The organism is Bradyrhizobium sp. 1 (assembly GCF_023073315.1).
GTDB lineage: Bacteria > Pseudomonadota > Alphaproteobacteria > Rhizobiales > Xanthobacteraceae > Bradyrhizobium.
Window position 1 is genome coordinate 760,000 of record NZ_JADPJH010000033.1, and the last position, 112,314, is coordinate 872,313.

Annotated in this window: 112 protein-coding genes, 2 tRNA genes, 2 pseudogenes and 2 riboswitches; of the genes and pseudogenes, 58 read left to right on the top strand and 58 right to left on the bottom strand. The window is 63.9% G+C overall.

Translation table 11 applies throughout. From position 1 onward, the window contains the following. On the bottom strand, positions 1-1,446 hold a 1,446-nt coding region (locus tag IVB29_RS28640), incomplete at its 3' end, for an ABC transporter substrate-binding protein (RefSeq protein WP_247506735.1). A 268-nt stretch (positions 1,447-1,714) separates the two neighbouring features. Between IVB29_RS28640 and IVB29_RS28645 the strand changes: the two genes are divergently transcribed. The 9 genes from IVB29_RS28645 (at position 1,715) to IVB29_RS28685 (ending at position 13,592) form a co-directional block, all read left to right on the top strand. Next, positions 1,715-2,845, top strand: coding sequence for a M20/M25/M40 family metallo-hydrolase (locus IVB29_RS28645; protein WP_247506736.1), 1,131 nt, complete (start codon positions 1,715-1,717; stop codon positions 2,843-2,845). A 95-nt stretch (positions 2,846-2,940) separates the two neighbouring features. Then, a riboswitch (glycine riboswitch) is annotated at positions 2,941-3,044 on the top strand. Positions 3,045-3,047: 3 nt separating this feature from the next. Next, a riboswitch (glycine riboswitch) is annotated at positions 3,048-3,161 on the top strand. Between the two features lie 66 nt (positions 3,162-3,227). Beyond that, entirely contained in the window at positions 3,228-4,529 is a 1,302-nt protein-coding gene (locus IVB29_RS28650; protein WP_247506737.1) for a D-amino acid dehydrogenase, read from the top strand. Positions 4,530-4,710: 181 nt separating this feature from the next. Then, positions 4,711-5,652 (top strand): ABC transporter permease, encoded by a 942-nt coding sequence (locus tag IVB29_RS28655; protein WP_247506738.1) that lies wholly within the window; start codon positions 4,711-4,713, stop codon positions 5,650-5,652. 17 nt (positions 5,653-5,669) lie between these two features. Continuing rightward, complete coding sequence (locus IVB29_RS28660) at positions 5,670-6,557, top strand: ABC transporter permease (protein WP_247506739.1); 888 nt, start codon at positions 5,670-5,672, stop codon at positions 6,555-6,557. After that, the gene (locus IVB29_RS28665) at positions 6,557-8,206 is read left to right on the top strand and encodes an ABC transporter ATP-binding protein (protein WP_247506740.1); all 1,650 of its coding nucleotides are present in this window, start codon (positions 6,557-6,559) and stop codon (positions 8,204-8,206) included. Before IVB29_RS28660 ends, IVB29_RS28665 begins: the two co-directional genes overlap by 1 nt. 210 nt (positions 8,207-8,416) lie before the next feature. Further along, entirely contained in the window at positions 8,417-9,922 is a 1,506-nt protein-coding gene (locus IVB29_RS28670; protein WP_247506741.1) for a M81 family metallopeptidase, read from the top strand. A gap of 14 nt (positions 9,923-9,936) precedes the next feature. Continuing rightward, a complete protein-coding gene (locus IVB29_RS28675) occupies positions 9,937-11,100 on the top strand; it encodes a M20 aminoacylase family protein (protein ID WP_247506742.1) in 1,164 nt (387 codons plus the stop codon). 2 nt (positions 11,101-11,102) lie between these two features. Then, the gene (locus IVB29_RS28680; RefSeq protein WP_247506743.1) at positions 11,103-12,524 is read left to right on the top strand and encodes an amidase; all 1,422 of its coding nucleotides are present in this window, start codon (positions 11,103-11,105) and stop codon (positions 12,522-12,524) included. 177 nt (positions 12,525-12,701) lie between these two features. Further along, positions 12,702-13,592, top strand: a complete 891-nt coding sequence (locus tag IVB29_RS28685; RefSeq protein WP_247506744.1) for a crotonase/enoyl-CoA hydratase family protein — start codon at positions 12,702-12,704, stop codon at positions 13,590-13,592. Positions 13,593-13,696: 104 nt separating this feature from the next. On the opposite strand, the gene IVB29_RS28690 is transcribed toward IVB29_RS28685, so the two are convergent. The 3 genes from IVB29_RS28690 to IVB29_RS28700 all read right to left on the bottom strand — a co-directional run bounded on the left by IVB29_RS28690 (position 13,697) and on the right by IVB29_RS28700 (position 16,120). Then, on the bottom strand, positions 13,697-14,674 hold the full coding sequence (locus IVB29_RS28690; protein WP_247506745.1) for an NADPH:quinone oxidoreductase family protein: 978 nt from the start codon (positions 14,672-14,674) through the stop codon (positions 13,697-13,699). Continuing rightward, positions 14,674-15,282 carry a 2-hydroxychromene-2-carboxylate isomerase gene (locus IVB29_RS28695; protein ID WP_247506746.1) on the bottom strand — a complete coding sequence of 203 codons (609 nt, stop codon included), beginning with the start codon at positions 15,280-15,282 and terminating at the stop codon, positions 14,674-14,676. Before IVB29_RS28695 ends, IVB29_RS28690 begins: the two co-directional genes overlap by 1 nt. 136 nt (positions 15,283-15,418) lie before the next feature. Continuing rightward, a complete protein-coding gene (locus IVB29_RS28700) occupies positions 15,419-16,120 on the bottom strand; it encodes a glutathione binding-like protein (protein WP_247506747.1) in 702 nt (233 codons plus the stop codon). Positions 16,121-16,241: 121 nt separating this feature from the next. Here IVB29_RS28700 and IVB29_RS28705 point away from each other — a divergent pair, with 121 nt between their 5' ends. Next, positions 16,242-17,264 carry a methionine synthase gene (locus IVB29_RS28705; protein ID WP_247506748.1) on the top strand — a complete coding sequence of 341 codons (1,023 nt, stop codon included), beginning with the start codon at positions 16,242-16,244 and terminating at the stop codon, positions 17,262-17,264. Continuing rightward, entirely contained in the window at positions 17,264-17,497 is a 234-nt protein-coding gene (locus IVB29_RS28710; RefSeq protein WP_247506749.1) for a hypothetical protein, read from the top strand. The genes IVB29_RS28705 and IVB29_RS28710 overlap by 1 nt, the downstream gene beginning before the upstream one ends. On the opposite strand, the gene IVB29_RS28715 is transcribed toward IVB29_RS28710, so the two are convergent. The 3 genes from IVB29_RS28715 to IVB29_RS28725 all read right to left on the bottom strand — a co-directional run bounded on the left by IVB29_RS28715 (position 17,494) and on the right by IVB29_RS28725 (position 19,585). Then, complete coding sequence (locus IVB29_RS28715) at positions 17,494-18,111, bottom strand: hypothetical protein (protein ID WP_247506750.1); 618 nt, start codon at positions 18,109-18,111, stop codon at positions 17,494-17,496. The two genes, IVB29_RS28710 and IVB29_RS28715, sit on opposite strands and share 4 nt — an antisense overlap. 181 nt (positions 18,112-18,292) lie before the next feature. Beyond that, positions 18,293-18,820 carry a xanthine phosphoribosyltransferase gene (gene gpt, locus IVB29_RS28720; RefSeq protein ID WP_211385144.1) on the bottom strand — a complete coding sequence of 176 codons (528 nt, stop codon included), beginning with the start codon at positions 18,818-18,820 and terminating at the stop codon, positions 18,293-18,295. A gap of 27 nt (positions 18,821-18,847) precedes the next feature. Then, positions 18,848-19,585, bottom strand: a complete 738-nt coding sequence (locus IVB29_RS28725) for a molybdopterin-binding protein (RefSeq protein ID WP_247506751.1) — start codon at positions 19,583-19,585, stop codon at positions 18,848-18,850. Positions 19,586-19,862: 277 nt separating this feature from the next. Here IVB29_RS28725 and IVB29_RS28730 point away from each other — a divergent pair, with 277 nt between their 5' ends. From IVB29_RS28730 to IVB29_RS28760, 7 genes are all read left to right on the top strand, one after another. Further along, a complete protein-coding gene (locus tag IVB29_RS28730) occupies positions 19,863-21,281 on the top strand; it encodes a circularly permuted type 2 ATP-grasp protein (RefSeq protein WP_247506752.1) in 1,419 nt (472 codons plus the stop codon). A 4-nt stretch (positions 21,282-21,285) separates the two neighbouring features. Further along, complete coding sequence (locus tag IVB29_RS28735) at positions 21,286-22,230, top strand: alpha-E domain-containing protein (RefSeq protein WP_247506753.1); 945 nt, start codon at positions 21,286-21,288, stop codon at positions 22,228-22,230. 60 nt (positions 22,231-22,290) lie between these two features. Then, entirely contained in the window at positions 22,291-23,139 is an 849-nt protein-coding gene (locus IVB29_RS28740) for a transglutaminase family protein (protein WP_247506754.1), read from the top strand. Positions 23,140-23,299: 160 nt separating this feature from the next. Continuing rightward, positions 23,300-24,439, top strand: coding sequence for an acyl-CoA dehydrogenase family protein (locus tag IVB29_RS28745; protein ID WP_247506755.1), 1,140 nt, complete (start codon positions 23,300-23,302; stop codon positions 24,437-24,439). A gap of 53 nt (positions 24,440-24,492) precedes the next feature. Further along, positions 24,493-24,900 (top strand): carboxymuconolactone decarboxylase family protein, encoded by a 408-nt coding sequence (locus tag IVB29_RS28750; RefSeq protein WP_247506756.1) that lies wholly within the window; start codon positions 24,493-24,495, stop codon positions 24,898-24,900. 114 nt (positions 24,901-25,014) lie between these two features. Further along, a complete protein-coding gene (locus IVB29_RS28755) occupies positions 25,015-25,773 on the top strand; it encodes a proteasome-type protease (protein WP_247506757.1) in 759 nt (252 codons plus the stop codon). Positions 25,774-25,821: 48 nt separating this feature from the next. After that, the gene (locus IVB29_RS28760) at positions 25,822-26,580 is read left to right on the top strand and encodes an SDR family oxidoreductase (RefSeq protein ID WP_247506758.1); all 759 of its coding nucleotides are present in this window, start codon (positions 25,822-25,824) and stop codon (positions 26,578-26,580) included. Between the two features lie 154 nt (positions 26,581-26,734). Here the strand turns inward: IVB29_RS28760 and IVB29_RS28765 are convergent, their stop codons facing one another. Then, a complete protein-coding gene (locus tag IVB29_RS28765) occupies positions 26,735-27,973 on the bottom strand; it encodes an MFS transporter (protein ID WP_247506759.1) in 1,239 nt (412 codons plus the stop codon). Positions 27,974-28,128: 155 nt separating this feature from the next. On the opposite strand from IVB29_RS28765, the gene IVB29_RS28770 reads away from it, so the two are divergent. Then, positions 28,129-29,379 carry a nucleoside transporter C-terminal domain-containing protein gene (locus IVB29_RS28770; protein ID WP_247506760.1) on the top strand — a complete coding sequence of 417 codons (1,251 nt, stop codon included), beginning with the start codon at positions 28,129-28,131 and terminating at the stop codon, positions 29,377-29,379. Positions 29,380-29,444: 65 nt separating this feature from the next. On the opposite strand, the gene IVB29_RS28775 is transcribed toward IVB29_RS28770, so the two are convergent. Both IVB29_RS28775 and IVB29_RS28780 read right to left on the bottom strand, forming a co-directional pair. Continuing rightward, entirely contained in the window at positions 29,445-30,515 is a 1,071-nt protein-coding gene (locus IVB29_RS28775; protein WP_247506761.1) for a GntG family PLP-dependent aldolase, read from the bottom strand. A gap of 27 nt (positions 30,516-30,542) precedes the next feature. After that, complete coding sequence (locus tag IVB29_RS28780) at positions 30,543-31,463, bottom strand: amino acid ABC transporter substrate-binding protein (protein WP_247506762.1); 921 nt, start codon at positions 31,461-31,463, stop codon at positions 30,543-30,545. Positions 31,464-31,617: 154 nt separating this feature from the next. Here IVB29_RS28780 and IVB29_RS28785 point away from each other — a divergent pair, with 154 nt between their 5' ends. Continuing rightward, a complete protein-coding gene (locus IVB29_RS28785; protein WP_247506763.1) occupies positions 31,618-32,538 on the top strand; it encodes a LysR substrate-binding domain-containing protein in 921 nt (306 codons plus the stop codon). A 107-nt stretch (positions 32,539-32,645) separates the two neighbouring features. Here IVB29_RS28785 and IVB29_RS28790 read toward each other — a convergent pair whose 3' ends face one another. The 3 genes and pseudogenes from IVB29_RS28790 to IVB29_RS28800 all read right to left on the bottom strand — a co-directional run bounded on the left by IVB29_RS28790 (position 32,646) and on the right by IVB29_RS28800 (position 35,060). After that, complete coding sequence (locus tag IVB29_RS28790; protein ID WP_247506764.1) at positions 32,646-33,950, bottom strand: rhomboid family intramembrane serine protease; 1,305 nt, start codon at positions 33,948-33,950, stop codon at positions 32,646-32,648. Positions 33,951-34,078: 128 nt separating this feature from the next. Next, a pseudogene (locus IVB29_RS28795) lies at positions 34,079-34,606 on the bottom strand (cupin domain-containing protein). Between the two features lie 166 nt (positions 34,607-34,772). Then, complete coding sequence (locus tag IVB29_RS28800; RefSeq protein WP_247506765.1) at positions 34,773-35,060, bottom strand: usg protein; 288 nt, start codon at positions 35,058-35,060, stop codon at positions 34,773-34,775. A gap of 379 nt (positions 35,061-35,439) precedes the next feature. Between IVB29_RS28800 and IVB29_RS28805 the strand changes: the two genes are divergently transcribed. Continuing rightward, complete coding sequence (locus IVB29_RS28805; protein ID WP_015685161.1) at positions 35,440-35,754, top strand: co-chaperone GroES; 315 nt, start codon at positions 35,440-35,442, stop codon at positions 35,752-35,754. A 45-nt stretch (positions 35,755-35,799) separates the two neighbouring features. After that, entirely contained in the window at positions 35,800-37,440 is a 1,641-nt protein-coding gene (gene groL, locus IVB29_RS28810; RefSeq protein ID WP_247506766.1) for a chaperonin GroEL, read from the top strand. Between the two features lie 121 nt (positions 37,441-37,561). Here groL and lepB read toward each other — a convergent pair whose 3' ends face one another. From lepB to IVB29_RS28835, 5 genes and pseudogenes are all read right to left on the bottom strand, one after another. Beyond that, positions 37,562-38,308: a signal peptidase I gene (lepB, locus tag IVB29_RS28815; RefSeq protein WP_247506767.1), complete on the bottom strand. Its 747-nt coding sequence runs from the start codon at positions 38,306-38,308 to the stop codon at positions 37,562-37,564. 163 nt (positions 38,309-38,471) lie between these two features. Continuing rightward, positions 38,472-39,622, bottom strand: a pseudogene (locus tag IVB29_RS28820) (slipin family protein). 335 nt (positions 39,623-39,957) lie between these two features. Beyond that, positions 39,958-40,023, bottom strand: a tRNA-Asn gene (locus IVB29_RS28825). A gap of 4 nt (positions 40,024-40,027) precedes the next feature. Further along, positions 40,028-40,097, bottom strand: a tRNA-Phe gene (locus IVB29_RS28830). A 192-nt stretch (positions 40,098-40,289) separates the two neighbouring features. Beyond that, the gene (locus IVB29_RS28835) at positions 40,290-41,123 is read right to left on the bottom strand and encodes a LysR family transcriptional regulator (protein WP_247506768.1); all 834 of its coding nucleotides are present in this window, start codon (positions 41,121-41,123) and stop codon (positions 40,290-40,292) included. Between the two features lie 128 nt (positions 41,124-41,251). Here IVB29_RS28835 and IVB29_RS28840 point away from each other — a divergent pair, with 128 nt between their 5' ends. The 4 genes from IVB29_RS28840 (at position 41,252) to IVB29_RS28855 (ending at position 44,866) form a co-directional block, all read left to right on the top strand. Next, complete coding sequence (locus IVB29_RS28840) at positions 41,252-41,845, top strand: cysteine hydrolase family protein (protein WP_247506769.1); 594 nt, start codon at positions 41,252-41,254, stop codon at positions 41,843-41,845. Between the two features lie 12 nt (positions 41,846-41,857). Then, entirely contained in the window at positions 41,858-42,496 is a 639-nt protein-coding gene (locus IVB29_RS28845; protein ID WP_247506770.1) for a glutathione binding-like protein, read from the top strand. Positions 42,497-42,605: 109 nt separating this feature from the next. Next, the gene (locus IVB29_RS28850) at positions 42,606-43,970 is read left to right on the top strand and encodes a caspase family protein (RefSeq protein WP_247506771.1); all 1,365 of its coding nucleotides are present in this window, start codon (positions 42,606-42,608) and stop codon (positions 43,968-43,970) included. Between the two features lie 71 nt (positions 43,971-44,041). Continuing rightward, entirely contained in the window at positions 44,042-44,866 is an 825-nt protein-coding gene (locus tag IVB29_RS28855; protein ID WP_247506772.1) for an SDR family NAD(P)-dependent oxidoreductase, read from the top strand. Between the two features lie 60 nt (positions 44,867-44,926). Here the strand turns inward: IVB29_RS28855 and IVB29_RS28860 are convergent, their stop codons facing one another. Further along, positions 44,927-45,997: a tlde1 domain-containing protein gene (locus tag IVB29_RS28860; protein WP_247506773.1), complete on the bottom strand. Its 1,071-nt coding sequence runs from the start codon at positions 45,995-45,997 to the stop codon at positions 44,927-44,929. Between the two features lie 629 nt (positions 45,998-46,626). Here IVB29_RS28860 and IVB29_RS28865 point away from each other — a divergent pair. Next, positions 46,627-47,151, top strand: a complete 525-nt coding sequence (locus tag IVB29_RS28865) for a FecR domain-containing protein (RefSeq protein WP_247506774.1) — start codon at positions 46,627-46,629, stop codon at positions 47,149-47,151. Positions 47,152-47,229: 78 nt separating this feature from the next. Then, the gene (locus tag IVB29_RS28870) at positions 47,230-49,116 is read left to right on the top strand and encodes an adenylate/guanylate cyclase domain-containing protein (protein WP_247506775.1); all 1,887 of its coding nucleotides are present in this window, start codon (positions 47,230-47,232) and stop codon (positions 49,114-49,116) included. A 2-nt stretch (positions 49,117-49,118) separates the two neighbouring features. Here the strand turns inward: IVB29_RS28870 and IVB29_RS28875 are convergent, their stop codons facing one another. Continuing rightward, complete coding sequence (locus IVB29_RS28875; RefSeq protein ID WP_247506776.1) at positions 49,119-50,444, bottom strand: glycosyltransferase; 1,326 nt, start codon at positions 50,442-50,444, stop codon at positions 49,119-49,121. 373 nt (positions 50,445-50,817) lie between these two features. Here IVB29_RS28875 and IVB29_RS28880 point away from each other — a divergent pair, with 373 nt between their 5' ends. From IVB29_RS28880 to IVB29_RS28900, 5 genes are all read left to right on the top strand, one after another. Continuing rightward, positions 50,818-51,555: a class I SAM-dependent methyltransferase gene (locus IVB29_RS28880; protein WP_247506777.1), complete on the top strand. Its 738-nt coding sequence runs from the start codon at positions 50,818-50,820 to the stop codon at positions 51,553-51,555. Then, complete coding sequence (locus tag IVB29_RS28885) at positions 51,552-52,394, top strand: NAD(P)-dependent oxidoreductase (RefSeq protein WP_247506778.1); 843 nt, start codon at positions 51,552-51,554, stop codon at positions 52,392-52,394. Before IVB29_RS28880 ends, IVB29_RS28885 begins: the two co-directional genes overlap by 4 nt. After that, positions 52,391-53,368, top strand: coding sequence for an ATP-grasp domain-containing protein (locus tag IVB29_RS28890; RefSeq protein WP_247506779.1), 978 nt, complete (start codon positions 52,391-52,393; stop codon positions 53,366-53,368). Before IVB29_RS28885 ends, IVB29_RS28890 begins: the two co-directional genes overlap by 4 nt. After that, a complete protein-coding gene (locus IVB29_RS28895) occupies positions 53,346-54,026 on the top strand; it encodes a metallophosphoesterase family protein (RefSeq protein WP_247506780.1) in 681 nt (226 codons plus the stop codon). The genes IVB29_RS28890 and IVB29_RS28895 overlap by 23 nt, the downstream gene beginning before the upstream one ends. A gap of 194 nt (positions 54,027-54,220) precedes the next feature. After that, complete coding sequence (locus tag IVB29_RS28900) at positions 54,221-54,901, top strand: TylF/MycF family methyltransferase (RefSeq protein ID WP_247506781.1); 681 nt, start codon at positions 54,221-54,223, stop codon at positions 54,899-54,901. 110 nt (positions 54,902-55,011) lie between these two features. Here IVB29_RS28900 and IVB29_RS28905 read toward each other — a convergent pair whose 3' ends face one another. Both IVB29_RS28905 and IVB29_RS28910 read right to left on the bottom strand, forming a co-directional pair. Further along, positions 55,012-55,725 (bottom strand): WbqC family protein, encoded by a 714-nt coding sequence (locus tag IVB29_RS28905; RefSeq protein ID WP_247506782.1) that lies wholly within the window; start codon positions 55,723-55,725, stop codon positions 55,012-55,014. Between the two features lie 181 nt (positions 55,726-55,906). Then, positions 55,907-56,653 (bottom strand): glycosyltransferase family 25 protein, encoded by a 747-nt coding sequence (locus tag IVB29_RS28910; RefSeq protein ID WP_247506783.1) that lies wholly within the window; start codon positions 56,651-56,653, stop codon positions 55,907-55,909. A gap of 180 nt (positions 56,654-56,833) precedes the next feature. Between IVB29_RS28910 and IVB29_RS28915 the strand changes: the two genes are divergently transcribed. Beyond that, complete coding sequence (locus IVB29_RS28915) at positions 56,834-58,006, top strand: DegT/DnrJ/EryC1/StrS family aminotransferase (protein WP_247506784.1); 1,173 nt, start codon at positions 56,834-56,836, stop codon at positions 58,004-58,006. Positions 58,007-58,057: 51 nt separating this feature from the next. Continuing rightward, complete coding sequence (locus IVB29_RS28920; protein ID WP_247506785.1) at positions 58,058-59,086, top strand: SDR family oxidoreductase; 1,029 nt, start codon at positions 58,058-58,060, stop codon at positions 59,084-59,086. Between the two features lie 4 nt (positions 59,087-59,090). Here the strand turns inward: IVB29_RS28920 and IVB29_RS28925 are convergent, their stop codons facing one another. The 4 genes from IVB29_RS28925 to IVB29_RS28940 form a co-directional block, all read right to left on the bottom strand. Continuing rightward, positions 59,091-60,596: a glycosyltransferase family 39 protein gene (locus tag IVB29_RS28925; RefSeq protein WP_247506786.1), complete on the bottom strand. Its 1,506-nt coding sequence runs from the start codon at positions 60,594-60,596 to the stop codon at positions 59,091-59,093. Positions 60,597-60,602: 6 nt separating this feature from the next. After that, positions 60,603-61,748 (bottom strand): glycosyltransferase family 2 protein, encoded by a 1,146-nt coding sequence (locus tag IVB29_RS28930; protein ID WP_247506787.1) that lies wholly within the window; start codon positions 61,746-61,748, stop codon positions 60,603-60,605. 264 nt (positions 61,749-62,012) lie between these two features. Then, positions 62,013-62,213, bottom strand: a complete 201-nt coding sequence (locus IVB29_RS28935) for a hypothetical protein (RefSeq protein ID WP_247506788.1) — start codon at positions 62,211-62,213, stop codon at positions 62,013-62,015. 89 nt (positions 62,214-62,302) lie between these two features. Beyond that, the gene (locus IVB29_RS28940) at positions 62,303-62,698 is read right to left on the bottom strand and encodes a hypothetical protein (RefSeq protein ID WP_247506789.1); all 396 of its coding nucleotides are present in this window, start codon (positions 62,696-62,698) and stop codon (positions 62,303-62,305) included. A gap of 101 nt (positions 62,699-62,799) precedes the next feature. Between IVB29_RS28940 and IVB29_RS28945 the strand changes: the two genes are divergently transcribed. Both IVB29_RS28945 and IVB29_RS28950 read left to right on the top strand, forming a co-directional pair. Beyond that, positions 62,800-63,636: a DUF72 domain-containing protein gene (locus tag IVB29_RS28945; RefSeq protein ID WP_247506790.1), complete on the top strand. Its 837-nt coding sequence runs from the start codon at positions 62,800-62,802 to the stop codon at positions 63,634-63,636. 9 nt (positions 63,637-63,645) lie between these two features. Next, positions 63,646-64,107: a DUF488 domain-containing protein gene (locus tag IVB29_RS28950; protein ID WP_247506791.1), complete on the top strand. Its 462-nt coding sequence runs from the start codon at positions 63,646-63,648 to the stop codon at positions 64,105-64,107. Here the strand turns inward: IVB29_RS28950 and IVB29_RS28955 are convergent. From IVB29_RS28955 to IVB29_RS29000, 9 genes are all read right to left on the bottom strand, one after another. Beyond that, positions 64,104-65,018: a PhzF family phenazine biosynthesis protein gene (locus IVB29_RS28955; protein ID WP_247506792.1), complete on the bottom strand. Its 915-nt coding sequence runs from the start codon at positions 65,016-65,018 to the stop codon at positions 64,104-64,106. The two genes, IVB29_RS28950 and IVB29_RS28955, sit on opposite strands and share 4 nt — an antisense overlap. A 124-nt stretch (positions 65,019-65,142) precedes the next feature. Beyond that, positions 65,143-66,036: an amidohydrolase family protein gene (locus IVB29_RS28960; protein ID WP_247506793.1), complete on the bottom strand. Its 894-nt coding sequence runs from the start codon at positions 66,034-66,036 to the stop codon at positions 65,143-65,145. A gap of 22 nt (positions 66,037-66,058) precedes the next feature. After that, positions 66,059-67,300 carry an MFS transporter gene (locus tag IVB29_RS28965; protein ID WP_247506794.1) on the bottom strand — a complete coding sequence of 414 codons (1,242 nt, stop codon included), beginning with the start codon at positions 67,298-67,300 and terminating at the stop codon, positions 66,059-66,061. Between the two features lie 51 nt (positions 67,301-67,351). Further along, positions 67,352-68,083 (bottom strand): GntR family transcriptional regulator, encoded by a 732-nt coding sequence (locus tag IVB29_RS28970; protein ID WP_247506795.1) that lies wholly within the window; start codon positions 68,081-68,083, stop codon positions 67,352-67,354. A 426-nt stretch (positions 68,084-68,509) separates the two neighbouring features. Then, a complete protein-coding gene (locus tag IVB29_RS28980; RefSeq protein ID WP_247506797.1) occupies positions 68,510-69,817 on the bottom strand; it encodes an adenylate/guanylate cyclase domain-containing protein in 1,308 nt (435 codons plus the stop codon). 30 nt (positions 69,818-69,847) lie between these two features. Beyond that, the gene (locus IVB29_RS28985) at positions 69,848-71,008 is read right to left on the bottom strand and encodes an ABC transporter permease (protein WP_247506798.1); all 1,161 of its coding nucleotides are present in this window, start codon (positions 71,006-71,008) and stop codon (positions 69,848-69,850) included. Then, complete coding sequence (locus IVB29_RS28990) at positions 71,005-71,943, bottom strand: ABC transporter ATP-binding protein (RefSeq protein WP_247506799.1); 939 nt, start codon at positions 71,941-71,943, stop codon at positions 71,005-71,007. Before IVB29_RS28990 ends, IVB29_RS28985 begins: the two co-directional genes overlap by 4 nt. Beyond that, positions 71,940-72,728 carry an efflux RND transporter periplasmic adaptor subunit gene (locus IVB29_RS28995; RefSeq protein ID WP_247506800.1) on the bottom strand — a complete coding sequence of 263 codons (789 nt, stop codon included), beginning with the start codon at positions 72,726-72,728 and terminating at the stop codon, positions 71,940-71,942. The genes IVB29_RS28990 and IVB29_RS28995 overlap by 4 nt, the downstream gene beginning before the upstream one ends. After that, the gene (locus IVB29_RS29000; protein ID WP_247506801.1) at positions 72,725-73,420 is read right to left on the bottom strand and encodes a TetR/AcrR family transcriptional regulator; all 696 of its coding nucleotides are present in this window, start codon (positions 73,418-73,420) and stop codon (positions 72,725-72,727) included. Before IVB29_RS29000 ends, IVB29_RS28995 begins: the two co-directional genes overlap by 4 nt. A gap of 99 nt (positions 73,421-73,519) precedes the next feature. Between IVB29_RS29000 and IVB29_RS29005 the strand changes: the two genes are divergently transcribed. From IVB29_RS29005 to IVB29_RS29015, 3 genes are read left to right on the top strand one after another with little or no spacing between them, the layout of a single operon-like run. Beyond that, positions 73,520-73,855 (top strand): metalloregulator ArsR/SmtB family transcription factor, encoded by a 336-nt coding sequence (locus IVB29_RS29005; protein ID WP_247506802.1) that lies wholly within the window; start codon positions 73,520-73,522, stop codon positions 73,853-73,855. Continuing rightward, positions 73,852-74,313 carry an SRPBCC domain-containing protein gene (locus IVB29_RS29010; protein ID WP_247506803.1) on the top strand — a complete coding sequence of 154 codons (462 nt, stop codon included), beginning with the start codon at positions 73,852-73,854 and terminating at the stop codon, positions 74,311-74,313. Before IVB29_RS29005 ends, IVB29_RS29010 begins: the two co-directional genes overlap by 4 nt. A gap of 12 nt (positions 74,314-74,325) precedes the next feature. After that, positions 74,326-74,739 (top strand): GFA family protein, encoded by a 414-nt coding sequence (locus IVB29_RS29015; RefSeq protein ID WP_247506804.1) that lies wholly within the window; start codon positions 74,326-74,328, stop codon positions 74,737-74,739. Between the two features lie 4 nt (positions 74,740-74,743). On the opposite strand, the gene adhP is transcribed toward IVB29_RS29015, so the two are convergent. The 11 genes from adhP to IVB29_RS29070 form a co-directional block, all read right to left on the bottom strand. After that, positions 74,744-75,769 carry an alcohol dehydrogenase AdhP gene (adhP, locus tag IVB29_RS29020; RefSeq protein ID WP_247506805.1) on the bottom strand — a complete coding sequence of 342 codons (1,026 nt, stop codon included), beginning with the start codon at positions 75,767-75,769 and terminating at the stop codon, positions 74,744-74,746. 143 nt (positions 75,770-75,912) lie between these two features. Further along, the gene (locus IVB29_RS29025; protein WP_247506806.1) at positions 75,913-76,323 is read right to left on the bottom strand and encodes a DUF2000 family protein; all 411 of its coding nucleotides are present in this window, start codon (positions 76,321-76,323) and stop codon (positions 75,913-75,915) included. Positions 76,324-76,401: 78 nt separating this feature from the next. Continuing rightward, a complete protein-coding gene (locus IVB29_RS29030) occupies positions 76,402-76,791 on the bottom strand; it encodes a DUF4189 domain-containing protein (protein WP_247506807.1) in 390 nt (129 codons plus the stop codon). Between the two features lie 190 nt (positions 76,792-76,981). Further along, entirely contained in the window at positions 76,982-78,586 is a 1,605-nt protein-coding gene (locus IVB29_RS29035; protein ID WP_247506808.1) for a molybdopterin-binding/glycosyltransferase family 2 protein, read from the bottom strand. Then, complete coding sequence (locus IVB29_RS29040; protein WP_247506809.1) at positions 78,583-79,284, bottom strand: XdhC family protein; 702 nt, start codon at positions 79,282-79,284, stop codon at positions 78,583-78,585. Before IVB29_RS29040 ends, IVB29_RS29035 begins: the two co-directional genes overlap by 4 nt. A gap of 2 nt (positions 79,285-79,286) precedes the next feature. Next, entirely contained in the window at positions 79,287-79,610 is a 324-nt protein-coding gene (locus IVB29_RS29045) for an XdhC family protein (RefSeq protein WP_007602422.1), read from the bottom strand. An 11-nt stretch (positions 79,611-79,621) separates the two neighbouring features. Further along, complete coding sequence (locus IVB29_RS29050; protein ID WP_247506810.1) at positions 79,622-80,824, bottom strand: VWA domain-containing protein; 1,203 nt, start codon at positions 80,822-80,824, stop codon at positions 79,622-79,624. A 58-nt stretch (positions 80,825-80,882) separates the two neighbouring features. Beyond that, complete coding sequence (locus IVB29_RS29055; RefSeq protein ID WP_247506811.1) at positions 80,883-81,803, bottom strand: MoxR family ATPase; 921 nt, start codon at positions 81,801-81,803, stop codon at positions 80,883-80,885. Between the two features lie 61 nt (positions 81,804-81,864). Further along, positions 81,865-82,671, bottom strand: coding sequence for a xanthine dehydrogenase family protein subunit M (locus IVB29_RS29060; protein ID WP_247506812.1), 807 nt, complete (start codon positions 82,669-82,671; stop codon positions 81,865-81,867). A gap of 33 nt (positions 82,672-82,704) precedes the next feature. Next, the gene (locus IVB29_RS29065; protein WP_129268508.1) at positions 82,705-83,190 is read right to left on the bottom strand and encodes a (2Fe-2S)-binding protein; all 486 of its coding nucleotides are present in this window, start codon (positions 83,188-83,190) and stop codon (positions 82,705-82,707) included. 137 nt (positions 83,191-83,327) lie between these two features. Then, positions 83,328-83,774 (bottom strand): carbon monoxide dehydrogenase subunit G, encoded by a 447-nt coding sequence (locus tag IVB29_RS29070; RefSeq protein WP_247506813.1) that lies wholly within the window; start codon positions 83,772-83,774, stop codon positions 83,328-83,330. 172 nt (positions 83,775-83,946) lie between these two features. On the opposite strand from IVB29_RS29070, the gene IVB29_RS29075 reads away from it, so the two are divergent. From IVB29_RS29075 to IVB29_RS29085, 3 genes are all read left to right on the top strand, one after another. Further along, positions 83,947-85,302 carry a 3-carboxy-cis,cis-muconate cycloisomerase gene (locus IVB29_RS29075; protein ID WP_247506814.1) on the top strand — a complete coding sequence of 452 codons (1,356 nt, stop codon included), beginning with the start codon at positions 83,947-83,949 and terminating at the stop codon, positions 85,300-85,302. A gap of 19 nt (positions 85,303-85,321) precedes the next feature. Then, positions 85,322-86,104 (top strand): 3-oxoadipate enol-lactonase, encoded by a 783-nt coding sequence (gene pcaD / locus IVB29_RS29080; RefSeq protein ID WP_247506815.1) that lies wholly within the window; start codon positions 85,322-85,324, stop codon positions 86,102-86,104. 104 nt (positions 86,105-86,208) lie between these two features. Beyond that, positions 86,209-86,601, top strand: coding sequence for a carboxymuconolactone decarboxylase family protein (locus tag IVB29_RS29085; protein ID WP_247506816.1), 393 nt, complete (start codon positions 86,209-86,211; stop codon positions 86,599-86,601). Here the strand turns inward: IVB29_RS29085 and IVB29_RS29090 are convergent. Both IVB29_RS29090 and IVB29_RS29095 read right to left on the bottom strand, forming a co-directional pair. After that, on the bottom strand, positions 86,563-87,087 hold the full coding sequence (locus IVB29_RS29090) for a hypothetical protein (RefSeq protein WP_247506817.1): 525 nt from the start codon (positions 87,085-87,087) through the stop codon (positions 86,563-86,565). The two genes, IVB29_RS29085 and IVB29_RS29090, sit on opposite strands and share 39 nt — an antisense overlap. A 200-nt stretch (positions 87,088-87,287) precedes the next feature. Then, positions 87,288-87,458: a hypothetical protein gene (locus IVB29_RS29095; RefSeq protein WP_247506818.1), complete on the bottom strand. Its 171-nt coding sequence runs from the start codon at positions 87,456-87,458 to the stop codon at positions 87,288-87,290. Positions 87,459-87,749: 291 nt separating this feature from the next. Here IVB29_RS29095 and IVB29_RS29100 point away from each other — a divergent pair, with 291 nt between their 5' ends. The 5 genes from IVB29_RS29100 (at position 87,750) to IVB29_RS29120 (ending at position 92,832) form a co-directional block, all read left to right on the top strand. Continuing rightward, positions 87,750-88,667, top strand: a complete 918-nt coding sequence (locus IVB29_RS29100) for a branched-chain amino acid ABC transporter permease LivH (protein WP_247506819.1) — start codon at positions 87,750-87,752, stop codon at positions 88,665-88,667. An 11-nt stretch (positions 88,668-88,678) separates the two neighbouring features. After that, positions 88,679-89,998, top strand: a complete 1,320-nt coding sequence (livM, locus tag IVB29_RS29105; protein WP_247506820.1) for a high-affinity branched-chain amino acid ABC transporter permease LivM — start codon at positions 88,679-88,681, stop codon at positions 89,996-89,998. Next, positions 89,995-90,825, top strand: a complete 831-nt coding sequence (locus IVB29_RS29110) for an ATP-binding cassette domain-containing protein (RefSeq protein WP_247506821.1) — start codon at positions 89,995-89,997, stop codon at positions 90,823-90,825. The genes livM and IVB29_RS29110 overlap by 4 nt, the downstream gene beginning before the upstream one ends. Further along, entirely contained in the window at positions 90,822-91,562 is a 741-nt protein-coding gene (locus IVB29_RS29115) for an ABC transporter ATP-binding protein (RefSeq protein ID WP_247506822.1), read from the top strand. The genes IVB29_RS29110 and IVB29_RS29115 overlap by 4 nt, the downstream gene beginning before the upstream one ends. Before the next feature lie 151 nt (positions 91,563-91,713). After that, positions 91,714-92,832, top strand: coding sequence for a branched-chain amino acid ABC transporter substrate-binding protein (locus IVB29_RS29120; RefSeq protein WP_247506823.1), 1,119 nt, complete (start codon positions 91,714-91,716; stop codon positions 92,830-92,832). 99 nt (positions 92,833-92,931) lie between these two features. On the opposite strand, the gene IVB29_RS29125 is transcribed toward IVB29_RS29120, so the two are convergent. Then, positions 92,932-93,318, bottom strand: a complete 387-nt coding sequence (locus tag IVB29_RS29125) for a response regulator (protein WP_247506824.1) — start codon at positions 93,316-93,318, stop codon at positions 92,932-92,934. A gap of 266 nt (positions 93,319-93,584) precedes the next feature. Between IVB29_RS29125 and IVB29_RS29130 the strand changes: the two genes are divergently transcribed. From IVB29_RS29130 to IVB29_RS29140, 3 genes are read left to right on the top strand one after another with little or no spacing between them, the layout of a single operon-like run. Continuing rightward, positions 93,585-96,365 carry a PAS domain S-box protein gene (locus tag IVB29_RS29130; protein ID WP_247506825.1) on the top strand — a complete coding sequence of 927 codons (2,781 nt, stop codon included), beginning with the start codon at positions 93,585-93,587 and terminating at the stop codon, positions 96,363-96,365. Positions 96,366-96,419: 54 nt separating this feature from the next. Then, positions 96,420-97,415, top strand: coding sequence for a P1 family peptidase (locus tag IVB29_RS29135; protein WP_247506826.1), 996 nt, complete (start codon positions 96,420-96,422; stop codon positions 97,413-97,415). Positions 97,416-97,464: 49 nt separating this feature from the next. Beyond that, positions 97,465-97,728, top strand: a complete 264-nt coding sequence (locus IVB29_RS29140; RefSeq protein ID WP_247506827.1) for a KTSC domain-containing protein — start codon at positions 97,465-97,467, stop codon at positions 97,726-97,728. Here IVB29_RS29140 and IVB29_RS29145 read toward each other — a convergent pair. Beyond that, complete coding sequence (locus IVB29_RS29145; protein WP_247506828.1) at positions 97,690-98,514, bottom strand: EF-hand domain-containing protein; 825 nt, start codon at positions 98,512-98,514, stop codon at positions 97,690-97,692. The genes IVB29_RS29140 and IVB29_RS29145 overlap by 39 nt on opposite strands. A gap of 252 nt (positions 98,515-98,766) precedes the next feature. Between IVB29_RS29145 and rpe the strand changes: the two genes are divergently transcribed. Continuing rightward, positions 98,767-99,468, top strand: coding sequence for a ribulose-phosphate 3-epimerase (gene rpe, locus IVB29_RS29150; RefSeq protein WP_247506829.1), 702 nt, complete (start codon positions 98,767-98,769; stop codon positions 99,466-99,468). A gap of 41 nt (positions 99,469-99,509) precedes the next feature. On the opposite strand, the gene IVB29_RS29155 is transcribed toward rpe, so the two are convergent. Next, positions 99,510-100,616, bottom strand: coding sequence for a hypothetical protein (locus IVB29_RS29155; protein ID WP_247506830.1), 1,107 nt, complete (start codon positions 100,614-100,616; stop codon positions 99,510-99,512). A gap of 235 nt (positions 100,617-100,851) precedes the next feature. Between IVB29_RS29155 and IVB29_RS38445 the strand changes: the two genes are divergently transcribed. Next, on the top strand, positions 100,852-100,986 hold the full coding sequence (locus IVB29_RS38445; RefSeq protein ID WP_256466915.1) for a hypothetical protein: 135 nt from the start codon (positions 100,852-100,854) through the stop codon (positions 100,984-100,986). Positions 100,987-101,194: 208 nt separating this feature from the next. Then, positions 101,195-101,386 carry a hypothetical protein gene (locus IVB29_RS29160; RefSeq protein ID WP_092028230.1) on the top strand — a complete coding sequence of 64 codons (192 nt, stop codon included), beginning with the start codon at positions 101,195-101,197 and terminating at the stop codon, positions 101,384-101,386. 107 nt (positions 101,387-101,493) lie between these two features. Here IVB29_RS29160 and IVB29_RS29165 read toward each other — a convergent pair whose 3' ends face one another. The 5 genes from IVB29_RS29165 to IVB29_RS29185 form a co-directional block, all read right to left on the bottom strand. Then, on the bottom strand, positions 101,494-102,927 hold the full coding sequence (locus IVB29_RS29165; RefSeq protein WP_247506831.1) for a bifunctional serine/threonine-protein kinase/universal stress protein: 1,434 nt from the start codon (positions 102,925-102,927) through the stop codon (positions 101,494-101,496). A 5-nt stretch (positions 102,928-102,932) separates the two neighbouring features. Beyond that, positions 102,933-103,673 (bottom strand): metallophosphoesterase family protein, encoded by a 741-nt coding sequence (locus IVB29_RS29170; protein ID WP_247506832.1) that lies wholly within the window; start codon positions 103,671-103,673, stop codon positions 102,933-102,935. 117 nt (positions 103,674-103,790) lie between these two features. Continuing rightward, positions 103,791-104,399: a hypothetical protein gene (locus tag IVB29_RS29175; RefSeq protein WP_247506833.1), complete on the bottom strand. Its 609-nt coding sequence runs from the start codon at positions 104,397-104,399 to the stop codon at positions 103,791-103,793. Then, positions 104,392-105,078, bottom strand: a complete 687-nt coding sequence (locus tag IVB29_RS29180; protein WP_247506834.1) for a hypothetical protein — start codon at positions 105,076-105,078, stop codon at positions 104,392-104,394. Before IVB29_RS29180 ends, IVB29_RS29175 begins: the two co-directional genes overlap by 8 nt. Then, complete coding sequence (locus IVB29_RS29185; RefSeq protein ID WP_247506835.1) at positions 105,075-105,845, bottom strand: MotA/TolQ/ExbB proton channel family protein; 771 nt, start codon at positions 105,843-105,845, stop codon at positions 105,075-105,077. The genes IVB29_RS29180 and IVB29_RS29185 overlap by 4 nt, the downstream gene beginning before the upstream one ends. Before the next feature lie 199 nt (positions 105,846-106,044). Between IVB29_RS29185 and IVB29_RS29190 the strand changes: the two genes are divergently transcribed. The 3 genes from IVB29_RS29190 to IVB29_RS29200 all read left to right on the top strand — a co-directional run bounded on the left by IVB29_RS29190 (position 106,045) and on the right by IVB29_RS29200 (position 108,477). Next, on the top strand, positions 106,045-107,415 hold the full coding sequence (locus IVB29_RS29190; RefSeq protein ID WP_247506836.1) for a histidine kinase: 1,371 nt from the start codon (positions 106,045-106,047) through the stop codon (positions 107,413-107,415). Between the two features lie 7 nt (positions 107,416-107,422). Continuing rightward, positions 107,423-108,073: a response regulator transcription factor gene (locus IVB29_RS29195; RefSeq protein ID WP_247506837.1), complete on the top strand. Its 651-nt coding sequence runs from the start codon at positions 107,423-107,425 to the stop codon at positions 108,071-108,073. A 107-nt stretch (positions 108,074-108,180) separates the two neighbouring features. Continuing rightward, the gene (locus tag IVB29_RS29200; RefSeq protein ID WP_247506838.1) at positions 108,181-108,477 is read left to right on the top strand and encodes a hypothetical protein; all 297 of its coding nucleotides are present in this window, start codon (positions 108,181-108,183) and stop codon (positions 108,475-108,477) included. 34 nt (positions 108,478-108,511) lie between these two features. Here the strand turns inward: IVB29_RS29200 and IVB29_RS29205 are convergent, their stop codons facing one another. Then, positions 108,512-109,099, bottom strand: coding sequence for a TetR family transcriptional regulator (locus tag IVB29_RS29205; RefSeq protein WP_247506839.1), 588 nt, complete (start codon positions 109,097-109,099; stop codon positions 108,512-108,514). A gap of 549 nt (positions 109,100-109,648) precedes the next feature. On the opposite strand from IVB29_RS29205, the gene IVB29_RS29210 reads away from it, so the two are divergent. Beyond that, positions 109,649-110,818: a M20 aminoacylase family protein gene (locus tag IVB29_RS29210; protein WP_247506840.1), complete on the top strand. Its 1,170-nt coding sequence runs from the start codon at positions 109,649-109,651 to the stop codon at positions 110,816-110,818. 132 nt (positions 110,819-110,950) lie between these two features. Here IVB29_RS29210 and IVB29_RS29215 read toward each other — a convergent pair whose 3' ends face one another. After that, positions 110,951-112,276, bottom strand: a complete 1,326-nt coding sequence (locus IVB29_RS29215; RefSeq protein ID WP_247506841.1) for a hypothetical protein — start codon at positions 112,274-112,276, stop codon at positions 110,951-110,953. Between the last annotated feature and the right edge of the window lie 38 nt (positions 112,277-112,314).

Genomic DNA, 112,314 nt, shown 5'->3' on the forward strand with positions numbered 1-112,314 from the left:
ATCGTCGAGCGAGGCAGCACGGACGAAGTCGTCCTTGAGCTTCTCGATCTTGGCGTTTTCCGCCCAGCCGAACCAGCCCTTCTTGCCCTGGCCGCCGATCGAGAGATTCGAGATCGGGTTGGACACGTCGGCGCTGACCCAATTGGTGAAGAACATGTTCCAGCCGCCCTCCTTCGGGGGCTTCTGGCTGGCTCTGCGGCTCACCACCGTCTGCCAGTCGGTCGCCTGTGCGTCGACCTTGAAGCCGGCTTCGCGGAGCAGCTGCACCGCAACGGTCGGCTGCGCCTTCAGCGTGACGACGTCGCCGGGCACCATGACCACGACGGGCGTGCCGTCATAGCCGGACTCGGCGAGCGCCTTCTTGGCTTCCGCCATGCCGTTGCCCTTCACCAGCGTTTCCGAGCCGACGTCGGTCGCAAACGGCGTGTCGCAGATGAAGAAGGCACCGCAGATCTTGTAGTATTTGGGATTGCCGACGAGCGCGTCGAGCACGTCCTTCTGGTTCATCGCCAGAAGTGCTGCACGGCGGACCTTCGGATTGTCGAAGGGCGGATAGAGGAAGTTCATGCGGCCGAGGGTCTGGTAGCCGAACTTGTTCAGCGTATCGACCTTGAGGTCGGCATTGCCTTCAAGCACGGGCAGCATGTCCCACGGCGGCACTTCCATGAAGTCGATGTCGCCCGATTGCAGCGCGTTCACCGCGGTCTGCGCGTCCGGCATGGTGATCCACTCAACGCGGTCGACCTTCACGACCTTGCCGCCTGCGGTCCAGCTCGACGGCTCCTTGCGCGGCACGTAGTCGGTGTTCTTGACGTAGACCGCCTTCACGCCGGGCTGGAATTCGCCCTGCACGAACTTGAAGGGACCGGAGCCGATCTGCTCGGGGATCTGCTTGTCCGGCGGCGTTTCGGCGAGGCGCTTCGGCATCATGAAGGGCACGCGCGAGGACGGCTTGCCAATCGATTCGAGGACGAGGCCGTAGGGCTCCTTCAGCTTCAGCGTGATGGTCTTGGGGTCAGTCGCCTCGATGCTGGCCGTGAAGGTCATCATCTGCTGGCCCATGCCGTCGACGGCGGCCCAGCGCTTGAGCGAGGCGACGCAGTCTTCCGCCGTCACCGGCGCACCGTCGTGCCATTTCAGGCCGTCACGCAGCGTGAAGGTGTAGGTGAGCTTGTCGTCGGAGACCTTCCAGTCCGCCATCTGCGGCTGGATCTTGAAATTCGAATCCGTCGTGATCAGCGTGTCATAGACCATGTAGCCATGGTCACGCGTGATGTAGGCGGTGGTGAAGATCGGATCGATGATGCGCAGATCCGAATGCATCACCGCGGTGATGGTCTTGCCGGCCGCAAATACCGGCGATGCCATCGCCGTGGACAGCGCGACGACCGACAGCGCAAGTGTGGAGGCGAACGCGCGTCGTCCCCGGCGCATCAAGCTCAACATAAAAGTTCTCCTGACGTGAAACTGTTCAAAGGCAGGTTATTGGTTGAGCATCAGGTTCGTTCCTTAGGCGAACTAACCTCATGCAATGCCTTCATCTTTCGAGACTTGCAGACAGTCTTGAGCGCGTCAATCCGGTTTCGGCGCAGCCCATGGCGTCGCGCGCACGGGCTCCACAAGGATCGGTTTGGCTCTACAACACTCTCCGTCAGTCCTGCCCCGTGCTAATGCAATGCGCGTTCCATCTTTTCGAAGCTTGAGAGACATTAAGATGAATCCAGCCAATCTTCCCTTCGATTCCGAGGCGATGCTCGAGGGCCTGCGCACCTGGGTGGAATGCGAAAGCCCGACCTGGGACGCGAGCGCCGTCAACCGCATGCTCGATATCGCAGCGCGGGATATGGCGATCATGGGTGCGACCATCGAACGCATCGGCGGCCGACAAGGCTTTGGCGGCGTCATCCGCGCGCGTTTCCCGCATCCGAAGCAGGGTGAGCCGGGCATTCTGATCGCCGGACACATGGATACCGTCCACCCGGTCGGCACCATCGAGAAGCTGAAATGGCGGCGCGAGGGCAACAAATGCTACGGCCCCGGCATCTACGACATGAAGGGCGGCAACTACCTCTCGCTGGAAGCGATCCGGCAGCTGGCGCGCGCCTCCTTCACCACGCCGCTGCCGATCACCATCCTGTTCACGCCGGACGAGGAAGTCGGCACGCCATCGACACGCGACATCATCGAAGCTGAAGCCGCGCGCAACAAATATGTGCTGGTGCCCGAGCCCGGCCGCGCCGACAACGGCGTCACCACCGGACGTTACGCCATCGCGCGTTTCAATGTCGAGGCGACGGGCCGGCCGAGCCACGCCGGCGCAACGCTGTCAGCGGGACGCTCGGCCATCCGCGAGATGGCGCGGCAGATCCTTGCGATCGACGCGATGACGACGGAGGATTGCACCTTCTCCGTCGGCGTCGTGCATGGCGGGCAATGGGTCAATTGCGTTGCCACGACCGCCACCGGTGAGGCGCTGTCCATGGCCAAGCGCCAGGCCGATCTCGATCGCGGTGTCGAACGCATGCTGGCGCTGTCGGGCACGGCAAACGACGTCACCTTCAAGGTCACACGCGGCGTGACACGGCCGGTGTGGGAGCCGGACGCAGGCACCATGGCGCTGTATGAAAAGGCACGCGCCATCGCGAAATCGCTCGGCCAGGAATTGCCGCATGCGAGCTCCGGCGGTGGCTCCGACGCCAACTTCACGGGCGCGATGGGCATCCCGTCGCTCGATGGCCTCGGCGTGCGCGGCGGCAATGGCCACACGCTGGAGGAGTTCATCGAGGTGGACAGCCTCGTCGAGCGCGGCCGGCTGATGGCGGGACTGCTTGCGACACTAGAGTAATTTGAATCAACTTCGCACTGCACAATGCGTTGGCAGTCACGGTTGAAATTTAGCCTTGTCTAAAAATGAGGCGCATCGTACTGCTCGCTGGTCCACGCGACGATGCGGGAGAGATCGCAATCAAGGGTTCGGCCTTCTTTGCGGCGCCGACGGAGCAACCGCCCCGGAAACTCTCAGGCAAAAGGACTGTATCGTCAGGACGATCTGGAGAGAGGCGGCACGATTTGAAAGGTCGTGACGTCCACCGAAGGGGATAGTCCGTAGCTGATCTGTTGAGGTCCGCGCCGGGTCAAGCTCTCAGGTAACCGTGACAGATGGGGCGCCGAACGGCCTTGCGGCCGGCGGTTAGCCTATCCTAACTCACGGGAGCCCCGAACTTTTCATGACCCATATCGCCATCATCGGCGCCGGCATCACCGGCGTGACGACTGCCTATGCCCTGCTCGAACGCGGCCTTGAGGTGACGGTGCTCGACAAGCACCGCTACGCCGCGATGGAGACCTCCTTCGCCAATGGCGGACAGCTCTCCGCCAGCAATGCCGAAGTGTGGAACAGCACCGCGACGATCCTGAAAGGCCTGCGCTGGATGTTCCGGCGCGATGCTCCGCTGCTGATGAACCCGCGGCCGAACTGGCACAAATATTCGTGGATGAGCGAGTTCGTCGCCAATATCGGCAACTACCGCGCCAACACCATCGAGACCACGCGGCTCGCGATCGAAGCCCGCAAGCATCTGTTCGAGATCGCGGAGCGCGAAGGCATCGACTTCGATCTCGAGCGCCGCGGCATCCTTCACATCTATCACGACAAGAAGGGTTTTGAATCCGGCCTGCGCGTCAACGCGCTGTTGCAGGAAGGTGGTCTCGATCGCCGCCCGGTGACATCGGAAGAAATCCGCAGCATCGAGCCGACGCTGCGCAAAGAGTATTACGGCGGCTTCTACACGCCTTCGGATGCGACCGGCGATATCCACAAATTCACGCGCGGGCTCGCAGAGGCCTGCAAACGTCGTGGCGCGACCTTCATCCACGAAGCCAACATCGACTCGATCGCGCAAGCCCAAGGCGGCTTTGTCATCGGCTGGAATGATCTTGCCGCAAGCGATGCTGTCGCATCCGCGCGCGGCATGCTGAACGCGGATGGCGTCGTGGTCTGCGCCGGCGTTGCCAGCCGTCACTTCGCTAGCCTGCTCGACGAGCGCGTCAACGTCTATCCGGTGAAGGGCTATTCGATCACCGTGCAGCTCGACACTGCCGAGAGCCGCGACGCGACGCCGACCGTCAGCCTGCTGGACGAGGCCGCCAAGATCGTCACCAGCCGGCTCGGCGCAGATCGTTTTCGTGTGGCCGGCACCGCCGAGTTCAACGACTTCAACCGCGACATTCGCGCCGACCGGGTGCAGCCGCTGGTCGACTGGGTGCGCAGCCACTTTCCGGCTGTCGAAACGTCGCGCGTTATCCCTTGGGCCGGGCTGCGGCCGATGATGCCGAACATGATGCCGGTGGTGCGCGCCGGGCGGATGCCAGGCGTGTTCTTCAACACAGGCCACGGCCATCTCGGCTGGACCCTGTCAGCCGCCACCGCGCAGATGATTGGCGCAACCATCGACGGCTGGCGCGGCCTTAACGCGCCCTCGAGCGCCTCTTCACCCCAGGTTGAGCGCGAGCTGCGTCATGCATCCTGAGTGGTCGATGTCGGCAGCTGGGTGGCCCCTTGCGACCGCCCTGCCCTTGGCACACAATTTGCCCCGAAAAGCCGGCATCTCCGGCCGGCTTTCCAGCCCGAATGATAGGCGCGCATGATAGACACGATCGAATCCACGGGCGCCCTCGGGCCCCACCAGTTCCGCAGCCGGAGATAGGTGCATGCTAGGTTATCTCATTCGCCGCGTTCTGGCCGCGGTGCCCGTGATGGGCGTCGTCGCGCTATTCGTGTTCCTGTTGCTGCGGCTGACGCCGGGCGATCCCGCCGCAATTCTCGCCGGCGACAATGCGACACCCGAACGGCTCGAGCGCATCCGCGACTCGCTCGGCCTCAATGAGCCGCTGATCGTGCAGTTCATCACCTGGGTGGGCAAGCTGTTGCACGGCGATCTCGGGACGTCGCTGATCTCCAATTTGCCTGTTATCAAGATGATTGGCCAGCGCGTCGAACCGTCGATCTCGATCGCGCTGTCGACCATCATCCTCGCCGTCATCGTCGCGGTGCCCTTAGGGGTGATCGCGGCATGGAAGCACGGCACCTGGATCGACCGCTTCGTGATGGGTCTCTCCGTGCTCGGCTTCTCCGTGCCCGTGTTCGTGGTCGGCTATCTCCTGATCGAGGTGTTCGCGATCGACCTGCGCTGGGTGCCGGTGCAGGGCTTCCGCAGCATCTTTAACGGCTTCGGACCGTTCTTCGAGCGCATCATCCTGCCGACTTGCGCGCTCTCCTTCATCTACATCGCGCTGATCGCGCGCATGACGCGCGCGGCGATGCTCGACGTTCTGGGTGAAGACTACGTCCGCACCGCACGCGCGAAGGGCATCAACGAAGTCGCCGTGATGATGCGGCACGCGCTGCGCAACGCGGCCGTGCCCGTGATCACCGTGATCGGCACCGGATTTGCGCTGCTGATCTCCGGCGTCGTCGTCACCGAGAGCGTGTTCAACATCCCCGGCATCGGCCGCCTCACGGTCGATGCGGTGCTAGCGCGCGACTATCCGGTGATCCAGGCGATGATCCTCTTGACGTCACTGATCTACGTCGTCGTTAACCTCCTGATCGACGTCGCCTACACGCTGCTCGATCCCCGGATCCGGTACTGAGGCCAAGGATAACAACAATGTCGGTCGATACCCTTCCCCAGTCATCCATCCCGATCACGTCGCCGCTGCGGCCGCGTTTCGGCTTCCTCACCTCGACGCCGATCATCGCGGCGGCCACGATCCTGCTCACGCTGATCGTGCTGGTCTCGGTCCTGGCGCCGCTGATCGCGCCGCATGATCCGATCCAGCTTGCGCCGTCGCAGCGGCTGAAGCCGTCGTCGGCGCAATTTCTGCTCGGCACCGACGCCTACGGACGCGACCTGTTGTCACGCGTCATTTATGGCGGCCGCATCTCGCTGCTGATCGGCATCGGCTCGGCGATCCTTGCGGTCGTGATTGGGCTCGCGATCGGCCTCGTCTCCGGCTTCTTCAAGCTGGTCGACTCGGTCCTGATGCGCGTCATGGACGGGCTGATGGCGATGCCGAGCATTCTGCTTGCGATCGCCGTCGTGTCGCTGTCGGGTGCCAGCATCTGGACCGTGCTGATCGCGATCACCATCCCCGAAGTTCCGCGCGTGGCCCGCCTGGTGCGCTCCGTCGTGCTGTCGGCGCGGGAGGAGCCCTATGTCGAAGCCGCGATCTCGGTCGGCTCGTCCCTGCCGAAGATCATGTGGCGGCATTTGATGCCGAACACGATCGCGCCGCTGATCGTGCAGGGCAGTTACGTCTGCGCCTCTGCGATCCTCACCGAAGCCATCCTCTCCTTCCTCGGCGCCGGCATCTCGCCGGAGACGCCGACCTGGGGCAACATCATGGCCGAAGGCCGCCAGTATTTTCAGCTCAAGCCAACGCTGATTTTCTGGCCGGGCCTGCTGCTCTCGATCGCCATCCTCAGCATCAATCTGATCGGCGACGCCGCCCGCGACGCACTCGATCCGCGTATGAAGCAGCGGGAAGGCAAGTGATGAGCAACCTGATCCTCGACATCAACAACCTCGTCGTCTCCGTCGGCAAGAAGCCGAACGCGCCAAAGATCATCGACGGCATCTCGATCCAGGTCCACGAGCGCGAGACGCTGTGCCTCGTCGGCGAAAGCGGCTCCGGCAAGTCGGTGACCTCGCTCACCACGATGGGCCTGCTGCCGAAGGGCACGCTGGTTCCGACCGGCGGCAGCATCAAGCTGGTCGGCGAGGAGATCCTTACCGCGACCGATCGCCGCCTGCGCCAGCTGCGCGCGACACAGATGGCGATGATCTTCCAGGAGCCGATGACCGCGCTCAATCCGGTGGTTCCGGTCGGCCGCCAGATCGACGAAGTGCTGCGCGCCCACACCAAACTCGACGCCAGGGCGCGGAAGAAGCGCATCCTCGAGATGATGGAGCAGGTCCGCCTGCCCCAGGTCGAGCGCATCTTCGCCTCCTACCCGCACCGCCTCTCCGGCGGCCAGCGCCAGCGCATCATGATCGCGATGGCTCTGGTGCTCGAGCCGAAGCTGCTGATCGCGGACGAGCCAACCACCGCGCTCGACGTCACCACGCAGAAGCAGATTTTGACCCTGATCCGCGACCTCCAGCGCGATCACGGCACGGCCGTGCTGTTCATCACCCATGACATGGGCGTGGTCGCCGAGATCGCCGACCGCGTCGCTGTGATGCGGCAGGGCCGGCTGGTCGAGACCGGCCCGCTCAAGAGCGTGCTGCGCAATCCGACCATGGAATACACCCGCAATTTGCTCTCGGCAGTGCCGAGCCTGGTGCCGCGGGCGGCGCGGCCCGAGACCAAAGAGCCGGTGGTGCTCGAAGCCAACGACCTCAGCAAGGTCTACAAGGAGCGCGCCTTCTTCGGCAAAGGCCGTGAGGTCGTCGCCGCCGACAAGGTGACGCTGACGCTGCGCAAGGGCCGCACGCTCGGCATCGTCGGCGAGAGCGGCTCGGGCAAGTCGACCGTGGCACGCTGCATCGTACGCCTGATCGATCCGACCTCCGGCGGCGTGCGCCTCGCCGGCCGCGAGATCTCCGACCTCTCGCGGCGCCTGCTCCAACCGCATCGGCAAAAAATCCAGATCGTATTCCAGGATCCCTACCGCTCGCTCAACCCGCGCGTCACCGTCGGCGAGACCATCGCGGAGGGCCCGATCAATTACGGCACCTCGCATGCCGATGCCATGAAGCGGGCGCGCGAGCTGCTCGAACTGGTCGGCCTGCCCGCGGACGCCGTGACGCGCTATCCGCACCAGTTCTCCGGCGGCCAGCGCCAGCGCATCGCCATTGCGCGCGCACTCGCGCTCGATCCGGACGTGCTGGTCGCGGACGAAGCGGTCTCGGCGCTCGACGTCTCCGTGCAGGCGCAGGTGCTGGAACTGCTCGACGAGATTCAGAAGCGGCTCGGTATCGCCATTCTGTTCATCACCCACGATCTGCGCGTCGCAGCACAGATCTGCGACGAGGTCGTGGTGATGCAGCATGGCCGCGTCGTCGAACAGGGCCCGGCCGCCGAAGTGCTGACGCATCCGAAGGAGGCCTATACCAGGGCATTGCTGGAGGCAGCCCCCGGCCGCGGCTGGGACTTTGCGAACTTCCGGCCGGTGTCGGAAGGCGTGGCGGCGACCGCGTAGTCTCTCCCTCGTCATTGCGAGCTCAGCGAAGCAATCCAGGTTGTCCCCGCGGAGGGATTCTGGATTGCTTCGCTTCGCTCGCAATGACGGGAGCGATCACCAGCATTCGAAAATGACTTAAAGCCATGCGCGACGGCATGAGCTCCTCGCTTGCCCTCGCCGCAAGCACAGGGCTAACGTCGCGCACTTTCAATCGCTGGGCTTGAGTTGATGACACGTATCGCCGTCGGCGGCTTCCTGCACGAGACCAATACCTTCGCTCCGACGAAGGCGACATTCGCGGACTTCCAGCATGGCGGCGGCTGGCCGGCGATGACGCAAGGGCCTGATGTGCTGAAGGTGATGCGCCACATCAATGTCGGCCTCGCCGGCTTCGTCGACAGCGCCGAGGCCAATGGCTGGGAACTCGTTCCGACGATCGCCTGCGGCGCCAGCCCATCGGCGCACGTCACCAAGGATGCCTTCGAGCGCATCGTGAAAGTCATGGTCGACGGCATCGCCGCCGCCGGCCCGCTCGACGCGGTCTATCTCGACCTGCATGGCGCGATGGTGACCGAACATCTCGACGACGGCGAAGGCGAGATTCTGGCGCGCGTGCGCCGCGTCATCGGCAAGGACATTCCGCTGGTCGTGAGCCTCGACCTCCACGCCAATGTCACACCCGAGATGATGGAACATGCGGATGCGCTGATCGCCTATCGCACCTATCCGCATGTCGACATGGCCGAGACCGGCCGCGCCTCAGCAAAGCATCTCGAGCTGCTGCTGAAGACCGGGCAGCGCTTCGCAAAGTCGTTCCGCCAATTGCCCTTCCTGATCGCGATCAGCTGGCAATGCACCAACGACTATCCCACCAAGGGCATCTACGAAAAGCTCGCCGCTCTCGAAAACGATGCGGTTCCGACATTGTCCTTCGCGCCGGGCTTCCCTGCCGCCGATTTCCGCGACTGCGGGCCGAGCGTCTTCGCCTATGGCAAGACGCAAGAAGACGCCGACGGCGCGGCGGATGCCATCGTCAAGCTGATCGAGAGCCACGAAAACGATTTCGATGGCAAGATCTGGACACCCGACGACGGCGTGCGTCACGCCATGGAACTCTCGAAGGTCGCCAGCAAGCCGATCATCATCGCCGATACCCAGGACAATCCCGGCGCCGGCGGCGATTCCGACACCACCGGCATGCTGCGCGCGCTGGTGCGCAACAGAGCGAGCGCTGCGACCGGCGCGATCTACGATCCGGAATCGGCCAAGGCCGCGCATGCGGCCGGCGTGGGTGCCACCGTGACGCTGTCGCTCGGCGGCAAGTCCGGCATTCCCGGCGATGAGCCCTATCGCGAAACCTTTGTCGTCGAAAAGCTCTCCGACGGACGCTTCATCGCGCCCGGCCCCTATTACGGCGGCCGCGAGATGGAAATGGGCCCCTCCGCAGCCTTGCGCATCGGCAACGTCCGCGTGGTCGTCAGTTCGCATAAGGCGCAGCTCGCCGACCAGGCGATGTATCGTTACGTCGGCATCGAGCCGACGCAAGAAAAGATTCTGGTCAACAAGAGCTCGGTGCATTTCCGCGCCGATTTCGAGCCGATCGCCGAAAAGCTGATGATCTGCGCCGCGCCCGGCGCGATGCCGGCCGACACGGCCACGCTGCCCTGGACGCGCCTGCGTCCGGGCATCCGCATCAAGCCGAACGGCCCCGTTTTCAATCCCCCTTCACGCTAACCGGACAGGAACACATGCCCACGATCGAACGTATCGACGGCTATGCCGACGAACTCACTGCCATCCGCCGCGACCTCCACGCCCATCCCGAGATCGGCTTCGAGGAAGTGCGCACCTCCGGCATCGTCGCCGACAAGCTGAAGAGCTGGGGCATCGAGGTGCATCGTGGCCTCGGCGGCACCGGCGTGATCGGCGTCATCAAGGGCAAGGGTTCGAGCGGCAAGCGCATCGGCCTGCGCGCCGACATGGACGCGCTGCCGATGGAAGAGAACACCAATCTGAAATGGAGCTCGAAAATCCCCGGCCGGTTCCACGGCTGCGGCCATGACGGCCACACCACCATGCTGCTCGGCACCGCGCGCTATCTCGCCGAAACCAAAAACTTCGACGGCACCGTGCATCTGATCTTCCAGCCGGCCGAGGAAGGCCTCGGCGGCGCCCGCGCCATGATCAAGGACGGGCTGTTCGAGAAATTTCCCTGCGACGAGCTCTACGGCCTGCACAACGCGCCCGACCTCAACCACGGCGAGATCGCGATCCTGCCCGGCCCGGCGATGGCCAGCGCCGACTTCTTCGACCTTCGCATCACCGGCTACGGCGCGCATGGCGCAATGCCCGAACGCTCCAAGGACGCGGTGATCATCGCGACCACGCTGGCGCAGGCGATCCAGACCATCGTCAGCCGCAACGTCGAGCCGCTGCAGGCCGCCGTCGTCTCGATCACCCAGATCCATGCAGGCTCCGCCTACAACGTCATTCCCGGCGACGCACATCTGTGCGGCACCATCCGCACCTTCTCGAAGGAAGTCCGCACCCTGATCGCCGAACGCATCCGCACGATCTGCGCCGGCATCGCGAGCGCCTATCAGTGCGTGATCGACGTCGACATCCGCGACACTTTCGACGTGCTGGTCAACCAGGTCGAGCAGTCCAAGGTGGTCGAGGACGTTGCGCGCACAATCGTCAACCCCGCCAACGTCATCACGCGCGCCCAGCCGAAGATGGGCAGCGAGGATTTCGCCGACATGTTGCAGACCATTCCCGGCGCCTATTTCTGGGTCGGTCATGACGGCACGGTGCCGGTGCACAATCCCGGCTTTGTGCTCGACGACAAGATCCTCCCGATCGGCGCCAGTATGTTCGCCCGGATCATCGAAACGCGCATGCCGGTGGGCTAACAATGCATAAAGAGAGCGTCGAAGAGGCGGTTACCTCGCTGCACGATCTCTCCGCGGTCGATCTGATCGCGGGCTATCGGGCAAAACAGTTCTCGCCGAGCGAAGTGCTGGAGGATTTGCTTACGCATGTCGCTGCGTGGGAACCGCATCTCAAGGCGCTCTATGCATTCGATCCCGACAGCGCGCGCGAGGCCGCAAAAGCCTCGACCGCGCGCTGGTCCGGCGGCGAGCCATCGGGCGCGCTCGACGGCGTGCCTGTCACGGTGAAGGACAACATCGCGACCAAGGGCGTGCCCGTGCCGCTGGGCGCCGCCAGCGTCAAGCTGGTGCCGGCCGAGAAGGACGCACCGCCCGCGGCACGTTTGCGCGAGGCCGGCGCGGTCATCTTCGCCAAGACCACGATGCCCGATTATGGCATGCTGTCCTCCGGGCTCTCCAGCTTCCATGCGCTCGCGCGTAATCCCTGGGACCTCTCCAAGAACCCCGGTGGCTCCAGCGCTGGCGCAGGCGCTGCTGCCGCGGCCGGCTACGGCCCGCTGCATCTCGGCACCGATATCGGCGGCTCGGTGCGCCTGCCCGCCGCCTGGTGCGGCCTCGTCGGCCTGAAGCCGAGCTTTGGCCGCGTGCCGATCGATCCTGTCTATGTCGGCCGTGTCGCGGGCCCCATGACCCGCACGGTTGATGATTGCGCGCTGATGATGAACGTGATCGCAAAACCCGACCGGCGCGACGGCATGAGCCTGCCCGCCGAGCCGCTCAACTGGAAAGGACTGGAGAAGTCCCCGCGAAAGCTCCGCATCGGGCTGATGCTCGATGCTGGCGTCGGCCTGCCCGCGGAAAAGCCGGTCCGTGACGTCGCGGTGAAAGCTGCAAAGGCGTTCGAATCCGCAGGTAGCGTCGTCACCGAAGTCGACGGCATCTTGACGCGCGACATGCTCGATGGCCTCGATAATTTCTGGCGCGCGCGGATGTGGGACGATCTCGTCAAGCTGACGCCGGCCGAACAGGCAAAGGTGCTGCCCTACATCTTCAAATGGGGCGAATCCGGCGCAAAGCTCTCGGGTGTCGACGTGATCCGCGGCTTCAACCAGACCATGGCGATCCGCAATGCTGCGGCAAAGCTGTTCTGCGAGTTCGACTATGTGATCTCGCCGACCGCGCCGAATGTGAACTACCCCGCGGACTGGGCTTCGCCCACCAACGATCCGATGAGACCGTTCGAGCACATCTGCTATACCGTGCCGTGGAATATGTCGGAGAACCCCGCCGTCTCCCTCAATGGTGGCTTCGACGCCAACGGTTTTCCGATCGGCGTGCAGATCGTCGGCCGGCGCTTCGACGATATCGGCGTGCTCGGCATGGCCAAGGCTTTTGAGAGCCTGCGCGGCCCGCAGAAGCCCTGGCCCAAGCCGCCGGCTAGTTAATCGCACCGTCGTTATTCCGGGTTGCGCCCTCTTGGCGCAAGCCCGGCATCCATTCATCCGCCATCCAAGCTGCACAATGGATTCTCGGGTGCGCAATTGCGCACCGGAGCTCGCGCTTCGCGCGCACCGGAATGACGTGGTAGAGAGATTGACAAGAAATAAGGGAAGGAAACCACCATGGCGTATGAGACGATCAAATACGAGGTCGCCGAACAGATCCTCACCATCACGCTGAACCGGCCCGACAAGCTCAACGCCTTCAATGCGCAGATGCAAGCCGAGCTGATCGACGCGTTCGACGCCGCCGACAAGGACGACGACGTCCGCGCCATCATCGTAACAGGCGCCGGCCGCGGTTTTTGCGCGGGCGCCGATCTGTCGTCGGGCGCCGACACGTTCGACCGCGATGCGCGGCGCGGCCCGGTCAAGCGGTTCGCCGACGGCAAGGTCGATTACAGCGATTCCCAAGTGCGCGACGGCGGTGGCCAGGTCACCCTGCGCATCTTCAAGTGCCTCAAGCCCGTGATCGCGGCGGTGAACGGGCCTGCGGTCGGCATCGGCGTCACCATGCAGCTCGCGATGGACATCCGCATTGCCTCCGACGCCGCACGCTTCGGCTTCGTGTTCTCCCAGCGCGGCATCGTGCCCGAGGCGGCGTCGAGCTGGTTCCTGCCGCGCATCGTCGGCATCTCGCAGGCGCTGGAATGGTGCTATTCGGGCCGTGTGTTCCCGGCGCAGGAAGCGCTTGCAGGCCGTCTCGTCAGCAAGGTCGTCCCCCCCGATGATCTGCTGCCGACCGCCCGCGCGCTTGCCAAGGAGTTTACAGCCAAGACCGCGCCGGTGTCGGTGGCGCTGATCCGCCAGATGATGTGGCGCATGATGGGCGCCGACGATCCCATGGAAGCGCACAAGGTCGACAGCCGCGGCATCTACGCCCGCGGCCGCTCCGAGGATGTGAAGGAAGGCGTGGTGTCGTTCCTGGAGAAACGGCCGGCGCAGTTCAAGAACAAGGTGTCGAGTGATATGCCGGATTATTTTCCGTGGTGGACGGAGCGGGAATACAAGTAAGGCTCTCGTAGGGTGGGCAAAGCGAAGCGTGCCTACGCATTTTTCCTGACCGAGAGAGATGGTGGGCACGGCGCAAAAGCGCCTTTGCCCACCCTACAGCACCCTCACTCCATCACCAGCGCCACGCGCCCGATCGCCTTGCGATCGAGCAACAGCCGCATCGCCTTGGCATAGTCCCGCAACGGCAGGCGGTGTGAGACGTTGGGGCGCAGCTTGCCCTCCTCCGCCCATTGCAGCAGCGCTTTCAGTCGCACTTCACCGAGCGCCGGATTTTTCCGCACGGCCTCGCCCGCGCGAACGCCGAGCACGCTGGCGCCCTTGATCAGCAGCAGGTTGGTTTTCGCCGAGCCGATGCCGCCGGTGAAACCGATCACCAGCAGCCGTGCGCCCCAGGCAATGCAGCGCATCGAGTTCTCAAAGACCTCGCCGCCGACGGGATCGAACACGACGTCCGCGCCACGGCCGCCGGTGATACGCTTGACGGCATCGCGGAACGACTCGCGGTCGTAGCGCACGAGATGATCGGCGCCGCGTGCCTTGGCGACAGCCAACTTCTCGTCACTGGAGGCCGTCGCGATTACGGTCGCACCCAGCATCTTGCCGATCTCGACGGCCGCTAGTCCAACGCCGCCACCGGCACCGTGCACCAGCAGCACCTCACCCGGCTCGATACGGCCGCGATCGATCAGCGCGTGATAGGCGGTGCCGTGACCGGCGAGATAGGTCGCAGCCTCCGCATAGTCGAATGTCGACGGCATCGGCGTGAGCTGCGACGGCGCGACAATCGCTTCATCGGTGAACGCGCCGTGGCGCATCTTGACGATGACCTTGGCGCCGACGACAACGCCGCTTGCTTCCGCGCCCACCTCCGTCACGTCTCCGGCTGCTTCCATACCCGGCGTGAACGGCAGCTCCGGCTTGAGCTGATATTCGCCCGCCGCCATCAGCACGTCAGGAAAATTCAGCCCAGCGGCGCGGATCGCGACGCGCACCTCGCCAGGTTTCAGGGCGCGCGATGGAAACTCTTCCAGCCGCAGCGTTTCGGGTGCGCCGAGTTCGCGGCAGACGACCGCCCGCACCATCAGGCTGCACTCGCCTTGCTGCGCAGCAGCGCCTCGCGGATCAGCGGCAGGCGGTCATTGCCGAAGTACATGTCGGTCTTGTTGACGAAGATCGTCGGCGAACCAAAGCCGCCGCGGGCGACGACCTCTTCCGTGTTGGCCTTGAGTTGATCCTTGATCCCCTGCTCCGAAATGCCGGCGAAGAACTTCTGCTCGTCGATGCCGACTTTCTTGCAGATCTCGGCAAGGACCGAATCCTGCGAGATGTCCTTGTCGCCGCTCCAATAGGTCTCGAACAATGCGGTCGCGAACGGCACCATGTCTTTGCCGGCCCAGATGCAGCCGCGCATCGCTTTCACACTGTTCACCGGAAACACGGTCGGCGGCATCTTGATCGCGAGCCCTGCCGAGCGCGCCCAGTCGGCGAGGTCCTTCTTCATGTAGCGCGCCTTCAGCGGCACCGGCGTTTCACGCTGCGCGTAGACGCTCGGATTGACCGTGTTGAAAATGCCGCCGACCAGGATCGGCCGCCAGCTGATCTCGGCGCCGAGCTCTTTTGCGAGCGGCTGGATGTTGTGGAAGGCGAGATAGGTCCAGGGGCTGGAGCAGTCGAAGAAGAATTCGATCATGGCGTTTCCTTGTGTTTGTTTCACTCTCTCCCCCCGTCATTGCGAGGAGCGAAGCGACGAAGCAATCCAGAATCTTTCCGCGGAGACAGTCTGGATTGCTTCGCTTCGCTCGCAATGACGAGGAGGGAGCGGAGACCTATTTCCTTCCCAAAACTTCCTTCGCACGCTGGCCGAACATAATCTTGCGTGATTCCTCGTCGAAGGGCTCTTTCACGAATTTTCCGATCGCAAGCCCCGCCTGCACCCGCGGCCTCGCGCGCACCTCGGCGTACCAGCGTTTCACGTTCGGATAATCGTCGAGCGTAAAGCCCTGCGCCTTGTGGGTCATGGTCCAGGGGAAACAGGCGATGTCGGCGATGGAATAATCGCCGGCGACATAGGCGCCGGTGTTGGCCAACTGGCGGTCGAGCACGCCATAGAGCCGCGCCGCCTCGTCGCGGTAACGCTCGATCGCGTACGGAATTTTCTCCGCCGCATAGAGCGCGAAATGGCCGTGCTGACCTAGCATCGGACCAAGACCTCCCATCTGCCACATCACCCACTGGATGGTGGTCGAGCGGCCGCGCAAGTCGGTGGCCAAGAAGCGGCCGGTCTTTTCCGCCAGATAAATCAGCATCGCGCCGGTCTCGAAGGCCGAGAACGGTGCGCCACCATCAGCAGGATCATGATCGACGATCGCGGGAATGCGGTTGTTCGGGGATATCGCCAGAAATTCCGGGCTGAACTGCTCACCGGCCCGGATGTTGACAGGCTTCACGGTGTAGGGAAGCCCGAGTTCCTCCAGCATGATCGAGATTTTCCAGCCGTTCGGCGTCGGCGCGTAATAGAGCTCGATCATGACCTTTCCTTGGGCCTTCCGTGCCATCGCCGCTGGAATAGGAAGCGACTTTTGTTGTTCTGTACCTTGACGTTAAGACATGGCAGGAAGGGGCGCAACACAACCTGCCGGGAGGGCCGCCATGCTGTTTCCAACCACGATTGCCGGTTCACTGCCGAAGCCGGAATGGCTCGCCGAGCCCAACATGCTCTGGGCGCCCTGGAAGTCTGGAGGCGACGAGCTTCTCCGCGCCAAGCGCGACGCGACCATGCTTGCCGTGAAAGTCCAGGAGGACGCCGGCATCGATATCGTCACCGAGGGCGAGCAGGCCCGGCAGCATTTCGTGCACGGTTTTCTGGAGAAGATCGAGGGTATCGACTTCGCCCACAAGGTCGAGATGGGTATCCGCAAAGACCGCTACAAGGCGATGGTGCCGCAGGTGGTCGCACCGCTCCGGCTCAAGGGCCGCGTCCACGCCGACGAAGCGCGCGTCGCCCGCACGCATACGAAGAAGAAGCTGAAATTCACCCTGCCCGGCCCGATGACCATCATCGACACCATCTCCGACAGTTACTATGGCGACCGCGTCAAGATGGCTTTTGCCTTCGCCGAGCTGCTGAACGAGGAAGCCCTGGCGCTGCAGGCCGACGGCGTCGATCTCGTGCAGTTCGACGAGCCCGCCTTCAACGTCTACATGGACGAGGTCAACGACTGGGGCATCAAGGCGCTGGAACGCGCCGCGCAAGGCCTCACCTGCGCCACCGCCGTGCACATCTGCTACGGCTACGGCATCAAGGCCAACACCGACTGGAAGGAGACGCTCGGCGCGCAGTGGCGGCAGTATGAGCAGATTTTCCCGGCGATCGATGCGAGCCCGATCCAGCAGGTCGCGATCGAGTGCCGCAATTCGAAGGTGCCGCTCGACCTGCTCGCGCTGCTCAAAAACAAGATCGTGCAGGCCGGCGTCATCGACGTTGCCAGCGACACGGTCGAGACCGCCGAGGACGTCGTGAAGGTGATCGACGCGGTGTCGAAATTCGTGCCCAAGAGCAACATCATCGCCACCACCAATTGCGGCATGGCGCCGATGCGGCGCGAGATCGCCGAAGCCAAGCTGATGGCGCTCGGTGCGGGCGCCGCACTGGCGCGCGAGAAGCTGGGCTGATGCTGGTGGTCCGGACGATCCTCGTCGTCGGGGCTCTCGCGGCGATCGCCTTGCCTGCGCACGCGGAGGATCGCTCCGTGCTTCTCAATTGCAAGGCCGTGGTGGAGCGCGCGGAGAAAGATGCGAGCGGCGCGAGCGAGGCCGAGCTGACCCGCTGCCGCCAGATCATCCGCGAATGGGCCCTGCGCGATGCGCGAACGACAGTGGACGAACAGGGGCGGCCGCTGCGCTAGCTGCGCGCGCTCGGATGCAGCACAGGCTGATATCCGGAGTTGATCGCGCGCAGTGTCGACGGCGGCGTCAGCAACATCGGACGATCGAGGGGGCCTGCATGCGGGACGTAACCCGCGAATGACCAAAGCAGCACTTTGCCTTGTGTCACGAGAAAGCTCTCCTCGCCCTGTTGCACCATTGTGCCGTCGGGCAATTCCGCGAGCGGCGTCGGCAGCGCATGCAGGCGCTTCCTGCCACGATCGAGCCGTTCCTGATGCAGCACGGCGTCCATTGCCTTCGCACTGACGCCGCTGACACCATTGCCCGTCTCCCAAGCGGCACGAAAGCGCCTGGCGTCGTCGCGGCGGCAGAAGAAACAGGGCCGATGTCCCGCGGCGAAGGAAGTCGCCTCGTCGAGGAAGAACAGCTCGGTCCAGCTCCGGCGCGCCATCACCGGCCGCCGCCAGCCGCGGAATTCACACAGGCATGTAATCCACGCCGGCGAAGACCAGCGTTTGTTCAGAAGCGTTCTGGTCGCGGGATCGTGGATGATGCCGCGATTGCCGGTGAACACGCCGCGATGCGGCGTGGCGATGATGTCACCGGTGGGCGTGACGCGGTTTTGCAAGGGCATGGCTGCACTCTTCTCCTTCTCCCCGCTTGCGGGGAGAAGGTCGGGATGAGGGGGAGCCTCCACCAGGTCGGTGAGAATTGGACTCGCGGAAGCTCCCCCTCACCCGGATTGCACCAGACGATGCTTCGCATCGCCGGCGCAATCCGACCTCTCCCCGCAAGCGGGGTGAGGTAAGGAAAGATCACGCGGCCCCGTCGCGCAGCGGCGGGTGGTAGGACAGTGCGGTGTCCCAGGGGAAGAAGATCCAGGTGTCCTGCGACACCTCGGTGATGAAGGTGTCGACCAGCGGACGTCCCTTCGGCTTGGCGTAGACGGTGGCGAAATGCGCATCGGGCAGCATCTGGCGCACCAGTCTGCCGGTCTTGCCGGTGTCGACGAGGTCGTCGACGATGAGCAGCCCCTTGCCGGTGCCGCCGCCGAGCTTCATGGCGGATTCCGAGATGCCCTTGAGGACCTGGAGCTCACCCTGCTTGTCGTGATCGTAGCTGGCGATGCAGACCGTATCGATCACGCGCACGCCGAGCTCGCGGGCGACGATCGCGGCCGGCACCAGGCCGCCGCGGGTGATCGCGATCACCGCGTGGAAGGGGCCAACCTCGTTGAGCCGCCAGGTCAGCGCCCGGCAATCCCGGTGGAACTGGTCCCAAGAAACCGGGAAGGCCTTGCCCGCCCGCTCCTGCGCACTCAATTCCGGGGCTTCACCAGCCATTGTCGTCTCCTGCTTCGTCTACCGGTGCTAGCGGGTGATGTTCAATCCCGCCAGCATTTCCTTCACCGCGGCCATTGCAGCTGCGAGCTTGTCCGCATCGCGCGAGCGCACCACCAGATTGGTGTTGGGCTTCTGGTCTTCGTCCATGAAGGGATAGCTGCCGATGATGGTGTCGGGGTGTTCGGCGGCGATCACCCGCAACGGGCTGCCGATGTCGCCCTCCCGCGCATTGGCGCGGACCGATTCGGACAGCATGCGGACGCCCGATTTCAGCTTGGGCGAGACGATGTCCATCATCGCCTGCATGATCGAGGGGACGCCGGCCATCACGATGACATTGCCGATCTTGAAGCCGGGGGCGAGGATGGTCGCGCTCTGGATCAGCTCGGCGCCGTCGGGGATGCGGGCCATGCGCAGGCGGGCCTCGTTGAGGTCCTGCTCGCCCCAGCGCTCGCGGAAGCGGGCGACTACCTCCGGGTGATGGTCGATGCCGACGCCGAAGGCCTTGGCGATGCTGTCGGCGGTGATGTCGTCATGGGTCGGGCCGATCCCGCCGGTGGTGAAGACATAAGTGTAGCGATGCCGCAGTGCATCCAACGCCGCGATGATGTCGGACTCGTCGTCGGAGACGACCCGGACTTCCTTCAGGTCGATACCGATATTGGTGAGGTATTCGGCGATGAAGCCGATATTCTTGTCCTTGGTCCGGCCGGACAGGATTTCATCCCCGATGACCAGAATGCCCGCCGTGACGATCTCGCTCATGCCGTAAGTCCCTCACCTGTCGGCCCGACTTTGCCGAGGTAACGCGTTGAAGTCACGCGGTTTTGCTGCCGAAATAAGCAGACCTCAGCCATTTTTTCAGGCAAGCCGCCAGCCATCCCCGGTAAATCCTGCCAGTCCATGCTTATCGCGCTGGCCCGGCCCTTGCTACCACATGAAAGTCATGCACTCTTGCCGCATGGCCAGGACGTTGCGGTCTTCACCAAGGCCTGACGACCTGTCGAATGGCGCAACGCCTTGCGGAGACAAGTCGGGATCTATGGCAGTCGCGTTTGACGAAATGAATATTCCCGGTGGGGACCTTCGCCCCGCCTATCAGGAGCTGGCGCGCTGGCTCAAGGAGACGCCTCCCGAGGCGCTCGAATATCGCCGCCAGGAAGCCGAGCTCCTGTTCCGCCGGATCGGCATCACCTTCGCCGTCTACGGCGAGTCCGAGTCGACCGAGCGCCTGATCCCCTTCGACGTGATCCCACGCATCATGTCCGGCAAGGAATGGACGCTGCTGGAGAAGGGCCTGAAGCAGCGCGTTAAGGCGCTGAACATGTTCCTGCGCGACATCTATCACGGCCGCGATGTCCTCCGCGCCGGGATCGTGCCCGACGATCTGATCTTCCAGAACCCGGTGTTCCGGCCCGAGATGAACGGCCAGCAGGTGCCGCACGACGTCTACGTGCACATCGCCGGCATCGACATCATCAGGGTCGATGCCAACGACTTCATCGTGCTGGAGGACAATGCGCGCACGCCGTCCGGCGTGTCCTACATGCTGGAAAACCGCGAGATCATGATGCGGTTGTTTCCGGATCTGTTCGCCCGCCACAGGGTGGCGCCGGTCGAGCGCTATCCGGACGAGTTGCTGTCTGCGCTCCGCTCGGTCGCGCCGAACAGTGCTTCGGGCGAGCCGACGGTCGCTCTCCTCACCCCCGGCGTCTACAACTCCGCCTATTACGAGCACTCCTTCCTTGCCGACAAGCTCGGCATCGAGCTCGTCGAGGGCCGCGACCTCATCGTCAAGAACAACGAAGTCTTCATGCGGACGACCGAAGGCGTGAAGCGGGTCGACGTGATCTACCGCCGCGTCGACGACGACTTTCTGGATCCCCTCACCTTCCGGCCCGACTCCGCGCTCGGCGTGCCCGGGCTGATGTCGGCCTACGCGGCCGGCAACATCACGCTCGCCAACGCCGTCGGCACCGGCATCGCCGACGACAAGGCGATCTACTCCTACATGCCGGAGATCGTGAAATTCTACCTCGGCGAGGAGCCGATCCTGAAGAACGTTCAGACCTGGCGCTGCCGCGAGCCGAAGGATCTCGCTTATGTGCTCGACCATCTCGGCGATCTCGTCGTCAAGGAAGTCCACGGCTCCGGCGGCTACGGCATGCTGATCGGCCCCGCCGCGACCAAGGCAACCATCGAAGCCTTCCGAGAGAAGCTCAAGCGCGAGCCGGAAGGGTTTATTGCGCAGCCGACGTTGGCACTCTCGACCTGCCCGACCTGCACGGCAAGTGGGCTTGCGCCGCGCCATGTCGACTTGCGGCCGTTCGTGCTCACTGGCAGCAAGACAACCACGATCGTGCCCGGCGGGCTGACACGCGTCGCACTGAAGGAAGGCTCCCTGGTGGTGAATTCGAGCCAGGGCGGCGGCACCAAAGACACCTGGATTTTGGACGAGTAGAGAGATGCTGTCGCGTACCGCCGAAAACCTCTACTGGCTCGCCCGCTACGTCGAACGGGCCGAGTATCTCGCGCGCACCATCGATGCGACGCTGCGCGTCACCGCGCTCCCCGCCGCCTATATCGGCAAGACCAATGAATGGGACTCGGCACTTCTCACCGCCGGCGTCGCCACCAGCTTCTATGAGATCTACGAGGAAGCCAACGAGCGCAACGTCGTCGACTACCTCTCGTTCTCGGCCGACAACCCGTCCTCGATCCGGAACTGCATCGAGGCCGCACGACTGAACTCGCGTTCGGTGCGCACCGCGCTCACCAGCGAAATGTGGGACACCATCAACTCGGCCTGGATCGAATTGCAGGAGGTCTGGAGCAAGGGCACCTCGACGCGTGAGGATCTCGCAAAATTCCTGCGCTTCGTGCAGGAGACCTCGCTGCGCTTCGACGGCTCGGCCTACCGCACCATGCTGCGCAACGACGCCTACTGGTTCTCGCGGCTCGGCCTGCACCTGGAGCGCGCCGACAACACGGCACGCATCCTCGATGTGAAGTATCACGTGCTGCTGCCCGAGGAAGAGCATGTCGGCGGCCCGCTCGACTTCTATCAGTGGAGTTCGATCCTGCGCTCGGTGTCGGCGCTGACGGCCTATCACTGGGTCTATCGCGAGACGCTGAAACCCTGGCTGGTCGCGGATCTGCTCATTCTCAACGGCACGCTGCCGCGCTCGCTTGCGAGCTGCTACGACAATCTCACGCGCAACCTCGACCAGATCGGCGTCGCCTATGGCCGCCAGGGCCCCGCCCAGCGCCACGCCCGCGGCATCCGCAACCGGCTCGAACACAGCAATATGAACGATATTTTCCAGCATGGCGTGCATGAATTCATTCAGGAATTCATCTCGGACAATTCCAGGCTGGGCGAAATCATCACGAAGCAGTATTTGATCTGATACACGCAGTCCTTCCGGGGCGTGCGCCGCGCGAACCCGGAACGACGGAATCAAAACACCATGCGCCTGCGAATTCTGCACACGACGACCTATCGCTACGAGCCGGCGGCGACCAGCGTGATCCAGATTCTGCGGATGACGCCGTGCAGCCATGACGGGCAATATGTGGCGGAGTGGCAGATCGACGTCTCGACCGACACCAGGCTCGACACGCATGAGGACGCCTTCGGCAACGTCACCCACGTGCTGTCCTGCGGGCCCGTCAGCGACATCAAGATCACGTCCGAGGGCCTGATCGAGACCCACGACACCGGCGGCGTGCTGCGCGGCGCCGACGAGCGCTTTCCGGCCGACATGTTTTTGCGTTCCACCGACCTCACCTCCGTCAATCCGGCGATGATGGCGGTCGCACGGCAGTTGCGTAGCGAGGCCGAGAGCGACACGCTCGGATTCCTGCACACGCTGATGTCGCAAATCGGCGATCACATGACCTTCGACGAGGATCCGACCAACAGCGGCACCTCGGCAGCCGAAGCGTTCACGCTCAAGCGCGGCGTCTGCCAGGACTACGCGCACATCTTCATCGCCTGCGCCCGCACCGGCGGCGTGCCGGCGCGCTTCGTCTCCGGCCATTTCCTGCGGTCCGATGGCACGGTGCATCAGGACGCCGGGCATGCCTGGGCGGAAGCCTATGTCGACGGTCTCGGCTGGGTCGGCTTCGACCCCGCCAACAGCATCTGCGCCACCGACGCCCATGTCCGCGTCGCGATCGGGCTCGATTATCTCGGCGCGGCTCCCGTCCGCGGCACCCGCTATGGCGGCGGCGCCGAGACGCTGTCAGTGGCGGTCAAGGTCGAGCAGGCCGGCCGCGGCGGACAATCGCAATCGCAATCCCAGCGGCAGAGCTAGCGTTACAGCCGTAACCCGCGACCGCCGCCCTGAAACCACCCCGTAGCGCTGTCTGTTCAACCTCCGTTGTGATCCGTTTCCGCAACAGAGGTTGAGACAGATGCGGCTTCACGACAAGAACAAGAAGCATTCCGTACCATTGCGCGATCCCCACATGGACATGCTTGCGGGCATCCAGGAGTTGGCCCCCGAGATCAAGGCACGCGCCGCCGAGATCGAAGCTGCGCGCCGCGTCCCGCCTGACATCGTGGAGCGGTTGAGGTCGATCGGGATCTTCCGGATGTTCGTCCCGCGGAGCCACGGCGGGCTGGAGTTGGATTTTCCGGCTGGAATGGAGGTCATCAAGGCGCTGGCCCGTCTCGACGGCTCGATCGGCTGGATCACGGTTGTCGCCGGCGCCAGCAGCCTGTTCGTCGCCGCGTCACGCCCGGAAATGTACCAACGCATTTATCAGGACGGACCGGACACGGCGATCTGCGGCTCATCCCAGCCGGGCGGCACGGCAGAGCGCGTGACCGACGGCTATCGCGTCAAGGGCCGTTGGCCGTTCGCCAGCGGTTGCACGCATGCCGACTGGATTGGCGGGTTCTGCATTGTCACCGAAAACGGCAAGCCGGTGACGGGTGCGCAGGGCAAGCCGTTGGTCCGCGTCGTTGCGCTGCCGGCGCGCGACTGGGAGATCGAGGACACCTGGTACGCGGCGGGGCTCAAAGGCACCGGCAGCCATCACGTCACGCTGCGGGAGAGGCTCGTTCCCGACGCCGATTTCTTCGATCTCGGCACGGCCCCGCACCAGCCGGGCCCGCTCTATCAAGCGTTACCGCAATGGCTGCCCCTGGTGCACGGCGCGTTCGCGGTGGGCGTGGCCGAGGGTTGCGTCGATGACCTGCTTGCGCTGGCCAATACCGGAAAGCAGCAATTATATGCGGCCTTGCCGATGCGGGAGTCCGAAACCTTCCAGTACGATCTCGGCCGGATTTCCGCCAACCTCGCGGCCGCGCAGGCGTTTCAGGAGGTCCAGGCCGCCAGCCACTGGCGTCACGCGGTATCGGGAACACTGAACGACGAGGACCTCGTGACTGAGGGAGCCCGATCCGCGGTCTGGCTCGCCACGACCTGCGTCGGCATCGCGGATGCCTGTTTTGCGCTGGCGGGAAGCAGCGCGGTCCACGACAGCTCGCCGCTGCAGCGGCGCCTGCGCGACCTTCACGTCGGTGCCCAGCACGCTCATGCGCAGCAGAGGCTCTATGTCGATGTCGGCAAGCTGGCGTTGCGCCGCTCCGCCGGGGATGCCGGCTGACCGCGTGAGCCGTGCTACACTCGCGGGATCAGACCCGATCCCGCGAGGCCCCCATGGCGACCGTAAAACTGCTTTCCGACGATGAGCTCTCCAGCGAGGCGCGCGCCGTTTTCGACGATATCCGCAAGGTGCGGCAGTCGGACTTCGTCAACAATTTCTGGCGCGCGCTGGCGCACGATCCGACGACGCTGCGGCGGACCTGGGAGAGCATCAAGGAGGTGATGGCGCCGGGGGCACTCGACCCCAAAATCAAGGAAATGCTCTATGTCGCGGTTTCGATCGCGCATGGCTGCAGCTACTGCATCCACTCCCACACCGCCGGCGCACGGGCCAAGGGCATGACCGAGGCCGAATATGGCGAGATGCTGGCCATTGTCGGCATGGCCGCGGAGACGAACCGGCTCGTCACGGCGCTCGGCGTCCCCGTCGACCAGGCGTTTCTCGTCGACGCCGCTGACTGAGCGGCACAGCTGGCGGTCGCGCCGCGGAATGACAGCCTGCCCCCGGGAATCGGGGGTTACATGCCTCCCCGAAATTGGCTAGTAATTCCGCGCAAACGCGTTCGGGGACTGGAAATGACCTATTGTTGCGGAATCCTGGTTCGGGACGGTCTGGTGATGATCGCCGATACCCGCACCAATGCCGGCCTCGACAATGTCTCGACCTTCCGCAAGCTGCACATCTTCTCCAAGCCGGGCGACCGCATCATGGCGATCGCCAGCGCGGGCAACCTCGCCATCAGCCAGTCGGTGCTCTCCACCCTGACCGAGGGCCTCGAGGACCCCAACACGGGCGACATCGAGACGCTGATGAACGCCCCGACCATGTTCCAGGCGGCACAGCGCATCGGCCGCGCCATCCGGGCGGTGCATTCCACTGAAGGCCCGGCGCTGAAATCCGAGGATGTGTCCTTCGACGTCTCCTTCCTGTTCGGCGGCCAGATCAAGGGCGCGCGGATGCGCCTGTTCATGGTCTACACGGCCGGCAATTTCATCGAGTGCACCACCGACACGCCCTACCTTCAGATCGGCGAGCACAAATACGGCAAGCCGGTGCTCGACCGCGCCATGCATTACGACGTCGAACTCTACGAGGCGCTGAAGACCGGCCTGATCTCGATGGACTCGACGATGCGCTCGAACCTCGGCGTCGGCCTGCCGATCGACGTGCTTGTGGTGCGCAGCGACGCCTGCGATGCCGATCTCAACCACCGCATCGAGGCGGGCGAGCCCTATTTCCACGATTTGCGTTCGCGCTGGTCGGCGGCACTGCGCGCGGCGCATCAGAACATCCCGCGGCCGCCCTACAAGAACGAAAAAGAACCAAAAACCTGACAGCCAAGAAACCTTGAAGAGACTTGAAGAGAGAGAAGGCAGGAAACGATGAGTGAAGCAAACAAGATCGCCGTGGTGACGGGTGCCGGCACCGGTGTCGGGCGCGCGGCGTCGCTGGCGCTGATGAACATCGGCTTCACCGTGGTGCTGGTCGGGCGTCGCCTCGACATGCTCGAGGAAACCGCAAAACTCGGCGCCGCCGGCAAGAGCCTGTGCGTCACTGCCGACATGACCAAGCCGGACTCGATTGCCGCGCTGTTCGACAAGGTGAAGTCGACCTATGGCCGGCTCGACGTGCTCTTCAACAATGCCGGCATGGGCGCGCCGCCGGTGAATTTCGAGGATCTCACCCTCGAGCAGTGGCAGGCCGTGGTGAACACCAATCTCACCGGCCCGTTCCTGTGCACCCAGCACGCCTTCCGCATCATGAAGGACCAGAGCCCGCGCGGCGGCCGCATCATCAACAACGGCTCGATCTCGGCGCATGCGCCGCGGCCGTTCTCGGCGGCCTACACCTCGACCAAGCACGCCATCACCGGCCTGACCAAGGCGAGCAACCTCGACGGCCGCATGTATGACATCGCGGTCGGCCAGGTCGACATCGGCAATGCCGCAACGCCCATGACCGACCGCATGGTCGCCGGCCCCGGCGTGATGCAGCCCGACGGCACCATGAAGCAGGAACCGCGCATGGACGCCAAGGCGGTGGGCGACGCCGTCGCCTACATGGCCGGCCTGCCGCTCGATGCCAACGTGCTGACCATGACGGTGATGGCAAGCAAGATGCCGTTCGTGGGACGGGGCTGAACGCCGCTCTCGTGCCCCGGACGCAGCGCGGCATGCAATGACGCGCTGCTGAGCCGGGGCCTACGTCTCCGCGATCTCGTTCTTGGCGTTCTGGGTCCCGGCTCAGCGGCGCACCGCTGCGCATTGCGCCGCGTCCGGGACACGGGACCTTCCCCTACTCCAGGCTCTCCACCCGACGCAGGCTCGGAAACAGCTTCATCCACAACAGCGCCACCGCGACGGTGCAGACGCCGCCGAGCACTGCGGCGGGCATGGCGCCGAACAATGCGGCCGCTACGCCGCTCTCGAACTGGCCGAGCTGGTTCGAGGCGTTGATGAAAAGGAAGTTCACCGCGCCGACACGGCCACGCATCTCGTCGGGGGTGGCGAGCTGCACCAGCGAGAAGCGGATCACGACGCTGATCGTGTCGGCCGCACCCAGCACGGCGAGCGACAGCACCGACAGCCACATCGAGGACGACAGCGCGAACACGATCGTGGCGACGCCGAACACGATCACCGCCTGGAACATGCGCAAGCCCACATGCCGCGAGATGGCGTGGCGTGCAAGCACCATGGTCATCGCCAACGCGCCGACGGCTGGCGCGGCGCGCAAGATCCCGAGCCCCATTGGGCCGGTCTGAAGGATGTCGCGCGCATAGATCGGCAGCAGCGCGGTGACGCCACCGAACAGCACCGCGAACAGATCGAGCGAGATGGTGCCGAGGATCGCGGGATTGCTGCGAATGAAGCGGACGCCGGCAAAGATATTGTCCGAATCCGTCCCGGCTTTGGCGACCGCCTGCGGCCGCGGCCGGATGAAGCCGGTGAGGATCATCCCGAAAATCCAGAACAGCAGCATCAGGGCATAGGCGAGATGCGGTGCGATCGCGTAGGCGAAGCCGCCGAGCGCGGGACCCGTGATGGTCGCGACCTGCGCCGCGCCGCTGGACACAGCGGTCGCACGCTGGAGCGATCCTTGCGGCGCGATCGCCGGCAGCAGCGCCGCGGTGGTCGGGCTCTCGAAGGCGCCGGCGATGCCGAGCACGAAGGTCGCGATGAAGATCTGCACCTCGCTGACCGCACCGAGATAGGTGATGATTGCGAGATAGAGCGCAGTCGCCGCTTCCACGAGCTGGCAGAGCTGGACCACGCGCTTGCGTTCAAAACGGTCGGCGGCGTGGCCGGCGACAAACACGAGCAGCGCCGTGGGCAGGAATTGCACGAGGCCGACCATGCCGAGGTCGAAGGCGGAGCCGGTGAGGTCGTAGACCTGCCAGCCGATCGCAACCGCGGCGATCTGGCTGGAGAAGCGCGACAGGCTGCGCGAGAGCAGGAAGAACAGGAAGGCGCGGTGGGCGAGGAGCGCGCCGGCGGTCAGCGGCGGATTCGCTGTTATTGGCTGCTCTGGCATCGCCTGTTGGGTCACCCCTGACCGTCGCTCCTATGGACGTGCGCTCCGCGTGGCTGACGCAGACCGGCTTGTCAACAGCGGGCGGCTCCGGTGGTCCTCCGGCATTGCCTTTGCAACGCAGGCGCGGCCATAATCATTGGAGGTTTGGGGACATCATGCTGCGCCTGCAATCGGCACTCGGCGTTTTCGCATTGCTGGCGATCGCTTTCGCGTTGGCAGAGCATCGGCGCGCCGTATCATTACGGCAGGCGGCGATCGGCCTCGTCGCGACCTTCGTCACCGCCATCGTGCTGTTGAAAGTGCCGATCGTCGCCCGTGCCTTCGGCACCATCAACGATGCGGTCGGCGCGATCTCGGCGGCCTCGCGGGCCGGCTCCGCCTTCGTGTTCGGCTATATCGGCGGCGGCCCCCTGCCCTTCGATGTGAAGGTGCCGGGCGCCGATTTCATCCTGGCATTCCAGGCGCTGCCGATCGTGCTGGTCATGAGCGTGCTGACGACGCTGCTGTTCTATTGGCGCGTGCTGCCGCCGGTCGTGCGCGGCATGGCCTGGCTGCTCGAACGCACGCTGGGCGTCGGCGGCGCCGTCGGGCTCTCGACCGCCGCCAACATCTTCCTCGGCATGGTCGAGGCGCCGCTGTTCGTGCGGCCGTATCTGGCGCAGATGAGCCGCAGCGAGTTGTTTCTGGTGATGACCGGCGGCATGGCCGGCATCGCCGGCACCGTGCTGGTGCTCTATGCGACGCTGCTGGCGCCGCTCATCCCTGACGCCGCCGCGCATTTCGTGATCGCCTCGGTGCTGGGCGCGCCGGCTGCGATCCTCATCAGCCTGATCATGGTGCCGGAAACCTCAGACAGGCGCAGCGGCGGCGCGCTGGAGGATCCCGAGATGGAGGTCTCCAGCACGATGGACGCGATCGTGAAGGGCACCGGTGCGGGCATCGAGCTGCTGATCAACATCGTTGCGATGCTGCTGGTGCTCGTCGCGCTGGTCTATCTCGTCAACGCCATGCTCGGCTTGCTACCAAACATCGGCGGCGCTGCGATCTCGTTGCAGCGCCTGCTCGGCCTGGTGATGGCGCCGGTGTGCTGGCTGATGGGCTTGCCCTGGGACCAGGCGATCACGGCCGGCAGCTTGATGGGCACCAAGACCGTGCTCAACGAATTAATCGCCTATGTCGACTTCTCAAAGCTGTCGGCCGGTGCGCTCGATCCGCGTTCGCGCCTGATCATGCTCTACGCGATGTGCGGCTTCGCCAATTTCGCCAGCCTCGGCATCATGATCGGCGGCTTGGGCGTGATGGCGCCGGAGCGGCGCGACGAGATCAACGCGCTCGGGCTGAAGTCGATCGTGTCGGGGACGCTGACGACGTGTCTGATGGGCGCGATCGTGGGGGTCTTGAGCTGAGCTCCCGTAGCCTGGATTTCGCTCCGCTCCATCCGGGCTACGCACGGCCCATGTCGACTGATGCTCTAAGCCAAAGCTGAGGCCACAGCACGAAATGTCATGACCGCGCGATCAATATCCGCATCGTCGATATGGCGATGGGTCACACAGCGCAATCGCTGCTTGCCCCAAGGCCTCGCCTTCACGCCCTCCCTCTCCAGAGCACCCGACCACGCGGCGCTGCCGCGCCCGGTGAGCGAGACGTCGACCTGCACGATATTCGTTTGCGGGATTGTCGCGCTGATCTTTGGATGCATCCCGTTCAACGCATCACTCAAAGCGCGCGCGCGCCGGTGATCATCGCCCAGGCGCGCACCCATGACCTGAACGGCCTCCAGCCCGGCGGCGGCCAGGATCCCGATCTGGCGCTGCGTGCCGCCCAGCATGCGGCGAAATCTGCGGCTGCTGTCGATCACGGCGCGCGGCCCGGCGAGCACGGCACCGGCCGGCGCACTCAGGCCCTTCGATAGACACAGGGAGACCGTGTCGCAATGCCTCGCAACCTGAGCCGGCGCCACTTCGAGGGCGACCGCAGCGTTGAAGATCCGCGCTCCATCCAGATGCACCGGGACGCCGCGGGATGAGGCCATGGCGTGCACCGCCTGCATATGCTCCAGCGGCAGCACGGCGCCGCTGGCATTGTTGTGAGAGGTTTCCATCGCGACAAGTGCGGTCCTGAGCTTGAGCCCTTCGCCCTGCAGGGCGTCCTCCAGCAAATTCAGGTCCATCGCGCCGGCGGTCCCGGCAATTGCGAGATAGAACTGCCCGGTGAACGTCGCCGCCCCTCGTTCCGAGGTGTACATATGGGCATTCGCTTCCAACACGATCTGTTCGCTGCGCTGCGACTGCGCCAGCGTCGCCAGCAGATTGGCCATGGTGCAGCTCGGCACAAACAGGCCGGAATCCTTGCCCAACGCCGCAGCTGCGACGGCCTCCAGCTCCCGCACCGTGGGGTCACCGTCCAGCCCGTCATCGCCCAGCGGCGCCGAGGCCATGCGGGCATACATCGCCTCGGTCGGCTTGGTGACCGTATCGCTGCGCAGGTCGATGGGCGGCAATCCAGCGCCCGCCGAGTTCGTCTGGTGTTGATCTGCCATTGCGGGACCTCTAGAGCGTTTGGTGCTTCATTCGTAGGCTGCAGGGTCCCCGGAATCGGTCGGGTTGGCCAGTGCGCGCTTGAGGGCGGCACCCATCGGAAATTTCAGGTTGAGGCCATGCGGCGGGATGGGTGAATTGAAATATTTGTCGTAGAGCGCCGCAATCTGTCCGCTCTTCATCAGGTCGATCACGGCCTCGTCGACCATCTTCTTGAAAGCAGGATCGTCCTTGGGTTCGACGATGCCGTAGGGCGCCATCTCGAGACCCTTGCTGCCGATCAGGAAGTCATCCGGCGTTCTGGACGAGGCGACCGTGGCATAGGCGAGACCGTCATCATTGGCGGTGCCGGCCACCCGGCCGGTCGACACCAACAAGAAAGTCTCGGCGGTGTCCCTGGCCGGCACGACCGTGATGCCGAGATTGTTCTTGGCGTTGATCAGCGTAATCACCTTGAAAGTCTGGCCGCCGGCCTGGGCGGAGATGGCCTTGCCGCGAAACGAAGCCGGGTCGTTGACATCGACCCCGCCATCCTTGCGCGCGACGAGGACGACCTGCGCAACGAAGATGGTGGGAGCAAAGTCGACGAGTTTATGCCGCTCGACATTATTGGTCGTGTTGCCGCATTCGAGATCGATCGTACCGTTGGCGAGCAGCTGAATACGTGTCGCCGAGGTTATGGGGTTGTAGCGAATCTCAAGCTTGGGGAGCTTGAGCGCCGTCTTGATCGCCTGCACCACGTGTTCACAGATTTCCACGGTGTAGCCGATCGGCTTCTGGTGATCGTCGAGATAGGCGAAGGGTACCGAGGTCTCGGGATGGCCCAACGTGATCGCGCCGCGCTCGCGGATCTTGTCCAGCCTGCTCGCCCCCTGGGCCAGGGCCTCGCCCGAAAGAAGAACACCGGCGACGGTCGCCGCGGCGAGTGCCTTGATCGTTGTTGCTTTCATCTCGTCTACTTTCTTCGCGAATGTCCGTGACGCCGCCCCCGGTCAGTCGGCAACGACGGGACAGCTCCGTGCGAACCGCTTCATGCTCTGGACTATCGTCCAAAAGCTCGATCTGATGAAATTCCGGTTTCACACTCGCCTATACGGATTTGATATGGCCACCAGACGCATGGGCCTGAAGCATGTGGAGGCTTTTCGGGCGGTCTTCGTCACGGGATCGATGACTCAGGCGGCTCAGCGCATGCATACCTCGCAGCCCCAGATCAGCCGCCTGATCGGACAGCTGGAGGCGATCACGCAATTCCCGCTGTTCGACCGCAGTGGCGGCCGCCTCCGCCCGACCGTGGACGGATCGCGCTTTTTCCAGGAGGTCGAGAAGACTTTCATCGGCCTGGCGGGCCTGGAGGCCAGCGCTGTCAGCATCCGCTCGTTCGGTATGGGCCGGCTAAGCGTTGCGGCCATGCCGCGCCTTGCCGGCGGCCTGCTGACGCGCATCGCGGCCCGCTTCAAAGCGGACTATCCGCATGTGATGGTCTCGATCCGATCGGGCACGGCGAGCGCCGTGCACGACTGGGTCAATTCCGGGCTTTGCGACACCGGGCTCGCAATGCTCTATGATGAGGTTGCGGGAGTGCATGTCGAGCCGGTGCTCAAGACCCGTTGCGTCGCGATCATGCCGAAGGGGCATCGTCTTGCGCAGAAGAAGACGTTGCGTCCCGCCGATTTCGCCGACGAGGCCTTCATCTCCTTCGCCACCGGGAGTCCGCTCTACGATCGCATCGATACGATCTTCGGGCAGGCCGGCGTCACGCGCCGCATTGTTGCCGAGACTGATCTCGGCGCATCGGTCTGTGCCCTGGTCGCGGCGGGTCTCGGCATCAGCATTATCAACCCGATCGCCGCGCATGACGAAAGCTCTGGCGCGGCCCTGATCACGCGTCCCTTCAACCCCGCTGTTCCCGTTACGATCGCACTGCTCTATCCGCCTTATGCCGCGCGCGGACGGTTGATCGATGTGTTCAGCGAGTATGCGCGCAAGATCATGAGTGAAGAATTGGGCTATCTTGAGCGGTAGTCGGCCGGCGCAATCTCCAGGACATCGTTGCCGGCGCATGCCGCGACAAGATTGCTTCGCGATTTTGTCGCGAGCTCCTCGCAAGGACGGCGGAGAGAGCCGACGCCTCAGCCGCACAATTTCTGCTTCTGCAAGATACGACGCACCTCGGGCAGCTTGGCACGGCAAGGCTCGGCCGCCATGGCCTTCGCCTCGCTGGTTCGTCCCTGCGCCCACAGCAACACCGCCATCAAGCCCTGCGCTCCCGAGCGCACCGGTCCACCCGCCACATCCGAGGCAGCGAGCGACATGGCGGTTCGCGCTTCCGCCTCGGCGGCACCGAGGTTCGCTTGCTCCAGGAAGGAGACCGCACGGAACACATGCGCCCGCGGGTCTTTCGGATAGCGGGTGACGAGATCGGAGGACCGGCGGACCATCTCGTCAGCCTTCACCGGCACTTCCGAGGCGCGGATATAGTGCACGGCATCGGCCATGTAAGACGGATAATGGGCGACGGCGAAGCCGGCGCAGACCAGAGATCCGACGAATCCTGCGAGCAACGTCATGCTGGCACTGCGCGGCAGGCTGTCATAGGAAAAGAAGGCGAGCCACGGCATGACGGCCAGCGCGGCGCCGGCCAGCGCACCACCGGCATGGGCATAATAGTTGACATTGCCGGATGCGCCAAAGGCAAGCGGCAGCAGTGCGGGAACACCAAAGAAGAGTGACGTCTTCAGTCGCGATATTGTTTGATCGGCGTCCGCTTCGGGATCGAAGCTCGAAACGAACAGCGCGGCGATCAGCCCGGTGATGGCGCCCGACGCGCCGACGCCCACCGTGCCGGAGCCATTGCCCAGCAGCGAGCCGGCTTCGCCTGCCACTGCACTGGCAACGAAGATCAGCGAAAACCAGCCACGGCCGATGAGACTCTCCAGCCTGACGCCGACGATGAACAGCGCAACACAATTACCGATGAGGTGCCACTGGCTGCCATGCAGAAGCGGCGCAAGGCCGATCCGCCACCACTCTCCCCTTCCAACAACGAGATCGTAGCCGGACGCGCCCTGAGCGATCAGCGAGCGGACATCGAGTGTGCCGTCCTGCGCAATGTCGATGGCGAGAGCGCGCTGCAGCGCGAAGATCAGGAGCAAAACGAAAATCAGGCCAATGGTGAGGAAAGGGATATCGGCCAGAAGCTTGTTGTCGCGAAACAGCGTGCCATCACTGGGCAAGGGCCGAGGAGCGATCGGCGCGGCGACGGGTGGTTGAAGCGACCCGGGTTGAAACGATCCACGTGAGGGCGGCGCCACGACGCCGCGTCGGCCAAACGTGTTGGTTGCCATGAAAGCATGTCCTGCGGTTTCACAGCCTTGAGTTGACGCGAGAGGTATTTTCGACGGGTTACCGCCTGCCCTGTGGGGCGGCTGGAACATTCCGACTGGTAACGGCCCGGTTTCCCGGATCGGGCGTTTTTTAGCGATCGGATGATGTGGCGGGTGTTGGCGTAAATCTCTCCTCCGTCATTCCGGGGCGCCGCAAAGCGGCGCGCCCCGGAATGACATCAAGCCTTCAGCTCCACCGTCTTGAACTCCGCCGGCAAAATCACCTCCAGCAGTTCGACGTCATCCGAGTAATCCAGAATCATGTGCTTGATCTTCGGCGGCTGGGTCCAGGCGCTGCCTTCCTTCATCAGGGTCTCGCCCTCGCCGTCCATGTAGGTCTTCACCCAGCCCTTGAGCACGTAGACCATCTGGAAGTCGACATGGTGGACGTGCAGCTTCGACACCTCGGCCGGATCGCAGGGGCCTTGCAGGCGGATCACGTGGGCTTGTGCGAGGCCGTGGCTGGCGGCGGCGATGCCGAGGTCGCGGTACTTTGCGTAAGTCCGCAGGCCGTCGGCTTTGAAGTCTTCCTCGCGGTGATGGCTGATGGCGATGCGCTGTTTGGGACGGGAGGGTTATTTCGGTGTAACAGTGCGCGCCTTCGCCTTCACCGCCTTGCGTGCGGATGATCGCACGGCGGCCTTGGTACCGCTTCGCTTCTTCACCGCGACTTGCGACGCGCTGCGCGATTTTGCTTTCTTGGCCATGAGCGGCCTCCCCTGTTGTTGTGGGGAGAGGCTACCACGGAATGAGGTATCGTAGGGTGGGCAAAGCGAAAGCGTGCCCACCATTCAAGAATACGATCGGAGTCATGGTGGGCACGGCGCGCGAAGTGCGCGCGCCTTTGCCCACCCTACGATTCCAGTGCTCTGTTCAATGCAGCCGGAACACGCCATCCACGGCGCGCAGCTCGGCCGGCTTGATCAGCTTGGAATGCGCGACGGTCACCGAGAACAGCGGACCTTCGAGCTTCTCCTGCCAGAACGCCAGGAAATCCGTCAGCGCCGGAAATTTCGGAAACATGTCGTAGTTCTGCCAGACATAGGTCTGAAGCAGCGACTTGTGATCCGGCATCCGATAGAGAATTTCCGCCGTCGTCAGCCCGTAACCCAGCACCTGTTTCCGGAAATCGTCGGAAACAACCCCAACCCGCGAGACCATGCCAACCTCCTGTGCAGGAGCGCATATTCAAGGGGTGGCTTGCCGGTACGCTGCTGACGAGCCACCCGGTGGAGATGCGCTCACATGAGAGAAATGTGACGCAAACTGACAATCCATCTCAAGCCCAAAAGTTTAACAAGCTGTTGAAATTCAATGCGTTAGCAGCAGAGATGGCTCCGTGCTAATACGGCCCTGGTCTCGGTTAACGATGGTCAAGAGATTCTGGCAGTCAGGCCTTCTGAGTGCCGATTTTTCTGCTAGAAGCCCTTGTCCCCGCAAAATTCCTGTCCTATTTCAGCTTCGCCTGTGCTAGCACTCACGGGCACAGACTGCTAACACCCAAAAATTCCCAAATTGTGCAACTACTTAGGAGGACTGCATGAAATTCCGTCCGCTTCACGACCGCGTCGTGGTCAAGCGCATTGACGCAGAAGAGAAGACCGCTGGCGGCATCATCATTCCCGACTCTGCCAAGGAAAAGCCCTCCCAGGGCGAAATCGTCGCCGTCGGCCCGGGTGGCCGCGACGAAGCCGGCAAGTTGATCCCGATCGACCTGAAGGTCGGCGACCGCGTGCTGTTCGGCAAGTGGTCCGGCACCGAAGTCAAGATCGACAACGTCGATCTCTTGATCATGAAGGAAAGCGACATCATGGGCGTCCTCGACGTCCCCGCTTCCAAGAAGAAGGCGGCCTAACAGCCCCTCTCTCCCTCCAGTCAAACACCTCAAGGAAAATTCCAGATGGCAGCCAAAGAAGTCAAATTCTCGGTTGACGCGCGCGACAAGATGCTGCGCGGCGTCGACATTCTCGCCAACGCGGTGAAGGTCACGCTCGGCCCGAAGGGCCGCAACGTCGTTCTCGACAAGTCGTTCGGCGCTCCCCGCATCACCAAGGACGGCGTCACCGTCGCCAAGGAGATCGAGCTCGAGGACAAGTTCGAGAATATGGGCGCGCAGATGGTGCGCGAAGTCGCCTCCAAGTCCGCTGACGCGGCCGGCGACGGCACCACCACCGCCACCGTGCTCGCCCAGGCGATCGTGCGCGAAGGCGCCAAGTCGGTTGCCGCCGGCATGAACCCGATGGACCTCAAGCGCGGTATCGACCTCGCGGTCGAAGCCGTCGTTGCGGACCTCGTCAAGAACTCCAAGAAGGTCACCTCGAACGACGAGATCGCCCAGGTCGGCACCATCTCGTCCAACGGCGACCAGGAGATCGGCAAGTTCCTCGCCGACGCCATGAAGAAGGTCGGCAACGAGGGTGTCATCACCGTCGAGGAAGCCAAGTCGCTCGAGACCGAGCTCGACGTCGTCGAGGGCATGCAGTTCGACCGCGGCTACATCTCGCCCTACTTCGTCACCAACGCCGACAAGATGCGCGTTGAGATGGACGACGCCTACATCCTCATCAACGAGAAGAAGCTCTCCTCGCTGAACGAGCTGCTGCCGCTGCTCGAGGCCGTGGTGCAGACCGGCAAGCCGCTGGTCATCGTCGCCGAGGACGTCGAAGGCGAAGCTCTCGCCACGCTCGTCGTGAACCGCCTCCGTGGCGGCCTGAAGGTCGCGGCCGTCAAGGCTCCGGGCTTCGGCGATCGCCGCAAGGCCATGCTGCAGGACATCGCGATCCTGACCGGCGGCCAGGCGATCTCGGAAGATCTCGGCATCAAGCTCGAGAACGTGACGCTCAACATGCTCGGTCGCGCCAAGAAGGTGATGATCGACAAGGAGAACACCACGATCGTCAACGGCGCCGGCAAGAAGGCCGACATCGAAGCGCGCGTGGCCCAGATCAAGGCGCAGATCGAGGAAACCACCTCGGACTACGACCGTGAGAAGCTCCAGGAGCGTCTCGCCAAGCTCGCTGGCGGCGTCGCGGTGATCCGCGTCGGCGGCGCGACCGAGGTCGAGGTGAAGGAGCGCAAGGATCGCGTTGATGACGCGATGCATGCGACCCGTGCGGCTGTCGAGGAAGGCATCGTCCCGGGCGGCGGCGTCGCCCTGCTCCGTGCTTCCGAGCAGCTCAAGGGCCTGCGCACCAAGAACGACGACCAGAAGACCGGCGTCGAGATCGTGCGCAAGGCGCTCTCCGCGCCCGCTCGCCAGATCGCGATCAACGCCGGTGAAGACGGCTCGGTGATCGTCGGCAAGATCCTGGAGAACAAGACCTACGCTTACGGCTTCGACTCCCAGACCGGCGAGTACGTCAACCTCGTCACCAAGGGCATCATCGATCCGACCAAGGTGGTCCGTACCGCGATCCAGAACGCAGCCTCGGTTGCGGCCTTGCTGATCACCACGGAAGCCATGGTCGCCGAGCTGCCCAAGAAGGGCGGCTCCGGCCCCGCGATGCCCCCGGGCGGCGGTATGGGCGGCATGGACTTCTAAGTCCAGCCATTCAGGCACACTACGAAAACGCGAAACCCCGGCAGCGATGCCGGGGTTTTTGTTTGTGGGCGTCGCCCTCCCCTCGTCATTCCGGGGCGCGCCCCGGAATGACAGTCGGCCCTCACCACACCTTCCCCATCCGCTCGCCGCGCAGCCGGCCATTGCGGTCGAGTGACCAGAAAATGCGCGTGACCTTGCCGACGAGATTGTCCATCGGGATAAAACCCATCACCGACATGAAGCGACTGTCGGTCGAGTTGTCGCGGTTGTCGCCAAGCACGAAGAAATGGCCCGGCGGCACCGTGTAGACACTGGTGTTGTCGACATATCCATTGTCGACGCAGTCGTAGGTGATGTAGCTCGCGCCGTTCGGTAGCGTCTCGCGCCAGCGCTTGACCTTGGTGCCATCATCTACACCGCAGGCGGAGGCGCCGGGCACGCTTCCCAGAGCGACGCGCGTCACCGGGCGGTCGTTGAGCACGAGCTGGCCCTGCCGCATCTGGATGCGGTCGCCGGGCAGGCCGACCACGCGCTTGACGTAGTCGACCGAAGTGTCCTTCGGCGACCGGAACACGACGACGTCGCCGTGGTCGGGCTCCGCGGCGCGGACGCGACCGGAGATCCACGACGGCGCGAAAGGAAACGAATAGCGGCCGTAGCCATAGGCATATTTGGCGGCGAGCACGTAGTCGCCGACGACCAGCGTCGGGGTCATCGACCCCGACGGGATGTTGAACGGCTGATAGAGGAAGAAGCGAAACAGGAACGGCGGCGACCACAGCACCGGGACCAGCAGGATCAGGACGACAATCGCCTTCCATTCCCGCGATCGCGCCGAGGGACGGATGGTTTGCTCCAGAGTGGTCATTCGCTTGCCCTGATCAAGACTGAGATCGTCGCCGCGAGATTACGCAACCTTCGCGCGCGTGCAATACCCTCGCAGGATTTTGCGTCGCATGGGCCCGCTCACGCGTTCACGGCGAGCGAGGACAACGGAGACATGAAGGGCCGCCCGTGGGCGGCCCTTCGTTTCACGCGCTTTCGGGCGCCTTGAGGCGCACGAGCTTGGTCAGGAGGGCATCGAGGCCCTCGCCGCTAGAGGCATGGAGATCGATGCGCCCGACCTTTTCGACCAGCCGCTCCAGCGACTCCAGCTCCTTGAGCCGCAGCAGCAGGGGGTTCTCCTCCATCAGGCGGGCGGTGTTCAGGAGCGAACGCGTCGCGCGGTCTCCTCCTGCCGGCGGATCAGGTTCGCCTTCGCGAGCCGCTCCGCCTCCACCACCTTGTTCACCAGTTCCCGGATCTCGCCGGGCAGGATCACGTCCTTGACGCCGAGCTCGGTGACCTCCACGCCGGACTCTGCGACGCGTGCACGCACATAGTCGCGCAGCTCCGCATCCAGCGCCGCCTTCGCCGACAGCACCTCGTCCAGCGTCCGGCCCGCGACCGCCTCGCGGATCGCGAACTGCACCAAACGATACAGCCACGCGTCCACGTCGGGCACGGTCGCAACCGTGCGCTCGGGATCGACCACCTTACGGAACGCCGTCAGCGTCACCCGCAGCGCGATGCGATCCTTGGTCAGCATCTCCTGCGCGGTGATCTCGACCGCCTGGGGCCGCAGGTCGAGGCGCTTCACCTCGATCTTGCGGCCGACGGTCCAGAACGCGTGCCGGCCGGGCGCGAGCCGCTCCACGAGCCGCCCCTCGACGTAGAGAAGACCCGCCTCGTGGTTTTCGACCACCGTCTCCATCGAGACGGTCGAACGGTTGCGCTCGATCATGGTCAGATGCCGCGCGCCGACACGGGGATCGCCGGACACATCGATGCGCTCGACATCAATGCGGGTCGCGACCTTCCAGTAGACGCGCACCTGCCAGGGCGTCATCAGATGCACGGGCCGGCCGTCGAGGCTGACGATGGCGATCTCGTCCGCCCTGGTCTCGACCGCCTCGAACAGCTCGGCGACAAGATCAGGCCGCGCGGCCTTCAGCACCGCGTAGCGATCCGCAGGGAATTCGCTGCGGACCACGTCGAACACCTCGGCCTTGAGCTCGTGCAGGGGATCGAACAGCCGGTGCCTGCCGGGCGCGAGCACGCGCACGAGCTGCCCGTTGCGCGTGAGCAAAACACGCTCGCCATCCTTCACCGTCACGTTCAGCATCAGCAAGTGCCAGGTCATGACACGTCTCCTTCGTTTGCGCCCGGCCGGACGCCGGACAATAGGTTTCATTCGCAAAGGAATTGAGGACGCGGACGACGCTTCCCGAAAGATCGACGGGCCGGGGCTTGAGCTTGCACGATGACGGGCGCACGCGCGCGATCGCTCGACGCGTGTCGAGCGGTCATGCGGAGCCACCCGGCATCAGCGCAAGCGGTATCTACCCGCGGCGCAGAGCCGATCTCACAGTGTCTAGGTTCGGACGGAAAGCCTTGCGGCAAAACGGCCGGACTGCGACTGAAGCGCGCGTCCGGTCCCCTTCAGAGGTATCAGCTTTTCAGGCTGAAACGGAGCGCTGGAGCAGGATTCGAACCCGCGACAGGATGAGTAACAGTCATCTGCTCTACCAAACTGAGCTATCCTTTGTGCAAGAGACCGGAATCGAACCGATGCCTTCGGGTGTTCAGCCCGACGCTCTCCATGAGCTACGTCCTGCGTTCTCCTTCATTCGGCGGAACACGAAACCGGAAACCGGCCCGCGCCAGTCGGGATCTCAGAGAGCCCGAACCCATGGCCTAGCGAAGGAGCGGGCTAATAGACGAAGCACGTTCGGGTTGCAAGGGGGAAAGCTGAGATTTCTCGCTGCACGTCTCGCGCTGTGACGCGATCGTCACACCGAAACCTTGCGTCAGTTGCGCGCCATCTCCTGGAAACACGCCCTCACCCAGTCGATCGTCACGCGGGTTGCGGCGTCGCGCTTGAGGTGGTTTTGCACGAGCAGCCAGACGTCGCGCCGCTTCGGCAGCAGCGTGGCACGCAAGCGGCGGTCCCCGAGCAGATCCGCGCAAACATACTCAGGCAACACGCCTGCGGCCTGATGCGCGCGGATCAGGTTGCGGATGACACGAACGTTGTCGGTGACGCAGCGCGCGCGGCCTTGCTTCGAGCGCAGGAATTGCATCTCGGGAATGGCACCGAGTTCGTCCGGATAGGCGCACAGCAATGGCTCGCCCTCGGTCGCGACGGGCTCGAAATAATACAGGCGGATGTCGCCGAGCCGGGAGATCGCGAAGTCTCCCTTGTCAGGCTTGCGCAGCCGGATGGCGAGGTCGGCTTCCCAGCGCGAGAACTTGACGTTCTCGCTCGAGGTGAGGAATTGCAGCGTCAGCCCCGGATTGGCGCGCAGGAAATCGCTCGCGCGCGGCGACAGCACCTCCTCGGCGACCGTGTTGGTGGAGGCGATGCGCAGGCGTCCCACCGGACCGGCCAGGCTCTCGCCGACGCGACCGATCTCGGCGGCATGTGCAGCCATCGCCTCGACATGCGCCAGCACCGCCTCGCAACTCCGCGTCGGCCGGCGCACTCCGTCGGCGGCCTCGAACAGACGCAAACCGAGCGCGCGCTCGATGCGCGACAGCCGGCGCCCGACCGTCGTTTCGTCGATGCGCAGCCGCGCGCTGGCGCCCGCATAGGTGCCCTCGTCCCTGACGGCAGCGATGATGCGCAAATCGTCCCAGTTCATGGCCCGAGGTTATACCGGCCGGGAGCAGCCTGCAATATCGCAGCCACTAGCTGCAATATCCCTGCATATCGGCAGGCATTCCACGGACTATGCTGCCCGCGCCTTTTGCCCTGGAGATTTCCAAAACCATGACGACCGCAAAGACCCTGCTACAGCTCGCCGGTGCCGATCTCGACCTGCCGCGTCTTGCCGACGCCGCGCTGGTGCTGATCGACATCCAGAACGAATATCTCGAAGGTCCTCTCGCTCTGCCCGATGCACGGCCCGCGATCGCGCGGGCGGCGGCACTCCTGGCGCGCGCACGCGAGAGCGGAGCAGCGATCATGCATATCGCCCATCGCGGCAAGGCCGGCAGCCTGTTTGATCGCGGCGCAGACCGCGGCGCCATCGTCGCCGAGCTAAGCCCCCGTGCCGGCGAGCTGGTGATCGAGAAGGAATTGCCGAATGCGTTTGCCGGCACCGATTTGCAGGCGCGCCTTGCCGCAACCGGCAGGGAGAACATCGTGCTGGCCGGCTTCATGACGCATATGTGCGTCTCCTCCACCGCGCGAGCCGCGCTCGACCTCGGCTTTCGCACGACGATCGACGCCGATTCCTGCGCCACGCGCGACCTGCCCGACGGCTGCGGCGGCACGCTGGACGCCCGGATCATCCACGAGGTTGCACTCGCGGAGCTATCCGACCGCTTCGCGATCATCGCGCGCGGCGATGCGCTGACATAACGGAGCGACGCGATGCTGCAACTCTATTTCTCGCCGATGGCCTGCTCGCTCGCGAGCCGCATCGCGCTGATGGAAGCCGGCCTCGATGCGCGCTATCATCAGGTGCATCTCTGGACCAAGCAGGTCGCGGACGACGACAGCGATTTTAAAGGCATCTCGCCGAAGGGCGCGGTGCCGGTGCTGGTGCTTGAGAACGGCGAGCGGCTGACCGAAAGCGCGGCGGTGCTGCAATACATCGCCGACGTGAAACCGGAAGCCGGCCTTGCGCCGCCCTCCGGCGATCCCGATCGCTACCGCCTCCAGGAATGGCTGAGCTTTGTCGGTGCCGAGATCCACAAGGCATTCCTGTTCCCGATCTTCTGGTACAAGGACGACGGCTCGCTCGCCAAGCCACGCGCACGGATCGCGCAGACATTATCGGTGCCATCCGCACACCTTGCGAACCGCGAGTTCCTCGTCGGCGACCGTTTCACGGTCGCGGATGCCCACCTCCTTTGGGCCTTGCTGCTGCTCCGTCCGGCAGGAATCGATGTCGCGCAATGGCCGTCGTTGTCAGCCTATCTCGAACGCATGCAGGCGCGCCCCGCCGTGCGCGAGGCGATCGCAACCGAGATGGCGCTGCGCAAGACCGTGCCGGTGAGCCCGGCGTGACAGGATGTCACGGCCGCCAGATCTGGCGGTTCCACGGCAAGGCCATTGATGCCGGCGCGGCATGCGCTAATCTGGAGGGATATTCTCGATATTTCATTCGGGGGCATTCATGCGTGCTCTTTCCAGATTTTCTCTTTCCGGATTTTCTCTTGCCGGATTTTCTCTTGCCCTCCTCGCCTGCTGGCTGAGCCTCGGTCCTGCATCGGCGGACACGCGCGTTGCGCTGGTGATCGGCAACGGCGCTTATGTCTCTTCGGCGCAGCTTCCGAATCCGTCGCATGATGCCGAGGACGTCGCAAACTCGCTGAGGCGCAGCGGGTTCGAGGTGCTCCAGGGCGTCGACCTGCGCCAGGCCGACATGCAGGACCTGACCATCCGCTTCGCGCGCGCCGCTGTCAGAGCCGACGTCGCCCTGTTCTATTACAGCGGCCATGCGATGCAGTACAACGGCGTGAACTATCTGATGCCTGTCGACGCCGTGTTGAGCGATGAAGCGGACCTCAAGCGCTTCGTGCGGGTCGACGATATCGTGAACGATCTGCAGCAGGCCAAGAATTTGCGCATCCTCGTGCTCGATTCCTGCCGGGACAATCCGCTGGCGGAAAGCCTCAAACGCTCTGCCACGCGCGCCGTCTCGATCGGACGGGGCTTGTCGAAAGTCGAAGCACCGCGCGGCACGATCGTGTCGTTCTCGACGCAGTCAGGACAGGTCGCCGCCGATGGCTCCGGCCGTAACAGCCCCTACACGACCGCGTTCCTGAAACACATCGAGGAGCCGCAGGAAATCGGCGACGTCTTTCGCGACATCAGCAGCGACGTCTATGATGCGAGCGGCAAGAGCCAGCTGCCGGAGCTGTCGCTCTCGATCATCGGCAAGTTCTATCTGAACGGGCCGGTGTCGGTCACGGTGGCACCAGCGGCGCCGCAAGCCGCACCGAAAGCCGATCCTTGCGCTGCCGCCGAGGCGCACTGGAAGGCCGCCGACAGCATCGGCACGCTGGGCGCCTTTGAGGATCATCTCGCGAGATTCCCGAATTGCATCTTCGCCACTCTCGCCAAAGCGCGAATTGAAGGCCTGAAGCAGAAGACGGCGCTGGCGCCTTCAGGCAACGCCAGGACCGGCGGCAGCAAGGATTTTGACGGCAATTGGGACGTGACGTTGAACTGCCAGCCTTCCGGCAAGGCGCAGGGCTTCACCCGGCCTCTGGTCGCCACCGTTGCGAACGGCATATTTCACGCCGAGGCGCAGGGCCAGGGCGGTGTCAACCGGCTGGAGATCGACGGCCAGATCCCGGCGGACGGCAAGACGACGTTGAGTGCGCGCGGCACCACAGGGGCGAGCACCTATACCCTCAACAACCTCGCGCCCGGCTCTCCTTACGCCTTTACGGTCGACGCGCAGTTCGACCGCAGCCGTGGCAGCGGCAAGCGCAACGAGGCGCGAGCCTGCAATCTGGTTTTCGTCAAGCGCTGATCGTGCGATATCGCGCAGTGCAGGCGGGCTCTCCCCCGCAATGGACTGACGTCTCACAACAGGAAAAGATCATGACATCGCATGACGGAACGAAGAGTCTTGCAGGCAAGGTTGCGCTCGTGACCGGCGCGGGGCGCGGGCTCGGCCGCGCCTTTGCGGAGAAGCTCGCCGCGCTCGGCGCAGATGTCGCCATCCACGGCATGCGCGAGAACGGGCCGGCGGAATATGGCGAGGGCACGACGCTCACCGCGGTGGCCGCAGAGATCGGCCAGCAATTCGGCGTCCGCAGCCAGCGCGTGCTCGGCGACCTCACCAAGGGAGAGGACATCGCACGCGTGATTGCCGAGACGGAAGCAGCACTCGGCCCGATCGACATTCTCGTGCACAATGCCGGCGGCGACATCGCGGCCGCTGGCGGCAAGCCCGACCCGAACGACGCGGTCTACATCAAGGAGGCCGATGTGCGCGCGGTGCTGGAGCGCAATCTGCTCTCGACCATCCTGACCTGCCAGGCGGTCGCGAAGGGCATGATGGAACGGAAACGTGGCCGCATCGTCACACTCGGCTCGGTCGCCGCCTTCAAGGGACGCACCCAGGGCTCGATCTATGCGGTGTCGAAGGCCGGCGTGACCCATTACACGCGATGCCTCGCCGACCAGCTCCGCCCCTACGACATCGCCGTCAACTGCATCGCGCCCGGCGATACCCGCACCGGCCGCTTCCTCGGCACGCGCGCGGTGGACGCGAACAGGATGGTCGAGACCGGCACGCTCGACCGCATCGCGACTGTCGACGAGGTCGCGCGCGTCGTCGAGTTCTTTGCAGGTCCCATGGGTGCCTTCGTCTCCGGCCAGGTGCTGCGGATCGACGGCGGTGGGCAGTGCTGGCCGGGCTGAAGCACGAACAGAAAGGGCCGCTGCGAGCGGCCCTTTTCCATTATTCAGAATGGGCTGAGGTCACTCGACCCGCGCCAGCACCGCGAGCTTGCGGATGCCCTTGTTGCGGTAGGCGTCGAGGAATGCGTAATAGTCCTTGAACGACACGCAGCCGTTGGAATCGCCGTTCGGCCCGAGCATGAAAGTGTGGGCGAGCAAGCCGTCGCGACCGTAGATCGCGTTCTCGCCGCCGATCGGGGTCAGGCGCAGCGCAGGTACGCCGTGGAACAGCGCCTCGCGCGGCTTGAGCATGTAGATGTGCGGCGGCGTCACGCCGCGCATGCGGGTGCGCGAGGAGCGCGGATCGTCGAGATTGGAGCCGAGGCCGGAATGCGCCTCGAGCTTGGTGCCGTCGGGCAGGTAAACCATCTTGGCCGTGATGTCATAGACTGCGGTGTCGCGCTCATAGGGCGCCGAACCGCCGAGCATGGGGTTCTGCTCCCTCGGCGCGATGGCAGACGTCACGCTGGCATCGGCGGAAGCATAGGCAAGTAGCCCGCCGGACGGCTCACGCTTGCCCCAGAGCTTGTCCACCATCGACTGGCGCGGACCGGTGATCGACATCACCGCGGCCTTGGCGCGGTCGGCGAAGGATTTTGGCTTTGCCTCGGGGGCCGGCACGATCTCGGCCGGGTCGGCCGAAGCCAGCTGCATCTGCGCATCCGGCGCGCGCTTGGTCTTGTCCGTACCCTTGTCAGCCACCTTGGCCGGGGCCGCCGGCCTCAGCGCTTCCGCGACCTTGGCGATCACGCTCTGCTTCGGGGCCTCGGCAACCCTGGTCGCAGGCGCGGCGCTCGCGGCATTCGAGTCCACGCCTTGCGTGGCCGCCGCGGCAAAACGCTCGTTGAACATCTCGCGCGAGATCGGGGCTGCGACCTGCAAGCGGTCGGGCAGCAGCGCAAAAGCTTCCTTGATGGCGTCGCCCGCCTCGCGCAACGCGACCTTGGGCACGCGCCTGATCACGGGCTCGTCGTAACCGGCGCTACCGACGGTCGGGAAGGCGCTGGCGGCGAAGATGTTGTTGTAGACGGTCCAGCCGGCAAGCACGACGCAGCCGATCACGGCGGCGCCAAGCACGTTTTGGGTGGTCATTTTCCGGGAAGGCTTCCGATATGAATTCTTGCCAGGATTTTTGGACTTACGTGCCGCGTTACTCTGCGCAGCGATACTCGTACTCATTCGCCTTGCGTCCAGAACAGTGTCACTCAGTCCCCCCTTCGAAGTGCCGCTGGTCACGATCCGGGAACAGCATCTCGCAGAGGGTCGGAGCGTCATTAAGGCGACTTTTAGTTAAATGCGGATTAAGTTCGGGCAGATGTGAGGCACCGGGTTAACGCTGTCCCATTTCGAGAAAAAGGCCCGCAGAACTACGGACTTAGCCGCGTCTGTTAACTATAATTCTCGGCCGGATCAACACGGTCAGCGAACCTCTTCCGACCGTCTCTCTAGACGCACCAACCAAGTCCTTTTCGTGGTCTTCAATACCCGGAAGATAGCGGGGAAGCGTTGCGCGGGGCTGGCGCGAGCGCAGCCCGTCGCGCCCCCGTAAGAACGGGAGAGAAGGATAGTCCGCCCTGACTGAAAGTTGATCGCGCCGGACTGGAAAAGACCGGAACGAGGAAATACCTCCGAAAGCGGCACTTTTCAGCAGCCTCTGCGTGTGATACGGTACCGTATCAACATCGCCTTGAACTGTGCCAAGCACGCAAATGGAGGCTGGCATGAGAGGGATCGCGGGCGCTGGTTTTTTTGCTCTGGCGTGGTTGTTTCAGGTGATCGGGTCTGCGAACGCACAGCCTGCTGCCAATGCGGGCTGCACGGCGTCGCCAGCGGCCGCCGGCACGCAGGTTTGGCGCTGCGACAACGGCATCACCATCGTTGCCGAAAGCGGCGCCCGATTTGAACTTAAGGACGCCAACCGCGACGGACATATAGACTCCGTCGAGTTGAGCAGCAAAGCGCTGCTGGTCGAGGTGCCGAAGAAGCCCGGCGGCAATCCCTTCAGGGTGCTGACGCCACAGGCCATCGCCGCGGTGCGCGGTACCAAATGGGCGGTCGATGTCGCAGAGGCCAAAACCTCGGTCTTCGTCGCCAACGGCCGTGTCGGCGTCACCCGCAGGAGCCGCGGACGCGGCGTCGTGCTCGGGCCGGGAGAAGGCGTCGACGTCGAGGCAACCGGCCCGCTGACCGTCAAGACATGGGGCCAGCCGCGCGTCGACGCGCTGATGGCGAGACTTGGTCAGTAACGAGACTGGGCCAATACGATCTGAACAATTGAGGCTCGCGCAGCAAGGCGCGGGCGACAAAAAAGATTGCAGCACGTCATGACGAGACGCTTTCAGATCCTGGTGGCCCTCACTCTCACCGCGCTGTGGGGCGCGGGCATTTATGCCGCTCACGCCAACGGCCGCCTGCGCTTTCTCGATCGCCTCGAGGCAACGCTGACCGATTTGCGGACGCAGATCCGCGGCGTGCAAGTTCCGCCCGATCTCGTCACCATCGTCGCGATCGACGACACCGTGGTCAAACGCGGCGGCAGCTATCCGCTGCCGCGCGCCGATCTCGCCCGTGTCGTCGACACCATCGTTCAGTTCAAGCCGAAGGTCGTCGCGATCGACCTGCTGCTGGTCGACCGCAGCGCCGCGATCGGCGACGCCACGCTGGCCAATACGCTAGCTACCGGTCCCGTGGTGCTTGCCGCCGCGGCGATCTTCCCGTCCGCCAGCGAGACGGTGGAGCCGGGCAGCCAGGGTCCCCTCGCCGCCCTGCCGCAGGCCGAGCGTTTCCTGCTGCCGCTGCCGGCCTTCGCCGATCACGCCGAGGTCGGCGTCGTCAACGTCGCCACCGGACAATCGGGCTCGCCGCTCTCGGTGCCGATGCTGTTCCGGACCCGCGACAAGGTCGAGCTGTCATTCCCGTTGCGGGTCGCAACGCGCGCGCTCGACCAGCCGCTGACGATTAGGCCCGATCAACTCATGCTCGGCGATCGCGCGGTGCCGACCGACACCGATTTCGCGCTGCCGATCACCTATTACGGGCCGCGCCGCACCATCCGCACCGTCAGCGCGCAGAGCATCTTCGACGGCACACTCAATCGCGCGGCGATCGAGAACCGGATCGTCGTGATCGGCGCCGCGGTCGCCGGCGGCGGCGACTTCTATCCGACGCCGTTCGATTCCCTGATGCCCGGCGTCGAGGTGGTCTCGACCGCGATCACGCATCTCGTCGCCGGCGACAACATCGTGCGCGACCGCAAGGTTCACATCGCCGACGCGCTCACCGCGATCCTGCTGCCGATGCTGCTGGTCGGCCTGCTCGCCTGGCGGCGCAGCGCATTCGGCATCGTCGCGGCAGCCGTAGTGATGATCGCGTGGGGCGGGCTCAATCTGTTCGCGTTCACGCACGGCGTCTGGCTGAATGCAGCAACGACGCTCGCTGCCGCCGTGCCGCCGGTCGCCGTGTTTGCAGGCGTGCAGCTGTGGACCGGCGGCCGCCGCACCCAATATTTCGCCGCCAAGAGCCGGTCGCTCGCGCAATTTCAGGCACCGGCCGTTCAGGACTGGCTGACGCGCGATCCGAACTTTCTGTCCACGCCGGTCCGGCAGGATGCGGCCGTCGTCTTTATCGATCTCTCGGGCTTCACGGCGCTGAGCGAAGGAATCGACCCGGACGAGCTCCAGGATCTGCTGAAGGCGTTTCACGCGCTGATCGACAAGGCCGCGGTCGATTGCGGCGGTCTGATCACCGGGTTTCTCGGCGACGGCGCCATGCTCCTGTTCGGCCTGCCACACGCGATGCCCGACGACGCGGCGCGCGCGCTGAAATGTTCGATCGACCTGTATCGCAGTGTCGACCGCTGGATCGCTTCGCTGCCGTCAGCGATCCGCGGCCAGCTCGGTTTCAAGATCGGCACGCATTTCGGCCCGATCATCGCCTCCCGCCTCGGCGAAAGCCACCAGCACATCACGGCGACGGGCGACACCGTCAACGTCGCGAGCCGCTTGATGGAGGTTGCCGCCCAGAACTGTGCGTGGCTCGCGCTGACCGATACGCTGCTGGACGCGGCCGACTTCCACGGCGCCCCCGATGGCATCCTGACAGGTCCCCTGCTCACGCAGGTCCGTGGCCGCTCCGGCATCGTGACCGTCTGGTTCTGGCGCGACCAGAACAGGCCGAGCCAGACCGCCGCCAGGGCTGAGATGATCGACTGAAATCAGCTCGGTTCGAGAACCAGCTTCTTGAGATGACCCGCAACGCTCTGGTCGGAGACAGCATCGAGGCGCAGCCCCCGCTCGGCCCACATCTTTTCCCACAGATGCACACCCGTGACACGGGGATCGCTCAACAGCTCGAAGCCCGCCCGGCCTTCGGTGGCGAATAAATCCACTTCATGCCAGTCGATCGCATTGAAGGTCGTCGGCGGCAGTATGGATGAGAGGAGCTGCTGGTCGTCTGACCCGAGCAGATATTCGCTCAGCAACAGCGGCCCGACCGCACCGTATTCGACGCGCCGTTCGGTGAAGAGACGCTGAAGCGACAGGGCATACAGGTTCGCCATATGTAGCGAGCCCTTGGGCGCCCGCATCACGCCGCCGACGCAGACATGGCCGTTCTCGACACCGGACCATTGCGTTGAAAACACGTGCTGCGCGCCGAAATCCAGCGGCTTGACGAGAACGATGTCCGTATCGAGCCACCACCCGCCAAATTGCTGAAGGACGGCATAGCGGAAGATGTCGCTGAAGTAGCGGATCTCGCTGTGCACGACAGCATGTTGGTAGGTCGAACGCGGCACCACGCTTTCGGCGTCGGCCACCATGACTCCTGATGGCACAAGCGCCTGCATCGTGGCCACGTCATCGTAAGTATACAGCGTGACCGGATGGCCCTGCCGGATCATCGACCGAAGCGCGAGATGCGACATCGCGCTCGGCAACGCGTCCGACCAGAAGCAATGAATGGGATCGCGGACCTCGTCCGCCGCCGCGCGATTCTGGAGATGAGCATTGAATTGCCCGGTCAGCGCATTCCAGCCGCTTCGCGGCGCAGAACGGCACTCAGCCAGGAACGGCATTTTCTGATAGGCCCGCGCGATCACGAAGCAAAGGCTCGCCTGGTTGGCATGCCCCGCCCGGCTCAAGGCATGGCCATAGTTCTCCCAGATCGAAGGATCGACGGGATCGAGGTCCACCGCGCGCTGAAACGCCTCCAGGGCCTGCTCCTGCAGTCCCTTGCCCTGCAGGGCCGTCCCGAACGTCGCGAGATAAGTCGCCTTCATCTCGTTCGTGAGCGCACGGCCGGCCCACTTGATGGCGGCATCGTAGTCGCCGCTGAGCAGAGACACGCCGGCCATCAGATGAAGCAAGCCGGCATGGTTCGCGTCTGCGGCCAGCCCTTCCCGACAGCGCGCTTCGGCCTGTGCGAGCTCGCCGGTTCGCAAGTGCTGAAGACAGATCTGATAGTATTCATCCCGCGTCAGCAAAGACGGCTCCGTCGAGACCTCGTTTGCTCTTGCCAGAGTGCCGTCGTGATAATTCATCGGGGACCTTCCGGATCATGGGAGAGCGGGCAGCAGACCGATTCCCGGGACGTCAGGAAGGCTGCCGCTTCTCTAGCTATCCGCTGGAGCTTGCTTGAAGCTTGACACCGCTTTCGCCTCACCGCGCCGGCGCGTGGCGAATCAAGGGGGCCGTTGATATGCCTGCAAGCAGCGATCGGCGCACTTCACCCGATCCTTGAATCTGGTCCTTGCATGAAGAGCCTCGTCGTCAATCTCAACCGCCGGCCGGAGAAGCACAAGAGCTTCCCGAGACTGAATGCCGGGACGCGGATCGCCCTCGGACGATTTGAGGCATTTGATAGCACATCGAATTCGGGTGGAGAGACTCCATGAATTCGGGTGGAGAGACTCCATGAACGGTCGATTGGATGTCCATGTCGCCGCCTATCAAGGCAAGAACATCTACGATTTCGACAACGAAATCGCGTTGACCTGGTATCCAAAGCGGATTGCGCATGCCGTCAAGGATCCACGCGCCGTGCTGGATCTCGGACTGGGGCACGGCTTTGCAACCGAGATTTTTTCGGACGGCTCCGGGCGCCATGTTGTTCTCGAAGGATCTCCCGCCGTCATCCAGAATTTCAAGCTGAGATTTCCGGACAACAAAAGCGAGGTCATCGAAACCTATTTCGAAGAGTTCGACACGGACGAAAGATTCGATCTCATCGTCATGGGGTTCGTCCTCGAGCATGTCGACGACCCCCTGCTGATCCTCAACCGCTTCAGGACATTCCTCGCGCCCGCAGGCAAGCTTTTTGTGGCGGTCCCCAATGCCGAGGTCATGAACCGAAGGCTTGGACATCTTGCGGGGATGCTTCCCGACATGGAGGCGCTTTCAGAGAACGACCGAGTCCTCGGGCACAAGCGGTATTTTACAGTCGATACACTCACGACGCTGGTGAGTGATGCCGGTTACACAATTGAAAAACTGGAGGGGATCTACCTGAAACCCTTCGCGACAAGTCAGATCCTGTCGTTAAATCTAGACACCAAGATCATTCAGGCCTTGTGCGAGATGGGAATTGAATATCCGGAACTCTCCTGCGGAATTCTGGCTCAACTCGCGCCGGTCGATGCGGCCCGGCCATGAGAGTGCTGATCGTCGGGGGCACCTCTTCGCTCGCACAGACGCTTATCCCCTTCCTTCGCGCGCGGTGCGAAGTGTTGACGGCCGGGCGCAAGGGCTGCGATGTCGAACTGGACCTGTGTTCGCGTGACATTCAGATTCCCGACGGAATCGATTGCGTCGTGAACATGGCCGCGGCTTTCGGGGGCAAGGAACTGCCGGACGCGCTGCAAGCGATGGACGTCAACGTGCTTGGCTTGATGAAGCTCTGCCACGCCAGCTCAAGGGCGGGCGCGAAGCATCTCGTGCACATCTCCAGCATCTTTGCCGATCTCAGGAACGACTCTCCCTTCTTCGGAGCCTACGCACTCTCAAAGAGGCATTCCGAAGACGTCGCACAATTTTACGGCCGGGAACTCCGGCTGCCGGTCGCCGTGCTAAAACCTTCGCAGATCTATGGTGTGGGATCAGGGTTTCGAAGGCATCAGCCATTCCTGTACACCATCATGGACAAGGCCCAGAGCCATGAAGACATAATTCTTTTTGGTTCGAATGACCCGTTGAGGAATTTCATTCACGCCGAGGACGTGGCCAAAATCATCTCGGCTGCCGTCGTGATGAAACTCGAAGGCACCTATCACTGCGTGAACCCCGACAACGTCACCTATTCGCAAATTGCGGCGGCGGCCATTTCGGCCTTTGAAAGCGAAAGCAAGGTCGCGTTCCTGAAAGACAAGCCTGACATCCCAAGCAATGGCTTTGCTTGCGATGAGACATTGTTCCGACTGCTCGACTATTTTCCCCGCATCTCCATGGCGCAGGGAATGCAGATGGAAGCGGCTCATCGAAGGCAGCCGTCATGAGAACCATATTGGTTTCGGGCGCCGCCGGAATCGTCGGCTACGGAATTTTACGCTCCCTGAAACGGTCGAGCAGGCCGATGAAGCTCGTCGGTACCTCGATCTATGCCGACTCGGTAGCGCCGGGATTTTGCGACGTTTTTGAACGGGTGCCCAGGACGGATGCGCCGGACTACCTTGATTGGTTTCTTGCGCTACTGCGCGAGCATCAGGTCGACGTGGCGATCCCCGGCATCGATGCAGACATGTACAAATGGGCGGATCGACGGGCTGAGATTGAATCGACCGGAACCAAGGTCGTCACGAATTCCCCCGACCTGATTGCCAAATGCTCCGACAAATGGGCGTTTTACGAGCGCCAGCTGGAGCTGAATCTGCGCTATGCGATCCCGAGCTATCTGGACATGGACTTCGATTTTCTCACGGAGACATGCGGCCTGCCGTTCCTGCTCAAACCTCGCCGGGGTTTTGGATCCAAGGGAATCGTGGTGGTCGCGACTGCCGAGCAATTTGCCGGAATTGATCCCGCGACAAAAACGACACTGATGGCCCAGCCCATCGTCGGACGCGATGACGAGGAATTCACGGTGTCCGCGTTTTGCGATGGTCTTGGAAGCTTTTCGGCCATCATGGCGCTGCGGCGAAAACTCTCCAGGGAAGGATTCACCGAGAAAGCCGAGGTTGTCGATCAGGCGGACTTTTCCGATGCGGTTCGGGATTTATGCCGCGGGTTTTCTCCCGTTGGCCCCACCAACTTTCAGTTTCGCAAGACTGACCACGGCTTGAAGTTGCTTGAGATCAATCCGAGGATCTCTTCGTCGACGTCGATCCGCGCCGCCTTTGGCTACAACGAAAGCCTGATGGCGGTTGAAATGGCCATCGAGAACCGGATGCCGGTCCAGCCGGATATCAAGCGCGGTCGAGCCGTCCGCTACACCGAGGATCATATCTTCTATGAAGATCGCGTTCATCTCTGACATCCATGGAAATTTCGAGGCGCTGACGGCGGTTCTGGCCGAACTCGATCGCATGCGTGTCACCGAGATTGTCTGCGTGGGCGACGTGGTCGGCTACTATTCCCAGGTCAACGAATGCTGCGACGAGCTGAAACGGCGCGGCGTCAGAAGCCTTCTTGGCAACCATGACTGGTACCTGGGCTTCGGCGGCTTTTGCGTGAGATCCAAAAGCGTCAACGATTGCCTTGCCTATCAGAGGAAGAAGATCACGTCCGAGAATCTGAATTGGCTCAGGACGTTCGGGGTGCACATGCAGGTGGGGGACGCTCAAATCGTCCATGGTGGATGGTCGGATCCGATCGACGAATACCTTAGGGAGCCCGACGAAGCCTATTTTGCGCCACTGCCCGGCCGCATTTTCGTCAGCGGACATACCCACGTGCAAAGTCTCCATCACTTCGCCGGACAGACCTATTGCAATCCCGGATCGGTCGGACAACCGCGCGACGGCGATCCACGGGCGGCGTTTGCGACATTCGACGGCAAGAGCTTCGAACTGCATCGGGTCGAGTACAACATGCGAAAGGTATTCGAGCTGATGGAAGCCGCAGGCTTCAACGACTATTACTACGGCGGACTGAAGACCGGCGCGACACGGCTTCGACGGCTTGAGGATTAAGATCCTGTCACGGCCACAAGATATCGGTCGATCCACAACTCGCGTTGCCTTACTCCGAATCAAGACGAAACTTCACCTCCAGTTGGCATTGAATCGAGAGCGCATTTATGAAATCAGAAACCCCCAAGGACGCCCAGAATTTTACCTATGCCTCCTCGGAGGAAGCGACTGCCTATGGCCGGCTGCAGGACCTGATGAAGACGTCGCCGCTGCCTCAGCGTGAATTGCACGCAAATCTCGGCCTGTTCCTGAATCGCGCATCGCTGGCGCGCATTCTCTTCATGCACGATCTCTATTTGAAGGCCCTGCGCACGCATGGCGTCATCATGGAATTCGGCGTGCGCTGGGGGCAGAACATGGCGCTGTTCACGCAGATGCGCCACATCTACGAGCCGTACAACATGAGCCGAAAGGTTGTCGGCTTCGACACGTTCGAAGGATTCCCGTCGGTAGCTGCCCAGGACGGGGATTTCGACGGCTTGAAGGTCGGCGGACTGAACGTCACGCCGAACTACGAGCAGGTGCTTACGGAGATACTGTCGACGCAGGAGCGACTTGCCCCGCGCAGTCACATCCGCAAGTTCGAACTGGTCAAGGGCGATGTGAACGACACTCTTCCTTCATATCTGGAAAAGCACCCCGAGACGATCATCGCGCTGGCGTATTTCGACCTTGATCTCTACGAACCGACGAAAAGATGCCTCGAACTCATTCGCCCTTATCTGGCGAAGAACAGCATCGTCGGGTTTGACGAGTTGGTCCTGGCAGAGAATCCCGGGGAGACTCTGGCGTTGCGCGAGGCATGGGGCACGCGAGGATATCGCATTTGCCGTAGCACGATCTCGCCACAGCAGAGTTACGTCGTGTTCGAGTAATTTATCGGTTCGACGCGGGCCCGTTACAGGGCGCACCCAGCGCGGCCTCCGTCAAAGCGCTATATCCGGTATTCAAGTCCATGCCCTCCGGCAATCGGGAGGTGGCGTTGTCACATTCGCTCGTGTCCGACCAGGTCATAGTTATCGATTATGGCTTCGTGCAACTTCGAAACCGAATTGAACATCAGCAAGTCCACAATCGAAAGATACGGCACATGGGCTTGCCCGAACTGCTCATAGGGAAACGGCCGTGCTCGAAGGGCCTTAAATTCGATTCCGCGGGCACTAAAGGCTTCAGACTCGTAGAGTTCCAGGCCGCCAATCGCATTGATGTATCGTTGCGCGCCTTCCGCCTGGCACAATGCGAGCACCTTGTCCTGAAATTTGAGTGAATGGTCGATGGGAACCTCGGACGAGATCTTGAAGGTGGTCTTCAACCCCAGATGTGCGCAGGTCATCCGCAGCGAATTGAAGAGATAGCGAAACAGATTGGGGTCTTGGAAGCCGACAATTTCCTCCAGAAGCGGAAAGGTTTCCTTGAAGAAGGGCGCGGTGCGATAGGCCCCCTGCCATTGATTGAGCAGCTTTGCCCGGTCGAAATCCGCCGCCAGCTCCCTGTCACGAATATCCAGGGCATCCGAATCCTTCTTCAACGGAAGTGAGAACAAGGCGTCCTTTCCGTTGACCAGCATGCGGTTGCGGTTGATCCAGCCCTTCTTCACATACTTGATATTGTCGTAGACAATGAAGAGATCGACCGCTCCAATGAGCTGGTAGTAGCCGATGTAGGGGAGGAAATACGGCTGCATGATCGCGAGTTTCATCGTGTGCGACGCCCTGCTCATGTGACGACATTCGTTTCGGCAACTTCATCCACCACGGCCGAATCCAGATCGTGGTAGATCGACAGCGAGAGACGGCCGGCGCGGAACATCCCCCTCCAGCAATAATGAACGAGTCTCAACGTTCGTCAGCTCTCTCCGGGTAGGTCAACGCAGTGCCCACCTACCCCCAAACTCGTGCATCGTGAGTAAAGGTCGTCGAAGTCGCGTTGTTATTGCGGGGCACCACAAGCGGTGCGAAGCAAGCGTACGCTTTGATGAAGCGATAGATGCTGTTCCCCATTCCATCCAGACCAATCGTTGGCAGCACACGGTTGCCGAGTGCCTCGACTTTGACCGACCGATTGTCCATCGGATAACACAACTCCAAGAGCTTCCCCGCTCCCGCAGGCGATATCAACGACCCGGCTGGACCGAAACAGCAGTTGAGCCGGAGCGCAGCGACTTGGGAATTCGCTCTTTGGAAGGCGGCATCGGTCTGGTCATCTGGATGCTGAGGCCTGAAGGTCATCATCGACTTCATGCCCGGCGCCAGTTCGAGATCGAGCACCGAATCCGTGTTGCAGCCGAGAACCAGAAGATGCCAGTCCTCGAGGGACGGAAGCAGCGCCGCCAGGCGCGCAATGATGTCGTGGCGGATCGCGCAATCGTCCTCGAACACAAGGGCCGGTTCGTTCTGTTTGGCGATCCAGTTCAATATCCGCCACAGTGAAGCGGCACCGCCAACGGCTCCCCTGGTGAACTGGGCGCCGGGAGCAACGAGCCGCATCGCCATCACCTCCTGATCGCTCATCTCCAGCCCGTTGGACGCGGAGAAGCGCTCGAAGGCGATTCCACAACCTGCATTCCGCTTCAGAAACCTCTCGTATTTCTCTGGATCGCGGTCGAGATTGATGACGAAGTTCTTCATTGCCAAGAGTACCGTGAGCGATTGGATACAGGTTGGCGACACTAGAATATTGATTCGCCAGTCGCGGCTAGTCTAAAACGCCCATGTCAATGGCGCCCCCCGTCGCACACGAATGCTCCACACAAGTCTCGCTCTATATCGGTAACCAGTCACAGACTGTATCGATGATCAGGACTCGAGATGACTGCCGCGGTGCCGCTTGACTCTCTAACGCCGCTCGCCAGGAGCCCGCTCCATATCGTGCGTCCAAGGTTTCCAAGAACAGAGCAGTTCTTGGCCGCTTTTGAGACAGCGCTGGAGACCGGCCAAGTCACGAACAATTCGCGTTGGGTCGTCGAATTCGAGACGCGCTTGAGTGAGTATCTCGGCGTCCCGACCCTGGTTTTCTGCAATGGCCAGATCGGCATGATGGCCATGCTGAGGGCCGCGGGAATCTCCGGCGGCGAAGTGATCGTGCCCTCATTCACCTTCAGCGCCACTCCGCATGCTGTCAGATGGGTCGGCGCCGAACCGGTGTTTGCGGACATTCTCGATGACATGACCATGCGCCTCGACCCCGATGATGTGGAGCGCAGGATCACGGACCGTACGGTCGCCATCCTCGCCGTCGACGCTTATGGGGTCGCCAGCGATTACGCTGCGCTTGCTCGCATCGCCGAGCGCCACAAGCTGAAATTTCTCGTCGATAGCGCGCCCTCGTTCGGCACGCGCGTCAATGGGCAGCTGGTGGGAGGCTGCGCAGATGCGCAGATGTTCAGCTTCCACGCCACCAAGGCTTTCGCAACGATGGAAGGCGGGTGCGTCTGCAGCCACGACGCGGAATTGCTCGCGCGCGTCAAGGCGATGCGCAATTTCGGGCAAGTCGATGGCGCCGACTGTCACGAGCCGGGTTTGAACGGGAAGATGCTGGAGATATCGGCCATCATCGGCCTCGAGCAACTCAAGACGTTCGAGCAGGCCATTGCGACGCGCCGCCAGGCGGTCGCGCGCATGCGGACCGGCCTTTCCAAATTTCCAGGGTTGCTCGTGGGGCAAGAGCCCGCAAACGTGCAAACGAACTGGCTCTATCTGCCGGTCGTCGTCATCGCCAAGGAATTCGGACTCGACCGTGATGCGCTGGCATCCGCGCTCGAGAAGCACAACGTCTTCGTCCGGAAGTATTACAGCCCGCCCTGCCACCACATGACGGCTTACAACACGCAGAAAGAGGTGAAGTTGGATGTGACGGAGAGGGTCGCTTACAACGTCGTTGCGCTGCCGGTCTACAACGACATGACCGACGCAGAATGCGATCTCATCGTTGCCGCCATCCAGTACGCGCGCCAATCAGCGCGAAACGGAACCAAGCTCTAGTCGCAAAATCGCACCTTACCCGATGCCTCCAGGAACATAGAAGTTTAGGACATGCAGAAAATTCTCGTGGCTGGAGCGGGTGGCTATATCGGCATTCCCCTATGCCAGATGCTCGCCCAAAAGGGTTATTCGGTGACTGCGCTCGACCGATGCTTTTTCGGTCGGGATCGATTCATGCAGGCGGCATCCCACCCGAATATCAAGATGCTGGTCGACGATATCCGCACCGTGGACCCTCAGCAATTCGAAGGCATGGACGCCGTCATCGATCTGGCCGGACTGAGCAACGACGCCTCCGCCGAGATTGATCCTGAACTAACGGTCTCGATCAACCATCAGGGCGGCGTTCGTCTGGCTCGCGCGGCCAAACGGGCCGGCGTTCGCCGCTACGTCTATTCGAGTTCAGCATCGGTCTACGGCCACGGCCAGGAAGTGGCGCTCAACGAGCATTCAGCCTGTCGCCCACAGACGCTGTATGCCGAAAGCAAGCTTCATGTCGAGGACGAGCTGCGTAAGCTGCAAAGCGACACGTTCGAAACAGTCATACTACGCAACAGCACCGTGTTCGGCCTTGCTCCGCGCATGCGCTTCGACCTCGCCATCAACGTCATGACTCTACGCGCCTGGAAAGAGCGCGTTATCTACGTCATGGGAGGCGGCGAGCAGTGGCGGCCGTTCATCCACGTTCATGACGTCTGCCGCGCCCTGATGATGAGCATCGAGAGCGAAGCGTCGGTCGTGTCCGGCGAAACTTTCAACGTCGGCAGCGACGATCTCAATTATCAAATCAAACAGCTCGCAAACTTCGTCAAAGACATCATCCCGAACATCGTCACGCACACGATCCCGGATGCGACGGACAAACGAACCTACAATTTGTCTTTTGCCAAGATCATCCAACGCCTGAAGTTCGATCCATCCTCGCGCGTGCACGAAGGTATCGTGGAGATAAAGCAGGCTCTGGAGCGGGGCACGGTGAGTGGCGACGATCCCACAACCCATACACTGGGATGGTACCGTTCTCTGATCGATTGGGACAAGAGGATCAAGGAGCTGTCGCTGAACGGCAAGATATTGTGATCGCTCAAGGCACAAGTTCAGGCGGTGGCGAGTGGTCGAGCACGTCGCCCTTGGCGCCTTCCAGCAGATCGATGCCGTAGGTTTCGACGACGAGCGGACCGCGCTTGCGCTGCAATTGCGCGACCTGCGTCACCTTCGCGAAGAGGTCGTGGACGGCGGGATGGCGGTCGGGCTGCAGCTCGTCGACATAGATCAGCTTGCTGGCGAGCAACTTCGGATCGGGCTCGGGCATGTTGACCCAGCGGATGCGCTGGTTCTGCTGTACGACGCAGGTGCCGCGCGGCAAGTAGAAGGCAAGCCAGCCCGTGGTGCCATAATCCGGCGCCAGCACGCAGGTCGCGCCGTTGCGCGCGCGCGCGGCTTCGATTCCCGCAGCGAGCTCGCGCCAGCCGACGCCGACGCTGCGCACCGTGGCATCGCGGCGATAGCCCGACAGCCAGCCCGTATTGGCCTGCACGATGAGGGCGGCAAACATCACGATTCCCGTGGGTGCAGCCCAGCGCAGGCAAAAGTCAACCATGCGCCGCGCGCGCGGCTTCCACTGCACGAGATTGGCCGCGGCCGCAGCCGCAATGACGAAGGGCGGGTAGACCGGCGCAAACCAGTTGGCCTCGACGCGAGCATGAAGCGAATGCCAGACGAAATAGGCGACGATGGTCCAGAACATCGTCTCGATCAGCACACGCGAGGCCAGCGCGCCGGCCCGGCGCCAGGTCAGCGCGTGCAGGCCCATCGCGCCGAGGATGAAGACCAGCGGGGTCGCGAACGCGATCTGGGTCGGGATCAGCTCGGCGATGAAGACGGGACGGAAGTCTTCGATTCTGGCGCGGCCGAGCTGCTTGACGAACGAAACCCATTGGTGATCCGCATTCCAGAGGATCACCGGCGAGAACAGCGCCAGCGCAACGAGGCCGCCGAGATAGGGCCAGGGCGAGAGGAACCAGCGCCGCAGCTTTGGCACCGCCGCGAGCCAGATCAGGATCGCCGGCCCGAAGAACATCGCGGTGTATTTCGACAGCAGCGCCGCGCCGACAGCGACGCCGACCGCGAGCCACCAAGCGCCACGCCCGGTCTCCAGGACCTTTGCGAGGAAGAACAGCACGAAGCTGGAGGCAACCAGCAACGGCGCATCGGGCGTCACGATCAGCGTTCCGACGGAGGCCATCATAGTCACGTTGAGCAGGATGGCGCTGGTCGCCGCCACCCGCGCTCCGCCGAACAGAATCGCGGCGGAGCGATAGATCGCATAGCTCATCGGCAGCGCGAGCAGGATCGAGACGAGGCGGACGCCGAGCTCGGTGTCGCCCGCAATCATGGTGCCGGCGCGGATGACGTAGGCGACCATCGGCGGGTGGTCGTAATAACCGCCCGCGAGATTCTTCGACCACATCCAGTAATAGGCTTCGTCGAAGGTAATAGGCGTGAACGCGGCCGCGACCAGCCGCAAGGCGACCAGCGCGAGGATCACCAGCGCGGTGTTGCGGACGATCCGCGCGTCAGCCCCGCCCATCTCGCGCTATTTCTTGCGCCAGACGAACAGTCCGGACATCGCGTAGTTCCACACCACGCCCATCAGCGCACCGGCCAGGCCGGCCAGCCACCAGATCGGCTCCTGGTCGTAGACCGAGAAGGCGACGCCGACATTGGCGAGCAGCCCGACGCTGCACACGATGTAGAACGCGATCAGGCCGCGCAGCAGCCCAAAACCCTTCAGCCGCTGGTCGCGATAGGTGAGGAAGTTGTTGAGGATGAAGTTGCCGGTCATGGCAACGAGCGCGCCCGCAGCCTGCGCCTCCGCGAACGGCGCCTTGAAGATCTGAAGTGCAATGAACAGCGTGGTCAGATGCACCACGAGGCCGATGCCGCCGACCATCGCGAACAGGACGAAGCGCAGCGAGATGGCATCGTTGGTGAACTTCGCCAGCACCAGCCCGAGAAAGTCCAGTGCGACCATGGAATCGAGCTTGCTCTCGCCGTGTTGGCGCTCACCGAACGTGTAGGGGATTTCGACGGCTCGCAAGGTGCCGTTCGAGCTGGCGACGAGGTCGAGCAGGATCTTGAAGCCGTGCACCGACAATTTCGGCGCGAGCTGCTCGAAACGGTCGCGGCGAACCATGAAGAAGCCACTCATGGGATCGGCGATCTCGACCCGCAGCATCTTCCTGGCGAACTCGGTCGCCAGCGCGCTGGCGCCGGCGCGCTGCTTGTTGAAGCCTTCGGTCTTGTAGCCCTCGATGTAGCGGCTACCGACCACGAGATCGGCCTCGTCGCTTGCGAGCAGCAGCAGCATCTTCGGCAGCTGCGTCTCGTCGTGCTGGAGGTCGGCGTCGATCACGGCCACAAAGGGCGCGCTCGAGGCCAGGATGCCCTCGATGCAGGCACCCGACAGGCCGCGGCGGCCGATGCGGCGGACACAGCGTACGCGGCTGTCCTGCTGCGCCAGCGCGCGCACGACGTCCCAGGTGCCGTCGGGCGAATTGTCGTCGACGAACACCACTTCCCAGGCGACGTTCGCGAGTGTCGCCTCCAGCCGCCGGTACAGCACCGTGACGTTGTCGCGCTCGTTGAAGGTCGGGACGATGACCGACAGTTCCGGTCCCTCTTGGGCCTGATTTTGGGCCTGCGGCGGATTGTCGGCACCCGGTTTGATCGCTTCATTCATGACGGCAGCGTATATCCGCCGCGTCCTGCGCTGCCAAGTTCTTGAGCTAAGAGCCGGGGTTTTCTCTTGGGGAGCGGGCCGCAAAGGGGCCCCAAAATGCCAACGACCCCGGAATGGTGGACCGCGCGTACATCCGGCGCAGCCCAAGCTATTCCAAGGTCGTTCCAGCGCCGGAGTTTTCGCTCAACGTCGCCGTTAGAAGCTAGATAGGGACGGCAAAACCGCTTTGCAAGGGGTCAAAAGACGCCTTTTTCGGTCCCTTTGCTAGTTCGGGACTTCCTTGATCACCGGGCCGCGCGGCGCGGGCGCGACCGGGGCTGCTGGCGCCGCAGCAGTGGCCGGCTCGGCCTTTGCCGGCCTGGCCGGCTTGCCGTACTGACCGATCGGCCCGAGGACAACGGCGGCCGCAAGCACGACCGCCGCGACGATCGCGCCCAGAATGCCACCTACCGACTCAGACGACATGCAAGCCCATCCCTGTTCCAGATGCGGCCAGTGATACCACGGATGAACGCGCAGCCGGAAGGGCCACGGGACCGCAACTTCTCATGGGGCTATTTTGCTGGCGGCCGGTGCTTGACGAAGGCCGTCACGATATCCTTCTGCGCTGCTTCCACGGCCCTGTTCGCGGTAGCGAGATGGGCGCCGCCTTCGATGGTCGGATATTGCGTGGTGAGATAGTCGAGCAAGGCCACCCGGTAATATTGCCGCTCCGACGGACAGGCGCCGGCGACCGAGCGACCGAAATCCTGTTCCGTCATGCCCTGATTAGAGTCGCGCGAATATTCCCGTGCCAGGCAATGCCAGTAATCGTCGCGGCCCTGCATGGCGAGCTTCTGCGCACCCTTGGCATCGTCGTCATCGGCCATTGCCGAAGATACCACGGCTGAAGATATCATGGCAGCAGATGTCATCATCACGAGCGCCGCTCCCACCATCAGAATCCGCATTCTTGTCCTCCTTTTCGCGGGCAACGTTGCAAGCTTAGACGGGACGCGACAACTGGCCAATCACATCTGCTTTGATTAGGATGAAGCCTCCCTCCCCGTCGATGCGAGATCATTCCGTGGCCAAAGCAAAAACTGCGCCCAAAAAATCAGGCAACATCTTCATCGGCGTCGGCGGCTGGACTTTTGAGCCCTGGCGCGGTGTGTTCTATCCGGAGAAGCTGACGCAGGCGAAGGAGCTGTCCTATGCGGCTTCGAAGCTGACCTCGATCGAGATCAACGGCACTTACTACGGCTCGCAGAAGCCGGAGAGCTTTCGCAAATGGGCGGGCGAGGTGCCTGATGGTTTCGTGTTTTCATTGAAGGGCCCGCGCTTCGCCACCAACCGCCGCGTGCTTGCCGAAGCCGGCGATTCCATCAAGCGGTTCTATGATTCCGGCGTGCTGGAACTCGGCGACCGTCTCGGGCCGGTGCTGTGGCAGTTCGCGCCGACCAAGAAGTTCGACGGCGCCGATTTCGGCAAGTTCCTCGAGCTGTTGCCGCGCAAGCTCGAGGGGCGCGCGCTGCGCCATGTCGTCGAAGTGCGTCATGATAGTTTCTGCACGCCTGATTTCGTGACGCTGATCCGCGAATTCGAGACGCCGGTCGTGTTCGCCGAGCACGGCAAATATCCAGCGATTGCCGACGTCGCGAGCGACTTCGTCTATGCGCGGCTCCAGAAGGGCAATGACGAGATCAAGACCTGCTATCCGCCGAAGCAGTTGGACGCCTGGGCCGAGCGCCTTCAGGCCTGGGCCGACGGCAGCGAGCCCGACGATTTGCCGAAGGTTGAGAAGACAAAACCGAAGAAAGAACCGCGCGACGTGTTCGCTTACGTCATCCACGAGGGCAAGGTGCGCGCGCCGCACGGCGCCATGGAACTGATCGCAAGGGTGAGCTGAGGATGGTTCATGGCAAAGGCAAAAAAGCTCTTCACCATCGGCTATGAGCAGACACCGCCCAAGGCGGTGCTGGACGAGCTGGAGCAGGCCGGCGTCAAGCTCGTGGTCGACGTGCGCGCGGTGACGTCATCGCGCAGGCCCGGCTTTTCCAAGAAGCAGCTAACCGCAGGTCTCGATGAGCGCGGCATCGCTTACGTTCATCTCGCCGCGCTCGGCACGCCGAAGGAAGGCCGCCTCGCCGCACGCAGCGGGCAATACGATGTGCTGGAAAAGATCTACGCAAAGCACCTGAAGACGCCGCAGGCGCGGGAAGAGATGGACGAGCTCTCGGCGCTGGTGATGAAGGCCGGCCCGGTGTGCCTGCTTTGCTATGAGCGCGACCACACCCACTGCCACCGCCAGATGATCGCGGAGATCATCGAGGAGCGCGATGGGGTCGCGGTCGAGAATCTTGCGGGACGGCAGGTTTAGCCCTCCCCAGCCAGGCTGAACGTCCCTTCCATCATCTTCACGCAGTTGCCGCCGACATGGGCAGAGACGATCTTGCCGTCCTGCTTGCGCACGCGGGTGCGCAGAATGCTCGGCCGGCCCATGTCAAAGCCCTGGCCAACCGTGAGCTTCAACTCGCGGTCGCGCGTGGGGTCGAGATCGGCGAACAGTGAAACGGCCGCGACCGTGGCGCTGCCGGTGGCTGGGTCTTCGGCAAAGCCACCAGTGCCGCGCATGAACATCCGCGCCTGCCGGTCGCAAGACGCCTCCGACGCGGAGACGTCACGCGTGTAGAACCACACCGAGAAGGCGCCGTCGCGCGGCAATGCCCGGCCGAAGGCTGCGGCGTCGGGCCTCGCGCGCTTGAGCGCATCGCGCGAATGCAGCTCCGCCACCAGAAACGGCGTTCCGACGCTGACGACTTGTGGCAGGTGGCGATCGGTCTTGATGTCATCAGCTGTCAAGGAGATGCAGGCCGCGACGTCCTCGGCGGAAAACTGCGCGAGCTTGGACAGCGGCTGCGGCGCGGTCAGCTCGGTGCTGACCACCCTTCCCTGCTCCCGCACGATATCGACCGGAACCAGCCCCGCTTTCTCCTCGAACAAGAGGCGCGGCTTCGGCTCTTTCGCGAGGCTCGCCAGCACGAAGGCCGTGCCGACATTGGGATGGCCGGCGAAGGGAAGCTCCCTTACCGGCGTGAAGATGCGTACCTCGGCGTCATTGGCCTTGTCGCGCGGCGGCAGCACGAAGGTGGTCTCGGAATAGTTGAACTCGGTCGCGATCGCCTGCATCTGCGCGGTCGTGAGCCCGCCGGCATCGAGCACCACGGCGAGCTGGTTGCCGCCGAAAGCGCGGTCGGTGAACACGTCGACGGTGATGTAGCGGCGCTGCATCTTTCGCTTCCCTTCACGCAAAGTGCAGCCGCGATCGGCTGCATCGCGCAGCACTCTACAAGCCGGCGACATCGTCCGTCATGCCCCAAAATTGAGTGCAATCGGAGCAATCGCGGACGGCGCGTCAGAAGCGGAAGAGCTGATGTGGAGAGGCCGACACTTGCGCACGCTCGCCCGGATCGGCGATCAGCGTGTCGAGAAACTGCCGGTTTTTCTCGTAAGTCTGGGTGACCTCGAACTGGGTGTGCGGCCAGTCGCTGCCCCACAACAATCGGTCGAGACCGTAAGCGTTGCGCAGCAGCGGATAAGCCGCCTTCGCAAAATCTTCGCCGGCCGCGCCGTTGCGATATGGCGCGGAGATCTTGACCCAGACGTTCTTCGTCGCGCCGAGCTTCAGCACGGACTGGAAGCCGGGATCAGCGATACCGAGCTTTGGGTCCGGCAGCGTGTAGTGATCAAGCACGACAGTGACACCGTAATCGAGCAGTTGCGGCGCGAGCACGGCGAGATCGGAGGCGTTACGCTGGATCTCGATCTGCCAACTGAGAGCCTTCACGTTTCCGAGCAGCGCCTTCCATTCGGCAGCGCCAAGATCCGGCAAAGGCTGACCGACAAGATTGAGACGGATGCCGACCACCCCGGCGCGGTCGAGCGTGCGCAGCTCGTCGGGGGACACGGCGAGATCGACCACGGCGATGCCGCGCAGGCGTCCATTCGCCTGTTTCAGGCACTCGACCAGGTACGAATTATCGGTGCCGAGAAAGCTCGGCTGCACCAGCACGCCGTTGGTCATGCCGTTGCGGTCGAGCTGCTCCAGGTAGAGCGCGAGCGGCGCGTCATAGTCGGGCGCATAGCGCCGTCCCGGTGCGAGCTTGAGGCCGCGGTGAAAGACATGGGCGTGGGTGTCGATAACAGGCAAGGCCGCCTCACTCGTGGCTGTGGTCGCAGCCACTGTGGCGAGCGACGCGAGACCCGCGCCAAACTGGCGGCGCGTGAGGCCGCGCGGGACGAATGTCATGGTGACTTCTCCCCATCCCGCCTCAGGCGCCCGTCGCGGCGGTCTGTTCAAAGACCTTGCCGCGGGTTTCGGGCAACAACACCACAGCGATCAGCACCAGCGAATAGGCAAAGGCCGCGTCGATGCCGATCGCGGGCCCGAGCCCGATATGGTCACTGAGATAGCCGACCAGGAACGGGAACGCGGCGGAGACGATGCGGCCGAAATTGTAGCAGAAGCCCACACCGGTGCCGCGCACGCCGGCCGGATAGAGCTCGCTGAACAGCGCCGCCATGCTGGCCGGGATGCCGGCGGAGAAGAATCCGAGCGGAAAGCCGAGCACCAGCATCTCGCCGTTGGTCAGCGGCGCAAAAATGTAGATCAGCACGGTGACGATGCAGGCACCGGCGAACAAGGTGACATTGGCACGGCGGCCGATGCGGTCGCTGATGATGCCGCTCGCGACGCAGCCGCAGAAGAAGGCGACGATGATCACGGCGAGATAGCCGCTGGATCCCAGCACGGAGAGATGCCGCACCTCGCGCAAATAAGTCGGCAGGAAGGTGGTGAGTGCGGCGTAGCCACCATGAGCACCGATGCCGAACAGGCCACCGATCAGGGTCGCACGCAGCACGTCGCGGTGGAAGATTCCGGACAGCGTGGCGAAGAACGGCGTCTTGTCGGCTGCCACCGCGCGCGGCGGCTCCTTCAAGCCGCGACGGATGAAGACGATGAGGAGCGCGGGCAACAGGCCCAGCGCAAAAAGCAGCCGCCAGGCGATGTCGGCGGGCGCGTAAGTGAAGACCAGCGCGGACAGCAGCACGGCTGCGCCCCAGCCCACGGCCCAGGCGCTCTGCACCGAGCCGAGCGCCTTGCCGCGGTGTTCGGGACGGATGATCTCGGCCATCAGCACCGCGCCGCAGGCCCATTCGGCGCCGAAGCCGAGGCCCTGGATTGCCTTGAGCACGAGCAGCTGGGTGTAAGTCATCGCGAACGCAGAGGCGAAGGTCGCAAGCGCGAAAGTGGCGACCGTGATCTGGAGCGCCTTGACGCGGCCAAAACGGTCGCCGAGCGCGCCGCCGATCCAGCCGCCGAACGCGCCGAAGAACAGCGTGACCGAACCGAGCAGGCCGGCATCGGCCTTGCTGATGCCGAAGGCTGCGATCAGCGCGGGGATGGCAAGGCCGAACATCTGGACATCGAGCGCATCCAGCGCCCAGCCGCCAAAGCTTGCCCAGAACGTGCGCTTCTCAAGCGGCGAGCATTCACTGTACCAGTTCGACATGTTTTCCTACCCCCGTATGCGTTTGTTGCTTGGTATCGTTGAAAGGCCGCTTCACCTGATCTCGGCGTGGTAGCGGAAGCGATCCGCCGGCCCGCGCGAACGGCGCCATTCGATCGGTCGCCGCTCGAGGTCGAGCGCGAGACGCTCGATCACGATCAGCGGGGCACGCGACTCGAGCCTGAGCAGGCGCGCCTGCATCTCGTTGGCGGTCTCGACCGTCAATATTTCCTCGGCCGAAACCACGACCTCGCCGCAGCGCTGCTCGTAGAGCGGATACAGCAGGTCGCCGAACTCGGCGGTGTCGATCTCCAAGACCGGCGCGAAGCGCGATTGCTGGAGCCAGATCTCTTCGGCGAGCAACGGCACGTCGTCGATCAGACGCAGGCGCGACAGGCTGATCACGAGCTCGCCGACCGGAATACGCAGCGCCGATGCGACGGCGGATGTTGCAGGCACGCTCTTGCGCCTGATGATGCGGCTCTGCGGCACGCGCCGCTCGCCGCTTTGGGACTGGAAGCGGAAGAAACGGAACAGCGAGGAATTGAAGCGTGCGCGGCGCACGAACGTGCCGCGGCCCTGCTGCCGCTCCAGCACATTGTCGCTGACGAGCTGGTCGATCGCCTTGCGCACGGTGCCGATGGCAACGCCGTAATGCGCCGCCAGCTCGGCCTCCGACGGGATCGGCTCGCCCGGCCGCCATTCATTGCGGTTGATCCGCGCGGCGAGGTCGTCGCGCAAAAGCTGGTAGCGTGGCAGGCGCTCGTCGCGAGGGGCTGAATTCATCTAGTCATATAGATGACTAGATGAAAAGGGAGTCAAGCACTACTAAGATACCGAACCCTTGCGGGACGCGAGGCTGGGCTGGCAGCCTTCTCCAGCCAGCCTCGCCCTTGATCGTCAGTTCGTAGTCTTCGGCATGCAGGGCGGCTGCGTATAGGGCGCAGAGGCATACGCGCCCTCCGCCGGAGCCCTCACGCAATCCGCAGTCGCCTGCGGAGGAGCGCGCCGCGGGGCAGCGTCGCGGGCGGCGGCGGCCTGGGTTTGGTAGACGGCTGCAGCGATCAGGACGGCCGCAACAAAGGGCAATCGAGTCATGGATTTTCTCCGCGTGACAAACGGAAGCCAAGAGGTTTCGACCTCCTGAGTGCGAGAGCGGACATTCCCCCGCGATATTTCATCACGCGTCTTCAACGAAACGCGAGCAGCCCCTCACCCCAGTTGAAACACGGCGACCTTCTGCTCGTAACCGCGCACCGTGACCTCGCCGAGCGCGACAGCATCCTTGCCGTCGTCGCCAAGTACCTCACGGACGGCCGCGGAGATCAGGAGTTGCGAGCCGAATTCCTTGTTGAGCGCCTCCAGCCGCGAGGCGAAGTTCACGGTGTCGCCAATCACCGTGTATTCCTTGCGGCGGGGCGAGCCGATATTACCGGCGACGACCTCGCCGAAATGGATGCCGATGCCGATCCGCAGCGGCCAGTTCGTCTCCGCATTGATGCGACCCATCGCAGTCAGCATCTCGCGGCCGGCGGCAACCGCCCGGTGCGCGGCGTCCGAGGCCTCCAGCGGCGCGCCGAACAGCGCGAGAAAACCGTCGCCCAAAAACTTGTTCACGATGCCGCCCTCGCGGTCGAGGATATCGACCAGCACGGCGAAGGCGCCGTCGAGCCGGTCGACCACCTGCTGCGGCGTGCGAGACTGCGCGCCGGCGGTGAAGCCGCGAAAATCGACGAACATCACGGCGACGCGGCGGAGGTCGCCGGCTGCGCTCGTCCCCTCCGCCATCAACCGCTCGACCACCTGCGGCGAGACGTGCTGGCCGAACAGGTTCGTCACCCGGTCACGCGCGGTGGCGGCCGCGATGCTCGCGGCAAATTGTCGTCGCAGCCGCGCGCCGACGGAGCCGGCGAGCACGCCGCAGATCAGGATGATGGTGCTGCGCACCGCGTGAAAGTAGATCAGGGGTTCACCGGCCTCGCTGGCCGAATTGTAATACAGCGCAACGGCCAGGAGTTCGGCTGCGGCCACAAATCCCGTGAAGGTGGACAGCCAGAAATCGAGCCGCAGCGTCGATAGAATAATGAAGATGGAATAGGCCAGCGGCAGCACGAAGCCGAGCGCGGGCCCAGCGCCCATGCTGCGAATCTGCAGGATCAGGATGATCGTCGGCAGCGACGTTTCGATAAGGGCTCCGATATAGCGCCTGATCACCGGCAGGTCGCGATCGAGCCTGAGGTTTCGCCTGATCTGGCTGTGGACCCAGACCTCGAAGAGGATGAAGCCCGCCAGGAGAGCGTATTCGCGGACGAGGCCCTCAGTCCCGCGCCAGACCCGGTTCACGATGGCTGGGTCGATCAGGTAGGTTGCGGTGAGGAACAGGATCATGACGCAGCCCGTCGTGATCAACGCCCTCACCCGCAACAGCTCGGTGCGCAGCACTTCCCGCGTCAGCTCGCGCTCAAAATCCTCCGACAAGGCGGCATGCTGCCGCGCCTTCCTGCTTGCAAACCGGACCATTCCACCCCCTCGATTCCGGGGCAGTCTGCCTCAATCCAGCGTGCGGCGGAAGCGCGTCACGGCGATGGTCATGGCGAGCAGCATCAGGATGGCCAGCGCCAGCGCGTCGAAGCGCAGATTCTGCATCGTCGCGCCCTTCAGCATGATGGCGCGGACGATGCGCAAATAATGCGTCAAGGGCAGGCATTCGCCGACATATTGCGCCCAGGCCGGCATGCCTGCGAACGGGAACATGAAGCCGGACAGCAGGATGCTCGGCAGGAAGAACATCATCGCCATCTGCATGGCCTGCAACTGGTTCTGCACCACCGTCGAGATGGTGTAGCCGATCGACAGATTGGTGGCGATGAACAGCGTCGAGAGCAGCGCCAGCAGAAACAAATTGCCGAGTATTGGCACGCCAAACAGGACCACGCCGATGCCGATGATGAGGAAGGCCTGAACGAAACCGACCAGCACGTAAGGGATGATCTTGCCGAACATCACCTCGACCGGCTTGATCGGCATCGACAGCAGCGCTTCCATGGTGCCGCGTTCGACCTCGCGCGTGACCGAGAGCGCGGTGAAGATCAGCATCGTCATGGTCAGAATGGTGCCGACGAGGCCCGGCACGATGTTCAGGCTGGAGGACGCCGCCGGATTGTAGCGCGCATGCGCGCGGATCTCGAACGGCATTTCCGGGGGATCGCCGATATAGAGATCGTGCGCCAGCGCGGTCTGCACGACCATGCCGAGCGAGCCTAGCGCGGCGCTTGCCGCGACCGGATCAGTGGCGTCCGCCGCGACCAGCAGCGCGGGCTTGTCGCCGCGCCGCACCGCCCGCTCGAAGCCGCGGGGAATTTCGACGCCGAACAGCACCTTGCCGGATTTCAGCAGATTGTCGAAATCCTCGACGTCGTGCACCTCGTAGAGGAATCGGAAATATTTTGTATTTTCCAGCGCTTTCAGCACCGAGCGGGCGAGATCGGAATCCTCCTGGAGCAGCACCGCGCTCGGCAGGTTGTGCGGCGTGGTGTTGATGGCATAGCCGAACAGCAGCAGCTGCATCACGGGCAGCATCACGATCATCGCGAACGAGACACGGTCGCGCTTGAGCTGGATGAACTCCTTGATCAGCATCGCATAGGAGCGCTTCCAGAAGCCGAAGCGGTCCCGGATCTCGTGCTGTGCGGGGTGCTCGACGGCGCTCATTGGAAATTATCCTTGGAGCGGCTCATCAACTCGATGAACACGTCCTCCAGCGACGGCGCCGATTGATGCCAGTGCAGGCCGCTCTTGTCGCGCCACGGCGCGATGCTGGCTTCGAGCGCCGCGACGTCGCGGCCAGACACGTGCAGCGATGTGCCGAAGGGAGCCACCATGTCCACGCCGGGCTTGCCGGTGAGCGCGGGCGTAAGCTCGTTCAAGTTCTCGCCGGTTACGGTGTAGGTCGACAACGCGGATCCCGCGATCACCTCCTCCACCGTACCATGCGTCAGCAGATGGCCGTAAGCGATATAGGCGATCTCGTGACAGCGCTCGGCCTCGTCCATGTAATGGGTCGAGACCAGCACGGTGAGCCCATCCGCCGCAAGCGCGTGGATCTCATTCCAGAAATCGCGCCGCGCCTTGGGATCGACGCCGGCCGTCGGCTCGTCCAGCAGCAGCAGCTTTGGGCTGGGCAGCGTGCACGCGCCCAACGCCAGCCGCTGCTTCCAGCCGCCGGAGAGTTCGCCGGCGAGCTGCTCCTCGCGGCCCGAGAGGCCGAGCCGCTTGATCATGTCGCGCGCGGCACCACGCGCGTTGGCAAGGCCATACAGCCGCGCCACGAATTCGAGGTTTTCGCGGACCGAGAGATCCTGATACAGGCTGAAGCGCTGGGTCATGTAACCAACCTGGCGCTTGATCTTGTCGGCGTCGCGCAAAATGTCGTAGCCGAGACAGGTGCCCTCGCCGCTGTCGGGCGTCAGCAGACCGCAGAGAATGCGGATGGTGGTGGTCTTGCCAGAGCCGTTCGGCCCGAGGAAGCCGTAGATCGAGCCGCGCTTCACCTGCATCGACAAATCGTGCACGACCTCGCGGCCGCCGAACGACTTGGTCAGGCCCTTGACGTCGATCGCGATGTCGTTACCGGAGGGCCCGTTCATCGCTTGTCCGCCACCGGCGTTTTGGGATTGAGATAGACGTCGATCGGCTGCCCCACGCGCAAGGCATCGGGCCGCGAAGGCCGCGCCTGGATCAGATAGACCAGCTTGTTGCGCTCCTCGAGGCTGTAGATGACGGGCGGGGTGTATTCGGCCGAGGTCGCGATGAAATAGATCTTTGCGGTGAGATCGGCCGCGCAATTGTCGCAGGCGACCCGCACCGTGTCGCCGATCGCAAGCTTGGGCAGCTCGGTCTCCGGCACGAAGAAGCGCAGCTTCATGTTGCCGGGCGGCATGATCGAGAGCACCGGCCGCTGCGCCGCCACCATCTCGCCCTCACGGAAATAGATCTGCTGGATGGTGCCGGCCACCGGCGCAAAACCCTTGCGCCGCGCCATCCGCGTCTCCGACGTCGCCACCCGCGCTTCCGCGACGCGCAAGGCGGACACCGCGGAATCGAGATTGGCCTGCGTGCCCGAGCCGGTCTTGTTCAGCGAGGCTGCGCGATCATAAGTCTGCTGCGCATTCGCGAGCGTCGCCTTGTTCTGGTTGAGATCGGCAAGCTGGAGATCGTCGTCGACGGAATAGAGGTGATCCCCAACCTTGACCTCGTCGCCCTCGCGGACGTTGAGCTTCGTCACCCGGCCCGCTTCGTCCGGGCTGACATAGATCATATCCGCCTCGACCCAGCCCTGGAATCCGGGATCGCGCTTCTCCTTGCAGCCGGCAAGACCGGTTGCAAGCATGGCGGCTAATGCGATTGCAAAAATCCCTTGCGACGACCTCATGTCGTCCTCCGTTCGCCAAAAATCAAATCGAGATGGACGCGCAGCATGTCCTGCGCGTCGAGCGGCGCGTGCCGCGCAAACAGGCTCTGCCAGATCACCGCGATCATCGCCGGCGCGACCAGGATCTGCGGATAGCGCGCAAGGTCCTTCTCGCGGATCTCGCCACGCGCAACGCCGAGCTCGATCAACGCTCGCATGCCGGCGATCCCGCGCGAGACCACCTCGCGATAGTAGAAATCGGCGACGGATGGAAAGCGCGGCCCCTCCGCCACGATCAGACGCACCAGATCGCCGCGCCTGGTGCCGATCACCTCTTTCAAAAAGTTGCCGGCAAAGGCCTCGACGAGGTCGCGCACCGACCCCGTCGGCGGCGGCAGCGCATTGAGCTTCGCCACGACCGGCACGATCACAGTGCGCACCAGTTCCTCGAACATCGATTCCTTATCCCTGAAGTGCAGGTAGATCGTGCCCTTGGCGACGCCCGCGCGCTTCGCAATGTCGTCGAGCCGCGTCGCGGCGAAGCCGCGCGCGATGAACTCCTCCATCGCAGCGTCCACGATCGCCGCCCGGCGCTCCGCCGCGCGTGCGGCACGATTCGAGGCGGGCGCCTCTTCGCCTCCAGCTGACGCAGCACCCTTCGCATTGGCCCGAGTTGCGGACGGCCCGGCGAGTTTGGTTGGCTTCTTGGTCATTTCAAATTTATGACTGACTGGTCAGTCATAGTCAAGCGAAACGCAGCGGGAAACTAATTAGTATTGACTAATGCATTAGCTTGCACTAATTGAATTGTCATGATCGAAGTCACCCCAAATCCCATCACCATCGTGATGCGCGCCCTCGCCGATCCGACCCGCCGCGCCGTGTTCGAGCGCGTGTTCGGGAGCGAGGAGATCAGCGTCGCCGAGCTGACGCGCGGCAGCGGCGTCACCCAGGGCGCGATCTCGCAGCACCTGAAATCGCTCAAGCAGGCCGGCCTCGTCGCCGAGCGCGCCGAGGGTCGCAACGTCTATTACCGCGCCGCGCCTGAAGGCCTCGAACCGCTGGTGAGCTGGATGGACCATTACGGCGTGTTCTGGCGTGAGCGCTTCCAGAACCTGCGTGCCCTCCTAGAGGAGATCGATCGGTGAGTGCAGCCGCCTTGAAAGCCGAAACAAAAGACATCGTCATCGACGAGGTGCTCCCGCATGCGCCGGAGACGGTCTGGAAGGTGCTGACAAGTGCGCAACTGATCGCGCGCTGGCTGATGCAGCCGACCGGCTTTGAAGCCGTCGAAGGCAAGGACTTCACGTTCCAGACCAAACCGGGCGGCAACTGGGACGGCGTGATTCATTGCCGGGTCGTCGAAGTCGTGCCTTTCAGGCGCCTCGTCTACGCCTGGAAGGGCGGCGACGCGCGCAACACCGGCTACGGCGCGCCGCTCGATACCGTCGTGACGTGGTCCCTCACCCCGGTCGAGGCCGGCACGCGAATTCAGCTGATTCATGCGGGCTTCGTCCTGCCCAGGAACGAGTCGGCCTACACGGTCATGAGCGGCGGCTGGAAGAAGGTTGTCCGCCAGCTCGACGAAATCAGCGGCGAAGAGTGAGGAGAGTATTCGATGACCAAGCCTTTTACCGGCGGCTGCGCCTGCGGCGCGATCCGCTATGCGATTGCCAGTGAGCCGCTGTTCAGCAATCACTGCCAGTGCCGGGATTGCCAGCGGGAAAGCGGCAGTGGCCACGGCTCCTACATGACCTTCGCGCGCGAAGGCGTCACGGTGACCGGCGAAGCCAAGCATTGGGACATGACCGGTGACAGCGGCAACGTGAAGACGCGCGGCTTCTGCGCGCAGTGCGGCTTGCCGGTCTATCTGACCTTCGCCGCCATGCCCGACATCTTCACCATTCGCGCAGCAAGTCTCGACGAGCCCGCCCGCTACAAGCCGCAGGTTGTGACCTACGCCGCGCGCGGACATGAGTGGGATCACCTCGACCCGAGCTTGCCGAAATTCGCAGGCATGCCGCCGGGGTGAGGCGCTAGCCAAAATCCAGCACCATGCGGCCGTCGATCTTGCCGGCCTTCATCCGCTCGAAGACGTCGTTGATCGCCGCGAGCGGCACTTTGGTCACCTCGGCCTTCACCTTGCCGTCGGTGGCGAATGCGATGGCCTCGTCGAGATCCCTGCGGGTGCCAACGATGGAGCCGCGCACGGTGATGCGCTTGAGCACGACGTCGAAGATCGGTGTCGGGAATTCGCCCGGCGGCAAGCCGACGAGGCTGACGGTGCCCTTGCGCCGTACCATCTTCAGCGCCTGCGCGAACGCGGCGGTCGACACGGCCGTCACCAGCACACCATGAGCCCCGCCTCCAGTTGCGGCCAGGACCTTGTCCACGGAACCGGCCGCGAGCGCGTTTACTGCGAGATCGGCGCCGGTCTCGCGGGCAAGCGCAAGCTTGTCCTCGGCGATATCGAGGGCGACGACCTTGAGCCCCATCGCCTTGGCATATTGAATCGCGACATGGCCGAGCCCGCCGACGCCCGAGATCACGACCCACTCGCCGGGCCGCGCCTCGGTCTCCTTCAGGCCCTTGTAGGTAGTCACGCCGGCACACAGGATCGGCGCAACCGCGGCGAAATCGATCGTCGCCGGCAGCTTTGCCGCGAAAGCGGCTGAAGCAATGACATATTCGGCAAAGCCGCCATTCACGCTGTAGCCGGTGTTGTGCTGGTGCTCGCACAGCGTCTCCCAGCCAGTCTCGCAATATTCGCAAGACATGCAGGCATCATGTAGCCAAGCGACGCCGACGGCATCGCCGACCTTCAGATTTTTCACGCCCGGCCCGAGCGCGGCAACGATGCCGGCAACCTCATGGCCGGGAATGAAAGGCGGAACCGGCTTCACCGGCCAGTCGCCGGAGGCCGCGTGCAGATCGGTGTGACAGACGCCGCAGGCTTTCACCTTGACGAGGACCTCGCCGGGACCGGGCTGCGGCACCGGCACGTCCTCGATCACCAGCGGCTTGCCGAACTGTCTAACGATGGCGGCTTTCATGGTCGGCATGTGTCTGCTCCTTTGCATTGCAAGGACAGACTAACGACACCCGGACGGCTCTCCTTGATTGGAGTCAAGGAGCCCAATGTTTGCGCAGGGAATGCATCACGACAGCGAGATGACAGCAACTCCGCCGCAAGCGGCGACGAGCATCAACTGTGAAACTTCAAGCCATCGACAATTTTGTCGATCACCTTGCGCTCGGCGCGCATCGCGATGCCGACGAGATTGAGGTCAGTGCGCGCCACCGCCCTCACCGCCTCGCGATTGGCGGCGTCATGCGTGGTCTTGAACATGTCCTCGGTATAGACCGCCGGCTTGACGTTGCGCGTCAGCGCCCGGTCGAGCGCGCGGGACAGCGCTGCACCGTCGGCGCCGTAGATCAGGATCGGCTGGCCGATCAGCGAGAGATACTTTGTGCCGGAGGCATCTTCATACGCCTCGCCTATGCAGTCGGGAAACGCAGCGGCGATGCCGCTGGTGAGAAAGGCCGCGACGTTGAGCTTCTGCCAGGCCTGAAGATCAGTGCGGATCACGACGGCGATCTTGGTGTCGAACTGCATGCAATTCCCCGATTGTCATTCCTTGCGATGCTACGCATCGCCCCGGAATGACAGCAAGAGGAATCAGCGCTCGAAGGATCAGCCCTTGGCGTCGCAGGCCCAGGCGCGGATCACGCATTCCTTGCCGCCGTATTTGTAGCATTCGCGCGTGGCGGCGTTGAGCGTGGCGGAGATCTTCGGCTTGACGGCATAGCCATAGGCGCCGCAAGGATTGGACAGATCGACCGACATCGCGGCGCAGGCGCGCTTCATCGTCACGGTCGTGCAATCGCCCTTGCACTGCTTCTGCGCCGCGGCCCGGGCCTCGTGCTCGGCGCCGTAGTCGAAGGCCTGGCCATAGGCCCCGCATTTGCCAACCGCAATGGCGCCGGCGGCATGCGCATCCGTGATGTGGCGGGCGCCCGCGATACAGACGGACAGCACAAAGAAAAACATCGCGCAACGGCGCGCGACGACGTTCGAAGTCATGGAAAAACCCCTCCCCCAAGGCAGGTGAAGGTGACTGTAAGCCGGTGGTCGTTTCCAGATGGTGAACGGGGGATTGAAATCGGCGACTTGGGAGATGCCGTAGGGTGGGCAAAGGCTCGAAGCGCCGTGCCCACCATCTATCCACTATCGAAAATTGGTGGGCACGCTTCGCTTTGCCCACCCTACGGCGCTATCCGCGCCTTGCCGCTTCCAAGGCCTGCGGCGTGTCGATGTCGAGGAACGCGCTTTCGCCGTCGACGGGCACTTCGGCCACCGCCTCGGTGTGCTTGGCAATCAAATGCCGCGCACCGATGTCGCCGTCGAGCGTCATCAACTCCCTGAAGAAGCGGCGTGACCATAGCACGGGATTGCCGCGGCGGCCTTCACTGACGGGCACGACGATGAGATTGCCGCGGTCCGGCGCAAAGCCGTCGATGAGACGGTCGATCAAGCCCGCGTCGATCAGCGGCATGTCGCCGAGACAAACCACGGCGCCGTCGCTAGCTTCGGACACGGCCGCGATGCCTGATTTGACCGAGCTTGCGATGCCGCCGGCGAAATCCGGGTTTTTGACGAAACGCACCTTCAGGCCTTGCAGCGCTTGCTCGACCAGCTCGGTCTGATGACCGGTGACGACGATCACCTCGGAGGCCTTCGAGGCTAGCGCCTGCTCGGTCGCGATCCGCACCAGCTTCTTGCCGTCGAGCTCGGCGAGCAGCTTGTTCGGTCCGCCCATCCGGGTCGAGCGTCCCGCCGCGAGCACGATGGCCGCGATATGGCTGTTGCCCTCGATCTCCGGCTCGGCGCGCGGCTGCGGCCGCGTCACGATCTCCATGAGAAGTCCGCCGACGCCCATGCCCATCAGCTCGGAACGCGTGACTTTGATACCGGCGAGCAGCCGCATCAGCACCCAATCAAACCCGTTCTCGACTGGCGAGCGCGCGCAGCCCGGCGCGCCCAGCACCGGCACGCCGCCGGCGCGCGCGATCAGCAGGAGATTGCCGGGATCGACCGGCATGCCGAAATGCTCGATCTCGCCGCCGATCTCGGTCACGGCCGCCGGGATCACGTCGCGGCGGTCGGCGATCGCGGAGGCCCCGAACACGATCACAAGCTCGGCGCCGAGCGCGAGCAATTCCTTGATCGCCGCCGACAGCGCGCGTTCGTCGTGCTGAACCCGCCGCTCGGCGATGATCTTGGCGCCGGCCGGTTCGAGCCGATCGGCCGTGACGCGCAGCGTCTTGTCGACCACCTTGGAGGACAGGCCCGGCAGCAGCGTCGAGACGATACCGACGCGCTTGATCGTGTAAGGCGCGATCTTCAGGACATCCTTGCCGGCCGCCATCACCGCGGCATCGCGCAGATTTCCTTCGACGCCGAACGGGATGATCTTGACGGTCCCGACCATCTCGCCCTCGACCACCGGCTTGTAGGCGGTGAGCGTGGCGAACGTGATGGCCTCGTCGATATTGTTGATGCGGTCGACCGCGGCGCGGTCGATCACCAGCACGCCCGGGCGCGCGGCGAACAGATTGGCGCGGCCGGTGAATGCGCGCTCGACATGGATGCCCTCGCCGCCGACGGCGAGCGCGATGCTGGCGGCTGCGACGTCCTCGGAGACGTCGCCCTCTTCCATCCGCACCACCACGACGTCCTTGATGCCGGCGCGCTCCAGCGCATCGACCTCGGCAGGGCCAATCGTCGTGCCTTTCTTCAGCACCAGCGCACCCTGACGCAGGGTGTGGACGGTCACCCCGCCGATCGCATCCTTGGGGCTCGCCGGTCCGAATTTCATGCCGCTTCTTCTTTTTCTTTGGGCGGTAGCCGAAGCACCGCCGTGATCTCGGCCATGATCGACACCGCGATCTCGGACGGCGAGACCGCGCCGATCGCGAGCCCAATTGGCGCATGGATGCGCGCGATGTCGGTATCCTTCGCGCCCTGCGCCCGCAGCCGGTCGCCGCGCTTGGCGTGCGTTTTCCGCGAGCCGAGCGCGCCGATATAGAAACAATTGCGCTCGAAAGCGTGCAGCAGCGCGGGATCGTCGATCTTGGGATCGTGCGTCACCGCGACGAAAGCCGTGTAGGCATCGACGTTGAGCGGCGGCAGCGCCGTGTCGGGCCATTCGGCAACCAGGGGAATGTCGGGAAAGCGCTCCGGGCTCGCAAAGGCCGTGCGCGGGTCGACCACGGTGACGTCATAACCGAGCGAACGCGCCAGCGGCGCCAGGGCCTGGCTGATATGGACCGCCCCGACGATGACGAGCTTTGCGGTCGGCGCGTAGACGTTGAGGAACAGCTTCTTGCCGCCGGCCTCGACATTGCCGCTCTTGCCCATGCGAAGCTGCTTGTCGAGTTCGGCGCGCAGCGGGTCCTTGGCGAAATCCGCTGATTTCACCAGGCGCTGCTCGCCGTTCTCGGTGTCGGTGACCAGGATCGCCGGGCGGCGCGCGGCGCGCTCGGCGTTGAGTTCGTGCAAAATTGCGAGCTTCACGGCTAGCCGACCTTCTCGACGAAGACGCGGATGGTGCCGCCGCAAGACAGCCCGACATTCCAGGCGGTCTCGTCGGCGACGCCGAATTCCAGCATCCTCGGCTTGCCACTCTGGATCACGTCCATGGCCTCGGTGACCACGGCGCCCTCGACGCAGCCGCCGGAGACCGACCCTAAGAACGTGCCCTCGTCGTTGATGACGAGGCTCGAGCCCGCCGGGCGCGGCGCCGAGCCCCAGGTCTCCACGACAGTCGCCAGCGCGACGCCACGGCCGGCCTTTTGCCAGTCCTCCGCCGCCTTCAGAATATCCTCGTCGCGATCGAGCATGGCTTTGCCTCTCAGGCTGCGGAGCGGATCAGGCTGCGGTGATGCGGCGGCAGCGGCCGGGAGAGCGTGCTGATCAGCTCGTGAATTGAACTCAAATTATGCACGGGACGGAATTCGTCAACGTGCGGGAGCATCATTTTGATGCCCTGCGCCTTGGCCTCGAAGCCGCCGAACCGCAGCAGCGGGTTGAGCCAGATCAGCCGCCGGCAGGAACGGTGCAGCCGGTCCATCTCGAAGGCGAGCTTGGAATCGGCCTCCCGCTCCAGCCCGTCGGAGATCAACAGCACGATGGCGCCCTGGCTCAGCACGCGCCGCGCCCACAATTTGTTGAAGTTGTGCAGCGACGCCGAGATCCGGGTGCCGCCGGCCCAGTCCTCGACCGAGGCCGAGCAGCTCGCCAGCGCCTCGTCAGGGTCCCGCTGGCGCAGCGCGCGGGTGACGTTGGTGAGGCGGGTGCCGAACAGGAACACCGAGACGCGCTTACGGGCGTCGCCGACGGCGTGGAGAAAATGCAGGAACAGGCGGGTGTACTCGCTCATCGAGCCCGAGATATCGAGCAGCGCCACGATCGGCGCCGGTTTCTCGATCCGCCCGAGGCGATGGACGTCGATGATCTCGCCGCCGGTCCGCAGGGAGGCGCGCAGCGTGCGGCGCAGGTCGAGACGAAGCCCGCGCGGATCGGGCCGGTGCCGGCGCGTGAGAAGCTCGGCCTGCGGCAGCCGCATCCGCTCGATCGCGCGGAGCGCTTCGGTGATCTCGGCCGCGCTCATCTGCGCGAAATCCTTCTTCTGAAGGATTTCCTTGTCGGAGACCGACAGGCGCAAATCCTGCTCCTGATGCTGCGGCGTCTCCGTCATGCGCGGCTGCGACATCGCCTCCTGCACGCGGCGGGAGCCTGCCTGCGGCTTCTTCTTGGCCTGCTCCGGCAGCGGCACCGAATCCAGCATGTGCTTCCATTCTTCCGAGGCGCGGAAGAACAGGTTGAAGGCCTGCCTGAAGATCAGCGCATGCTCATGGCGCTTGACGAAGATCGCCTCCAGCGTGGTGAAGACGTCAGCGCGGTTGCCGATGTCGATCACCTGCAGCGCGCTCATGGCGTCGATGACCGCACCCGGCCCGACCGGCATGCCCGCCGAACGCAGCGCGCGGGCGAAGCCGACGATGTTGTCGGCGAACTGCTCGGTCTTGTCGGGCGCGAGGTGGTTGATGGCCATGTCTCAACACTCTCAGTCGTCATTCCGGTTAGCGCTACGTGCGCCCGGGAATGACGAGCTAGTCGCTCGTCGCTTCCTTCAGCACCTTCTGCAGGGTGTCGCCCTGCATGCGGGTGATGTCGTCCTGATACTTGAGCAGCGCGCCCAGCGTATCGCCGACCACCTGCGGGGTCAGCGAGCGGGCGTCGAGCTCCGACAGCGCAGTGGCCCAGTCGATGGTCTCGGCGACGCCAGGGGACTTGTAGAAATCCTGGTTACGCAGCGCCTGCACGAAACGCACGACCTGCTGCGACAGCTTTGCGGAGATGCCGGGTACGCGTGACTTGACGATGGCGAGCTCGCGCTCGGCGGCGGGATAATCGACCCAATGATAGAGACAACGCCGCTTCAGCGCGTCGTGGATCTCGCGGGTGCGATTGGAGGTGATGATGACGATCGGCGGGTGCGGCGCCTTCACGGTGCCGAATTCGGGGATGGTCACCTGGAAGTCGCTGAGGATTTCCAGGAGATACGCCTCGAACGCCTCGTCGGCGCGGTCGAGCTCGTCGATCAGCAGCACCGGTGGTCCCGCAACGTCGGGCTCCAGCGCCTGAAGCAGCGGCCGCTTGATCATGTAGCGGTCGGCAAAAATGTCGCTCGAGAGCTGGTCGCGATCGGTATCGCCGGCGGCTTCCGCCATCCGGATCGCGATCATCTGCGCAGCGCTGTTCCACTCGTAGACGGCTGAGGAAACGTCGAGGCCCTCATAGCACTGGAGGCGGATCAGCTTCCGCCCCAGCGCGGCCGACAACACTTTTGCGATCTCGGTCTTGCCGACGCCGGCCTCGCCCTCGAGAAACAGAGGCCGGCCCATGCGCAGCGACAGGTAGGTCACCGTGGCCAGCGATCGCTCGGCGAGATAACCGCGCGAAGTGAGAAGTTCGAGCATCGCATCGACCGATGCCGGCAGGGCACCGGAAGTATTGGTCGCTGAAGTCATGAAAGACCAGTCTCGTTTATGCCCTCACGGGGCAAGTCTTGTGCCGGGGAGTGAGGTCACCTCACTCCTTGGCGTTGGCGGCATCAAGGGCGCGCCGCGTCAGCACCCCGATGAGATGTGCGCGGTATTCGGCACTGCCGTGGATGTCGCTGTTGAGCCCGTCCGCCGGCACCTCGATGCCTTCGAGAGCCTTCGAAGCAAAACGCTTCTTCAACGCTTCCTCGAACGCTTCGACCCGGAACACGCCATCCGAGCCGGCGCCTGTAACGGCGACGCGCACGTCCGACGGACGTCGCGCCACGAACACGCCGACCAGCGCGTAGCGCGAGGCCTGGTTGCGGAACTTGACGTAGGCGGCCTTCTTCGGCAGCGGGAACATCACTTTGGTGATGATCTCGTCGGCTTCGAGCGCCGTCGTGAACAGCCCCTGGAAATATTCCTCAGCCTTGAGGCGGCGCTTGTTGGTGACGATGGTGGCGCCGAGCGCGAGCACCGCAGCAGGATAGTCCGCGGTCGGATCGTTGTTTGCGAGCGAACCACCGATCGTGCCCTTGTGGCGCACGGCGGGATCGCCGATTCCGCCGGCAAGGCTCGCCAGCGCCGGAATGGCTTCACCGACGATCGCAGAGCCCGCGACCTCGGCATGCTTGGCGGTCGCGCCGATCACCAGCGCGCGGCCCTTCATCTCGATCGTGTTGAGCCCCTCGATATGGGAGAGGTCGACCAGATGCGGGGGGCTGGCGAGACGCTGCTTCATGACGGGAATCAGCGTGTGGCCGCCGGCGACCAGCTTGGCGTCTTCGTTCTTCACCAGAAGGTTGGCGGCCTGCCGCACGGTCCCGGGGCGATGGTATTTGAATTCGTACATCTGAATGTCCTGATCGCGGAATGCGCGCGCGGTTTAGGCGAGGTCGGATTTCGCCATCGCCTTGGCGCCGGCGGAGATCGAGGCGACGATGTTCTGGTAGCCGGTGCAGCGGCAGAGATTGCCTTCCAGCTCCTCGCGGATGGTGTGGTCGTCGAGCTCGTTGCCCTTGCGATGGACGATGTCGATCGCGGTCATGATCATGCCCGGCGTGCAGAAGCCGCACTGCAGGCCATGGTGCTCGCGGAAAGCTTCCTGCATCGGATGCAGCGGCGCACCGTCGGCGGCCAGCCCCTCGATCGTCTTGACCTCATGGCCGTCGGCCATCACCGCCAGCGTGGTGCAGGACTTCACGGCCTTGCCGTCGAGATGCACGACGCAGGCGCCGCACTGCGAGGTGTCGCAGCCGACATGGGTGCCGGTCAGGCGCAGATTTTCACGCAGGAACTGCACCAGGAGGGTGCGGGAATCGACGTTGGCCGTAACAGGATTGCCGTTCACGATGAGGGAGATTTTTGCCATAAGCACTCTCTATCAGCGCCCCGACGGGTCCCGTCGAAGCGGTTCTTTCTTATAATTATTCCAACCTATCATATGGGCCATTATGCCCGGGGGCAACATCGCCCCGGACGCAAGGCGCCATGCCAAAAGGATGGCCTTCAGCCCTGTACAGCCTTGGCGAAGTTCGTGAAAAACTCGTCGCCCAGCTTCTTGGCGGCGCCGTTGATCAGGCGCTGACCGAGCTGCGCCAACTTGCCGCCGATCTGCGCCTCGACCTCATAGGACAAGAGCGTGCCGCCGTCCTTCTCCGCAAGCTTCACCACCGCGCCGCCCTTGGCGAAGCCGGCCACGCCGCCCTCGCCTTCGCCTGATATCTTGTAGCCGTTCGGCGGGTCGAGATCGCTGAGTGTGACCTTGCCCTTGAAGCGCGCCGACACCGGCCCGACCTTCATTTTCGCCGTCGCGCGGAAGCCGCCGTCGTCGGTCTTCTCCAGCTCCTCACAACCGGGGATACAGGCCTTCAGCACCGCGGGATCGTTGAGCTTCTCCCACACGGCCTCGCGCGGAGCCGCAAGCTGGACTTCGCCGTTCATCGTCATGGCCATGGGGGTACCTCCCGGAATGCGTCACTATAATGCTGCTCAAGTAACGCACGGGGGCCGCAAAGGAAAGGGTGCCCCCCGGTCACGTGCAATGCATATTCGCAGCTGCAAAAAGTCTTGTGCGGACGGTTTGGGATTGGCACAGCCGGGGCATGGTGATTAGGTCGCGCACAACATGAGCACAGCCCTCTCCCCCCTGCTCGCGCCGATGCTGTCGAGCGCGGCCATGCGCGCCGCCTGCGACGACCGGTCCACCCTCCAGAACATGCTCGATTTCGAGGCAGCTCTGGCACGAGCTGAGGCCGCCACGGACGTGATTCCCGCGTCCGCCGTGGGGCCGATCGAAGCCGCCTGCAAGGCCGATGCCTTCGACATGGCAGCCCTGGCCGAGGCCGCGACACGATCCGGCAACCTCGCGATTCCCCTGGTCAAGATGCTGACCGCCGATGTCGGCAAGGCCGATGCGGAGGCGGCGCGCTACGTGCATTGGGGCGCAACCAGCCAGGACGTCATTGACACCGCGACCATGCTGACGCTGCGCGCCGGGATCGATGCGCTGGACGCCGACCTCAGCCGCGCCATCAAGGGTTTTGCCGCGCTGGCGCGCAACCACCGCAACACCGCGATGGTGGCACGGACCTGGCTCCAGCACGCGCTGCCGATGCCGTTCGGCCTGAAGGCCGCCGAATATGCCGCGAGTCTCGCCCGTTCCCGCTGCCGCCTGCGCCGGCTCGCCCGTGAGGGTCTCGCGCTGCAATTCGGTGGCGCCGCCGGCACGCTCGCCGCGCTCGGCGACAAAGGGCTCGCGGTGGCCGAACGGCTGGCGCAGGAGCTGAAGCTGCAACTGCCGGAAGCGCCCTGGCACACCCATCGCGACCGGATCGCCGAAGCTGCATCGTGTTTCGCGATTCTCGCCGGAAGTTGCGGCAAGATCGCCCGCGACGTATCGCTGATGATGCAGACCGATGTCGGCGAAGCCTTCGAGCCCGCCGGCGAAGGCCGCGGCGGCTCCTCGACCATGCCGCACAAGCGCAACCCGGTCGCCGCCGCAAGCGCCCTTGGGTGCGCGACCATGGCGCCGCAGCTCGCCGCCACGATTTTTGCCGCACAGGTGCAGGACCACGAGCGCAGCGCCGGTCCCTGGCACGCGGAATGGCCGACGCTGCCGCAACTGATGCTGGTCACCTCGGGCGCGCTCGCGGCGATCGTCGATATCGCCGAGGGCCTGGAAGTCGACGCCGCGCGCATGCGCAGCAATCTCGATGCGACGCATGGGCTGATCATGGCGGAAGCTGTGACCTTTGCGCTGGCCGACAGGATCGGCAAGAGCGACGCGCATCATCTGATCGAGGCCGCCAGCAAGCGCGCGGTCGCCGAGAAGAAGCATCTGCGCGAGGTGCTGTCGGCCGATTCGCAGGTCACGGCGCATCTGACGCCGGAAAAAATTGCGGCATTGTTCGAGCCGATGGCCTATCAAGGGGCTTCCCAAGCCCTGATCGACCGGCTGCTCGACAGCCTCGACCGCGAATAAGATACGACGGAGACGCCGCATGCCCATGATCGATGCCGACGGTTGCCTCATCAACGTCTCCGTCGAAGGCCGCGACGGCGGGCCGACCTTGATGCTCTCCAACTCGCTCGGCTGCACGCTGCAGATGTGGGAACCGCAGATGAAGGCACTGACGCAGATATTCCGCGTCATCCGCTACGATCGCCGCGGCCATGGCAAATCCAACGTGCCGCCCGCGCCCTATACGCTGGAGCGCTTTGGCCGCGACGTGCTGGCGATCCTCGACGATCTCAACATCGAGAAAGTGCATTGGTGCGGCCTGTCGATGGGCGGCATGGTCGGGCAATGGCTGGGCGCGAACGCCCCGGAGCGCTTCGGCAAGCTGATCCTCGCCAACACCTCCTGCTATTATGCCGAGCCGACCAAATGGCTGGAGCGCATCGACGCGGTGAAGAAGGGCGGCATCGCGGCGGTCGCCGATGCTGTGATCGCGGGCTGGCTGACCCAGGATTTTCGCGAGCGCGAGCCTGACATCACCGCGAAGATGAAGTCGATGCTGCTTGCAACGCCTGTCGAAGGATACCTCGCCTGCTGCGAGGCCCTGTCGACCCTCGACCAGCGCGCGCTGCTGCCTGAGATCAAGAGCCCCACGCTGGTGATCGCCGGCCGCCACGACATGGCGACGCCGATCTCGGCGGGCGAGCTGATCCGCTCGAACATTCCCGGCGCCAGCATGACCATCATCGACGCCGCCCACATTTCCAATGTCGAGCAGCCGCACGCGTTCACCGACGCGGTGGTGGGCTTTCTGACACAGCGTTGATCTCACAGTTCGTCATTGCGAGCGCAGCAAAGCAACCCAGACTGCCTCCGCGGAAAGATTCTGGATTGCTTCGCTACGCTCGCAATGACGAAGGAGGATAGAGAATGGACGACCAGAAGCGCCGCGATGCCGGCATGGATGTACGCCGAAAAGTGCTGGGCAATGCCTGGGTCGACAAGTCGATCGCGAACCGCAACGCGTTCAACACGGACTTCCAGGACATGATCACCCGCTACGCCTGGGGCGAGGTCTGGACGCGGCCGCATTTCGACGAGCGTACGCGGCGGGTGCTGGTGATCGGCACCATGGTCGCACTCGGGCAATGGGACGAGTTCCGCCTGCATGTGCGCGCGGCGCTCGCCGAGGGCGGCTTCACCCCCGACGACATCAAGGAAATTTTGTTGCAGCAGGCGATCTATTGCGGCGTGCCGGCGGCGAACCACGCCGTCAAGGAAGCCTCAGCTCTTGTGCAGGAGCTCGGCCTGCTCAAGAGCTAGCGGCGGAGTTGCCTCGACGGTCTTCGGTGCGGCGTCAGGTCGTTCGATCACCACCACGATGGCAGCACCGAGCAGCAGCAGCAGCTCGGTGGCGTGCAGCCGCAACGCGGCCATCTCGCCGACCTTGGAGGCCATCACCATGCTCGCGAACGAGATGATGCTGCCGATCGCGAGCGCGATCCCGAGCGCTTCGTCGCTGCCGCTATTCTTGCGGATTCGCGGAATGCACAGCAGCGCGAGATAGATCGCAAAGAACGCAACGACAGTCAGTCGGCCCAGCGCCAGCAGCCATGCGGCACGCACCGTGTCCATCCCCGCCATCTGAAGATTGTCGCTCAGGAACAGCGCCACCGCGACGCTCGGCCGCTCATAGAGGCCGTGCACCGGCGCCACCATGATGTTGAAGGCGACCAGCGTCCAGGCCGGGATGAAATAGGCCGCCAGCAGCGCGCCGTTGACCGAGCCGATCCGCCAATTCCTGAACATGCCGCTTCCCGCTTCGCCTGCCACGCGCCTTCAATGGGAAGGCTTTGCGGGGAGCTAACTCGCATCAGCCTGTGGCGGCAATTTAAACCCTTTGTTTACCTTAACCGGGCCGCCGGGTGGCGCGGCTAACGAAGAAAGCCCCGCTTGCGGCGGGGCCTTCTTCACTCACCTTTGTTCTAGTTTGTTCTTGGCTCGCAAATCTACTTGTGGTCCTGCCCGCGCTGGCCGGACTTGCCACCCTGCTGCTGGCCGGGCTTGTCGCCCTGGCGCTGCTGATCCTGCTGCTGCTGGCTGGGTTTCTGGCCGCCGCCCTGCTGCTGACCCGGGTTCTGGCCCTGTTGGCCCGGATTCTGGTTTTGCTGGTTCGTCATGTCGGGAAGCTCCCTTGTTGGACGTCAGGGGAGAAACAACGGCGGGCATCCATCTTGGTTGCTATCGGGAACCAGGTTCCTCGCACCTGCGGAACCCGGTCGTGACATCCGTAGCGGAAATGACCTCTGTACAAGCTCTTATGCCGAGGCCAGCCCAGTTGCAGCCGCCAGTTCCCTCCTGTTACAAAACGGGAAGAATGCTTAGGGGCTGCCGGGGCCCGCGAAGAAACTCAAAGCACCTTCACTCGAAAAGCTCCCTTTGAGCCGCGTCAGGTTTGGTAACGGCAGCCCATGGATTATTTCGCCCAGCAGCTCATCAACGGTCTCGTTCTAGGCTCCATCTACGGCCTGATCGCGATCGGTTACACGATGGTCTACGGCATCGTCGGCATGATCAACTTCGCCCATGGCGATATCTTCATGATCGGCGGCTTCATCGCCCTGATCACCTTTCTCATCCTGGTCTCGCTTGGCCTGACCGCGATCCCGGTGATCCTGCTCATCGTGCTGCTGGTGTCGATGGCGATCACCGCGCTCTATGGCTGGACCATCGAGCGCGTTGCCTACCGGCCGTTGCGACACTCCTTCCGCCTGGCCCCGATGCTGTCGGCGATCGGGATGTCGTTCGTGCTGACCAATTACTCGCAGGTCGCGCAGGGCGCCCGCGTCAAGCCGATCCCGCCCCTCGTCACCGGTGGCTACACGCTACATGAGAGCGCGGACGGCTTCGTGATCCGGCTCTCCAATGTCCAGATCCTGGTCGTCATCACCACGATCGTGCTGCTGGCGATCTTCACCTGGCTGGTCTCGCGCACAAGGCTCGGGCGCGACATGCGCGCCTGCGAGCAGGACCAGACCATGGCGGCGCTGCTCGGGGTCGACGTCGACCGCACCATCTCCATGACCTTCGTGATCGGCGCGGCGCTCGCCGCCGTCGCAGGCCTGATGTACCTGCTCTATTACGGCCTCGTCGATTTCTTCATGGGCTTCGTCGCGGGCATCAAGGCGTTCACCGCGGCCGTGCTCGGCGGAATCGGCTCGCTGCCGGGCGCCATGCTCGGCGGTCTTGCGATCGGCCTGATCGAGACGTTCTGGTCGGCCTATTTCTCGGTCGAGTACAAGGATGTCGCGGCGTTCTCGATCCTGATCGTCGTGCTGATCTTCATGCCGACCGGCCTGCTCGGCCGTCCCGAAGTCGAAAAAGTGTGACGGACCGCCGCGTGACAGCTCACTCGACCAATACGGCCAAACCTGCAACGGGCATTCCCGCGCTCCTCAAATCCGCCTTCGTCAACGCACTGATCGCGCTGGTGCTGTTCTCGCTGATGATCGGCATCCGCACCGAGGCGGGCTCCGACGGTCAGCTCACCTACTGGACGCGCTTCGGCGAGCTCGCCTCGCTCGTCGCCGCCGTCTTCGGCGGCTCGATCGTGATCGATCTCCTGCGGCAATGGATCGGCCCGACCGGCACTGAGAAGCTCATTCCGCCGGCGGTGCAAACCGGAATGTCATTCGTCGGCCGCTATCTCGCGCCGGCGCTCCTGATCTTCACGCTGCTGGTGCCTGTCATCTTCTATGACCAGCGCTACATCCTCGATCTCGCGATCCTCGTGCTCACCTATGTGATGCTGGGCTGGGGCCTCAACGTCGTGGTCGGGCTCGCGGGCCTGCTCGATCTCGGCTACGTTGCCTTCTATGCGGTCGGCGCCTATTCCTACGCGCTGCTCGCCACCAATTTCGGCTGGTCGTTCTGGGTCTGCCTGCCGCTTGCCGGCATCCTCGCCGCGTTCTGGGGCGTGCTGCTCGGCTTCCCCGTGCTGCGCCTGCGCGGCGACTACCTCGCCATCGTGACGCTCGCCTTCGGCGAGATCATCCGCCTCGTCATCATCAACTGGCAGGAACTCACCGGCGGCCCCAACGGCGTCTCCAGCATTCCGCGCCCCTCATTCTTCGGTATCCCGCTCGACAACAGCGATAACGGGCTCGCGGCAAAACTCGGCATCGAGTACTCGCCGACCCACCGCATCGTCTTCCTGTTCTATCTGATCCTGGCGCTTGCCCTCCTCACCAACTGGGTGACGATCCGGCTGCGCCGCCTGCCGATCGGACGGGCCTGGGAAGCCTTGCGCGAGGACGAGGTCGCCTGCCGCGCGCTCGGCATCAACACCACCACCACAAAACTCACCGCGTTCGCGACGGGTGCCATGTTCGGCGGCTTTGCCGGCGCGTTCTTTGCGACGCGCCAAGGCTTCATCAGTCCTGAGTCCTTCACCTTCCAGGAATCGGCGCTGGTGCTTGCGATCGTCGTGCTCGGCGGCATGGGCTCGCAGCTCGGCGTCGCGCTCGCAGCGCTTTCCATGATCGGCGGCTTCGAGCTGTTCCGCAGCCTCGAAACCTACCGCATGCTGGTGTTCGGCATGGCCATGGTGCTGATCATGATCTGGCGGCCGCGCGGCCTGATCGGCCATCGCGCGCCGACGGTGTACCTGACCAAAGCGCAGGCGATCTCCTCCGACCTCGTCAAGGAAGGGCACGGATGAGCGGCGACACAATTCTCAGCGTCGACCGGCTGACCATGCGCTTCGGCGGCATCGTCGCCGTGCAGGACATGTCGCTCGCGGCCGAGCGGAAGAAGATCACCGCGCTGATCGGGCCGAACGGCGCCGGCAAGACCACCGTCTTCAACTGCATCACCGGCTTCTACAAGCCGAGCGGCGGCACCATTCGTCTCACCCATGACGGAGGCAGGGTGATCGCGCTGGAGCGGCTCAACGATTTCCGCATCGCCAAGCAGGCCAAGGTCGCGCGCACCTTCCAGAACATCCGCCTGTTTCCGGGCATGACCGCGCTGGAAAATTTGATGGTGGCGCAGCACAACGCGCTGATGCGTGCTTCCGGCTTCACGTTCCTGGGCCTCGTCGGTGCGCCGGTCTATCGCGATGCCGAGAAGCACGCGATTGGTCTGGCCACCGACTGGCTCAAACGGATCAACCTGCTCGACCGCGCCGACGATGCCGCCGGCAATCTCGCCTATGGCGACCAGCGCCGGCTCGAGATCGCGCGCGCGATGTGCACCGAGCCCGCACTTCTGTGCCTGGACGAACCCGCCGCCGGCCTCAATGCCCGCGAAAGCGCGGCGTTGAGCGAGCTTCTGCTCTCGATCCGTAACGACGGCACCTCGATCCTGCTGATCGAGCACGACATGTCGGTGGTGATGGAAATCTCCGACCACATCGTGGTGATGGACCATGGCGTGAAGATCGCGGAAGGCTCCCCGCGCGAGGTGCGCGACGATCCCAAGGTGATCGCAGCCTATCTCGGCACCGACGAGGACGAAGCCGTGGCCGTGATGGAGAGCGGGTCGTGACGTCCCCCACTCCCCTGCTTGCGATCCGCGGCCTTCGCGCCGCCTACGGCAAGATCGAGGCGCTGAAGGGCGTCGACGTCGAGATCAATGCCGGCGAGATCGTGGCGCTGATCGGGGCCAACGGCGCCGGCAAATCGACGCTGATGATGACGATCTTCGGCAAGCCGCGCGCCCGCTCCGGTCAGATCCTGTACGAAGGCCGCGACATCACCGACGTTCCCACCCACGAGATCGCGCATTTGCGCATCGCGCAGTCGCCGGAGGGGAGGCGCATCTTCCCGCGCATGAGCGTGGCGGAGAACCTCCAGATGGGGGCGGATGCTACCGAGTGCACGGATACGGAACGCGACGCGACGCTCCAGCGCGTGTTCTCGCTGTTTCCGCGCCTGAAGGAGCGCTACGCCCAGCGCGGCGGAACGCTGTCCGGCGGCGAGCAGCAGATGCTGGCGATCGGCCGCGCCTTGATGAGCCGCCCGCGGCTGCTCCTGCTGGACGAGCCCTCGCTCGGGCTGGCGCCACTGATCGCCCGCCAGATTTTCGACGCGATTCGCACCCTGAACCGGCAGGACGGCCTGACCGTGCTGATCGTCGAACAGAACGCCAACCATGCGCTCAAGCTCGCCCATCGCGGCTACGTCATGGTCAACGGCCTGATCACGCTGGCGGGCACCGGCGCCGAGTTGTTGCAGCGCCCCGAAATTCGCGCCGCCTATCTGGAAGGCGGCCGGCACGGCTGAGACGGGCCATGTGCGGCCGAATGTGGCGAGATATCTCCGCCAATGCCCGTATTTTGCCGGTGACTTCTCCCAGGATTCATTCAAGAATGGCGCCGGTTTGAACCGGGCCCAGCCCGGCAACGTCCACAGGCGACCACCCTCGAGGTATCTCATGAAATCACTGAAGCTCATCGGTCTGGCATTCGGCGCATCGCTCGCGCTCTCGAGCGCGGCGTTCGCGCAGGATGTCACCGTCGCAGTCGCAGGTCCGATGACCGGCGGCGAGTCCGCTTTCGGCCGCCAGATGAAGAACGGCGCCGAGATGGCCGTGGCTGACATCAACGCCGCCGGCGGCGTCAACGGCAAGAAGCTCGCGCTCGACGTCGAGGACGATGCCTGCGATCCGAAGCAGGCGCGCTCGGTCGCGGAAAAGATCGCCAGCGCGAAGATGCCGTTCGTCGCCGGGCACTATTGCTCGTCGTCGTCGATCCCGGCCTCCGAAGCCTATGCCGACGGCAACGTGCTCCAGATTACCCCCGCCTCCACCAATCCGAAGTTCACCGATAGCGGACTGTGGAACGTGGCGCGCGTCTGCGGTCGCGACGACCAGCAGGGCCTGGTCGCGGCGCAGTACATTGCCAAGAACTTCAAAGGCAAGAACATCGCGATTCTCGACGACAAGACCACTTACGGCAAGGGCCTCGCCGACGAGACCAAGAAAGCTCTCGCCAAGGCCGGCGTCACCGTGAAGCTCTCCGAGTCCTACAACAAGGGCGACAAGGACTTCAACGCGATCGTATCGCGCCTGAAGCGTGACAACATCGACCTCGTCTATGTCGGTGGCTACCACCAGGAGAGCGGTCTGATCCTGCGCCAGATGCGCGACCAGGGCCTCAAGACGATCCTGATGGCCGGCGATGCGCTCGCCGACAAGGAGTACGCCTCCATCACCGGCCCGGCGGGCGAAGGCACGCTGTTCACCTTCGGCCCCGATCCGCGCAACAAGCCGACCGCCAAGAAGATCGTCGACGCCTTCAAGGCCAAGAACATCGATCCCGAGGGCTACACGCTCTACACCTACGCGGCGATGCAGGTGTGGTCGCAGGCGGTGAAGAAGGCCGGCACCACCGACGCCAAGAAGGTCATGGCGGCGATCAAGGCCGGCAAGTGGGACACCGTGATCGGCCCGATCGAGTATGACGCCAAGGGCGACATCAAGCAGCTCGACTATGTCGTCTACAAGTGGGACGCCAAGGGCGGCTACACCGAGATCAAAGGCAACGGCACCTGAGACAGACAGGCTGTCCTTTTAACCGGATCGCCGTTTAACCAGATCGACCCCAACGCCCCGGTTCGCCGGGGCGTTTCCTTTGGCCGCACGGTCGCACGGTCAGACGACCGCGGAGAGTTCGCCACCCGCCGCAGCCTGGGCCTTCCGCAGCGCTTGTAGCAGATCGTTCGGCCGAAACGGCTTTTGCAGGCAGACCACGTCGGCCAGATCGGGCGCCGCACCGACGAAATCCAGCGCGGTCATGCCGGAGACTGCGACGATCGGAAACCCGGGAACTCGCTCACGAATGGCCAGCATGACGTCAACGCCACTGGTGTCGGCCAGGAAAATATCGACGATGGCAGCATCGAAAAAGCCTTCGCTGAAGGCCTTCAGGCCCGCCGCACCGCTCTCGGCCTCGATTACGTCATAATGGTTGACCCGAAGCACGATCGCCACCATCGCGCGGACGTCCTTCTGGTCGTCGACAACGAGCACACGGGGCATGGGAACAACTCCCGGATCCTTATCATTAATTGGTTCAATTCACCGCAAAACGGCGACAAGGCAGTATGAGTCCGCGCCAGTAAAGCACTTCTTACCACTTACCTGTTCCGAGTCCCCCTCCAGGTTAAGTAAGCTGTAACCCTCGGTTGAGTCGCAAGCGCTTTCTGTCAGGATGCGCGGCCGGAGCGCGCTACCATGAAGGTCGCGGCTACCGGCCGGAAGAGATTGACGTACGAGATCACCGTGCCGGCTTAGGAGAGATCGACGTGCTAGCGCCCAACGACCGAAGCACATTCCTGTCGACCTTGACGGCGACGCGGAGCGACCGCACGGCGGCATTGGCGATCGTCGGCATCTCCGCGATCCTGTTCGCGCTGGCGGTACCGTTTGCCGGCACACCGCTCGTGCAGGTGCCGGCCTTCGTGGCGAGCTACCAGTCGGCGCTCGCGGTCAGCGACATCATCACTGCCGTCCTGCTGCTGTCGCAGTTTGCCGTCCTGCGCAGCCGCGCCCTGCTGCTGCTGGCGACCGGCTATCTGTTCACGGCCACGGCCGCGATAACCCACGCCCTCACCTTCCCGGGGCTGTTTGCCCCGACCGGACTGCTCGGCGCCGGCTCGCAGACCACCGTCTGGCTCTACATGATCTGGCACGGCGGTTTCCCGCTGTTCGTCCTGGCCTATGCCTCGCGGAAGGACAACAATGGCGGCAACAGGATTACGGGCTCGACGTCGCGCGCGGTTGCTCTCTCCGTCGCCGGCGTGTTCGTCGCAACGGCCGTTTTCGCCTGGCTCGTGACGGCGCAGCACGCCCTGCTGCCGGTCCTGCTGAAGGACGGCCATTACACCAACACGATGATCGGCGTGGTGTCGTTCGTGTGGTCCTTGAGTTTCGCCGCGCTGTTCGCGCTGTGGTTTCGCAAGCCGCACACCGTGATCGACGTCTGGCTCATGGTCACGATGTGCGCCTGGCTGTTCGATATCGCGCTGTCGGCGATCGTCAACGTCTCGCGTTTCGATCTCGGCTTCTATGCCGGCCGGCTCTACGGCCTTGGCGCGTCGAGCTTCGTGCTCGCTGTGCTGCTAATCGAGAACGTGCGCCTCCAGGCCAACACGGCGGGCATGGTCGGCGCGCTACAGCGGCAGTCGAGCACGGAGAGAAACTATTATGCCGAGCGCGAGCGGCTGTTCAGCGCGGTCGTGGAGTCCTCCAACGACGCCATCATCACGAAGTCGCTCGACGGCACCATCACGTCCTGGAACCATGCTGCGGAGCGGGTCTTCGGCTATTCCGCCGAGGAAGCGGTCGGCCGTCAGGTCGACATCATTATGTCCGAGGCACAGCGCGAGGAAATCGACGAAATGCTGGCCCGCACCCGCAACGGCGGGGTGATCGACCAGCACGAGACCGTGCGGCTGCACAAGAACGGCCAGCCCATCGCCGTAATGCTGAGCCAGGTTCCACTGCGATCGCGTGACGGCAACATCATCGGCGCCTCCAAAGTGGTCCGCGACATCACCGAGCGAAAGCGGGCGGAGTCCGCGCTCAACCGCGAGATCGAGGAGCGCCAGCGTATCTTCGAAACCTCGCAGGACCTGATCCTGGTCACCGACGGTTTTGGCAATTTCGTCCAGGTCAGCCCCAGCGTCACCGCCATTCTCGGCTGGAGCCCGGACGACATGGTCGGGCACAGTGCGACCGAGTTCATTCACCCGGATGACCTGGAGAGGACGCGGAGCGAGATGCGCGCGGCGCGGCGCGGCGCGGTCAAGCGCAGCTTCGAGGCGCGCTATTATCACGACGACGGTCACGAGGTGACGCTGAACTGGATGGGCACCTGGTCGGATCCTGTGAAGCGCCACTTCTTCATCGGCCGCGACCTCACCGAGAAGCAGGCCGCCGAGGCCCAGCTCAGGCAGGTCCAGAAGATGGACTCGATCGGTCAGCTCACCGGCGGCGTCGCCCACGACTTCAACAACGTGCTCACCGTCATCACCGGCACGATCGGCATTCTATCGGATGCGGTGGCCGACCGTCCTGAGCTTGCTGCCATCACCAAGCTGATCGACGATGCCGCCGAGCGCGGCGCGCAACTGACAAAACACCTGCTCGCCTTTGCCCGCAAGCAGCCGCTCCAGCCACGCGAGATCGACGTCAACGCATTGACGCTCGAGGCCGCCAAGCTCCTGCATCCGACCCTCGGCGAACAGATCACCATCATGCCGCAGCTCACCGAGGATGCGTGGCCGGCCCTGGTCGACCCGGGTCAGCTCTCCACCGCGATCCTCAATCTCGCGCTAAACGCGCGCGATGCCATGCCCGACGGCGGCACGCTGGTGCTGGAGACCCGCAACATCTTCCTCGACGACGGCTATGCCAGCATGAATCCCGACGTCGTCGCCGGCAATTATGTGATGATCGCGGTCAGCGACACCGGCACCGGCATCCCGCCGGACCTGATCGAGCGGGTGTTCGATCCGTTCTTCACCACCAAGGAGGTCGGCAAGGGCACTGGCCTCGGCTTGAGCATGGTGTTCGGCTTCGTCAAGCAGTCCGGCGGGCACATCAAGATCTACAGCGAGGAAGGCCACGGCACGAGCGTGAAGATCTACCTGCCGCGCTCCACCGGCGTTCAGGAGACCGAGTACGAGGTGCTCCAGAACGTGCCCATCACCGGCGGCGACGAGAAGATCCTGATCGTCGAGGACGACGCGCTGGTCCGTCAATACGTCGTGACCCAGATCAAGAGCCTCGGCTATACCGCGCTCGAGGCCGCCAACGCGGCCGAAGCCCTCGTCATCATCGATGCCGACAAGGGGATCGACCTGCTCTTCACCGACATCATCATGCCGGGTCACATGAACGGCCGCCAGCTTGCCGACGAGGCAGTGCGGCGGCGTCCCGACCTGAAGACGCTGTTCACCTCGGGCTACACCGAGAACGCGATCGTCCATCACGGCCGGCTCGATTCCGGCGTGCTGCTGCTCGCAAAACCCTACCGCAAATCCGAGCTCGCCAAGATGCTGAGGACGGCGCTTGCGAGTTGAGCCTGCGGCATCGGTGCGCTATCGCTGACACCTGAAGCGCATGGAGTGCCGGCCTTGAAAAACCTTCTCACCGATATCGCCGGCGTCCGTGTCGGCCATGCCGAAGACGCGAAAGTCGCCTCCGGCGCGACGGCGGTCATCTTCGATTCCCCCGCAATCGCAGCGATCGACGTGCGTGGTGGCGGCCCCGGCACGCGCGAGGGCGCGCTGCTCGATCTTGCCAGCACGCAAGAACGGGTCGATGCGGTCGCGCTGTCCGGCGGTTCCGCCTTCGGGATCGAGGCCGGCGGCGGCGTGCAAGCGTGGCTCGCCGAACAGGGACGCGGTCTCAATATCCGGGGCGCGGTGATCCCACTGGTGCCGGGTGCGATCATGTTCGACCTGCTCAACGGCGGCGACAAGGGCTGGGGCCGCTTCGCCCCCTATCGCGATCTCGGCTACGCCGCGGCAGTGGCCGCAGGCCACGACTTCACGCTGGGCAGCGCCGGCGCAGGCTTAGGGGCCACCACCGCAACCTTCAAGGGCGGACTTGGCTCGGCCTCGGCGGTCCTCGCCAACGGCATCAAGGTCGCCGCACTCATGGTCGTCAACGCGGTCGGCAGTGCAACGATCGGCGACGGGCCGTGGTTCTGGGCCGCGCCGTTCGAGGAGAACGGCGAATTCGGCGGGCGCGGCCTGCCGCCCAAATTCACGCCGGACATGCTGGCGATGCGCATCAAGGGCGGGCCCGCCGCGAGCGCGCGTGAAAACACCACGATCGGACTCGTCGTCACCGATGCGGTGCTGACCAAACCCCAGGCCAAGCGGCTCGCCATGATTGCGCACACCGGATTTGCCCGCGCCATCTACCCCGTGCATGCGCCGACCGACGGCGACGTGCTGTTTGCGGCCGCGACCTGCGAGAAGCCGATCGAGCCGCTGGTCGGCCTCACCGAGCTCGGCACGATCGCCGCCAACGTGGTCGCACGCGCAATCGCGCGGGGTGTGTACAATGCAAACGCGCTGCCGTTTGCGGGGGCGCTGCCGGCCTGGAAGGACCGCTTCGGCTAGAAACGAAACGGCGCACCGGGCGTTATCCGACGGGCCCAGGTGCACCGTCATGCCGTCTTCTGTGATCCGCTTCTTTCGCTACGCCGCCGATACGCGCGAGTTGAAGGTGACCTTCGTCAGCGGCCGGCTCTACATTTACGAAAATGTTCCGCCTGAGGTGGCCGCCGCGTTCAAGGATGCTCGTTCAAAAGGTACGTTTTTCAATCGCGAAATCCGCGATCGCTACATCTATCGTGACATCACTCACGACCATGCTGACCAGCTTGGATCCGGCTCACACGCTCATCGACATGGACGAGCCGGCAGTCGCTGAGGCGCCTTGGCCCTGCCCGCCTTGCCGCTGCATCAATTGCGCAAACAGATCATAGGCCGAACTGCCGCCGCCGTTCGCATTTGATGAGCTCGAAGCGCCCGGGACCGTTGTCGACATCTTGAATCCGTCGGCATAGGTGACGGTCGTGGTGGTCGCGCCGTCCGCGCCGGTCGTCGTGGTCGAGGTCGATCCGCCGCTCGACGAGGACGAGGAATCCGAGTCGCTGCCGGAGGCATCGCCCGAACCGCTCGCCCCCTGCGCGTGGTGATGACCGCCGTGGCCGCTCTTCAGTGCCTTCGACATCTCGTCGAGACTGACGCTGGCGTCCGAATTCGAATCCAGCTTCGAGAACACGTCGTCGGCCTGCGCCGTGTTGGTGCCACCGGCGCCGAGCGCGTTCTCGAACTCGGACTTGGTGATCTTGCCGTCACCGTCAGCGTCGATCTGCGAGAACAGGTCTTTCAGCGCGGCGTCCCGGCTCGTCGACGTCGAGGAGGTCGAGCTCGACGAGGTGGAGGTCGCCGCGCTGCCGGTGCTGTCCGATGACTGGCTCTGCGCGGCGATCAGTGCGCTCATCGTCTCCGGCGAGATCTGCGCGCAATTGCCCGAATTGACCGACGAGGTCGCGCCGGTGGACGTGCTGTTGCTGCTGCTGTCGATCGCGAACGGGTCGGTCGTCGCGCTTTGCGAAGACCCCGTCTTCTGCGTCGACGAGGACGATTTCGAATTCGTCAGCGACTGGATCGCGTCGAGCGCGCTCGATACGGCACTCAGGGCAAACAACATTGCACAACTCCAACCGACGCGGCATGCCGCAGCCAATGTTCTGGCGGTGATGTCAGCAAGCGTCGTGCCAGCGCAAAAAGCTCAATGAAATCCGTCCTCGCGGTGCTCGGCTTGGTTCGGGAACACCGGCAATTCATGCCGGTCGCGGCAGAAATTTCCGCCCACAGGAAGCACGCCGTCCCTGCATTGCCCGCCACGGAGGCCCATGTTAGGCGAGGTTCATCTTTCACGGCCGCCACGGGAAATAGCGCCATGACCCAAGCCTTCGCCTCCCGCCCCCTGGCCATCGCGCCCTCGATCCTGGCCTCGGATTTCTCCAGGCTCGGCGAAGAGGTGCGCGCGGTGGATGCCGCGGGTGCCGACTGGATCCATCTGGATGTGATGGACGGGCACTTCGTTCCCAACATCTCCTACGGCCCCGACGTCATCAAGGCGATGCGCCCGCACACCAAGAAGATTTTTGACGCGCATCTGATGATCTCGCCTTGCGATCCGTATCTTGAAGCCTTCGCAAAGGCCGGCTGCGACCACATCACCGTGCATGCGGAAGCAGGTCCCCATCTGCACCGCTCGCTCCAGGCGATCCGCGCGCTCGGCAAGAAGGCCGGCGTCTCGCTCAACCCGGGCACGCCGATCAGCGTGCTCGAATACGTCATCGACCTCGTCGACCTCGTGCTGGTGATGTCGGTCAATCCCGGCTTCGGCGGCCAGGCCTTCATCCCCTCCGCGATCTCCAAGATCCGCGACATCCGTGCGATGACAGCGGGCCGGCCGATCGACATTGAGGTCGATGGCGGCGTCGGGCCCGATGTGGCAGGTCCCCTGGCCGCGGCCGGCGCCAACGCCTTCGTCGCAGGCACTTCCGTCTTCAGGGGCGGCACGCAAGAGGCCTACAAGACCAACATCGCCGCGATCCGTAACGCAGCGGCAACGGCACGCGGCGAAGCGATCTGACCGGGTCCACCAAGCACGCCTTTGCGGGTTCGGCGTGGTCCTCAGCTCGGAAGTGGAAATTGCCGCGCCGTCATGATCTTCCTGACTCGCGCGGCATCCGCCGGTACTTTCTGCGCCGCGGCTGCCAGCAATGCGGCAGTGAAAGCCGATGACTTCTGGTCTTCAGCCTCGGGCCATTTCGTGGCGAGCCAAGCCGAGGCGACGAGAGCATCGGCGGAATCGCGACCGAGCTCGCTACGCAGGTTCCAGAACAGCCCGCCCCAGACTTCGGCCCCCTTGTAGGGCATATTCATATCGTCGCGCGATGTGACCGCCTGGAGTTCGGCGAAGCTCTTGTCGTTGGCAAGATTCCTGATGAACGGCTTGTCCGAGAACAGCTTCGCGACCGCTTCACCCAATCGCGGATTGTCGAGGTAACTGCAGGCGAGATAGTCGGCAAGACCGGACTCGATCGCCGCGTAGAAGCCTCGCCATTCGACGTTTCGACCGGCCGTCAGAACATGATGACCGTATTCGCGCAAAGGGACCGATCGGTCGACCACCAGCTTTGGATCGATGACGATTGCGTTCTCCTTGTAGTAGGCGTTCGGATAGGATCCCGTCGACTCCACTTTGATGCTGACCCGTTCGCCGGCGGGAAAGCCCAGACTATCCAGTCGCGCGATGTAGCCCTGGAGCAGATTGTCCAGCGACTGCCGCATGTCGTCCTTCAGCGCGTCGGTCGGTTCGAACGCAACCCGTCCCGACGGGGAAGGAAGCGACGGCCCCGTCCCGGCGGGTCTGGTCTCGAGAAATGCGGCGACTCGCTGGATGCGATCCGCATCCGTGATGAGACCTGCCTTGAGGAGAAAATCCAGATTATGAGCAGCGGCGTCGGAGTCGCCGGTCTTGATCATCTCCAGGATGCGCGCCGATTCCGCCTTCCCGTTCTCGACCGCCAGCTGTTGCGAACCGTTGAGATAGGCGACGCCGGCATTGCCGAGCGCGGCCACAGCCGCGGCAAAGATGGCGACCACGAGCGGGCTGCGCCACCGCGCCGCCGCGCTATCCTTTTCCTTAAGCGTCGTATCGCGCTCGCGCAACGTAACGTCTGCGCGCCATTTCTCGCGCTCGAAGTCGAACCGCTCGCGATCGGACACGTCACTCATGACACCACCGGACCGGATCACTGCCAGGGAACTACGATAGGTTGAACTCCGGACGAAAGGCAAGCCCTGTCCCGGTGGGCGGCGGCGAATGTCTGCCGATACGTTCTGCGGCTTCTACGGACATTGCGACGCGCAAATGCCTAAAATTGCAACCCAAGTCCGTACTCCTCCGGACTTCCCTGATTCGTGCAAATCACCGCTAGTGATTCCTGCCTGTTTTTCGCGGGAGCACATCATGACGACGACCCTGGTCTGGACTGGCGTGGCGTTGTGGATTGGTTTTTGTGGGTTTGTTGTGTTTGGTCCGTCGGCCGGACCGTTGCAGGTCCCGGCACGTTCGGCGCGTCACATCCGTCGCCATCGGATCTGACACCGTGCAGTTCGCACTCGTGAAGCGTCAACCGAAGCGCAGGTGCCGCATCCCGCGGCGCCCGCATCCGGACCTCGACTATTTCTTCGGTCGGCTTGAACGCACCGAAGGCGAGATGCGCGACGACACCGGGCCCGACACGGCGGACCTGGATCACCCGCTCCGGTCACCGCGCCGGCATTGAAATTCTTTTTCCGGACTTGAAGCGATGAAGCCGCACTGCCCGAACTGCCTGAAGGAAATGACCAAGGCATCCGCGTCGCGTAATCTCTTCAACTGCGAACCCTGCCGCGAGATCATCCAGTATTTCGGCGGCAGCGCAGATCACGGCGAGCCCGGTCCGCAATTCTCCTGGCCGATCCGCCGCAAGCGCACCAGTCACACCGCTCACGCGGCCTGATCTTTCCTAAAGCATGATCCGGAAAAGTGCGAAGCGGTTTTCCGAAAAGATCATGCGCAAACAACAACCTAAAGCGCAATGACGATTCATCCGAATCTCATCGCGCTTTAGCCCCACACCACGCCGGCGCCTGGTTTCGCCGCAGCCATCCGCGGCGGCCGCACCACGGTGACGGTGCAGGCCGTCTCCGAGAGCACCTTGGCCGAGACGCTGCCGAGCCGCGTGCGCCGAAACGAGCCCTGCCCAGCGCCGATGATGAGGTGGTCGACCTGGTTGACCTCGGCAAACTCCAGCAGCGCCGCCGCGGGATCGACCGCTTCCAGCACATGAACCGACAACCGGCTCTCATCCAGCTTGAGCGGCGTCGCCCAATGCCTGAGCGCGACCAGCCGGTCGATATGCTTGTTGGAGCCCTGCTCGTCCAGCGTCTTGTCAATGGCGATGCGGTTCAGCTTCAGCACATTGACGCAGGCGAGCCTTGCCGAGGGCAGCGTCGCCAGGATGCGCTCGGTGGTGACGCGCAGCGCCTCGTTCAGCTCGGGTGCACCTTCCACCGTGTCGAGCGCGACCGCGAGGATCGGGCTCGAGGCGATTTGAGCTGCGACATCCGCCTTGGCCCGCGGCTGCATGACACCCAGGTTGAAGCGGCGACGCCAGGCGACGCTGAGCGGATCGCGCTTCAGCCGCTCCGAGCGTGTCGTGAGCTTGACCTGGTCCGGATGGGCGAGATCAAAGGCGAGCTGGGACGCGGTCGGATAGCGCCACTCCGGCTCGATCTCCAGGCACCGCAGCACCACCTCCTGGAGCCAGGGCGGATAATCGGCGCGTAAACTTCGCGGTGGATACGGATCGCGCCACAGCCGCCGTCGCATCGCCCGCAGCGTCTCGCCCTCGCCGAAGGGACGCTCGCCGGTCGTGAAGAAATACAGCAGCACGCCAAGCGAGAACAGGTCGCTGCGCGGATCGTCGCGCACACCCTGGAGCCGCTCGGGCGCCATGTAGGGCGCGGTGCCGTAAGGCAGGCGGAACTCCTCCTGAAGCAGATCGGGCAGATGGTTGTGGTGCGACAGCCCATAGTCGATCAGCACCGCCTCGCCGCTCCCGCGAAACATGATGCTGCTCGGCTTGATGTCGTGATGGATCACGTTCTGCCGGTGCAGATCGGCAAGCGCGGTCGCGATCTTGGTCACGAGCTGCCGCGCCTCCTCGTAGGGCAGCGGCAAATCGGGCAACCGTTTGTAGAGTGTGGTGCCGACGATGCGCTCGATGACGACATAGGCCTGATGCGCGAAATCACCGGTGCCGAAACAAGATGGCACGTGCGGACCCGCGAGCCGCGGCAAAATCATCATCTCCATCTCGAAGGAGACGATCGCAGCGGGATCCTCCCCCTCCGACACCCGCGGAATCTTCATCAGCAGCGGCACGTCGATGCCGGAATGGGTGACCGTCCACAGCGTCGCCATGCCGCCGGCATGGACGCATTCGCCGATGGTGTAGCCGTCGATCTCCGCGCCTGATTTAACCAGGGGTTTCGGCATCGCCGTCAACGTCCCTGGGACAGGCGGTCGGCCAGCCAGGGCGGCAGGCCGTTCTCGCGTATCCGGCTCGCAGCCGTCTCGATGTCATAGGGCGCACGGCAATAGGTGATCTGGCACGAGACCGTATCGAACAGCACGAAGGCCGCGGACGGATCGCCATCGCGGGGCTGCCCGACCGAGCCCAGCACGGCCAGCCATTGCCGCCCGCGCAGCAGCGGCACGGACACGTCGGTCTTGGGCACGAGGCCGGTCATTTTCGCCGTCACCGACATCGAATACAGTGCCGGGCGGTGGATGTGGCCGCAGAAGGTGACGTGGGCGGGCGTCGATATCAGGCTCTTGGCCGCATCCGCCGTCGTGCGGACGTAGTGCCAGCGCGCGGGCTGCGACGCTTCGGAGTGGACGTAAAGGCGCTCCTTCTCATCCATGGCCATCGGCAGTTCGGCGAGGAACCGCCGCTGCGCCACATCGAGCCGCCCGCGGGTCCATTCGATCGCGATCTGCGCCTCGGCATTCATGGTCTCGGTCGTCGTCCCGACGGCCTCGTCATGATTGCCGCGGACGGCGATGGCGCCCTCCTCGACCAGCTCCATCGCGGTATCCACGACCCATTCCGGATCCGCGCCATAGCCGACGAAGTCGCCGAGCAGGATGAACCGCTCCGCGCCCTTCGCACGGGCAAGCTTCAGGCAGGCCTCGAACGCCTGCCGGTTGCCGTGGATATCCGAGAAAACCGCGAGAAGCACGCACCCTCCACCCTCAGATTCTTATTGGAAGCCGATAAGGCCAAATTGAGGGACGTCAAGAAGATGCGCCGGCGCGGGGCCGTTTTCCAGCGGGCCGCTGACGGGATGGTGAAGAGCCTATTGCTCGTCCTTCGGCGGCATCCGGGGCGGCGGAATCGGGGTGAACAAGGCCGCGCCTTGCGCGCCGGCCGGTGGTGCCAGGAATTCGCCGGTCGAGGAATCGCCGCCGGTGGTCTCCAGAATGGTCTTGGGCGTCACATATTCCCGGACCATGTCGATGAGACTGCCATCGCCGCCGCCGAAATCGGCGGCCCGGCCGCCCTGCGGATGTCCCAGCGCGATCTCGTTCTCCGCCGCATGGGTCTTGTCGGCCAGCCTGTCATTGTAGGGGACACGAAACGCACGCGGGATGCCGCTCGGGCGATTGTCTTCATCCAGCTGCTCGACCCAGAGATAGATCGAGCCGGGATCGCCCTCCAGCGAATGCGGCTCGACGATGCGGGCCTTCAGCAGCTTGAAGGTCGCCGGCAGCCGATCGGCGCTGGCCCAGCCGAGCAGCCCGCGCATTTCGGTGAAGCTGACGACATAGAACGCGCTGGTGACGACCACCGCGACCGCCTTCAGCGACCAGTGCAGCCGCGCATAGACCAGCACGACCAGCAGCAGCGCGCCGATAACGGCGTAGGCGACTGACAGCGTGAGGATGACCGTTTGCAGATTAGTCACGGCGTACCCTCACAGCGTTCTTGCTCACCCCGGTCTTCGGGTCGAGATCGCCGCCGTTGCGCCAGCTGCTGCGGAACGTCTCCATCAGCGATTTTGGCCGCTGGTCCACATTGACGACCTTGCCCTCGGCATCGAGCCGGAACCGCACCGCAGTTTTCTCATCGCCAGTGTGGTCGAGCGTGAACTTGTTGTCGAAGACCACCTGCGCGGTCGGATTGAGCTTCTGCACCTTGACATTGGCCGTGACGGGTTCGCCGGTCGTCGCGACGAAATGCGAGACATTCACCGTGTATTCGCCGGCGATGATGCCGCGCACCGTGACGATCTCCTCCCGAATGGGCGAGGCGATCTTCTTGCCGTTGACCATGATGAAATCGTTGGCCCCGCCGCGGTCGTCGCGGTCGAGCGTGAGGAAGCCGGCCTCGCGGTGGCGATACCAGGCGATGTTGCCGGCAGGATCCTGCACGAACAGGTCGAGATCGTCGGGATGGCTGTCCGGCCAGTCCAGCGTGATCATGAACTCCGCCTTGGAGTCGATCTTGCCGTCCTTGGCATCGGGGGAGACCGCGAGCAGTGCGAGGAAGAACAGGAACGCGATCACCTGCAGCGCCTTGAACAGCATCACGCCCAGCGGATCGAACGGCTCCTCGCGCGGATAGAGACCGAAATCATCCATCATGACGGGGTTCCAGAACCTTTGCGCTCCAGAACCGGCGTCACATAGGTCTCGGTCAGCACCACCGCATCCGAGAACACCCGCTGGGTCGCGGCATCCAGCATGTAGTACTGGATGCGGACCAGGATCGAGCCGACGAGGCCGGCCAGCGTCGTGTACATCGCGACCGCCATGCCGTCGCTCATCAGTCCCATCGAGGAGCGCATCGCGACCTTATCGGCGGCGTCGAGCCCCGCGATCGGCGCCAGCATGATGATGAAGCCGACGATGGTTCCGAGCAGGCCGAGCTTCATCAGGGTATCAGAGACGAAGGCGCCGAACCCATTGGAGCCGCGCAGCCGGTCGGCCAGCGTCCGCAACAGCAGCGTCTGGTCCACCGGACGGTAGTCCTGCGCGGCGGCCTTGGTCACCAGACTGTCGATGTGATCGCGCACCAGCCCGCGCGGCAGAGATGTCGTGCTGGTATCCAGCGCCTTGCTGCCATCGGGCGCCGCGAGCGCCTCGCGGCAACGCCGCGCCGCCGCTCCCTCCCGCGCGATCGCCCGCGTACGCAGGAAGCAGTGGCAGCAGGTCAGGATATAGAGCCCCGCGATGACGCTCGAAATGTAGGTGCGGTCCGAGCTCAGCATCAGACGGATCAGGCCGAAGCGCCACAGCAGCACGACGGCGAAGATCGACAGCCCGGTGAAGATCATCCAGAACAGCAGCGCGCTGCGCTCGGATGGGTCGGCAGGAGAGCCTGCGATCGGTCCAATCGTCATCGAACTCATGCTGCACTGCTCCTGGCTTGCAAGGATTGGCTTGCAACGATTCCACCCAATTAGATCAAAGCCGCCGTTTCAGGTCCAAAGACCCATGCCCAATCCGGCTTGGGAAATTTGCCCGAGCTGCAATCCGGCCCGAACCCCGCAATTGGCAAGGCGCGGCGGCGTTGTTAGGCTGACCTTACCAAACGTCGGGGATAATCGCATGCGCCTCGTGCTTCAGCTTGTCGCCCGTCTGCTTCTCATCGTAGCGCTGTGCCTTGGCGCAGCGACCGTGTGGGCCACGTTCGACGCCTATCGCAGCGTCGACCGGGCGACTGCGGCGTCGGCTCAACGGGTCGCCCAGACGCTTCAGGGACTGTATTGGCACGAGTTCTTGTTGCGCAGCAGCAGAACGCGCGAGCAGCTTCTGCCGGTTCCGGAATGGCGCACGCTGGAGACGATGAAGCTGATCTCGCCCGGCGTCTGCGTCGAGTTCCAGCCGGCCATCGCATTCGAAAAGCCGCTCTGCGGCCAGAGCGAGGGGCTGGGCAAGACGCCGCCGCGCTGGTTCGCCTCGATCGTGCCGATCTTCCTCGGCAGCCACGCCGAGGTGGTGCGGCCGGTCAGTCCGCGCGCCGCAACGGCCGGTACCGTCGTCGCGACGCCGGACGCCGCGGCGGCCATTTCGCTCGCCTGGGAGTACGTCCTCAACGTGATCGACGTTGCCCTACTGATGGCGGCGGCGATCGCGCTTCTGGCTTCGCTTGCGATCGCGCATGCGCTGGCGCCGGCGCGCACCATCGTCACGGCGCTCCAGCGCATGGCGCGCGGCCAGTATCGCACCAAGCTGCCGCGCTTCCGCTCGATGGAGCTGGCGATGATCGGCAGCGCCGTCGGCGAGCTCGGCGGCCGGCTGGAGGAAGCGACCGAACAGCGCGCGGCGCTGACGCGGCGCCTGATCGAGATCCGCGACGACGAGCGCCGCGCCCTCGCCCGCGAGCTGCACGACGAGTTCGGGCAGAATCTCTCGGCTATCCTCGCCTTCGCCAACACGATCGAGACGGCGAGCGCGAAGGAGAGCAAAGACAGCGGCATCGCACAGGACGCGCGCATGATCTCGCAGGCTACCCATCATTTGATGGCCTCGCTGCGCGATGCGCTGAAGCGGTTGCGCAATCCCCTGCCCGTTGAGCTCGGGCTCGAGGCAAGCCTCGTCAACCTCGTCGACAGCTGGCGCTCGCAGAGCACGGCGCGGCCGACGATCCAGCTCGATCTCAGGGGCGATCTCACCGACATCAGCGGCCCGGCTGCCACAACGGCCTATCGTGTCGCGCAGGAATGCCTGACCAACGCGCTCCGCCACAGTGCGGCCCGCGAAATCTCGTTGCGTGTCGAGCGGCGCGCGGGCGAGGACGATTCGCTGCTGATCCGCGTCGAGGACGACGGCGGCGGCGATGCGGAACGTGTCGCGCGCTCGGCCGGCTTCGGCCTCACCGGCATTCGCGAGCGCCTCGCTGCGGCCGGCGGATCGCTGTCGATCCTGCCTGCCAAGCGTGGCCTCAGCGTCGCCGCCACCATCCCGCTCGCCGCGTGAGGTCCAAATGAGCGACGTCGCGGCAAGAGGCATCTCGGTGCTGCTGGTGGACGATCATCCGATCGTCCGGCAAGGCTACCGCCGCGTGCTGGAGAGCCAGGGCGATCTGCATGTCCTCGCCGAAGCCGACAACGCCGCGGATGCCTACAGCGCCTTCAAGACGCACGACCCCGATGTCGTCGTGCTTGATATCTCGATGCCCGGCGCCAGCGGGCTGGAAGCGATCCGCAACATCCGTGCCCGCAATCCGCGGGCGCGGATTCTCGTCTTCACCATGCACAACGAAGCGGTGCTGGTGAAGGCAGCCTTCAGCGCCGGCGCCTCCGGCTTCGTCACCAAGAGCAGCGAGCCGACCGCTGTCGTCACCGCGATCCGCGCCGTCGCGCGGGGCGAGCGCGCCATGAGCGACGACATCGCGCATATTCTGGCCGAGGACAGTCTGTCGGCGGGCTCAGTGCTGGATCAGCTGGGCGAGCGCGAGATCGAGATTTTGCGCCAGTTCGCCGGCGGCGCCACCACCGAAGAGATCGCGACGCATCTCAATCTCAGTGTGAAAACGGTGCAGAACTATCACTATCTCATCAAGACCAAGACCGGCGCGCGCACGGATGCGCAGCTCGTGCGGCTTGCGGCGAGCTGCGGGCTGACCAGGATTTAGCAGCAGGATTCCACATTCCCTCAGATGACATGAAATCTCTCAATCTGCCGGGCGGATTGGAACAGAGGCTATTCCGTTCCAGTTAGCAGAGTGAAGGAGTAGGAGTCATGAGTAAGGGTCATCACAAGGCGGTCGCCCATCCGGCGATCATCACCGTCGGCGATCTCATCGACGAACTCTGCCGCCTCCCCGATACCGCCGTCGTCCATTTCCGCTGCCCCGCCCTCGATCAGGATCTGACATTCGAGCGGCTTCGAAAGCGATCGAAGGACGACGTCGAAATCGCGATCAATGCATATCCGGAGAGTCCGCCCGTCGTCCCATCGTCCGCCGCCACTTTCCGCGCACGCACGTCTTCGCCATCGGCCCGCAATGGCGTCGTTCTCAACAAGGTCAGAGGTTGATTGGCCGCAGCGCGTATCGAGCGGCTGCAGCGGTCTAGCAGGCCTTCAACCCGCGCAGCACCAGCGCCAGCGTCGCATCCACGCGCGCAGGCAGATCGACATCCTTCCACTCGTCGGCATGGGCCGGATGGTGGAAGCGGACCGTGGCGTCGAAGATCGCGCGCGCGGTGGTCTTGACGTCGTCGACGGCGAACACGCCCTGCTTGACGCCGTCGGTCAGGATCGCCGCGATCTGGTCGATCATGGTGTCCTTGTGGCACTTGACGGCCGCGCAAGCCTCGCGCGCCAAGGTCAGATAGGTGTCGAACATCTCGGGATCGTCGAGCACCCGCGAACGCTTGGCCGCGAACAGCGTGCGCAGCCAGCGGTCGAGCCTGTCAGGCGCGGGGCCCTGCTCCTTGGCGATCGCCAGCAGCGGCGCGTCGATGCGATCCAGCCAGCGCTTGGCGACGGCCTCGCGCAGCGAAGCCTTGCTCGGAAAATGGCGATAGACGCTGCCGTGGCTCACATCGAGCGCACGGGCAACGTCAACCACGGTGGCCTTGGCAAGTCCGTAGCGCCGCAACACGTCCTCCGTGACTTCGAGGATCCGCTCCGGCGTCAGGATAACGGCTTCATTCATGCCAGCACCTTGTTCCCGTTCAGGGTTCACCCGGCGATGGAGCTGCTTCCGAAGCGCCCATACCGGTCGTTTCGGAAAGCTCTCGCCTTAATGAGGCAGTTTTGCAGCCTGCGCCGCGATCTGGCGCGCCACCAGTAAATTGAGCCAATGCCCAATCGTGCCGGTGAGATTGATGATTTCGGTCGTCATTGTCTTAAGTCTCTCCATTCGTCCGCGGTCCCCACCCCAAAATTACGTCCCTTGATCCGCAGTTATTTCGGACCTCAGGCTCCCCGGGAGGGATGACCACGAGACGCCCAATCGGAGCGTCCGAGAACGGATATACACGTCTCGCTGACAGATTTCAATATCTGTCAGTCAATGATCCGTGATTGACAGTTAATTTCTGTGACCCCCGGAGTTGCAGGCCCGCCCGGCGGCCCGCCCCGGGCCCCCCTGGTCACCCTCGCCTTCGCCCGCCGGCCTGATCGACATGCGCCTGTGACGCGGCGGTCGGTTACGCTACGCTGACTCACCGACCGAATTCATCATAAGAAACGGACTCCACCCATGCCCATCGTCAACCGTATTGCCGCCCTTTCCGATGAAATGGCCGCCTGGCGTCATGACTTCCACGAGAACCCGGAGCTGCTCTACGAAGTCCACCGCACCGCCGGCATCGTCGCCGACCGCCTGCGCGAATTCGGCTGCGACGAGGTGGTGACGGGCATCGGCCGCACCGGCGTGGTCGGCGTGATCCGCGGCCGCAAGTCCGCCTCCGGCAAGACCATTGGGCTGCGCGCCGACATGGACGCTCTGCCGATCATGGAGACATCGGGCGTCGCCTACGCCTCAAAAGTCCCCGGCAAGATGCACGCCTGCGGCCATGACGGCCACACCGCGATGCTGCTGGGTGCCGCCAAATATCTCGCCGAGACGCGCAATTTCGACGGCGACGCGGTTCTGATCTTCCAGCCCGCCGAGGAAGGCGGCGGCGGTGGCAAGGCCATGGTCGAGGACGGCCTGATGACGCGCTGGAACATCCAGGAGGTCTACGGCATGCACAACATGCCGGGCCTGCCCGAAGGCCATTTCGCCACGACTCCCGGCGCGATGCTCGCCTCCTCCGACAACATCCAGATCATCGTTCACGGCAAGGGCGGCCACGCCGGCGCAGGTCCGCACAAATCGGTCGATAGCGTGCTGATCGGCTCGCAGATCGTCAACGCACTGCAATCGATCGTCGCGCGCAACGTCGATCCGCTGAAATCCGCCGTCATCTCGATCACGCAGTTTCACTCGGGCACCGCCTTCAACATCATCCCGGAGATCGCCGAGCTCGGCGGCACCGTGCGCACGCTCGATCCTGAGGTGCGCGATCTGGTCGAGCGCCGCATCATCGAGGTCGCCGACAGCATCGCCCGCGCCTATGGCGGCTCGGCGGAGACGAAATACACGCGGATGTATCCGGTGACGATGAACCATGCACGCGAAGCCGGCCTTGCCGCCGACATCGCCCGCGACATCGTCGGCACCGAGCGCGTCAACGACAAGTTCATTCCGATGATGGGCGCCGAGGATTTTTCGTTCATGCTGGAAGCCCGCCCCGGCGCGATGATCCTGGTCGGCATGGGCGACGGCAACGAGTGCCACCACCCGGCCTATGTCTTCAACGACAACATTCTGGGCCATGGCGCCTCGTTCTGGGCGCGCCTGGTCGAGACACGGATGCCGGCGTAAAAAGTCTGTAGGGTGGTTTAGCCCGCGGCTGCGCGAAGCGCAGTCCGCCGGCGTAATCCACCTCTTTAATTTCCGCGGAGACAGAAGTGGTGGGTTACGCCTTCGGCTAACCCACCCTACGCGCTGCCCCGCTCATCCCTGATATTGCAGCACGTGCATGCCGGCGTTCCAGTCGGAGACGAACATCATCCCGTCGGGCCGGACATAGGCGTCGCAGGTTTTTGCTGCGAGCGCGACGTTCGGACGGGGATCGATCAGCTTCTTCGGCACCGGCGGCACCCAGTAGGCGATCTCCTTCGGCGCAAAGGCGTCCTTGATGTCGAACACCCTGACGCCGGCATTGTTGTAGGTCGCGAAGATCGTGTCCTCGCTCTGGAACGCGCCCGGGCGGTTCTCATGCAGATTATGCGGACCGAATGTGCCGTTGGTGCAGAAGTCGCGGTCGCGCGGGGTCGGCAGGGTTGCGATCGGCACTGGATTTTCCGGCGCGCGCACGTCGAGCACGAAGGTGTGGAACAGGCCCTTGGCGCATTGGTCTGCGTTGGCTTCATCCGCGACGATCGCGAGTTGACGCTTCGGCAGCGGCAATGGCGTATGCGTGCCACCGGCGAAGGGCGGCGACCAGTTGATGTGCGACAGCAGCTTTGGATTGGTGGGATCGCTGATGTCATGGATGGTGAAGCCGCCATCGCGCCAGGCGGCATAGCCACGATCGCTCGCCGTGATCATGTGATGCAGCGCGAAGCGCTTGCCCTTGGGTGTCGCAGGCTCGCCGGCCGCGCGGTTCATGCCCGGCAGCCACCATTTCGCGACGATCTCCGGCTTGGTGATGGTCTGGAGATCGACCACGCAAAGGATGTGGTCGGTGAAGCCGTCGAGATGCGCCGACACATAGGCGTAGCGGCCGCCCGGCCACCACAGCCGGTTGATGCCGAAGCCCGGCATTTCGAGGAATGCAATCTCGCGCATCTCGCCGGGTTTCGAGATGTCGTGGATCGAAAGGCCGGAACGGAATTTCTTCGCCTTGGTGATGCTGTCGACCAGCGTGTTCTCGAAATAGCCGCGCATGTTGTCGTAGGACTGCATCGCGACGATGTTGGCGCCGTTCGCGAGCAGCAGCATATCTTCCGCCACCTGCAAATGGTGGGTGCGGGTGTATTGCCCCGCGGTGAAGAAATTGACCGGCTTCAGCGCACGCGGATCGGACGCATCCAGGATCGTCACACCGTCGCTGAACATGTGCCCGACATAGATATGCTGCCGGTTGAACATCACCTGCACGCTGTCGGGCCGCCCGCCGATGTCGCTGTAGGAGATGTGCTGGATGCCCTTGCCGATACCCTCCGGCGGAATGCCCGCCTCTGAAGCCGATGCGGATCTCGGCCATGCGGACAGCGCGGCGGCCCCGACCGCGCCCGACAATTGCTGAAGGTGACGGCGTCGAGAAAGTTGAAGCATCGATTTCCCCCATTTTTTTGGGGATGATGCTCGCTTGT

Coding starts and splice junctions, on each gene's coding strand:
- IVB29_RS28645 (WP_247506736.1), top strand. CDS start 1,715: ATGAATCCAGCCAATCTTCCCTTCGATTCCGAGGCGATGCTCGAGGGC.
- IVB29_RS28650 (WP_247506737.1), top strand. CDS start 3,228: ATGACCCATATCGCCATCATCGGCGCCGGCATCACCGGCGTGACGACT.
- IVB29_RS28655 (WP_247506738.1), top strand. CDS start 4,711: ATGCTAGGTTATCTCATTCGCCGCGTTCTGGCCGCGGTGCCCGTGATG.
- IVB29_RS28660 (WP_247506739.1), top strand. CDS start 5,670: ATGTCGGTCGATACCCTTCCCCAGTCATCCATCCCGATCACGTCGCCG.
- IVB29_RS28665 (WP_247506740.1), top strand. CDS start 6,557: ATGAGCAACCTGATCCTCGACATCAACAACCTCGTCGTCTCCGTCGGC.
- IVB29_RS28670 (WP_247506741.1), top strand. CDS start 8,417: ATGACACGTATCGCCGTCGGCGGCTTCCTGCACGAGACCAATACCTTC.
- IVB29_RS28675 (WP_247506742.1), top strand. CDS start 9,937: ATGCCCACGATCGAACGTATCGACGGCTATGCCGACGAACTCACTGCC.
- IVB29_RS28680 (WP_247506743.1), top strand. CDS start 11,103: ATGCATAAAGAGAGCGTCGAAGAGGCGGTTACCTCGCTGCACGATCTC.
- IVB29_RS28685 (WP_247506744.1), top strand. CDS start 12,702: ATGGCGTATGAGACGATCAAATACGAGGTCGCCGAACAGATCCTCACC.
- IVB29_RS28690 (WP_247506745.1), bottom strand. CDS start 14,674: ATGGTGCGGGCGGTCGTCTGCCGCGAACTCGGCGCACCCGAAACGCTG.
- IVB29_RS28695 (WP_247506746.1), bottom strand. CDS start 15,282: ATGATCGAATTCTTCTTCGACTGCTCCAGCCCCTGGACCTATCTCGCC.
- IVB29_RS28700 (WP_247506747.1), bottom strand. CDS start 16,120: ATGATCGAGCTCTATTACGCGCCGACGCCGAACGGCTGGAAAATCTCG.
- IVB29_RS28705 (WP_247506748.1), top strand. CDS start 16,242: ATGCTGTTTCCAACCACGATTGCCGGTTCACTGCCGAAGCCGGAATGG.
- IVB29_RS28710 (WP_247506749.1), top strand. CDS start 17,264: ATGCTGGTGGTCCGGACGATCCTCGTCGTCGGGGCTCTCGCGGCGATC.
- IVB29_RS28715 (WP_247506750.1), bottom strand. CDS start 18,111: ATGCCCTTGCAAAACCGCGTCACGCCCACCGGTGACATCATCGCCACG.
- gpt (WP_211385144.1), bottom strand. CDS start 18,820: ATGGCTGGTGAAGCCCCGGAATTGAGTGCGCAGGAGCGGGCGGGCAAG.
- IVB29_RS28725 (WP_247506751.1), bottom strand. CDS start 19,585: ATGAGCGAGATCGTCACGGCGGGCATTCTGGTCATCGGGGATGAAATC.
- IVB29_RS28730 (WP_247506752.1), top strand. CDS start 19,863: ATGGCAGTCGCGTTTGACGAAATGAATATTCCCGGTGGGGACCTTCGC.
- IVB29_RS28735 (WP_247506753.1), top strand. CDS start 21,286: ATGCTGTCGCGTACCGCCGAAAACCTCTACTGGCTCGCCCGCTACGTC.
- IVB29_RS28740 (WP_247506754.1), top strand. CDS start 22,291: ATGCGCCTGCGAATTCTGCACACGACGACCTATCGCTACGAGCCGGCG.
- IVB29_RS28745 (WP_247506755.1), top strand. CDS start 23,300: ATGCTTGCGGGCATCCAGGAGTTGGCCCCCGAGATCAAGGCACGCGCC.
- IVB29_RS28750 (WP_247506756.1), top strand. CDS start 24,493: ATGGCGACCGTAAAACTGCTTTCCGACGATGAGCTCTCCAGCGAGGCG.
- IVB29_RS28755 (WP_247506757.1), top strand. CDS start 25,015: ATGACCTATTGTTGCGGAATCCTGGTTCGGGACGGTCTGGTGATGATC.
- IVB29_RS28760 (WP_247506758.1), top strand. CDS start 25,822: ATGAGTGAAGCAAACAAGATCGCCGTGGTGACGGGTGCCGGCACCGGT.
- IVB29_RS28765 (WP_247506759.1), bottom strand. CDS start 27,973: ATGCCAGAGCAGCCAATAACAGCGAATCCGCCGCTGACCGCCGGCGCG.
- IVB29_RS28770 (WP_247506760.1), top strand. CDS start 28,129: ATGCTGCGCCTGCAATCGGCACTCGGCGTTTTCGCATTGCTGGCGATC.
- IVB29_RS28775 (WP_247506761.1), bottom strand. CDS start 30,515: ATGGCAGATCAACACCAGACGAACTCGGCGGGCGCTGGATTGCCGCCC.
- IVB29_RS28780 (WP_247506762.1), bottom strand. CDS start 31,463: ATGAAAGCAACAACGATCAAGGCACTCGCCGCGGCGACCGTCGCCGGT.
- IVB29_RS28785 (WP_247506763.1), top strand. CDS start 31,618: ATGGCCACCAGACGCATGGGCCTGAAGCATGTGGAGGCTTTTCGGGCG.
- IVB29_RS28790 (WP_247506764.1), bottom strand. CDS start 33,950: ATGTTCCAGCCGCCCCACAGGGCAGGCGGTAACCCGTCGAAAATACCT.
- IVB29_RS28800 (WP_247506765.1), bottom strand. CDS start 35,060: ATGGTCTCGCGGGTTGGGGTTGTTTCCGACGATTTCCGGAAACAGGTG.
- IVB29_RS28805 (WP_015685161.1), top strand. CDS start 35,440: ATGAAATTCCGTCCGCTTCACGACCGCGTCGTGGTCAAGCGCATTGAC.
- groL (WP_247506766.1), top strand. CDS start 35,800: ATGGCAGCCAAAGAAGTCAAATTCTCGGTTGACGCGCGCGACAAGATG.
- lepB (WP_247506767.1), bottom strand. CDS start 38,308: ATGACCACTCTGGAGCAAACCATCCGTCCCTCGGCGCGATCGCGGGAA.
- IVB29_RS28835 (WP_247506768.1), bottom strand. CDS start 41,123: ATGAACTGGGACGATTTGCGCATCATCGCTGCCGTCAGGGACGAGGGC.
- IVB29_RS28840 (WP_247506769.1), top strand. CDS start 41,252: ATGACGACCGCAAAGACCCTGCTACAGCTCGCCGGTGCCGATCTCGAC.
- IVB29_RS28845 (WP_247506770.1), top strand. CDS start 41,858: ATGCTGCAACTCTATTTCTCGCCGATGGCCTGCTCGCTCGCGAGCCGC.
- IVB29_RS28850 (WP_247506771.1), top strand. CDS start 42,606: ATGCGTGCTCTTTCCAGATTTTCTCTTTCCGGATTTTCTCTTGCCGGA.
- IVB29_RS28855 (WP_247506772.1), top strand. CDS start 44,042: ATGACATCGCATGACGGAACGAAGAGTCTTGCAGGCAAGGTTGCGCTC.
- IVB29_RS28860 (WP_247506773.1), bottom strand. CDS start 45,997: ATGACCACCCAAAACGTGCTTGGCGCCGCCGTGATCGGCTGCGTCGTG.
- IVB29_RS28865 (WP_247506774.1), top strand. CDS start 46,627: ATGAGAGGGATCGCGGGCGCTGGTTTTTTTGCTCTGGCGTGGTTGTTT.
- IVB29_RS28870 (WP_247506775.1), top strand. CDS start 47,230: ATGACGAGACGCTTTCAGATCCTGGTGGCCCTCACTCTCACCGCGCTG.
- IVB29_RS28875 (WP_247506776.1), bottom strand. CDS start 50,444: ATGAATTATCACGACGGCACTCTGGCAAGAGCAAACGAGGTCTCGACG.
- IVB29_RS28880 (WP_247506777.1), top strand. CDS start 50,818: ATGAACGGTCGATTGGATGTCCATGTCGCCGCCTATCAAGGCAAGAAC.
- IVB29_RS28885 (WP_247506778.1), top strand. CDS start 51,552: ATGAGAGTGCTGATCGTCGGGGGCACCTCTTCGCTCGCACAGACGCTT.
- IVB29_RS28890 (WP_247506779.1), top strand. CDS start 52,391: ATGAGAACCATATTGGTTTCGGGCGCCGCCGGAATCGTCGGCTACGGA.
- IVB29_RS28895 (WP_247506780.1), top strand. CDS start 53,346: ATGAAGATCGCGTTCATCTCTGACATCCATGGAAATTTCGAGGCGCTG.
- IVB29_RS28900 (WP_247506781.1), top strand. CDS start 54,221: ATGAAGACGTCGCCGCTGCCTCAGCGTGAATTGCACGCAAATCTCGGC.
- IVB29_RS28905 (WP_247506782.1), bottom strand. CDS start 55,725: ATGAAACTCGCGATCATGCAGCCGTATTTCCTCCCCTACATCGGCTAC.
- IVB29_RS28910 (WP_247506783.1), bottom strand. CDS start 56,653: ATGAAGAACTTCGTCATCAATCTCGACCGCGATCCAGAGAAATACGAG.
- IVB29_RS28915 (WP_247506784.1), top strand. CDS start 56,834: ATGACTGCCGCGGTGCCGCTTGACTCTCTAACGCCGCTCGCCAGGAGC.
- IVB29_RS28920 (WP_247506785.1), top strand. CDS start 58,058: ATGCAGAAAATTCTCGTGGCTGGAGCGGGTGGCTATATCGGCATTCCC.
- IVB29_RS28925 (WP_247506786.1), bottom strand. CDS start 60,596: ATGGGCGGGGCTGACGCGCGGATCGTCCGCAACACCGCGCTGGTGATC.
- IVB29_RS28930 (WP_247506787.1), bottom strand. CDS start 61,748: ATGAATGAAGCGATCAAACCGGGTGCCGACAATCCGCCGCAGGCCCAA.
- IVB29_RS28935 (WP_247506788.1), bottom strand. CDS start 62,213: ATGTCGTCTGAGTCGGTAGGTGGCATTCTGGGCGCGATCGTCGCGGCG.
- IVB29_RS28940 (WP_247506789.1), bottom strand. CDS start 62,698: ATGCGGATTCTGATGGTGGGAGCGGCGCTCGTGATGATGACATCTGCT.
- IVB29_RS28945 (WP_247506790.1), top strand. CDS start 62,800: ATGCGAGATCATTCCGTGGCCAAAGCAAAAACTGCGCCCAAAAAATCA.
- IVB29_RS28950 (WP_247506791.1), top strand. CDS start 63,646: ATGGCAAAGGCAAAAAAGCTCTTCACCATCGGCTATGAGCAGACACCG.
- IVB29_RS28955 (WP_247506792.1), bottom strand. CDS start 65,018: ATGCAGCGCCGCTACATCACCGTCGACGTGTTCACCGACCGCGCTTTC.
- IVB29_RS28960 (WP_247506793.1), bottom strand. CDS start 66,036: ATGACATTCGTCCCGCGCGGCCTCACGCGCCGCCAGTTTGGCGCGGGT.
- IVB29_RS28965 (WP_247506794.1), bottom strand. CDS start 67,300: ATGTCGAACTGGTACAGTGAATGCTCGCCGCTTGAGAAGCGCACGTTC.
- IVB29_RS28970 (WP_247506795.1), bottom strand. CDS start 68,083: ATGAATTCAGCCCCTCGCGACGAGCGCCTGCCACGCTACCAGCTTTTG.
- IVB29_RS28980 (WP_247506797.1), bottom strand. CDS start 69,817: ATGGTCCGGTTTGCAAGCAGGAAGGCGCGGCAGCATGCCGCCTTGTCG.
- IVB29_RS28985 (WP_247506798.1), bottom strand. CDS start 71,008: ATGAGCGCCGTCGAGCACCCCGCACAGCACGAGATCCGGGACCGCTTC.
- IVB29_RS28990 (WP_247506799.1), bottom strand. CDS start 71,943: ATGAACGGGCCCTCCGGTAACGACATCGCGATCGACGTCAAGGGCCTG.
- IVB29_RS28995 (WP_247506800.1), bottom strand. CDS start 72,728: ATGAGGTCGTCGCAAGGGATTTTTGCAATCGCATTAGCCGCCATGCTT.
- IVB29_RS29000 (WP_247506801.1), bottom strand. CDS start 73,420: ATGACCAAGAAGCCAACCAAACTCGCCGGGCCGTCCGCAACTCGGGCC.
- IVB29_RS29005 (WP_247506802.1), top strand. CDS start 73,520: ATGATCGAAGTCACCCCAAATCCCATCACCATCGTGATGCGCGCCCTC.
- IVB29_RS29015 (WP_247506804.1), top strand. CDS start 74,326: ATGACCAAGCCTTTTACCGGCGGCTGCGCCTGCGGCGCGATCCGCTAT.
- adhP (WP_247506805.1), bottom strand. CDS start 75,769: ATGCCGACCATGAAAGCCGCCATCGTTAGACAGTTCGGCAAGCCGCTG.
- IVB29_RS29025 (WP_247506806.1), bottom strand. CDS start 76,323: ATGCAGTTCGACACCAAGATCGCCGTCGTGATCCGCACTGATCTTCAG.
- IVB29_RS29030 (WP_247506807.1), bottom strand. CDS start 76,791: ATGACTTCGAACGTCGTCGCGCGCCGTTGCGCGATGTTTTTCTTTGTG.
- IVB29_RS29035 (WP_247506808.1), bottom strand. CDS start 78,586: ATGAAATTCGGACCGGCGAGCCCCAAGGATGCGATCGGCGGGGTGACC.
- IVB29_RS29045 (WP_007602422.1), bottom strand. CDS start 79,610: ATGCTCGATCGCGACGAGGATATTCTGAAGGCGGCGGAGGACTGGCAA.
- IVB29_RS29050 (WP_247506810.1), bottom strand. CDS start 80,824: ATGGCCATCAACCACCTCGCGCCCGACAAGACCGAGCAGTTCGCCGAC.
- IVB29_RS29055 (WP_247506811.1), bottom strand. CDS start 81,803: ATGACTTCAGCGACCAATACTTCCGGTGCCCTGCCGGCATCGGTCGAT.
- IVB29_RS29060 (WP_247506812.1), bottom strand. CDS start 82,671: ATGTACGAATTCAAATACCATCGCCCCGGGACCGTGCGGCAGGCCGCC.
- IVB29_RS29065 (WP_129268508.1), bottom strand. CDS start 83,190: ATGGCAAAAATCTCCCTCATCGTGAACGGCAATCCTGTTACGGCCAAC.
- IVB29_RS29070 (WP_247506813.1), bottom strand. CDS start 83,774: ATGGCCATGACGATGAACGGCGAAGTCCAGCTTGCGGCTCCGCGCGAG.
- IVB29_RS29075 (WP_247506814.1), top strand. CDS start 83,947: ATGAGCACAGCCCTCTCCCCCCTGCTCGCGCCGATGCTGTCGAGCGCG.
- pcaD (WP_247506815.1), top strand. CDS start 85,322: ATGCCCATGATCGATGCCGACGGTTGCCTCATCAACGTCTCCGTCGAA.
- IVB29_RS29085 (WP_247506816.1), top strand. CDS start 86,209: ATGGACGACCAGAAGCGCCGCGATGCCGGCATGGATGTACGCCGAAAA.
- IVB29_RS29090 (WP_247506817.1), bottom strand. CDS start 87,087: ATGTTCAGGAATTGGCGGATCGGCTCGGTCAACGGCGCGCTGCTGGCG.
- IVB29_RS29095 (WP_247506818.1), bottom strand. CDS start 87,458: ATGACGAACCAGCAAAACCAGAATCCGGGCCAACAGGGCCAGAACCCG.
- IVB29_RS29100 (WP_247506819.1), top strand. CDS start 87,750: ATGGATTATTTCGCCCAGCAGCTCATCAACGGTCTCGTTCTAGGCTCC.
- IVB29_RS29110 (WP_247506821.1), top strand. CDS start 89,995: ATGAGCGGCGACACAATTCTCAGCGTCGACCGGCTGACCATGCGCTTC.
- IVB29_RS29120 (WP_247506823.1), top strand. CDS start 91,714: ATGAAATCACTGAAGCTCATCGGTCTGGCATTCGGCGCATCGCTCGCG.
- IVB29_RS29125 (WP_247506824.1), bottom strand. CDS start 93,318: ATGCCCCGTGTGCTCGTTGTCGACGACCAGAAGGACGTCCGCGCGATG.
- IVB29_RS29140 (WP_247506827.1), top strand. CDS start 97,465: ATGCCGTCTTCTGTGATCCGCTTCTTTCGCTACGCCGCCGATACGCGC.
- IVB29_RS29145 (WP_247506828.1), bottom strand. CDS start 98,514: ATGTTGTTTGCCCTGAGTGCCGTATCGAGCGCGCTCGACGCGATCCAG.
- rpe (WP_247506829.1), top strand. CDS start 98,767: ATGACCCAAGCCTTCGCCTCCCGCCCCCTGGCCATCGCGCCCTCGATC.
- IVB29_RS29155 (WP_247506830.1), bottom strand. CDS start 100,616: ATGAGTGACGTGTCCGATCGCGAGCGGTTCGACTTCGAGCGCGAGAAA.
- IVB29_RS38445 (WP_256466915.1), top strand. CDS start 100,852: ATGACGACGACCCTGGTCTGGACTGGCGTGGCGTTGTGGATTGGTTTT.
- IVB29_RS29160 (WP_092028230.1), top strand. CDS start 101,195: ATGAAGCCGCACTGCCCGAACTGCCTGAAGGAAATGACCAAGGCATCC.
- IVB29_RS29165 (WP_247506831.1), bottom strand. CDS start 102,927: ATGCCGAAACCCCTGGTTAAATCAGGCGCGGAGATCGACGGCTACACC.
- IVB29_RS29180 (WP_247506834.1), bottom strand. CDS start 105,078: ATGATGGATGATTTCGGTCTCTATCCGCGCGAGGAGCCGTTCGATCCG.
- IVB29_RS29185 (WP_247506835.1), bottom strand. CDS start 105,845: ATGAGTTCGATGACGATTGGACCGATCGCAGGCTCTCCTGCCGACCCA.
- IVB29_RS29190 (WP_247506836.1), top strand. CDS start 106,045: ATGCGCCTCGTGCTTCAGCTTGTCGCCCGTCTGCTTCTCATCGTAGCG.
- IVB29_RS29195 (WP_247506837.1), top strand. CDS start 107,423: ATGAGCGACGTCGCGGCAAGAGGCATCTCGGTGCTGCTGGTGGACGAT.
- IVB29_RS29200 (WP_247506838.1), top strand. CDS start 108,181: ATGAGTAAGGGTCATCACAAGGCGGTCGCCCATCCGGCGATCATCACC.
- IVB29_RS29205 (WP_247506839.1), bottom strand. CDS start 109,099: ATGAATGAAGCCGTTATCCTGACGCCGGAGCGGATCCTCGAAGTCACG.
- IVB29_RS29210 (WP_247506840.1), top strand. CDS start 109,649: ATGCCCATCGTCAACCGTATTGCCGCCCTTTCCGATGAAATGGCCGCC.
- IVB29_RS29215 (WP_247506841.1), bottom strand. CDS start 112,276: ATGCTTCAACTTTCTCGACGCCGTCACCTTCAGCAATTGTCGGGCGCG.